Annotated in this window: 84 protein-coding genes, 1 rRNA gene, 3 pseudogenes and 2 riboswitches; of the genes and pseudogenes, 52 read left to right on the top strand and 36 right to left on the bottom strand. The window is 70.3% G+C overall.

Translation table 11 applies throughout. The features are described 5' to 3' along the window. The 11 genes from rrf (at position 1) to P2L57_RS32025 (ending at position 10,851) form a co-directional block, all read left to right on the top strand. Positions 1-117 (top strand): 5S ribosomal RNA (rrf, locus tag P2L57_RS32075). Between the two features lie 231 nt (positions 118-348). Then, the gene (gene clsA / locus P2L57_RS32070) at positions 349-957 is read left to right on the top strand and encodes a cardiolipin synthase ClsA (RefSeq protein ID WP_275820543.1); all 609 of its coding nucleotides are present in this window, start codon (positions 349-351) and stop codon (positions 955-957) included. A gap of 137 nt (positions 958-1,094) precedes the next feature. Continuing rightward, complete coding sequence (locus P2L57_RS32065; protein WP_275820541.1) at positions 1,095-3,590, top strand: mannose-1-phosphate guanyltransferase; 2,496 nt, start codon at positions 1,095-1,097, stop codon at positions 3,588-3,590. A gap of 174 nt (positions 3,591-3,764) precedes the next feature. Beyond that, positions 3,765-4,688, top strand: a complete 924-nt coding sequence (locus P2L57_RS32060; protein ID WP_275820539.1) for a DUF881 domain-containing protein — start codon at positions 3,765-3,767, stop codon at positions 4,686-4,688. Further along, positions 4,685-5,017 (top strand): small basic family protein, encoded by a 333-nt coding sequence (locus tag P2L57_RS32055; protein ID WP_275820537.1) that lies wholly within the window; start codon positions 4,685-4,687, stop codon positions 5,015-5,017. The genes P2L57_RS32060 and P2L57_RS32055 overlap by 4 nt, the downstream gene beginning before the upstream one ends. Positions 5,018-5,024: 7 nt before the next feature. Then, positions 5,025-6,107: a DUF881 domain-containing protein gene (locus P2L57_RS32050; RefSeq protein ID WP_275820535.1), complete on the top strand. Its 1,083-nt coding sequence runs from the start codon at positions 5,025-5,027 to the stop codon at positions 6,105-6,107. A gap of 92 nt (positions 6,108-6,199) precedes the next feature. Next, the gene (locus tag P2L57_RS32045) at positions 6,200-7,144 is read left to right on the top strand and encodes an FHA domain-containing protein (protein ID WP_275820555.1); all 945 of its coding nucleotides are present in this window, start codon (positions 6,200-6,202) and stop codon (positions 7,142-7,144) included. Positions 7,145-7,169: 25 nt separating this feature from the next. Further along, positions 7,170-7,907 carry a transcriptional regulator FtsR gene (gene ftsR / locus P2L57_RS32040; RefSeq protein ID WP_275820533.1) on the top strand — a complete coding sequence of 246 codons (738 nt, stop codon included), beginning with the start codon at positions 7,170-7,172 and terminating at the stop codon, positions 7,905-7,907. Between the two features lie 148 nt (positions 7,908-8,055). After that, entirely contained in the window at positions 8,056-8,529 is a 474-nt protein-coding gene (locus tag P2L57_RS32035; RefSeq protein WP_255924243.1) for a bifunctional nuclease family protein, read from the top strand. A 296-nt stretch (positions 8,530-8,825) separates the two neighbouring features. Continuing rightward, complete coding sequence (locus P2L57_RS32030; protein WP_372516014.1) at positions 8,826-9,377, top strand: MerR family transcriptional regulator; 552 nt, start codon at positions 8,826-8,828, stop codon at positions 9,375-9,377. 94 nt (positions 9,378-9,471) lie between these two features. After that, a complete protein-coding gene (locus tag P2L57_RS32025; protein ID WP_275820526.1) occupies positions 9,472-10,851 on the top strand; it encodes a DNA polymerase IV in 1,380 nt (459 codons plus the stop codon). A gap of 20 nt (positions 10,852-10,871) precedes the next feature. Here the strand turns inward: P2L57_RS32025 and P2L57_RS32020 are convergent, their stop codons facing one another. After that, complete coding sequence (locus P2L57_RS32020) at positions 10,872-11,261, bottom strand: PRC-barrel domain-containing protein (protein WP_275820524.1); 390 nt, start codon at positions 11,259-11,261, stop codon at positions 10,872-10,874. Between the two features lie 186 nt (positions 11,262-11,447). Beyond that, a riboswitch (glycine riboswitch) is annotated at positions 11,448-11,549 on the top strand. Beyond that, a riboswitch (glycine riboswitch) is annotated at positions 11,550-11,682 on the top strand. Positions 11,683-11,744: 62 nt separating this feature from the next. Here P2L57_RS32020 and gcvP point away from each other — a divergent pair. Further along, positions 11,745-14,633 (top strand): aminomethyl-transferring glycine dehydrogenase, encoded by a 2,889-nt coding sequence (gene gcvP, locus P2L57_RS32015; protein WP_275820522.1) that lies wholly within the window; start codon positions 11,745-11,747, stop codon positions 14,631-14,633. A gap of 61 nt (positions 14,634-14,694) precedes the next feature. On the opposite strand, the gene P2L57_RS32010 is transcribed toward gcvP, so the two are convergent. Continuing rightward, entirely contained in the window at positions 14,695-14,901 is a 207-nt protein-coding gene (locus P2L57_RS32010; protein ID WP_275820520.1) for a DUF5999 family protein, read from the bottom strand. Between the two features lie 358 nt (positions 14,902-15,259). After that, entirely contained in the window at positions 15,260-15,844 is a 585-nt protein-coding gene (locus P2L57_RS32005) for a hypothetical protein (RefSeq protein WP_275820518.1), read from the bottom strand. 562 nt (positions 15,845-16,406) lie between these two features. Here P2L57_RS32005 and P2L57_RS32000 point away from each other — a divergent pair. Next, positions 16,407-17,909 (top strand): glutamate-cysteine ligase family protein, encoded by a 1,503-nt coding sequence (locus P2L57_RS32000; protein WP_275820516.1) that lies wholly within the window; start codon positions 16,407-16,409, stop codon positions 17,907-17,909. Between the two features lie 139 nt (positions 17,910-18,048). Next, a complete protein-coding gene (locus tag P2L57_RS31995; RefSeq protein ID WP_275820514.1) occupies positions 18,049-18,840 on the top strand; it encodes a CPBP family intramembrane glutamic endopeptidase in 792 nt (263 codons plus the stop codon). A 32-nt stretch (positions 18,841-18,872) separates the two neighbouring features. Here the strand turns inward: P2L57_RS31995 and P2L57_RS31990 are convergent, their stop codons facing one another. Beyond that, the gene (locus tag P2L57_RS31990; RefSeq protein WP_275820513.1) at positions 18,873-19,721 is read right to left on the bottom strand and encodes a PhzF family phenazine biosynthesis protein; all 849 of its coding nucleotides are present in this window, start codon (positions 19,719-19,721) and stop codon (positions 18,873-18,875) included. Between the two features lie 189 nt (positions 19,722-19,910). On the opposite strand from P2L57_RS31990, the gene P2L57_RS31985 reads away from it, so the two are divergent. Next, positions 19,911-20,537, top strand: a complete 627-nt coding sequence (locus tag P2L57_RS31985; protein ID WP_275820511.1) for a PadR family transcriptional regulator — start codon at positions 19,911-19,913, stop codon at positions 20,535-20,537. 405 nt (positions 20,538-20,942) lie between these two features. Here the strand turns inward: P2L57_RS31985 and P2L57_RS31980 are convergent, their stop codons facing one another. After that, complete coding sequence (locus tag P2L57_RS31980) at positions 20,943-21,371, bottom strand: type II toxin-antitoxin system Rv0910 family toxin (RefSeq protein ID WP_275820509.1); 429 nt, start codon at positions 21,369-21,371, stop codon at positions 20,943-20,945. A gap of 168 nt (positions 21,372-21,539) precedes the next feature. On the opposite strand from P2L57_RS31980, the gene P2L57_RS31975 reads away from it, so the two are divergent. The 4 genes from P2L57_RS31975 (at position 21,540) to P2L57_RS31960 (ending at position 25,186) form a co-directional block, all read left to right on the top strand. Further along, positions 21,540-22,241 carry a pyridoxine/pyridoxamine 5'-phosphate oxidase gene (locus P2L57_RS31975; protein WP_275820507.1) on the top strand — a complete coding sequence of 234 codons (702 nt, stop codon included), beginning with the start codon at positions 21,540-21,542 and terminating at the stop codon, positions 22,239-22,241. Between the two features lie 165 nt (positions 22,242-22,406). Next, on the top strand, positions 22,407-22,979 hold the full coding sequence (locus P2L57_RS31970) for a Clp protease N-terminal domain-containing protein (RefSeq protein WP_275820505.1): 573 nt from the start codon (positions 22,407-22,409) through the stop codon (positions 22,977-22,979). 12 nt (positions 22,980-22,991) lie between these two features. After that, on the top strand, positions 22,992-24,008 hold the full coding sequence (locus tag P2L57_RS31965; RefSeq protein ID WP_275820503.1) for an EamA family transporter: 1,017 nt from the start codon (positions 22,992-22,994) through the stop codon (positions 24,006-24,008). Between the two features lie 170 nt (positions 24,009-24,178). Further along, entirely contained in the window at positions 24,179-25,186 is a 1,008-nt protein-coding gene (locus P2L57_RS31960; RefSeq protein WP_275820553.1) for a DMT family transporter, read from the top strand. A gap of 17 nt (positions 25,187-25,203) precedes the next feature. On the opposite strand, the gene P2L57_RS31955 is transcribed toward P2L57_RS31960, so the two are convergent. Then, positions 25,204-25,866, bottom strand: coding sequence for an FMN-binding negative transcriptional regulator (locus tag P2L57_RS31955; protein WP_275820501.1), 663 nt, complete (start codon positions 25,864-25,866; stop codon positions 25,204-25,206). A gap of 8 nt (positions 25,867-25,874) precedes the next feature. Continuing rightward, positions 25,875-26,540 carry a pyridoxamine 5'-phosphate oxidase family protein gene (locus P2L57_RS31950; RefSeq protein WP_275820499.1) on the bottom strand — a complete coding sequence of 222 codons (666 nt, stop codon included), beginning with the start codon at positions 26,538-26,540 and terminating at the stop codon, positions 25,875-25,877. Between the two features lie 29 nt (positions 26,541-26,569). On the opposite strand from P2L57_RS31950, the gene P2L57_RS31945 reads away from it, so the two are divergent. After that, positions 26,570-27,901, top strand: a complete 1,332-nt coding sequence (locus tag P2L57_RS31945) for an aminotransferase class I/II-fold pyridoxal phosphate-dependent enzyme (protein ID WP_275820497.1) — start codon at positions 26,570-26,572, stop codon at positions 27,899-27,901. A 36-nt stretch (positions 27,902-27,937) separates the two neighbouring features. Here the strand turns inward: P2L57_RS31945 and P2L57_RS31940 are convergent, their stop codons facing one another. After that, positions 27,938-28,900, bottom strand: coding sequence for a DMT family transporter (locus P2L57_RS31940; RefSeq protein WP_275820495.1), 963 nt, complete (start codon positions 28,898-28,900; stop codon positions 27,938-27,940). 74 nt (positions 28,901-28,974) lie between these two features. On the opposite strand from P2L57_RS31940, the gene P2L57_RS31935 reads away from it, so the two are divergent. After that, complete coding sequence (locus tag P2L57_RS31935) at positions 28,975-29,883, top strand: LysR family transcriptional regulator (RefSeq protein ID WP_275820493.1); 909 nt, start codon at positions 28,975-28,977, stop codon at positions 29,881-29,883. A 1-nt stretch (position 29,884) separates the two neighbouring features. On the opposite strand, the gene P2L57_RS31930 is transcribed toward P2L57_RS31935, so the two are convergent. Beyond that, positions 29,885-30,343, bottom strand: coding sequence for a pyridoxamine 5'-phosphate oxidase family protein (locus tag P2L57_RS31930; protein WP_275820492.1), 459 nt, complete (start codon positions 30,341-30,343; stop codon positions 29,885-29,887). Positions 30,344-30,413: 70 nt separating this feature from the next. On the opposite strand from P2L57_RS31930, the gene P2L57_RS31925 reads away from it, so the two are divergent. Further along, positions 30,414-31,058 (top strand): isochorismatase family protein, encoded by a 645-nt coding sequence (locus tag P2L57_RS31925; RefSeq protein WP_275820490.1) that lies wholly within the window; start codon positions 30,414-30,416, stop codon positions 31,056-31,058. Here the strand turns inward: P2L57_RS31925 and P2L57_RS31920 are convergent. Further along, entirely contained in the window at positions 31,041-31,553 is a 513-nt protein-coding gene (locus P2L57_RS31920) for a Rieske (2Fe-2S) protein (protein WP_275820488.1), read from the bottom strand. The two genes, P2L57_RS31925 and P2L57_RS31920, sit on opposite strands and share 18 nt — an antisense overlap. Positions 31,554-31,847: 294 nt before the next feature. Between P2L57_RS31920 and P2L57_RS31915 the strand changes: the two genes are divergently transcribed. From P2L57_RS31915 to P2L57_RS31895, 5 genes are all read left to right on the top strand, one after another. Further along, positions 31,848-32,696 carry a HipA family kinase gene (locus P2L57_RS31915; RefSeq protein ID WP_275820486.1) on the top strand — a complete coding sequence of 283 codons (849 nt, stop codon included), beginning with the start codon at positions 31,848-31,850 and terminating at the stop codon, positions 32,694-32,696. Beyond that, the gene (locus tag P2L57_RS31910; protein WP_275820483.1) at positions 32,693-33,076 is read left to right on the top strand and encodes a DUF3037 domain-containing protein; all 384 of its coding nucleotides are present in this window, start codon (positions 32,693-32,695) and stop codon (positions 33,074-33,076) included. The genes P2L57_RS31915 and P2L57_RS31910 overlap by 4 nt, the downstream gene beginning before the upstream one ends. Before the next feature lie 277 nt (positions 33,077-33,353). Then, a complete protein-coding gene (gene fabG / locus P2L57_RS31905; RefSeq protein WP_275820481.1) occupies positions 33,354-34,133 on the top strand; it encodes a 3-oxoacyl-ACP reductase FabG in 780 nt (259 codons plus the stop codon). A 56-nt stretch (positions 34,134-34,189) separates the two neighbouring features. Next, positions 34,190-34,948, top strand: a complete 759-nt coding sequence (locus P2L57_RS31900) for an SDR family oxidoreductase (RefSeq protein WP_275820479.1) — start codon at positions 34,190-34,192, stop codon at positions 34,946-34,948. Positions 34,949-35,113: 165 nt separating this feature from the next. Then, entirely contained in the window at positions 35,114-35,794 is a 681-nt protein-coding gene (locus P2L57_RS31895; protein WP_275820551.1) for a uracil-DNA glycosylase, read from the top strand. A 28-nt stretch (positions 35,795-35,822) separates the two neighbouring features. Here P2L57_RS31895 and P2L57_RS31890 read toward each other — a convergent pair whose 3' ends face one another. Continuing rightward, positions 35,823-36,224, bottom strand: a complete 402-nt coding sequence (locus P2L57_RS31890) for a DUF3224 domain-containing protein (RefSeq protein WP_275820477.1) — start codon at positions 36,222-36,224, stop codon at positions 35,823-35,825. A gap of 318 nt (positions 36,225-36,542) precedes the next feature. On the opposite strand from P2L57_RS31890, the gene P2L57_RS31885 reads away from it, so the two are divergent. Continuing rightward, entirely contained in the window at positions 36,543-37,004 is a 462-nt protein-coding gene (locus P2L57_RS31885; protein WP_275820475.1) for a hypothetical protein, read from the top strand. Between the two features lie 661 nt (positions 37,005-37,665). On the opposite strand, the gene P2L57_RS31880 is transcribed toward P2L57_RS31885, so the two are convergent. After that, entirely contained in the window at positions 37,666-38,169 is a 504-nt protein-coding gene (locus P2L57_RS31880) for a DinB family protein (protein ID WP_275820473.1), read from the bottom strand. Between the two features lie 148 nt (positions 38,170-38,317). On the opposite strand from P2L57_RS31880, the gene P2L57_RS31875 reads away from it, so the two are divergent. Further along, positions 38,318-39,244 (top strand): Gfo/Idh/MocA family protein, encoded by a 927-nt coding sequence (locus P2L57_RS31875; RefSeq protein ID WP_275820471.1) that lies wholly within the window; start codon positions 38,318-38,320, stop codon positions 39,242-39,244. Here P2L57_RS31875 and lnt read toward each other — a convergent pair. Next, the gene (lnt, locus tag P2L57_RS31870) at positions 39,216-40,736 is read right to left on the bottom strand and encodes an apolipoprotein N-acyltransferase (RefSeq protein ID WP_275820549.1); all 1,521 of its coding nucleotides are present in this window, start codon (positions 40,734-40,736) and stop codon (positions 39,216-39,218) included. The genes P2L57_RS31875 and lnt overlap by 29 nt on opposite strands. 160 nt (positions 40,737-40,896) lie before the next feature. Beyond that, positions 40,897-42,459 (bottom strand): Na+/H+ antiporter, encoded by a 1,563-nt coding sequence (locus P2L57_RS31865; RefSeq protein ID WP_275820469.1) that lies wholly within the window; start codon positions 42,457-42,459, stop codon positions 40,897-40,899. Positions 42,460-42,794: 335 nt separating this feature from the next. Between P2L57_RS31865 and P2L57_RS31860 the strand changes: the two genes are divergently transcribed. The 3 genes from P2L57_RS31860 to P2L57_RS31850 are packed head-to-tail and all read left to right on the top strand — an operon-like array spanning position 42,795 to position 46,440. Next, positions 42,795-45,323 (top strand): sensor histidine kinase, encoded by a 2,529-nt coding sequence (locus P2L57_RS31860; RefSeq protein WP_275820467.1) that lies wholly within the window; start codon positions 42,795-42,797, stop codon positions 45,321-45,323. After that, complete coding sequence (locus P2L57_RS31855; RefSeq protein ID WP_275820466.1) at positions 45,320-46,006, top strand: response regulator; 687 nt, start codon at positions 45,320-45,322, stop codon at positions 46,004-46,006. Before P2L57_RS31860 ends, P2L57_RS31855 begins: the two co-directional genes overlap by 4 nt. 11 nt (positions 46,007-46,017) lie before the next feature. After that, positions 46,018-46,440, top strand: coding sequence for a DUF3592 domain-containing protein (locus P2L57_RS31850; protein ID WP_275820464.1), 423 nt, complete (start codon positions 46,018-46,020; stop codon positions 46,438-46,440). Between the two features lie 109 nt (positions 46,441-46,549). Here P2L57_RS31850 and P2L57_RS31845 read toward each other — a convergent pair whose 3' ends face one another. From P2L57_RS31845 to P2L57_RS31825, 5 genes are read right to left on the bottom strand one after another with little or no spacing between them, the layout of a single operon-like run. Further along, complete coding sequence (locus P2L57_RS31845; RefSeq protein ID WP_275820462.1) at positions 46,550-47,206, bottom strand: HAD family hydrolase; 657 nt, start codon at positions 47,204-47,206, stop codon at positions 46,550-46,552. After that, positions 47,203-48,240: an ABC transporter ATP-binding protein gene (locus tag P2L57_RS31840; protein ID WP_275820460.1), complete on the bottom strand. Its 1,038-nt coding sequence runs from the start codon at positions 48,238-48,240 to the stop codon at positions 47,203-47,205. The genes P2L57_RS31845 and P2L57_RS31840 overlap by 4 nt, the downstream gene beginning before the upstream one ends. Next, entirely contained in the window at positions 48,237-49,112 is an 876-nt protein-coding gene (locus P2L57_RS31835; RefSeq protein ID WP_275820458.1) for an ABC transporter permease, read from the bottom strand. The genes P2L57_RS31840 and P2L57_RS31835 overlap by 4 nt, the downstream gene beginning before the upstream one ends. After that, positions 49,100-50,020: an ABC transporter permease gene (locus tag P2L57_RS31830; protein WP_372516010.1), complete on the bottom strand. Its 921-nt coding sequence runs from the start codon at positions 50,018-50,020 to the stop codon at positions 49,100-49,102. Before P2L57_RS31830 ends, P2L57_RS31835 begins: the two co-directional genes overlap by 13 nt. Beyond that, positions 50,017-51,159 carry an ABC transporter substrate-binding protein gene (locus P2L57_RS31825; protein WP_372516013.1) on the bottom strand — a complete coding sequence of 381 codons (1,143 nt, stop codon included), beginning with the start codon at positions 51,157-51,159 and terminating at the stop codon, positions 50,017-50,019. The genes P2L57_RS31830 and P2L57_RS31825 overlap by 4 nt, the downstream gene beginning before the upstream one ends. Before the next feature lie 219 nt (positions 51,160-51,378). On the opposite strand from P2L57_RS31825, the gene P2L57_RS31820 reads away from it, so the two are divergent. From P2L57_RS31820 to P2L57_RS31795, 6 genes are all read left to right on the top strand, one after another. Further along, positions 51,379-52,134 carry a GntR family transcriptional regulator gene (locus P2L57_RS31820; protein WP_275820454.1) on the top strand — a complete coding sequence of 252 codons (756 nt, stop codon included), beginning with the start codon at positions 51,379-51,381 and terminating at the stop codon, positions 52,132-52,134. Between the two features lie 115 nt (positions 52,135-52,249). Continuing rightward, a complete protein-coding gene (locus P2L57_RS31815) occupies positions 52,250-52,393 on the top strand; it encodes a hypothetical protein (protein ID WP_275820452.1) in 144 nt (47 codons plus the stop codon). Positions 52,394-52,855: 462 nt separating this feature from the next. Then, on the top strand, positions 52,856-54,052 hold the full coding sequence (locus P2L57_RS31810; protein ID WP_275820450.1) for a thiolase family protein: 1,197 nt from the start codon (positions 52,856-52,858) through the stop codon (positions 54,050-54,052). Positions 54,053-54,257: 205 nt separating this feature from the next. Then, positions 54,258-54,935, top strand: a complete 678-nt coding sequence (gene pcaH, locus P2L57_RS31805) for a protocatechuate 3,4-dioxygenase subunit beta (RefSeq protein ID WP_275820448.1) — start codon at positions 54,258-54,260, stop codon at positions 54,933-54,935. Continuing rightward, on the top strand, positions 54,932-55,492 hold the full coding sequence (gene pcaG, locus P2L57_RS31800; RefSeq protein ID WP_275820446.1) for a protocatechuate 3,4-dioxygenase subunit alpha: 561 nt from the start codon (positions 54,932-54,934) through the stop codon (positions 55,490-55,492). The genes pcaH and pcaG overlap by 4 nt, the downstream gene beginning before the upstream one ends. A 263-nt stretch (positions 55,493-55,755) precedes the next feature. Then, entirely contained in the window at positions 55,756-56,814 is a 1,059-nt protein-coding gene (locus P2L57_RS31795) for a chitinase (RefSeq protein WP_275820445.1), read from the top strand. Positions 56,815-56,881: 67 nt separating this feature from the next. Here the strand turns inward: P2L57_RS31795 and P2L57_RS31790 are convergent, their stop codons facing one another. The 5 genes from P2L57_RS31790 to P2L57_RS31770 form a co-directional block, all read right to left on the bottom strand. Then, positions 56,882-57,667, bottom strand: coding sequence for a VOC family protein (locus P2L57_RS31790; protein ID WP_275820443.1), 786 nt, complete (start codon positions 57,665-57,667; stop codon positions 56,882-56,884). Positions 57,668-57,843: 176 nt separating this feature from the next. After that, a complete protein-coding gene (locus P2L57_RS31785; RefSeq protein WP_275820441.1) occupies positions 57,844-58,149 on the bottom strand; it encodes a DUF1330 domain-containing protein in 306 nt (101 codons plus the stop codon). Between the two features lie 106 nt (positions 58,150-58,255). Further along, on the bottom strand, positions 58,256-58,786 hold the full coding sequence (locus P2L57_RS31780; RefSeq protein WP_275820439.1) for a universal stress protein: 531 nt from the start codon (positions 58,784-58,786) through the stop codon (positions 58,256-58,258). 261 nt (positions 58,787-59,047) lie between these two features. Beyond that, a complete protein-coding gene (locus P2L57_RS31775) occupies positions 59,048-60,469 on the bottom strand; it encodes a M1 family metallopeptidase (protein WP_275820437.1) in 1,422 nt (473 codons plus the stop codon). A 92-nt stretch (positions 60,470-60,561) separates the two neighbouring features. Beyond that, positions 60,562-64,431, bottom strand: coding sequence for a Pls/PosA family non-ribosomal peptide synthetase (locus P2L57_RS31770; protein ID WP_372516012.1), 3,870 nt, complete (start codon positions 64,429-64,431; stop codon positions 60,562-60,564). Between the two features lie 879 nt (positions 64,432-65,310). On the opposite strand from P2L57_RS31770, the gene P2L57_RS31765 reads away from it, so the two are divergent. Further along, on the top strand, positions 65,311-66,144 hold the full coding sequence (locus P2L57_RS31765) for an isocitrate lyase/phosphoenolpyruvate mutase family protein (protein WP_275820435.1): 834 nt from the start codon (positions 65,311-65,313) through the stop codon (positions 66,142-66,144). Here P2L57_RS31765 and P2L57_RS31760 read toward each other — a convergent pair. The 6 genes from P2L57_RS31760 to P2L57_RS31735 form a co-directional block, all read right to left on the bottom strand. Continuing rightward, positions 66,141-66,968 carry a class I SAM-dependent methyltransferase gene (locus P2L57_RS31760; protein ID WP_275820433.1) on the bottom strand — a complete coding sequence of 276 codons (828 nt, stop codon included), beginning with the start codon at positions 66,966-66,968 and terminating at the stop codon, positions 66,141-66,143. The two genes, P2L57_RS31765 and P2L57_RS31760, sit on opposite strands and share 4 nt — an antisense overlap. Continuing rightward, positions 66,965-68,227, bottom strand: coding sequence for an MAB_1171c family putative transporter (locus tag P2L57_RS31755; protein WP_275820431.1), 1,263 nt, complete (start codon positions 68,225-68,227; stop codon positions 66,965-66,967). The genes P2L57_RS31760 and P2L57_RS31755 overlap by 4 nt, the downstream gene beginning before the upstream one ends. Before the next feature lie 5 nt (positions 68,228-68,232). Continuing rightward, the gene (locus P2L57_RS31750; RefSeq protein ID WP_275820429.1) at positions 68,233-68,733 is read right to left on the bottom strand and encodes an ImmA/IrrE family metallo-endopeptidase; all 501 of its coding nucleotides are present in this window, start codon (positions 68,731-68,733) and stop codon (positions 68,233-68,235) included. A gap of 65 nt (positions 68,734-68,798) precedes the next feature. Continuing rightward, positions 68,799-69,227 (bottom strand): methyltransferase domain-containing protein, encoded by a 429-nt coding sequence (locus P2L57_RS31745; protein WP_275820427.1) that lies wholly within the window; start codon positions 69,225-69,227, stop codon positions 68,799-68,801. Between the two features lie 245 nt (positions 69,228-69,472). After that, complete coding sequence (locus P2L57_RS31740) at positions 69,473-71,281, bottom strand: pectate lyase-like domain-containing protein (RefSeq protein WP_275820425.1); 1,809 nt, start codon at positions 71,279-71,281, stop codon at positions 69,473-69,475. Positions 71,282-71,949: 668 nt separating this feature from the next. Next, positions 71,950-72,699 (bottom strand): TioE family transcriptional regulator, encoded by a 750-nt coding sequence (locus tag P2L57_RS31735; protein ID WP_275820423.1) that lies wholly within the window; start codon positions 72,697-72,699, stop codon positions 71,950-71,952. Between the two features lie 58 nt (positions 72,700-72,757). On the opposite strand from P2L57_RS31735, the gene P2L57_RS31730 reads away from it, so the two are divergent. Then, positions 72,758-73,960: an erythromycin esterase family protein gene (locus P2L57_RS31730; RefSeq protein WP_275820421.1), complete on the top strand. Its 1,203-nt coding sequence runs from the start codon at positions 72,758-72,760 to the stop codon at positions 73,958-73,960. Between the two features lie 264 nt (positions 73,961-74,224). Here P2L57_RS31730 and P2L57_RS31725 read toward each other — a convergent pair. Next, positions 74,225-74,500: pseudogene (locus tag P2L57_RS31725) on the bottom strand (RICIN domain-containing protein); the annotation flags it as partial. A gap of 136 nt (positions 74,501-74,636) precedes the next feature. Here P2L57_RS31725 and P2L57_RS31720 point away from each other — a divergent pair. The 3 genes from P2L57_RS31720 (at position 74,637) to P2L57_RS31710 (ending at position 76,806) form a co-directional block, all read left to right on the top strand. Next, positions 74,637-75,284, top strand: coding sequence for a LysE family translocator (locus P2L57_RS31720; protein WP_275820419.1), 648 nt, complete (start codon positions 74,637-74,639; stop codon positions 75,282-75,284). 116 nt (positions 75,285-75,400) lie between these two features. Then, the gene (locus tag P2L57_RS31715; protein ID WP_275820417.1) at positions 75,401-75,928 is read left to right on the top strand and encodes a TIGR00725 family protein; all 528 of its coding nucleotides are present in this window, start codon (positions 75,401-75,403) and stop codon (positions 75,926-75,928) included. Between the two features lie 86 nt (positions 75,929-76,014). Next, the gene (locus P2L57_RS31710) at positions 76,015-76,806 is read left to right on the top strand and encodes an SDR family NAD(P)-dependent oxidoreductase (protein WP_275820415.1); all 792 of its coding nucleotides are present in this window, start codon (positions 76,015-76,017) and stop codon (positions 76,804-76,806) included. Between the two features lie 475 nt (positions 76,807-77,281). Here the strand turns inward: P2L57_RS31710 and P2L57_RS31705 are convergent, their stop codons facing one another. Then, the gene (locus P2L57_RS31705; RefSeq protein ID WP_275820413.1) at positions 77,282-78,199 is read right to left on the bottom strand and encodes an NAD(+)/NADH kinase; all 918 of its coding nucleotides are present in this window, start codon (positions 78,197-78,199) and stop codon (positions 77,282-77,284) included. A gap of 85 nt (positions 78,200-78,284) precedes the next feature. On the opposite strand from P2L57_RS31705, the gene P2L57_RS31700 reads away from it, so the two are divergent. Next, positions 78,285-79,184 (top strand): LysR family transcriptional regulator, encoded by a 900-nt coding sequence (locus tag P2L57_RS31700; protein WP_275820411.1) that lies wholly within the window; start codon positions 78,285-78,287, stop codon positions 79,182-79,184. 57 nt (positions 79,185-79,241) lie between these two features. On the opposite strand, the gene P2L57_RS31695 is transcribed toward P2L57_RS31700, so the two are convergent. Continuing rightward, positions 79,242-80,045, bottom strand: coding sequence for a DUF427 domain-containing protein (locus P2L57_RS31695; protein ID WP_275820409.1), 804 nt, complete (start codon positions 80,043-80,045; stop codon positions 79,242-79,244). A gap of 368 nt (positions 80,046-80,413) precedes the next feature. On the opposite strand from P2L57_RS31695, the gene P2L57_RS31690 reads away from it, so the two are divergent. Continuing rightward, on the top strand, positions 80,414-81,166 hold the full coding sequence (locus P2L57_RS31690) for an SDR family NAD(P)-dependent oxidoreductase (protein ID WP_275820407.1): 753 nt from the start codon (positions 80,414-80,416) through the stop codon (positions 81,164-81,166). Between the two features lie 102 nt (positions 81,167-81,268). Here P2L57_RS31690 and P2L57_RS31685 read toward each other — a convergent pair whose 3' ends face one another. Next, complete coding sequence (locus tag P2L57_RS31685) at positions 81,269-81,472, bottom strand: hypothetical protein (protein WP_275820405.1); 204 nt, start codon at positions 81,470-81,472, stop codon at positions 81,269-81,271. A gap of 5 nt (positions 81,473-81,477) precedes the next feature. Here P2L57_RS31685 and P2L57_RS31680 point away from each other — a divergent pair, with 5 nt between their 5' ends. After that, on the top strand, positions 81,478-81,624 hold the full coding sequence (locus P2L57_RS31680) for a hypothetical protein (RefSeq protein WP_275820403.1): 147 nt from the start codon (positions 81,478-81,480) through the stop codon (positions 81,622-81,624). Between the two features lie 282 nt (positions 81,625-81,906). Further along, the gene (locus tag P2L57_RS31675) at positions 81,907-82,143 is read left to right on the top strand and encodes a chaplin (RefSeq protein WP_275820401.1); all 237 of its coding nucleotides are present in this window, start codon (positions 81,907-81,909) and stop codon (positions 82,141-82,143) included. Between the two features lie 170 nt (positions 82,144-82,313). On the opposite strand, the gene P2L57_RS31670 is transcribed toward P2L57_RS31675, so the two are convergent. Then, complete coding sequence (locus P2L57_RS31670) at positions 82,314-82,775, bottom strand: MarR family winged helix-turn-helix transcriptional regulator (RefSeq protein WP_275820399.1); 462 nt, start codon at positions 82,773-82,775, stop codon at positions 82,314-82,316. A gap of 80 nt (positions 82,776-82,855) precedes the next feature. Here P2L57_RS31670 and P2L57_RS31665 point away from each other — a divergent pair. From P2L57_RS31665 to P2L57_RS31645, 5 genes and pseudogenes are all read left to right on the top strand, one after another. Beyond that, positions 82,856-83,158 (top strand): annotated as a pseudogene (locus tag P2L57_RS31665) (VOC family protein); the annotation flags it as partial. A 1-nt stretch (position 83,159) separates the two neighbouring features. Then, positions 83,160-83,825: pseudogene (locus P2L57_RS31660) on the top strand (DNA-3-methyladenine glycosylase family protein); the annotation flags it as partial. 197 nt (positions 83,826-84,022) lie between these two features. After that, a complete protein-coding gene (locus P2L57_RS31655; RefSeq protein ID WP_275820397.1) occupies positions 84,023-85,528 on the top strand; it encodes a multicopper oxidase family protein in 1,506 nt (501 codons plus the stop codon). A gap of 21 nt (positions 85,529-85,549) precedes the next feature. Continuing rightward, entirely contained in the window at positions 85,550-85,837 is a 288-nt protein-coding gene (locus tag P2L57_RS31650) for a hypothetical protein (protein WP_275820395.1), read from the top strand. A gap of 462 nt (positions 85,838-86,299) precedes the next feature. Then, entirely contained in the window at positions 86,300-86,527 is a 228-nt protein-coding gene (locus tag P2L57_RS31645; protein ID WP_275820393.1) for a hypothetical protein, read from the top strand. Between the two features lie 3 nt (positions 86,528-86,530). Here P2L57_RS31645 and P2L57_RS31640 read toward each other — a convergent pair whose 3' ends face one another. Next, positions 86,531-86,884, bottom strand: coding sequence for a VOC family protein (locus P2L57_RS31640; RefSeq protein ID WP_275820391.1), 354 nt, complete (start codon positions 86,882-86,884; stop codon positions 86,531-86,533). Positions 86,885-87,109: the final 225 nt, after the last annotated feature.

The following is an 87,109-nucleotide window of genomic DNA, read 5'->3' as shown; positions in this document are numbered from 1 at the left end:
TTCGGTGGTCATAGCGTTAGGGAAACGCCCGGTTACATTCCGAACCCGGAAGCTAAGCCTTTCAGCGCCGATGGTACTGCAGGGGGGACCCTGTGGGAGAGTAGGACACCGCCGAACAAATTGTGAAAAGGGGCCTCTTCCCGGACCAACGGTCCGGGAAGAGGCCCCTTTGTCGTTCCCGGTGATCCCGAGGTGCTGCCGACCGCGCCCCCTATGTGCTCGACCCGCCCGCACCCCGGTAAGGTCAAGGCACATCGTCGTTACGTTCGTTCCGCACGGCCTGCGTACCCGTATGGCCTACCCGACGAGCGCTAGTTACCGGTACCGGACTTACAGGAGGCACTGCGGGTGGAGGTCCAGGAGACACGGGTGCAGACTGACCGGGTCCTCACCATCCCGAACATCCTCAGCATGGCGCGTCTTGTCGGTGTGCCGGTGTTCCTGTGGCTGATTCTCTGGCCGAAGTTCGGCGGACCGAACTGCGATGGCTGGGCGCTGCTGGTGCTAGCGCTGAGCGGAGTCAGCGACTACCTGGACGGCAAACTCGCCCGCCGGTGGAACCAAATCAGCAGCCTCGGCCGGATCCTCGACCCAGCGGCCGACCGGCTCTACGTGCTGTCCACTCTTGTCGGTCTCACCTGGCGTGAGATCCTCCCCTGGTGGTTGACCGGGGCCTTGGTCGCCCGCGAGTTGATGTTGGGCGTGGCGGTTCTGATCCTCCGCAAGCACGGCTACGGGCCTCCGCAGGTGAACTTTCTGGGGAAAGCGGCAACTTTCAACCTGATGTACGCCTTCCCCTTGCTGCTGCTGAGCGAGGGCCACGGGTGGTTGCACACGCTCGCTGCTATTTTCGGATGGGCGTTCGCCGGATGGGGTACAACGCTGTACTGGTGGGCAGGAATCCTCTACGTGGTTCAGGTCCGCCGACTTGTCAGGGCGGACGCCACGGCCGACTGAGCCCGCGTACCTGGCAGGCGCACACGAGGCCGGGTGCCCAAGAGCGGGATCGACGACGGATCTGCGCTGGATCCACGGGCCATCTGGACGGGTGAAGTCGGTGAGAACGCCGTCTCTTCGAGGAGGACGCTTCCGACATGAAGGCCGTCGTGATGGCCGGTGGTGAAGGCACGCGCCTTCGCCCGATGACCTCAAGCATGCCCAAGCCGCTCCTGCCGGTGGTCAACCGGCCGATCATGGAGCATGTGCTGCGGCTGCTCAAGCGGCACGGTTTGAACGAGACCGTGGTGACCGTGCAGTTCCTTGCTTCGCTGGTCAAGAACTACTTCGGCGACGGCGAGGAACTCGGCATGGACCTCACCTATGCCCACGAGGAGAAGCCACTCGGCACCGCGGGGAGTGTCAAGAACGCAGAGGAAGCGCTGAAGGACGATGCGTTCCTCGTCATCTCCGGAGATGCCCTGACCGATTTCGACCTCACCGAACTCATCAACTTTCACCGGGAAAAGGGTGCGCTGGTCACGGTGTGCCTCACCCGGGTGCCGAATCCGCTGGAATTCGGCATCACGATTGTTGACGAGGAAGGCAAGGTCGAGCGCTTCCTGGAGAAGCCGACCTGGGGGCAGGTCTTCTCGGACACCGTCAACACCGGCATCTACGTCATGGAACCGGAGGTGTTCGACTACGTCGAGCCGGACGTTTCGGTCGATTGGTCTGGGGATGTGTTCCCGCAGCTGATGAAGGAAGGCAAGCCGATTTACGGCTTCATCGCCGAGGGCTATTGGGAGGACGTCGGCACCCACGAGAGCTACATCAAGGCCCAGGCCGACGTACTGGAAGGCCGGGTCGACGTCGAGATCGAAGGGTTCGAGATCTCTCCCGGAGTGTGGGCCGCGGAAGGCGCCGAGGTGCACCCCGACGCGGTACTGCGCGGTCCGCTTTACATCGGCGACTACGCGAAGGTGGAGGCGGGCGCTGAGATTCGCGAGCACACGGTCATCGGCTCGAATGTCGTGGTCAAGACCGGCGCCTTCCTGCACAAAGCGGTTGTGCACGACAACGTGTACATCGGCCCGCAGACCAATTTGCGCGGCTGTGTCATCGGCAAGAACACCGATGTGATGCGCGCGGCGCGCATCGATGACGGAGCGGTGATCGGTGACGAATGCCTGATCGGCGAGGAGTCGATCATCGCGGGCAATGTGCGGGTGTACCCGTTCAAGACCATCGAGGCGGGCGCGTTCGTCAACACGTCCGTCATCTGGGAGTCCCGCGGGCAGGCGCACCTGTTCGGCGCCCGCGGTGTCTCCGGGATCCTGAACGTGGAAATCACCCCGGAGCTCGCGGTGCGGCTGGCGGGTGCCTACGCGACGACCCTGAAGAAGGGCTCCACGGTCACCACCGCGCGTGACCACTCCCGTGGTGCACGCGCGCTGAAACGTGCCGTCATCTCCGCGTTGCAGGCCAGCGCCATCGACGTACGCGACCTGGAGAACGTGCCGATGCCGGTGGCCCGCCAGCAGACCGCGCGAGGCAGCGCCGGCGGGGTGATGATCCGCACCACGCCCGGCGTGCCGGACTCGGTGGACATCATGTTCTTCGACGAGCGCGGTGCGGACCTGTCACAGGCCGGGCAGCGCAAGCTGGACCGGGTGTTCGCCCGCCAGGAGTACCGTCGGGCGTTCCCGGGTGAGATCGGCGACCTGACGTTCCCGTCCAGCGTCTTCGACTCGTACACCGGCGCGCTGCTCAGGGCGGTGGACACCACCGCGGTCCGGGAGTCGGGCCTGAAGGTCGTGGTGGACGCCGCGCACGGCAGTGCCGGAATCGTGCTGCCCAACCTGCTCGGCCGTCTCGGCGTGGACGCCCTGACCATCAATCCCGGACTGGACGAGGCCCGGCCGACCGAGACCGCGGACGAACGCCGCTCGGGACTGGTCCGGCTCGGCGAGATCGTGGCATCGGCCCGAGCTGCCTTCGGTGTGCGCTTCGACCCGGTAGGAGAGCGGATTTCGCTGGTCGATGAGCGGGGCCGGATCGTTGAGGACGACCGCGCGCTGCTGGTCATGCTGGACCTCGTCGCGGCGGAGCGCCGCAGTGGTCGGGTGGCGCTGCCCGTGACCACCACCCGGATCGCCGAGCAGGTCGCCGCGTACCACGGCACTCAGGTGGAGTGGACCACCACCTCGCCTGACGATCTGACCCGGGTCTGCCGGATGGAGTCGACGATCTTCGGCGGTGACGGACGCGGGGGTCTGATCATCCCGGAGTTCAGCAGCGTCTTCGACGGCGCGGCCGCCTTCGTACGGCTGGTCGGCCTGGTCGCCCGTACCCAGCTCACCCTCAGCCAGATCGACGCGCGCATTCCGCGCGCGCATGTGCTCAAGCGGGATCTGGCCACTCCGTGGGCGGTCAAGGGCATGGTGATGCGGCGCGTGGTGGAGGAGGCGGGGGACCGCTTTGTCGACACCACCGACGGTGTGCGGGTGGTCGAGCCGGACGGACGCTGGGTGCTGGTGCTGCCCGACCCCGCGGAGGCCGTGACCAGGCTGTGGGCGGAAGGACCGGATGACGCCTCCGCCCAGGCGCTGCTCGACGAATGGTCCGCCGTCGTGGAGAGCGCGGGGCACTGACCTCAGCCGTATCACGCGGCGCCGCCCCACGGAGAGCCGATGGGGCGGCACCGCGTGCTGTACGTGTGCGGTCCGTCGCCGCACGTGTGTACTCCCCGGTTGACGTGGCGTCGAACGGCGCGTCCTACGGGGGCCGTTCGAGAACTGTCCGGCCAACGTGCGACGATGTGCGGCATGCCGCAGCAGCCCCCCGTTCGGAGCACGTCGACGCCGCCACCGCGCCGCGATGCTTCCATGTCGCTGCTGACCAACATCATGGAGCACAGCCTGGACGACGGGTACGCGGAGGCGACGGCGCGCCGGGGAGAGACCGGGCGTTCCCGGCTGCCGCGTACGACGCGGGCCAGGGCGGTGTTCGCGGTCGGCCTGGTGGTCGCCGCCGTGGTACTGACGCTCGGCGCCGCGCAGACGCAGTACTCCGCGCCCACCCTGGCCAAGGAGCGCCAGGAGCTGATCAACCGCATCGGCACCGAAACCCGAGGCACCGACCAGCTGCAGAAGAACGTGGACTCGCTGCGCGGTCAGGTCGAGGCACAGCAGCGTGACGCACTGCCGCGGCACGGCGAGGACGACGCCGATCTCATGGGTCTGCTCGCCGGGGCGACGGCGGTTACCGGACCGGGTGTGCAACTGGTCGTGGATGACGCCAAGGAGGCCTCGACCGGCAGCGGTTCCGCTCCCCGGGAGAGCAGTGGTTTCTCGGACACCGGCCGGGTCCGTGACCGTGATCTGCAACGGGTGGTCAACGGCCTGTGGCAGTCCGGTGCCGAGGCGGTCTCGATCAACGGGCAGCGGCTGACGGCGCTGTCGGCGATCCGTGCCGCGGGCGCGGCGATACTGGTCGACAACAAGCCGTTGGTGCCCCCGTACACCGTGCTCGCGATCGGGGACGGACAGCGGCTGAGCACGTCCTTCCAGGACAGTCCCGACGGCCAGTATCTGCATGTGTTGCAGCAGAACTACGGCATCCGTTCAAGCATTTCGGTCCAGCGCGAGGTGCGGTTGCCCGCTGCTCCGAGCGTGGCGGTACGTATCGCCATGCCGGTTCCGGGCGGTGGCCCGTCGGGCGCCGCAGACACAGGGAAGGGCAATAAGTGATCGCCGTATTGGGGCTCGTCGTCGGAGTCGTGGTCGGGCTGGTGCTACGGCCCGTTGTGCCGGCGGCGGTGGAGCCCTACTTGCCGATTGCCGTCGTCGCGGCGCTGGACGCGGTGTTCGGCGGGGTGCGCGCGATGCTCGACGGGATCTTCGACGACAAGGTCTTCGTGGTGTCGTTCCTCTCGAACGTCGTGGTCGCCGCGTTGATCGTGTTCCTCGGCGACAAACTTGGCGTTGGCGCCCAGTTGTCCACGGGTGTCGTCGTTGTGCTGGGCATCCGTATCTTCTCCAACGCGGCGGCCATCCGCCGCCATGTCTTCCGGGCGTGAGGCGGCGATGAGCACCAACGAGCCCTCGCAGCCGGAGGAACGCCCGGAGCGCCAGCCGCTTCCTCCCGAGGCCGCGTCCGACGGCACGCCGAAGCCGCAGGCCCACCCGGAACCAGAACCGGAAGCGGAACCCAAGGCGGAACCCAAGCCGGAGCCGAAGCCGGAGCCGGAGCCCAAGCCGGAGCCGAAGCCCGAAGCGGAGACAGAAACGGAGACAGAAACGGAACCCGAGTCCGAGCCTCCACTGCAGGATGCCAGGTCTCCGCAGCAGGATGCGGCTCGGCAGGAGGACGAGAACGCGGGAGAGGCGCGGCCCGCACCCCGGGCCCCCGCACCCCAGGCCCCCGCACCGCGGACTCCCACGGCGCAACTGACCGGCCCGCAACGGCTGGTGAAGGGTCTGTGGCCGCCGCGCTTCACCCGGGCACAACTGATCTTCGCCCTGCTGCTGTTCGCGCTGGGCCTCGGCCTGGCCATCCAGGTCCGTACCGCAAGCGACAGCGGTGTGCTGCGCGGCGCCCGCCAGGAGGACCTGGTACGGATCCTGTCCGAACTCGACGCCAGGACCCAGCGGCTGGAAGACGAGAAGCGCGGCCTCGACAACCAGCGCACCGAGTTGCAGAACAGCTCGAACCAGGCCGTCGAGGCTCAGAAGCAGACCCAGCAGAAGGCGCAGCAACTCGGCGTGCTCGCGGGCACGGTGGCGGCCCAGGGGCCGGGGATCACGCTGACGATCCGCCCTTCGGGCGGTGCCGTCTCGGCGGACGAGCTCCTGGACACGCTGCAGGAGCTGCGGGCCGCGGGTGCGGAGGCCATCCAGGTCAACGATGTACGCGCCGTGGCGGGTACATACTTCACGGAGGCCGGGGGCGGGGTGTCGGTCGACGGACACCAGCTCTCGCCACCGTATGTGTTCAAGGTCGTCGGCAATCCGCCTGACCTGCAACCGGCGTTGAACATCCCCGGCGGCGTGGTCCAGACCTTGCAGAAGGAGCAGGCTACGGTGTCCGTTGTAGCGTCACAGAAGATCGTTGTGGACGCCTTGCGATCGGCGAAACAGCCTGACTACGCTCGGTCGTCAGGCCAGTGAGGCGGGGGCATGGAGCGCATCCGGGGAGGGATTGACGGCGGGATGGGACAACGCACCGAAGGGGCGGTGCGTGGTGGAAACTGTGGAGTGACCTGGTTCGTTGTCTGGATGACCGGAACGGCCGGTCGGTGTTGCGAGGGTTCGTCCTGCCCCACGGGCGGGTCTGTTTCTTTCAAGGGGAATCGCCCGTGAAGTTGTTTGAGAAGTTGTTCGGCAGGCGCGCACGGCAGGCGGGTGACCCGGCTACGGCGCGTCACCGGGCGCCCCGCCAGGCGCAGGGTGAAGGAGCGGGCCAGGAACGTCCGCTCTTCAGGGACGAGTCGGTTGCTCCGGGTGGCGACATTTCGGGCGGCCATGGCCCGGTATCTGTTGACCCTGCCGCGTCGGGCCGCATAGGTTTCCAGGAACCATCGACCTCAGGTATGGGTGGAGGGTTTTCCTCCGACCCGTATGCGTCGAACGTTCCCGCGGGCCAGCCGCGGCAGGAGGCTCAGCCCATGGCGTCCTTGCCGGTGTGTACGAGGTGTGGACACCAGAATGCGGAGGCGAGCCGCTTCTGCTCCAACTGCGGCGCGCCGCTGCGCGGTGGTGTGTCCGCGGAGCGCTCCTCGGAGACGACCTCCACCATCTCCATCTCGGGCCTGGAGGCCTACGAGGCCGAGGTGACCGGTCAGACGGCGTTGCCGTGGCTGACTCCCGAGGCGCAGGCCGCGGTGGAAGCCCTGCCTCCGGGGTCGGCTCTCCTGGTGGTGAAGCGCGGCCCGAACTCGGGTAGTCGGTTCCTGCTGGACAGCGAGATCACCACGGCGGGGCGGCATCCGCAGAGCGACATCTTCCTGGACGACGTGACCGTCTCCCGGCGGCATGTCGAGTTCCGCAGGTCGCCCGACGGCGGGTTCAGCGTGGCCGATGTGGGCAGCCTCAACGGCACGTACGTGAACCGTGAGCCCATCGAATCCGTTGGGCTGAACAACGGAGACGAAGTGCAGATCGGCAAGTACCGGCTGGTCTTCTACACGAGCCAGCGGAGCTACTGACCCGCACACCCGCAGGGGAAGGTTCATGCTTCGTACACCGGCGGGCGGTGCCGGAGGCGGCACCGCCACCACGGACGGGCGGCTGATGAGCATCGGTGCGGTGCTCGCGCTGCTGCGTGATGAGTTTCCCGAGGTCACCATCTCCAAGATCCGCTTCCTGGAAGCGGAGGGCTTGGTGGAGCCGCAGCGGACTCCATCCGGGTACCGGAAGTTCGGGCTGCGCGATGTGGAGCGGTTGAGCCAGGTACTGCGGCTGCAGCGTGATCACTACCTGCCGCTGAAGGTGATCAGGGAGTACCTCGACGCGCTGGACGCGGGGGAGCAGGTCACCCTGCCTGGCCCGGCCGAGCCGGTCGATCTGCTGGACGCCGGTATGGAGCAGCAGCCTGGTCCAGGGCTGCGGATCGGCCGGGAGGAGCTGCTGGCCGCTTCTGGCGTCGGCGAGGAGGCGCTCGGCGGGTGGGAGTCCTACGGCCTGATCGAGCCGGACGCCGACGGAGGGTACGACGCCGAAGCCGTCACCATCGCCAAGCTCATCCGCGACCTGGGCAACTATGGTCTCGAACCGCGTCATCTGCGCGCCGTGAAGGCCGCCGCCGAGCGGGATGTGGGCCTGGTGGAGCAGGTCGTCGCACCTTTGCGCCGGCACAGGAACCCGCAGACCAGGGCACATGCCGAGGCGACGGCGCGGGAGCTGGCCGCGCTGTCGGTGCGGTTGCACGCCGCGCTCGTCCAGTCGGCGCTGCGGGTCCGGCAGATCTGACCGAAATGTCAGGCGGTTAGCTGACTCGTCGGTAACCGTGAATGCCCTGGTGACCGCCGAAATGTCTCGGCCAGCGGGTTCGCACCACGTATCGAGGGGTGGAATGCCCGACTACCCAAAGTCTTCGGTAACGGCCTAGGGTTGCTGTGTGAATGAGCTCGACGTCGTGGGTGTCCGGGTGGAAATGCCCTCCAACCAACCGATCGTGCTGCTGCGCGAAGTGGGCGGCGATCGGTACCTCCCCATCTGGATCGGACCGGGGGAGGCGACCGCGATCGCCTTCGCCCAGCAGGGCATGACGCCCGCGCGCCCGCTGACCCACGACCTGTTCAAAGACGTCCTCGACGCGGTCGGCCAGCAGCTGACCGAGGTGCGGATCACGGATCTGCGGGAGGGCGTGTTCTATGCGGAGCTGGTGTTCGCCAGCGGTGTCGAGGTGAGTGCGCGACCGTCCGACGCCATAGCGCTGGCGCTGCGCACCGGAACGCCGATCTTCGGCAGCGACGGTGTCCTGGATGACGCGGGGATCGCCATCCCCGACGAGCAGGAGGACGAGGTCGAGAAGTTCCGCGAGTTCCTCGATCAGATCTCGCCCGAGGACTTCGGTACCAGCAACCAGTGACCAGCCCGGGCCCTCCAGGGCATTCGGCTAGCCTTTCCCGTGGAGAGGGCACGCGAAACCACTCTTGGGGTGGAAATCACTCGGCGTGCCGAGTGTGGCGATCGTTGACGCACTCCAGGTGACTCCCTACCGTCGAGTGGGAAAGTCCTGGAAGGTGCTGTGCCGTGTCCCCCGCACATCCGGTGGCGGGCAGGGCCGCTTGCCTGTGTGCTCCAGGATGTGAAGGGACGGAGGTCGGCGTGAGAAGCACCGGCGACGGGGCGGCCGCAGGCGGTGCGTTTCCGGTCCGCGGGACCGTGTCCCGCACCTCACACCGCGCGGTGGACGAGGGTGGTACGGGGGCGGAGCGCGAGACCGAGACTGTCGGCTATCGGGGTCCGACGGCCTGCGCGGCGGCGGGGATCACCTATCGGCAGTTGGACTACTGGGCCCGCACCGGCCTGGTCGAGCCGAGCATCCGGCCCGCGTACGGGTCCGGAACCCAGCGACTTTACAGCTTCCGTGACGTCGTTGTCCTCAAAATCGTCAAGCGGTTGTTGGACACCGGCGTCGCGCTGCAGAACATCCGCACCGCGGTGCGGTATCTGAGCACCTGGGCCGAGGCCGATGCGGTCCGTACGACCCTGATGTGCGACGGGGCGACGGTCTACGAGTGCACCTCGCCCGACGAGGTGGTGAGCCTGCTGCAGGGCGGCCAGGGGGTCTTCGGCATCGCGGTGGGCGTGGTCTGGCGGGACGTGGAGGAAAGCCTCGCCCAGCTGCACGGGGAGCGGGTGGACACCGGCGAGACCCTGATCGGCCGTAACCCCGCGGACGAACTGGCCAGGCGCCGCCACCGCGCGGGCTGACCGCCGCCCGCACCCCAGCCGCGGCGCGACGCGCGCACCGTCTGCCGTACACCTGTACGGAAGTTGTCGGTGCCATACGGCAGCATCAGTGGCTGTGAGGAACACACCGACGATCCTGCATCTCGACATGGATGCCTTCTTCGCCGCGGTGGAGCAGGCAGCCAAGCCGAGCCTGCGCGGAAAGCCGGTGGTGGTCGGCGGTCTCGGGCCGCGCGGAGTGGTCTCCACGGCCTCGTACGAAGCACGGGTGTACGGGGTGCATTCCGCGATGGCGATGGCGCAGGCGAGACGGCTGTGTCCCAACGCCGCCTATCTGACACCCAGATTCGGGCTGTACCGCCAAGTGAGTGACACCGTCATGGCCCTGCTGCACGAGTTGTCGCCGCTGGTGGAGCCGCTCAGCCTGGACGAGGCCTTCGTCGACCTGAACGCGGGCGAGTGCGGGGAGCGGCTGCGCGCCCTGCCGGAGCCCGAGTTGCTGGCGGGTGTACGGGAGGTGGGCGAGCGGCTGCGGGCGGACATAGCGGCGGCCACCGGGCTGACGGCCTCGGTCGGGCTGGCGGGCTCCAAACTGCTGGCAAAGATCGGATCGGATGCGGCCAAGCCCAACGGCCTGGTGGTGATCGAGCCGGGTACGGAAGCGGACTTCCTCGGACCGAAGACCGTGCGGACGCTGTGGGGCGTCGGTCCGGCGACCGCCGAGCACCTGCGGCGCGCCGGGATCACCACGGTCGCCGAGGTGGCCGAGGCGGGCGAGGCCGAGCTGATACGGCTGCTCGGCAAGGCGCACGGCGCGTCGCTGTTCGCCATGGCCACCGGTCGGGACGACCGGCCGGTGGTGGCCGACCGCGATGTGAAGTCGATTTCCGTGGAGGACACCTTCGATGTCGACCTCACCGACCGGGCTCGGGTACGGGCCGAGGTGGGGCGGTTGGCGGACCGCTGCGTGCAGCGGCTGCGCTCGGCGGGGCGCTCCGGCCGTACGGTCGTGCTCAAGGTGCGCCGCTATGACTTCACCACGCTCACGCGCTCGGAGACGCTGCGCGCGCCCACCGACGACCCGGTGGTGGTCAGGGAGACCGCCGGGCGGTTGATCGAGGCGGTGGACACCACCGGAGGGGTGCGACTGTTGGGCGTCGGGGTGGCCGGTCTCGCGGACTTCACCCAGGAGGATCTCTTCGCGCAGGTCCAGGAGGAGGGCCGCGGTGAGCTCGACTCCGGTGACAACGCCCCCGTCCGCCAGGAACCCGCTCCTGAGCCCGTCTCGCAACGCTGGAGACCCGGCCAGGACGTCACGCACGCCGAGTACGGCCCTGGATGGGTGCAGGGCAGCGGGGTCGGTCGGGTCACCGTGCGCTTCGAGGTGCCGGGCGGGGAGCCGGGCCGGGTACGCACCTTCGCCGTCGACGACCCGCTGCTGGAGCCTGCCGAGCCGCTGCCGCTGGTGCCGGAAGAACCGGCGGGTCCAGCCTGACCCCCGGATGGCCCAGTGCGTCAGTCCTCGGCGCCCCCGTTGCCCGCGAGGCGGCCGAAGTCCGTATCGCCGGGAGGCGCCGCCTCGGGGCCCGGTGGTGGCACCTCAAGGCCGTAGTGGTGGTAGAGCTGAAGTTCCTGCTCGGGGGAGAGGTGCCGACCGACGCCGAAGTCCGGGGCGTCCTTGACCAGGGCCTTGTCGAACGGCACCAGTAGCGCGTCGCCTTCCAGTTCGCTCGGCTCCAGCGGGACGAACGCGTCGCGGCCGAACAGCCCGGTGCGCACCGCGGCCCACTCGGGTTCGCCCGTCGCGTCGTCGAGATACACCTCGTCCACAGTGCCGATCTTCACGCCGTTGCGGTCGAATGCCTTGCGGCCGATCAGACTCCGCGGATCGATATCGGTCTGCACGATCCCTCCATGTGGTCGAGGGGGGTACCTCCCATGCCCTCAAGGCCATGAGGGCGGGGCCAACACCTTCACGAAAAGCCACATTCCGGAGCATGTCGAATCGAGGCGGTGGCGACACGGCGTCGAATGACCTTTCGAGGACCGTCGGCCTGCGGCGACTGCGCTGGTAGGGTTGCAAGTGGCCGCTGACCCTGTGCGGGAGAGTCCTGACGACATCACATCGTCGCCAGGCGCCGAAGGAGCAAACCCTCCCCGGAATCTCTCAGGCATCCGTACCGCGCGGACGAGGTCACTCTGGAAAGCAGGGCGGGCTGAATCGGCGCGTGACAGGGCCGGGGCAGTATCCCTCCTCACCGACGGTGAAAGCCGCTCCGCCTCGGCGGCGCGGTGAAACTCTCAGGTTGATGACAGAGGGGGAGGCCGACCGGGCACCCGCGCCGAGGTGCCCCTCGTAGGTCGCACACCGACCAGGAGGCCTCCCAGATGACCGCCCATCGCATCCCCCTCTCCGAGCTGGAGCGCGGTACCCCGTTCGAGCAGCGCCATGTCGGCCCCGACGCGGCCGCGCAGGCCAAGATGCTCGCGCAGGTCGGCTACGGCTCGCTGGACGAGCTCACGGCGGCGGCCGTGCCCGACACCATCAAGAGCCTTGAGGCACTTCGGCTGCCCGAGGCGCGTACCGAGGCCGAGGTACTGGCCGAGCTGCGCTCTCTCGCCGACCGCAACCAGGTCCTCGGATCCATGATCGGGCTGGGCTACTACGGCACCTTCACCCCGCCGGTGATCCTGCGCAACGTGCTGGAGAACCCGGCCTGGTACACCGCGTACACCCCGTACCAGCCGGAGATCTCGCAGGGCCGGCTGGAGGCGCTGCTCAACTTCCAGACCGTCGTCGCCGACCTGACCGGGCTGCCCACCTCCGGCGCCTCGCTGCTCGACGAGGGCACCGCCGCCGCCGAGGCGATGGCGCTGGCCCGCCGCGTCGGCAAGGTGAAGGACGGCGTCTTCCTGGTCGACGCCGACTGCTTCCCGCAGACCGTCGCGGTGATCGAGACCCGTGCCGAGCCGACCGGTGTCGAGGTGGTCGTCGCCGATCTGTCGGCCGGTATCCCCGAGGAGCTCGCCGAGCGCGGGGTGTTCGGTGTGCTGCTGCAGTACCCGGGCGCCTCCGGTGCGGTACGCGATCTGCGTCCGGTCATCGAGCACGCGCATGAGCTCGGCGCCATCGTCACCGTCGCCGCCGATCTGCTGGCGCTGACCCTGCTCACCCCGCCCGGCGAGCTCGGCGCCGACATCGCGGTCGGCACCAGCCAGCGGTTCGGCGTGCCCATGGGCTTCGGCGGGCCGCACGCCGGATACATGGCGGTCCGCGAGCAGTACGCCCGCAGCCTGCCCGGCCGCCTGGTCGGCGTCTCCGTCGACGCGGACGGCAACAAGGCCTACCGGCTGGCGCTGCAGACCCGTGAGCAGCACATCCGCCGGGAGAAGGCGACCAGCAACATCTGCACCGCGCAGGTACTGCTCGCCGTGATGGCCGGGATGTACGCGGTCTACCACGGCCCGGAGGGCCTGGCGGCGATCGCCCGCCGGGTGCACCGCTACGCCGCGGTACTCGCCGAGGGGCTGCGCGCGGGCGGCGTCGAGGTGTTGCACGGCCGTTTCTTCGACACCATCACCGTCCGGGTCCCCGGCCGCGCCGCCGATGTGGTGGCCGCCGCCCGCCAGGCGGGGGTCAACCTGCGGCAGGTGGACGCCGACCTGGTCGGCATCGCCTGCGATGAGACCACCAGCCGGGACCAACTGGCCGCCGTCTGGGGCGTGTTCGGCGTGACCGGGACCGTCGTCGACACGCTCGACGAGACCACCCCGGACGCCCTGCCGACCGGCCTGTCGCGCGAGGTCGACTACCTGACCCACCCGGTCTTCCACCAGCACCGCTCCGAGACCGCGATGCTGCGCTACCTGCGCCGCCTCGCCGACCGCGACTACGCGCTGGACCGCGGCATGATCCCGCTGGGCTCCTGCACCATGAAGCTCAACGCGACCACCGAGATGGAGCCGGTCACCTGGCCGGAGTTCGGCGCGCTGCACCCGTTCGCCCCGATCGAGCAGGCGGAAGGTTACGCCACGCTCATCCGCGAGTTGGAGGAGCGACTGGCCGAGGTCACCGGCTACGACAAGGTGAGCATCCAGCCCAACGCCGGTTCGCAGGGCGAGCTTGCCGGTCTGCTCGCGGTGCGCGCGTACCACCGCGCCAACGGCGACCCCCAGCGCACGGTCTGCCTGATCCCGTCCTCCGCCCACGGCACCAACGCGGCCAGCGCCGTGATGGCCGGGATGAAGGTCGTCGTGGTCAAGACCAGCGACGACGGCGACGTGGACGTGGCCGATCTGCATGCCAAGATCGAGCAGTACCGTTCGGAACTGGCCGTTCTGATGGTCACCTACCCCTCCACGCACGGGGTGTTCGAGGACAACATCACCGACATCTGCGCCACCGTCCACGAGGCGGGCGGTCAGGTCTACGTCGACGGCGCCAACCTCAACGCGCTCGTCGGACTCGCTCAGCCCGGGAGGTTCGGCGCCGATGTCTCGCACCTGAACCTGCACAAGACCTTCTGCATCCCGCACGGCGGCGGCGGTCCCGGCGTCGGTCCGGTGGCGGTCCGGGCGCACCTCGCCCCGTACCTGCCGAACCACCCGCTCCAGCCGACTGCCGGTCCAGCCACCGGAGTTGGCCCGGTGTCGGCGGCGCCGTGGGGCTCCGCGGGCATCCTGCCGATCTCCTGGGCCTATGTGCGGCTGATGGGCGGTGCGGGGCTGCGCCGCGCCACCCAGGTCGCGGTGCTGAGCGCCAACTACGTGGCCAAGCGCCTGGCTCCGTACTTCCCGGTGCTCTACACCGGCCCCGGCGGGCTGGTCGCCCATGAGTGCATCATCGATCTGCGGCCGATCACCAAGGCCACCGGGGTGACCGTGGACGACATCGCCAAGCGGCTGATCGACTACGGGTTCCACGCGCCGACCATGTCGTTCCCGGTCGCGGGCACGCTGATGATCGAGCCGACGGAGAGCGAGGACCTCACGGAACTCGACCGCTTCTGCGCGGCGATGATCGCAATCCGCGGAGAAATCGACCGAGTTGCGGCCGGGCAGTGGCCTGCGGACGACAATCCGCTGCGCAACGCCCCCCACACGGCGGCGGCGCTCAGCCGGACCTGGAACCGCCCCTACACCCGTGAGGAGGCCGTCTTCCCGGCCGGGGTGTCAGCGGCCGACAAGTACTGGCCGCCGGTACGGCGGATCGACGGCGCGTACGGCGACCGCAACCTGGTGTGCTCGTGCCCGCCGCTGGACGAGTACGAGGCCTGATCCCGGGGCTCTGGGACCGGAGCGGCGGCGACCCGCCGCTCCGGCTGCCGGTCTGTGGGAGTCAGGCCGCGGTCGCGATGTTCTCGGTGCCCAGCGGACGGTGCGGTGCGATGATCCGTCCGTCCGGCAGCAGCTCACCAGTGTCCTCGAACAACAGGACGCCGTTGCACAGCAGGCTCCAGCCCTGTTCCGGGTGGTAGGCCACCGGGTGGGCGGCTTCCCGGTCGGCGGAGTCTGCGGACGGGCACTGAGGCTGGTGCTGGCACATGGACGTGGTCTTTCGCTGCGGTTGGTTTGCCGTGCGGCTTGATCGGTTGTCTACCGTGCTCATGGCCGCCCCCCGTTTCGGTCGGTCGGGTCCAGTCTTGCCCCACGGACCTGATTCCGCAGGGATTTCGGCTCAGCTCTCCTCAACAGTTGAGGACGCATCACCCGGGCGGGCGGTTGCCGCCGGATGCGTCATCCATGGGGATGGTCCGCATTGGTGGATACGGAACGGCGCGTGTTGTGGTTCGGCATACCACCGGAACGCACATCCTCTTGCGCCGCCCGCAAGTCATTGCCTCAACCGACAGCACGCCCCCGGCACCTGGCCGGGGGCGCGCTGCCATGCGCCGCGTGCTGCGCTACACACCGCTGCCGAGCAGCGGCACCGGACTGAGGCGGTGAGTGAGCACCGGAACCAGATCTGCCACCCGGTGCGGCCGATGCGCCGCGATGCCCGGCGGCGCAGGAGCCAGCGGTATCAGCACGTCGGCCGGGGCGGGCTGGGCTTCATCGCCGTCCGTGATGTCGCCGTGCAGCCACAGGCAGAGCATGTACAGCCCTGGAATGGACAGCAGCCGCGGCTGGTACGCGGACGGCAGCGGCTCGGCCTGCCGTAGCGCGTGCTCCGTGGAAGCGAGGTACGGACCCTCGCAGAAGTGCGAGAACGCCCAGCCGTCCGGGGTGTTCATGGTCTCGGCCGCCGCCACCACCCGGTCACCGCCGCGGATCAGGAACCGCCACCCGGTCAGTCGGGCCCGCGGCATCCCGTCGCTCGCCGCTACCGGGTTCAGCAGATGGACCGCGAGGGGGTGCTCGGGCACCAGCGGGCCGGTGGCGGTGCGCAGGGCGGGCGTCGGGGCGGCGCGGACCGCCGTCGGGGAACCAAGGGCCGCGAGGACGCTGCGCAGAGCGGGCGCGGGGGCCGGGGGGACATGCAGCGGCATGGTGGGTCGCCTCTCGCTGGAGACAGGGGTGGTGCAGGACGCGGTGCGGAGGACGCTGGGGCGGTGCTGGTGTACTGCGCGGTGTTACGGGACACTGTCGACCGGACATCCCGCGCCCGTGCGGGGCGGGATGTCCGGATCCGACGGTGGCATGCAGAGCCCTTCCCTGGGCCTGGGCGTGCGCTGGGGCGCAACCGGCGGGTTGCGGAGTCTCTGCCTGTGCGCGAAGTTTATACGAAACGTGTTCGCCCGGCGATTCGGCTACCGGGTTGCGGTAGTAGGGACAAGGCTGTATTAAGCCGTTCCTTCGCGCTATTCAGGGCCATTCTTCAGCAGCATAGCGGCGATACGCTGGCACAACAACGGCTGTGCGGATGGCCGGTTCCCGCACATGATTTCTCACGCCGGTTGTGCCTGATGGGTTGGACGGCTTCGTATGCCATTGGAATGTGCCGGAACGGCTGAACCGTGCGCCCGGCGCCCACCGGGCGCACGCTGGGCGTTATGGATCCGCTGTGCTGGGCATCATCGGTGCACGGCCCATACGAGGAGGGACCCTGCGATGGGAGAAAAGGTCGTGGCCAGCGGGTTCGACCTGTCCGATCGGCAGCGGTACCGGCGGAAGCTGCGGCAGTGCCTGGTGGGTCTGGAGCGGCTGCTGGAAGAGAGGCGATTCGATCGCCCGCGCAACCTGATGGGGTTGGAGATCGAATTGAATCTCGCGGATTCCGATGGACTACCCCGCATGATGAACGAAGAGGTGCTGGAACGCATCGCCAGCCGGGATTTCCAGACGGAACTCGCCCAGTTCAACATCGAGGTGAACATCGCCCCGCACCGGCTGTCCGGACGTGTTCTCGATCAACTTGCGGAAGAACTGCGCATAGGCCTTGGATATGCCGATCGCAAAGCCGCTGAAGTCGGCGCCAGTATCGTCATGATCGGAATTCTGCCGACGCTCGGCGCCCAGGACCTCGTACAGGCGAACCTCTCCCGGGTCGACCGCTACCGGCTCCTCAACGACCGCATTCTCGCTGCTCGCGGCGAGGATCTCCGCCTGGACATAGAAGGCGTCGAACACCTCTCCTGCACCTCCGGCTCCATCGCGCCGGAGGCGGCGGCCACCTCGATGCAGATGCATCTGCAGGTGACACCCGGTCGCTTCGCCGCCGTGTGGAACGCGGCGCAGGCGGCGGTCGGTCCACAGGTGGCCCTGGGCGCCAACTCGCCCTTCCTGTTCGGCCGTGAGCTGTGGCGGGAGACCCGGCCCGTACTGTTCGAGCAGGCCACCGACACCAGGCCGGAGGAACTGGCGGCGCAGGGCGTGCGCCCGCTGACCTGGTTCGGCGAGCGGTGGATAACGAGCGCCTACGACCTGTTCGCGGAGAACGTGCGCTACTTCCCGCCCCTGTTGCCCATCTGCGATGACGAGGACCCGCTGCGCGTGCTCGACGAGGGCGGCGTACCGCGGCTGAAGGAGCTCCAGCTGCACAACGGCACCATCTACCGGTGGAACCGGCCGGTGTACGCCGTGGTCGACGGTGTCCCGCACCTTCGGGTGGAGAACCGGGTCATGCCCGCCGGGCCGACGGTGACCGATGTGGTGGCCAACGCGGCCTTCTACTACGGACTGATCCGCGCTCTCGCGGAATCTTCGCGTCCGGTCTGGACGAAGCTGCCGTTCTCCGCCGCCGCCGAGAACTTCGACACCGCCTGCCGCCACGGCATTGACGCGGAGCTGACCTGGCCGCGCCCCGGCCGCGGCGGCCTGTCCCGCGTCCCGGTCGTACGGCTGGTGCAGGACGAACTGCTGCCGCTCGCCTCGGCCGGTCTGGACGCATGGGGCGTGGCGCCCGCTGACCGGGACCGCTATCTCGGGGTGATCGAGGAGCGCTGCCGATGCCGGGTCAACGGGGCCTCATGGCAGGCCGCCGCCTTCCACCGGGCCCTGGAGCGCGGACTCGACCGGCACAAGGCGCTGGCCGCGATGACCCGCCGCTACTCCGAGCTGATGCGCTCGGGTGAGCCGGTGCACAGCTGGCCCGCGGGACTGCCGGTGAGCTGACGGTGCCGTCTGCGCCTATCGTGTGCGATCTGCGGAGAACGCCAGCGGGTGGATCGCACAGACGGAGGCATGCGTGCACGGAGAGTATTCCGAGGCGAGCGGCGGCACCTCGGCGGGGGCTGCCCGCGTTGGGAGTGCTGTGACACCCTCCACGCCGCACGGAACCAACGGATCCGCTCTCACCCGGCGCACGCTGCGCAGCGAGACCCTGCTGGTGCTCGCCCTCTCGCTGGGCGCCAGCGCCGTCAGCGCCCTGATCAGCTTCATCGGCTCGATCACCAAGCCCGGGGCGTTGAAGAACCAGGCGGCCACCCTGGTCGGTACCCAGGCACCCGGGCGGCCCTGGCTCGACCTCGCATGGCAGCTGTTCTCCGTGGGGACCGCGCTGGTCCCGGTCGCGCTGGTGGCGCATCTGCTGGCCAGGGAGGGCGTCGGCATGCGGTCGATCGGCTTCGACCTGCGGCGGCCGCGGTTCGACCTGGCGTGGGGCACGCTCATCGCGGCGGGCATCGGTGGCACCGGGCTCGCGCTCTACCTGGGCGCGCGGGCGGCCGGGTTCAATCTCACGGTCGTGCCGGAGTCGCTGCCCGATGTGTGGTGGCGGATTCCGGTACTGATCGCGGCCGCGGTGCAGAACGCGGTGGTCGAGGAGGTCATCGTCGTCGGCTACCTGCTGCGCAGACTGGACCAGTTGGGGTGGTCGACGGGCGCGGCGCTGGCCGTGAGCGCGGTGCTGCGCGGTTCGTACCACCTCTACCAGGGCATCGGTGGGTTCGTCGGCAACATGGTGATGGGCGTCATCTTCGTGCTGCTGTACCGGCGTTGGGGCCGGGTCGGCCCGCTGGTGGCGGCGCACGCGCTGATCGACACCGTGGCGTTCGTCGGATACGTGCTGCTGGCGGGCAAGGTGGGCTGGCTGCCGACGAAGTGACGGGCCGGGGGCCGAGGCCCCCGGTGGATCGGTCATGCCAGGGCGGCCAGCAGTTCGCCCTCGATGACGGTGACGGCGTGGCCGGTGAGCAGGGTGCGGTCGCCGTGCAGTGTGGTGCGGACCAGGCCGGTACGGGCGGAGACCTGCAGACCGGTCAGCTGGTGGCGGCCGAGCCGCGCGGACCAGAACGGGGCGAGCGCGGTGTGGGCGCTGCCGGTGACCGGGTCCTCGGAGATGCCGACGGCCGGGCCGAAGAAGCGTGAGACGAAGTCATAGCCGTCCGCCGGGCCGCGCCCGGCGCCGTCCTCCGCGCTCCCGGCGCCGGCGGTGACGATCAGGCCGCGGTGCGGGAGCCGGCCGATGGCCGCCAGATCGGGGGAGAGGGCACGCACCGTCTTCTCGTCCGGCAGCTCGACCAGCAGGTCACCGACCTGTCGCCCGGTGTCGTACGCGGACAGCACCGGGGCGCCGAGTGCCTCCGCCAGGGCGGTGGGTGCCTCGACCGCGGTGAGCGGGGCGGTGGGGAAGTCCAGTGTGATCGTGCCGTCGTCGGCGGGCGCCGAGCGGAGCACCCCGCTGCGGGTGGCGAACCGGATGCCGCCCGTGGCGGTGCCGGTGCTCAGCAGAACGTGCGCGGTCGCGAGGGTGGCATGACCGCACATGTCGACCTCGGTCACCGGGGTGAACCAGCGCAGCGCCCAGTCCGCCTGCTCGCCGGGCGGCAGCGGATGGGCGAAGGCGGTCTCGGAGAGGTTGACCTCGGCGGCCAGCTGCTGCATGCGGTCGTCGTCCGGGAATCCGTCGGTGCCGAGCAGGACGACACCGGCCGGGTTGCCCGCGAAGGGGCGCGCGGTGAAGGCGTCAACGATGCGGATCTTCATGATCCGGACGGTATCCGTCCGGAAAGCCGCGGCACATGGCCAATTCTCGAAAGCTGGCACGAAGGCCTTGCCGGACGACTGTCACCGATATATCGTTGACGCATCGCGACAGATCAACGAAAGATCTTGCGAACCCCGTGCGCGATCCGCGCACGGCGGCACACACATCACAGGGAAAGGAGCGCGATCATGCGTTCCCACGGATACGGATACGGACGTGAGCACTTCGGACCGGGCGGGCAGGGCCGTCCCCAGGGCTCGGAGGGCTTCGGCTTCGAGCAGCGGCGCGCGGCCTTCGGGCCCTTCGGCCCGCCTTTCGGCGGCGGCCCATGGGGGCATGGCCGGGGGCGCGGTGGGCCGCGCGGTCGGGCACGGCGCGGTGATGTCCGAGCGTCGATCCTGGCGCTGCTCAGGGACCGGCCGATGCACGGCTACGAGATGATCCAGGAGATCGGCGAGCGCAGCGGCGGTGCGTGGAAGCCGAGCCCCGGCTCGGTCTACCCGACACTGCAACTCCTGGAGGACGAGGGCCTGATCGAGAGCGCGAGCGAGGGCGGCAAGAAGCTGTTCACGCTCACCGAAGCGGGGCGTACGGAGGCCGAGGGCGGCCCGGACGCGCCCTGGGAGGAGGCCGGACGGGGCATCGACTGGGAGGCGATGCACGAGATCAGGCAGGCCGGGTTCGGCCTGGTCGAGGCGTTCCGCCAGGTCTGGGCGACCGGCACCCCGGCCCAGCGCGAGAAGGCGATGGCGGTCGTCAACGACGCCCGCAAGAAGCTGTACTTGATCCTCGCGGACGAAAGCACCGAACAGTAGGCCCCTCCGGGGTCCGCTGTCGCCCGGGGGCCGGACCTCCCAGCCGGAACTGGATCGCGTTGCGGGGCGTCGGATCCCGGCAGGGTTGCCGCGGGTCCGGAACCAGATCGGGTTGCGGTGGTAGGGGCCCACATCGGGTTGCGGTGGGTACGGCACCACCGGTCCGCGCCGTAGGTTCTCTCGCCGTTGCGGCGGCAACAGATGTCCGCCGCAACGGCGATCAACCACGATGGCGCACCCCGGCGGTCAGGCGCCTACCGCAGCCCACGGGCGACCGACTGCCCGGCCCCAGCCAGATGACGCCCAACCCCCTGGGCTGCCCCCAGCCGGGCGCGAGGCCAGGTGGCCGGAAGGGCCCAGTGGCGGGGCCCGGGGGCACCCCCGGAAGAGCGCGGGCTTGGTGGGCTACTCCACCAAGCCCGCCAGCTTGCGCAGGCTCTCGTTCAGTGCCCCCGTCGCCGAGTCCTTGAGCTTGCCCGCCATCAGCGTCACAGCGGCGCCGGTGAAGCTGCCCTCGATCCGGACCGTCGTCTCGTCCCCGTCAGGAGTGAGCGCGTACCGCATGGCGAGGTTGACGCCCATCGGGCCGGTGCCGGTGGTGGCCAGCAGCCGCTCGGTCTCCAACCCGGCGACGGTCCAGGTGACTTCGGCCGGGAACCCCATCAGCTTCATGTTCTCCAGGTACACCGCGTCGACGGCCAGCGGATCCGGGCCGCCCTTGGGAAAGCTGGTGTGCGTGGCGTTCCACTGCCCGTACGAGGCGAAGTCGATCAGCTGCTGCCATACCCGTGCTGCCGGAGCCGCGATGCGCGCCTCCGCGGTGACCTCGGCCATATGACCACCCTGAGTCCCTTGGGCGCCGCGCGGGATCGCGGCAGCGGTGTCGCGGAACGTAGCCGCTCGGGTGCGAATACTCAATACTGATGGTCCGTCAGGGAGGCGCCGCCCGCCGCGGTCGTATGTCAGGATCGTGGCGTCGTACAGGCATCTGGAGGGTCGAGGGTGGACACCGAAGCGCTGCGGGAACGGTTGCGCGGCACACCGGCGTTGGCCGGGCCGCTAGCCGCGTTCGACCCCCGGGAGGCGGCGCCGGAGCCCGGACCGCTGTTCGCCGACTGGCTCACCGCCGCCCTCGACGACGGCGTACCGGAACCGCATGTGATGACGCTCAGTACGGCCGACGCGGCGGGGCGGCCCTCGTCACGGGTACTGATGCTGCGCGGTTTCGAACTCGACGCGGGCGCCTTCGACTTCGTCTTCGCCAGCGACGCCGCCAGCCGGAAGGGACATGAGCTGACCGCCAACCCGTACGCGGCGCTGAACTGGTACTGGCCGCAGCACGGCCGCCAGATCCGGGTCGGCGGCACGGTTGTGGCGCTGGACCGGGCAGCGGCGCGCCGGGACTTCCTCGGCCGTAGCGAACCGGCCCGGATCGCCGGATTCACCGGCCTGATGAGCGCCGAACTCCCCAGCGCCGAAGGCAGCGTGAGCGACGCGTACACGGCGTACGAACAGGGGCGCGCACGGGCTCGCGAGATCGTCGCCGCGGATCCGCGGGCCGTGCCGGAGGGACATACGGTCTATGTGCTGCGCGCCGACGAGGCCGAGTTCTTCCAGGGCGATGCGACGGCCGACCGCTTCCACCGCAGGCTGCGCTACGTGCGCGAGGGTGACCGCTGGATCCGGCGGATGCTGTGGCCGTGACCGCTGCCGGAACCCGGCCCGCGGTGCCCGCTCCCGGGCGGACGGTTCGCGCGGCCCCGGCGCGCCTCCTCCCTGAGGATGAGGCGGCGGCCATTCGTACCCTTCTTCGGGTGGATGGGGAAATGCCTCCCCGCGTGGATGCTTCGGGCGCTATGTCCTGATGGGGTGGGAGTCGTGCAAAGCGACACCTGTCCCGGGGACCCCACCAGCGCGAACGGCGAACCGCAGTTGAGCACGGAACTGCTGTCCGTGGTCTCCAGCGCGCGCCGGCGTGCGTCGCGGGACGGTGACCGCCAGATCGACACCGCCCATCTGCTGCACTCGCTGCTGGAGTCCGACCCGCGGGCCCGGGAGGCGCTCGCCGCAGGCAGCTCGGACGGCGGCGGGCGGGTCGCCCGGGTACTGGCGTATCTGGTGCAGCGCACCATCGGCTACGGCATGCAGTGGCGCAGTACCGTAGAGGACTCCGGTGCCCTGCCGGTCGTGGCCAAGGACGCCGCCCCGGGCTGGAGCCCTTCCGCCGCCGCCGTGTTGGACGACGCGGCGCGCCGCGCCACCGCACGGGGCAGGGGCGCCGCCGACGGTGTGGACCTGCTGGCCGCCCTCGCCGCCGACCCCGAGTGCCGGGCCGTGGAGGTGCTGCGGGCCGCCGGGTTCGATCCCGGGCGGCTGGCCGCCACGCTGCCGGGCCGCGGCACCGCGAGGGGGCACCTGGGTGAAGGACCCGTTGCGAGCTGACATGATGACCCGATGGAAGGGATATCGGGGACCGCCGGGGCGACGGCGCGAAGAGCCGGTCTGCTGCCCGCGCTGGCGTCGGCCGTCGCGTTCGGCGGATCAGGGGTCGCGGCCAAGCCGCTGATCGAGGCCGGGTTGGCCCCGCTGCACGTCGTTTGGCTTCGGGTCGCGGGTGCCGCGCTCGTCATGCTTCCGGTGGCGCTGCGGCACCGGGACGCGCTGCGCCGCCGTCCCGGAGTGCTGATCGGTTTCGGGTTGCTGGCCGTCGCGGGTGTACAGGCCTGCTACTTCGCGGCGCTCTCCCGTATCCCGGTCGGTGTCGCGCTGCTGGTGGAGTACCTGGCACCCGCGCTGGTCCTCGGATGGGTCCGGTTCGTCCAGCGGCGGTCGGTGAGCAGGTCGGCGGCTGTCGGCGTGGTGCTCGCCGTCGCGGGCCTCGGCGCGGTCGTCGAGGTGTGGCACGGAGTGAGCTTCGACCCGGTCGGACTGCTGCTGGCGCTCGGCGCCGCGTGCTGCCAGGTCGGCTACTTCATCCTCTCCGACCACGGCAGCGACGGCGACAACCCCGTCGATCCGCTGGCGGTCATCGCCCACGGGCTGTTGATCGGAGCCGCGATCCTCACCGTCGTGGCCCGGCCCTGGAACATGAACTGGCAGGTCCTGTCCCACCAGGCCGCGCTCGGCGACAAGTCGGTGCCCGCGATCCTGCTGGTGGCGTGGATCGTGCTGGTGGCCACCGTGGTCGCCTATCTGACCGGCGTGCTGTCGATCCGCCGGCTGTCCCCGCAGGTGGCGGGAGTGGTGGCCTGTCTGGAGGCGGTGATCGCGACCGTACTGGCATGGTTCCTGCTCGGCGAGAAGCTGGGCACCTGGCAACTGGTGGGCGGCGCCGCGGTGTTGGTCGGCGCGTTCATCGCGCAGACCGCCACGCCGAAGGCCGCGACCGATCCCGTCGCCGGATCCCTGGCGAACGCGGAGTCCGCACAGGACCAGGACCAGGGGTTGTCCGGCACCACCAGGCACGCCTAGGGTGACGATCATGCATCAGACAGTTCTCCCGCCTCCCGCCGCCTAGCGCGGGCGGCGAGGCCACGGAAGGCCGGCTCGGGGTCAAGGACCTGACGAGCAGGTTGTCGCTGCCCGCATCCGGGATCAAGCGACCACCTGACTTCCTCCGTTGGAGAACACTCGTGTCACGCATGTCCGGCCGGGCTCTCGGCCGTTCCCGTTCCCTGCCCGTCGGGCGGGGTCTGCTCTACGTGGCCTTCGCCGCGATCGCCTGGGGTACCGCGGGGGCGGCGGCCGCCCTGCTCTACCGAGCCGGTGACTTCGGCCCGATCACCCTGTCCTTCTGGCGGTACGTGGGCGGCTTCGCGCTGCTGCTGCCGGTGTGGGCACTGGGGCGCCGAGCCCGTCCGTCGGGTCTCGGCAGCATCCGACCCCGCCGCCGCGCGGTGCTGCGCGTCCTGGTCTCCGGTGTCGGGCTGACCGTCTTCCAGAGCGCGTACTTCGCCTCCGTCCAGGCGACCGGGCTCGCGGTCGGCACCGTGGTCACGCTTGGCGCGAGCCCGGTGCTGATCGCGCTCGGCGCCCGGATCATCATGGGCGAACGACTCGGCAGGGCCGGGACGGTGGCGGTGCTCGGCGCCTTCGCCGGGCTGGCCGTCCTGCTCCACGGCGGCGCGGACGGCGGAGCCGGATCGGTGCGCCCGGCAGGCGTCGGATGGGCGCTGCTGTCGGCCGCGGGTTACGCCTGCATCACGCTGCACACCCGCTGGTTCGGCAGGAACGGCGGCGGCGCCGATCCGCTGGAGACCACGCTGTGGTCGTTCGCCGTCGGCGCCGTCTGCCTGCTGCCGCTCGCGGCCGCGCAGGGGCTGTGGCCGCATGTCCAGGACATGGGCCGGGCACTGTGGCTGCTCGGCTATCTGGCATCGGTGCCCACAGCGCTCGCCTATGCGCTGTACTTCGCGGGCGTGGCGGTCGTCCGGGCGGCCACCGCCTCGGTCGTCACCCTCATCGAGCCGGTGGCCGCCGGAGTGATCGCCGTCGTGCTGCTCGGTGAACGCCTCACCGTCTCGACGGTGTTGGGCACCGTCGTCCTGATCGGCGCGGTGACCGCCCTGGCGATCGCCGAAACCCGTGGGGCCCGGACGGATCGGGTGGTCCACCGGGTCACGTCCCGGGAGGAGACGGTCAAGTCCTGAGGCCTTGCGGCGGGCCTTCAGGGGCGGCTGTCCCGCTCGGTGTCCCGGGTCGCGGCCAGGCGGCGCAACTGGTGGTCACGGGCCGCGGCGTCGTGGCCGGTGGACCGGTCCGCCAGCAGGCCGGTGACCCGCTCCTGCATGGCCCGCGGCTTGTTGCCGCCGTACTTGAACTTGGCCCGGACCTCGGTGACTTCGAGGCGCAGTGCGCGGATGCCGGGAAGCATCCGGCCGAACGGGGCCTGGCCGGGTGCCACCTCGGCGTAGTCGCCGCGGGGCTGGAAGTGCGCCAGCTGCCGGTGGAGCAGGTCCGCCTTCTCCTGCCCGTCGTCCACGATGTGGGCGACGCAGTGCAGTTGTACGGCCGCGTAGTAGCTGGTCGGGGTGCCGTGCTCCGGCGGAGCCCCGTCCGGCGCGTGCCAGGGGCCGGGGATGAAGACGTAGTCGCCGACCACGCTGAGCGTGACCCGCTCGTTGGCCTCCAGAGCCGCCCAGATCGGATTCGGCCGGGCCAGATGCGTCACGGCCTCGGCGCGTTCGGGGTCGTAGGCGAAGTGCAGCGGTTGGACGAACGGTGGTTCGCCGCCGAGGCCGTTGGCGGCGAGCTGGCCGAAGTCATGGGTGCTGAGCCAGCGCTGCCACTCGGTGCCGTCGATGGCGGCGTCCCACGGGTGGATGAGCATCGACGCTCCTAGCGGGTGCCGAGGTAGGCGGGAACGGCGATCGACGGGTTGAGGTCGTCGGCCGGAATGGGCGCGCCGTATCCATGGATGACCGGCAGTACCCCGCTCCAGTAGGGGAGTTCGAGGTCTTCCGGGTCGTCGCTGGGGCCCCCGGTGCGGATCTTGGCCGATGCCTCGGCCAGGTCGAGGCGGATGACCGCGGTGGCCGCCAGCTCCTTCGCGTTGGCGCGACGCGAGTCGTCGGCGCGGCCGGGCACGATGTGCTCGACCAGGGCGTCCAGTGCCTCGGAGCGCTCGGCCGGGTCCGTGACCTGGTAGGCCGTGCCGTGCACCACCACCGAGCGGTAGTTGATCGAGTGGTGGAACGCGGAGCGCGCCAGGACGAGACCGTCGACATGGGTGACCGTGAGGCAGACCGGCAGGCCGCTGTCCTGCCGGGCGCCGCGCAGCGCCGGAGAGCCGGTGGAGCCGTGCGCGTAGACGCGATCGCCGACCCGCGCGTAGAGGGTGGGCAGTACCACGGGCGCGCCGTCACGCACGAAGCCGAGGTGGCAGACGTAGCCCTCGTCGAGTATCGAGTGCACCGTTTCCCGGTCCCAGGAACCGCGGTTCGGGATGCGGGTGGGCACCGTGCGCTCGGTCTGCGGATAGGGGGTGGCGGCGGCCATGGTCATCTCCTTTGCACTAGTGCATAATGTTGTTTGTGCTAGGAGAGTATCGGATCACTGGTCGGCGCGCCACGGAGATCGCCGCCGATGTGGAACGCGCCGTCGGCGATGGTGCGCTGGCGCCCGGCCGTCCACTGCCGCCGTTGCGCGAACTCGCCGCGGAACTCGGGGTGAACCCGAACACGGTCGCCGCCGCGTACCGCCTGCTGCGCGACCGGGGGGTCATCGAGACCGCGGGCCGCCGCGGCAGCCGGGTCCGGGCCCGCCCGGCCAGCACACCGCGCGAGGAACTCGGTGTGGTGGTGCCTCCCGATGCCCGCGATCTGTCCAGCGGCAATCCCGACCCGGCGCTGCTGCCCCCGCTCGGCGAGGCGCTCGCCGCTGCGGCGGCGGTCAACGCCGAGCGCCCCATGCTGTACGGGATGCCGGGTGTCAACGCCGAGTTGGCGGCGCTTGCCCGTGCCGGGTTCGACGTCGACGGTGTTCCGGACGGTCCGGTCACCGTCACCTCCGGCTCCCTCGACGCCATCGAGCGGGTGCTCGGCGCGCATCTGCGGCCCGGTGACGCGGTGGCGATCGAGGACCCGGGCTGGGGCAGCCTGCTCGACCTGGTCCCCGCGCTGGGACTGCGGACGGTGCCGGTCGCGGTGGACGACGAAGGACCGCTGCCGGACAGCGTGCAGCGGGCGCTGCGCTCGGGCGCGCGGGCCCTGATCGTCACCGACCGGGCGCAGAACCCGACGGGCGCGGCCGTCACCGAGACCCGGGCCCACGCCCTGCGGACCGTCCTCGCCGACCATCCCGACGTGCTGCTCATCGAGGACGACCACGGCCATGCCATCGTCGATCTGCCGCTGCACCCGCTGGGCGGCGTCACCCGTCACTGGGTCGTCATCCGCTCCGCGGCCAAGGCCTACGGCCCCGATCTGCGGATCGCGGTGCTCACCGGCGACCCGCTCACTGTCGACCGGGTCCAGGGCAGATACCGGCTGGCGGCGGGATGGGTCAGTCAGCTGCTGCAGAGCGCCCTGCTGCACCTCTGGCGGACCGGTGCGGTCGACGCGGCGCGGGTCGCGGCGTCGTACGGGCAGCGCCGCGACGCGCTGGTCGCCGCGCTGAGCGAGCGTGGGGTGGCCGGCCATGGCCGCAGCGGAATGAACGTGTGGATCCCGGTGCCGGATGAGACCGGGGTGATGATGCGGCTGCTGCAGAGCGGGTGGGTGGCGGCTCCGGGAGCCCGGTACCGGCTGGCTTCCGGGCCGGGGGTTCGGGTGACGGTGTCGCCGTTGGCGCCGGAGGACGTCGAGTCGCTGGCCGACGCGGTCGCCGCCGCGGTGCGGCCCGGGCGGCCGGGGCACTACGGGTGAGCCGCGATGCGCCCACCCGTTACCGCGACCGAGGGGTCAGCGTGAGCGGGTCTGGGTCAGTGCCGCGCCCAGGATGATGATGACCGCGCCGACCGGCTCGTTCCAGCTCAGGTGTTCGCCCAGCAGGAAGACCCCGGCCGTGGTGGCGACGACCGGGACCAGGTAGGTGACCATGGTCGCGATGGTCGGCCCGGCCTCCTTCACCAGCCCGTACTGCACGAGGAACGCCAGACCGGTGCCCAGCGCGCCGAGCGCCACCACCGACAGTACGGAGGCGATCGGGAACGCCGCGGGCAGCGAGGTGAACAGCGGGGTCACCACGGCCAGTTGGAGCGTGCCGAGGGCCAACTGTCCGGCGGACAGCGAGAGGCTGGACTCACCGGTGTTGCTGAGGGTGCGCCGCACGTAGATCCAGCCGACCGCGTAGCTGATCGAGGCGACCAGTGCGAGCGCGGTGCCCAGCGGGTCCTGCCCGGAGAAGCCCTGCCATGCGCCGAGCACCGTCAGCACACCCAGGAAGCCCAGTCCCACCCCGGCGAAGCGGCGCCGCGTCGGCCGGTCCTCGGAGAGCGCGACCACCGAGAGCAGCATGCTGAACAGCGGAGTCGTGGCATTGCAGATCCCCGCCAGCGTGGACGGAATGGTCAGCTCCGCATACGCGAACAGAGAGAACGGCAGAGCGTTGAGCAGGAAGGCGGCCACCACCAGGTGCCCCCACACCCGCCTGGCGCGTGGCAACCGCTCACGCTTCACGGCCAGCACCGCGACCAGCACCGCCGTGCCGAAGACCATACGGCCCAGGGTGACCTGAAGCGGAGCAAAGGCCTCCGTCCCCACCTTGATGAAAAGGAAGCTGAAACCCCAGATGAGCGCCAGCGCCAGGAAGCGCACTCGCCAGTCAAGGGCCCGTCGGCGCGGCGCGGCCCCGACGGCGCTCGTCCCGGAGGGGGCGGCGGAAGAGGGGATGGGGGTGGCAGCGGAACCTGCGGGGGCGCTCATGGTGAGCAGCATGCCGGGAGCTATCTCTTAGGACAAGTGAGTTTTTGTGAGCTGCACAGCGTAGTGTTGCTTACATGTTGAGTCTGGAGCGCCTTCGCATCCTGCACGCCATCGACGCCTATGGCTCGGTCAGCGCCGCCGCGGACGTTCTGCGTGTCACGACGTCCGCCATCTCCCAGCAGATGGGCAAGCTGGAGCGGGAGACCGGACAGCAACTGCTCGCCAAGAACGGCCGCGGTGTGCGGCTGACCGACGCCGGGCGGCTGCTGTCCGGCCATGCGGACCGCATCCTGGCCATGGTCGAGCTCGCCCACTCCGACCTTGAGGCGCATCGCGGGTCGCCGGTCGGCGCGCTGGCCGTCGGTGCCTTCCCCACCGCGGCCCGCGGACTGTTTCCGCAGGTCCTGGCCGCGCTGCGGCATGAGCATCCGCAACTGCGGCCCTATCTGGAGGAGATGGAGCCCGACGAGTCGGTGCCCCGGCTGATGCGCGGCGACATCGACCTCGCCGTGGTCCTCGACTGGTACAACAAGCCGCTTCCGCTGCCCGACGGGCTGGCCAAGGCCGCGCTGCTGGACGATGTCGCCGATGTCGCGGTGCCCAGTGATCACCCGCTGGCCGGGCGGGAGTGGTGCGATCTGGAGGAATTCGCGGGCGACGACTGGATCGGCTGGCCACCCGGCGAGTTCTGCCATGAATGGCTGGTGTTCACGCTCCGCGGGAAGGGGCTGGAGCCGCACGTCGCGCACGCGGCGGAGGAGCACCACACCCAACTGGCCCTGGTGGCCGCCGGTCTGGGCGTGGCGATCACCCCGCGCCTCGGTCGCGGCGCGGTCCCGGAAGGCGTCAGCGTCGTGCCCGTACGACACACCATGCGCCGCCACATCTACGCGGCGTGGCGCGCCGACGCGGATCGTCGGCCGTCCATCAGGGCGGCGGTCGAAGCGCTGCGCCAGGCCGGGGAGCGACTGGCGCGCCAGTGACTCACAGCTTGCGGAAGTCCCAGGAGACGACGCGCTCGGGGGTCAGCCGCAGCCACGCGTGACGGCCGTCGTGCGGCATGCGGTCATGGCCGAAGTACTTCGCCGTGAACAGCCTCTCGGGCGTGTCGAGTTCCGGGCGCGGCTCGCCGGTGCGCGGTGCCTCGCCGACGAACTCGACGGCGCCGGACAACTCGACGCCGCGCAGCTCCCCGTACTCCTCGCCGTCGTCCACCACCACCGCGGCCCGCGGATCGGCGGCCAGTTGGGCCCAACGGCGGCTGCGCACCAGCGAGTACAGCCACAGGGAGCTGCCGTCCCAGGCGAACCACAGCGCGCTCACATGCGGCGCGCCGTCCGCCGAGATCGTTGCCACCCGGCAGGTGCGGCGCTCGCCGAGGTATCCGTCCAACTCCTGCGGCGACATCATGATCCTGCGGCCGTGCCGCTGTGCGGTGGTCATCGGTCTTCCCCTCACCCCGGCGTCTGACGTAGCGTCAGGCTAACGGGTGCCCCGGGGCGAGAGGAACGCCATGGCGGAGCGGGAATGCCTTGCCGGACTGCTGGAACCCGCTCATACCGCGCTGCTCACCGTGGAGTGCCAACGCGGTGTCGTCGGGCCCGGCAGCGCGCTGCCGCATCTCGCCGTGGCGGTGCGCGCCGACGGGACGCTCTCCCGCATCGCCGCCCTGGTGGCGGCGGCCCGGTCGGCCGGAGCGACCGTCGTCCACGCGATCGCCGAACGGCGCCCGGACGGCCGCGGTGCGAGCCGCAACGCCCGGCTGTTCCGGACCGCCGAACGGCTTCCGGTGCAGCAGCTCACCGGTACGCCCGCCGCCGAGGTCACCGATGAGATCGCCGTCGGCGCCTCGGACCTCGTCGTCCGCCGACTGCACGGCCTGTCGCCGCTGGCCGGGACCGGCCTCGACGCGCTGCTGCGCAACCTCGGCGTCCGTACGGTCGTCGTCACCGGCGTGTCGCTGAACATCGCCGTGCCGAACGCCGTGTTCGACGCCGTCAACCTCGGATACACGGCCGTGGTGCCCGCCGACGCCGTGGCCGGGGTGCCTGCCGACTACGCGGCCGCCGTGCTCCGGCACACCCTGGACCTGGTCGCGACGGTCACCACGGCCGAAGCCGTACTGGCCAGCTGGCAGGGGTCAGACCAGCTTCACTGAACCGCCCTCGACCGAGATCTTGGCGGGCGCCAGCGGCTGGGTGGCCGGACCGTTCGCCACACTGCCGTCCGCGATGTGGAACTTGCTGCCGTGGCACGGGCAGTTGATGGTGCCGTTCTGCACCTGGTTGACCGGGCAGCCCTGGTGGGTGCAGATCGTGCTGAACGCCTTGAACGTACCGGCCGTCGGCTGTGTCACCACCACCTGCTTGTCCGGGAACACCTTGCCGCCGCCCTGCGGGATGTCGGAGGTCTTCGCCAGCACGGCGCCACCGCCACCGCCGCTGCCGCCGTTGCCCGCCGGTGCTGACGAGGAGCTCTCGGGCGACGAACCGGACGCCTGGCTGCTGCTGTCCTGGGACGGCGCGGAGGCCGCCGAGTTGCTGTTGGACCCACTGCACGCCGCCAGCGCGGCGGCGAGGCCGACGGCTCCCGCTGCCGCGACCACGGTGCGGCGGGAGGTGGATACCGGGGAGCCGGAAGTCAGGTCGTCCATGGGTCACGTCCTTCGGTGAGGTTGTCGTCAAGCGTGCCGGCGAGTCCCGCGCGATCTGTGGTCGAGTCTCGCGCCGTCGCGCCGCCCCTTCCCATACGGCTCGCGAGCCACTCGCGTTCAAACGCCCGGACGGTCCCGCCAGGCGGACGCACCACCGCCGCGTCCGTGGCCTGGCCGACGATGCCCTCGGCACGCCCGCGCCCGCTCCCTGTGCGCCAGTTGGACAAGGTGGGCGTCGCCGAGCGCCCCGTATATCCGCGAGCCCCGCGCCCACCTGCCCAGTAACCTGGGCGGATGCTCCCTGAAGTGACCGCGATCCGCTACGTCACGCCATTGCGTGAGGGCGGATCGGTGCCCGGGATCGTCGAGGCGGACGATCTGGGTACATACGTAGCGAAGTTCATCGGTGCGGCGCAGGGCCGTAAGGCGCTGGTCGCCGAGGTCGTCTGCGGCGAACTCGCCCGACGGTTGGAGCTGCGGGTGCCCGAGCTGGTACGGCTCGACTTCGACCCGGTCATCGCGCTGGGTGAACCCGACACCGAGGTCCAGGACCTGCTCAAGGCCAGCGGTGGGCTGAACCTCGGCATGGACTTCCTGCCCGGATCCGTCGGCTTCGACCCGCTCGCCTTCGAGGTGGCCGCGGACGAGGCCGGGCGCATCATCTGGTTCGACGCGCTGGTCAACAACGTCGACCGCTCCTGGCGCAATCCCAACATGCTGATCTGGCACCGCAAGCTGTGGCTGATCGACCACGGCGCCGCGCTGATCTGGCACCACAACTGGAACGGCGCGCAGAGTTCGGCCGCCAGGCCGTACGACGCCACGGACCACGCGCTCGCCCGTTTCGTGTCCGCCGCCGAGGTGGCCGAGGCCGCCGCCGAGCTCGCGCCGCGGGTCACCGACGCGCTGCTGCGCGAGGTCACCGCGTTGATCCCGGACGAGTGGCTGCTGGACGAGCCCGGCTTCGACACGCCCGACGCGGTGCGCCGCGCCTACACCGAGGTACTGAGCGGGCGGGCCGCCACGATCCAGGACCGGATCCTGCTGTCGGCACCGCCGAAGAAGGCCGACGCGCCGCCGGAGTGGCTGCGCACCTGGGTCGAGGGGAAGGCCGCCGGTTCTCAGCAGGAGGGCCCCCGATGACCGCCCGCGATGTGTTCGAGTACGCGGTGGTCCGCGTCGTCCCGCGGGTCGAGCGCGGTGAGCAGATCAACGCCGGTGTCCTCCTCTACTGCCGGGCGCGTTCCTTCATCGCCGCCCGGATCCACCTGGACGAGGAGCGGCTGCGCTGTCTGGACCCGAACGCCGACGTGGTCGCGGTACGGGCCGCGCTGCGTGCCGTCGAGTGCGTCTGCGAGGGCGGGGAGCGGGCCGGTCAGGCGGCGGGCGACGACCCGGGCCGCCGGTTCCGCTGGCTGACGGCGCCCCGCAGCACGGTCGTCCAGCCGGGACCCATCCACACCGGCCTGACCTCCGACCCGGCCGCCGACGCCGACCGGCTGCTGGACCTGCTGGTCCGCTGAGCCGTCCGCACCGGCCCGGCCGGGCCTCCGGGCTCGTCCGGGCCGGTGACGGCGTGGCGTCCGGAAACGCCTGGCCCGAGGTCGTGGACCGGTGCCGGCCGTCGGGCCGTCACCGCGCTCAGCCGTCCGCCTCCGCGCGCCGCAGGCGATCCGTGCCATGAGCCACATCTGGCGTCGCGCCGTTGACACTGGGTCACTGCACTCCTACGGTTTCGTGCACCGGACGTACTAAGCGGTCGCTCATATGTGGCACCGCACCTTAGGGCGAGGAGAGCAGATGTCCACCACCGAGCAGCCCCTGTCCGCCGGGCAACGCTGTGCGATCGTCACCGGGGCCGCTCGCGGCATCGGTGCGGCCACCGCGGTCCGGCTGGCCGCCGAGGGCCGTACGGTCGCCGTGCTCGACCTCGACGAGGCGGCCTGCAAGGGCACCGTCGAGATGATCACCGCGGCGGGTGGCAAGGCGATCGCCGTCGGCGCGGACGTCTCGGACGAGGCGCAGGTGGAGGCGGCCGTCGCCCGGGTCGCCGAAGAACTCGGCGCGCCCACGATCCTGGTCAACAACGCCGGTGTGCTCCGCGACAACCTGCTGTTCAAGATGAGCGCCACGGACTGGGACACCGTGATGAACGTGCATCTGCGCGGCGCGTTCCTGATGACCCGCGCCGTGCAGAAGCACATGGTGGACGCCAAGTTCGGGCGGGTCGTCAACCTCTCCTCCAGCTCGGCGCTGGGCAACCGCGGTCAGGCCAACTACTCGACGGCCAAGGCGGGTCTGCAGGGCTTCACCAAGACCCTGGCGATCGAGCTCGGCAAGTTCGGGGTGACCGCCAACGCCGTCGCGCCCGGCTTCATCGTCACCGACATGACGGCCGCCACCGCCGCCCGCGTGGGCATGGACTTCGAGGACTTCCAGAAGGCCGCCGCGAGCCAGATCCCCGTCCAGCGGGTCGGCCACCCCGACGACATCGCCAACGCCGTCGCGTTCTTCACCAGCGACCAGGCCGGATTCGTCTCCGGCCAGGTGCTGTACGTCGCCGGCGGTCCGCTCGACTGACGTCAGCGGAAACGGCGTAGCGCAGACAGACCAGGCGAAGGAAAGGCACGCAGCACATGACCACTCAGCCAGACAGCGGCCGCGTCGCGATCGTCACCGGTGCCAGCCGCGGCATCGGCTACGGCATCGCGGAGGCGTTGGTCGCCCGCGGCGACCGGGTGTGCGTCACCGGACGCAACGAGGACGCGCTCAAGGAGGCCGTCGAGCGGCTCGGCGCCGACCGGGCGATCGGCGTCGCGGGCAAGGCCCATGACGAGGCCCACCAGGCGGAAGCCGTGGCGCGCACCATGGAGGCCTTCGGCCGGGTCGACTTCCTCGCCAACAACGCTGGTACGAACCCGGTGTTCGGGCCGATCGCCGAGCTCGACCTGGCCGTGGCGCGCAAGGTCTACGAGACCAACGTCATCTCCGCGCTCGGCTTCGCCCAGCAGACCTGGAAGGCCTGGCAGAAGGAGAACGGCGGCGCGATCGTCAACGTCGCCTCGGTCGCCGGGCTCGCCCCGTCGCCGTTCATCGGGGCGTACGGCATGAGCAAGGCGGCGCTCATCAACCTCACGCTGCAACTCGCCTCCGAACTGGCGCCGGGCGTAAGGGTGAACGCCATCGCCCCGGCCGTCGTCAAGACGAAGTTCGCCGCCACCCTCTACGAGGGACGTGAGGAGGAGGCGGCCGCCGGATATCCGCTGAAGCGGCTCGGTGTGCCGGAGGACGTCGCGGGCGCCGCCGCGTTCCTGCTGTCCGACCAGGCGAGCTGGATCACCGGCCAGACCCTGGTGGTCGACGGTGGTCTGTTCCTGCAGGCCGGGGTGGCCTGAGCGGCCACCACACGGGCGGGTGAGGGGGCGGTGCGCCGGGCACCGCCCCCTCACCGTGCGCCGGGCAGGCCCGGATGCTACCCGGCACGGCCGATTGTCAGTGGGGGCCGGTACGTTCTGTGGTCAGTAACGGATCACGTACCGGAGGTTCTTGACGTGCCCAGCATGCTGCCCGAGTCCTGGCAGGCCGTCCTCGGCGAGGAGTTGGACAAGCCCTACTTCCAGGAGCTCACCGAGTACGTCGAGAAGGAGCGCGCCCAGCACCATGTGTTCCCGCCCCGCGACGAGGTCTTCGCGGCTCTGGACGCGACCCCGTACGACCGGGTGAAGGTGCTGATCCTGGGGCAGGACCCGTACCACGGCGTGGGCCAGGCGCACGGCATGTGCTTCTCGGTGCGGCCCGGGGTGAAGACCCCGCCGTCGCTGCGGAACATCTTCAAGGAGATGCACGAGGAGCTCGGCCATCCGGTGCCGGACAACGGGTACTTGATGCCCTGGGCGCGGCAGGGCGTGCTGCTGCTCAACGCGGTGCTGACGGTCCGCGAGGGGGAGGCCAACGCGCACAAGGGCAAGGGCTGGGAGAAGTTCACCGACGCCGTGATCAGGGCCGTCGCCGAGCGGCCCGACCCCGCGGTGTTCGTCCTGTGGGGCAACTACGCGAAGAAGAAGCTGCCGCTGATCGACACCGAGCGGCACATGGTGGTGCAGGGGGCGCATCCGTCACCGCTGTCGGCCAAGAAGTTCTTCGGCAGCCGCCCGTTCACCCAGATCAACGAGGCGGTAGCGGCTCAGAGCCACCCGCCGGTCGACTGGCGGATCCCCGACCTCGGCACGCCCGCCCAATAGCGGCGTCGTCGGCGGCGAGCGCCCGGCGTCAGCCCAGGTGGTAGTCGAGGGCGTAGGTGGTGGTGGGTTCGCCCTGCCGGGCGATGAAGCTGCCGCCGCCGGTGATTCCGGCCAGCTCGCCGCTACCGGAACCGGGGACCACCGTCAGGGCGCAGTGCACGGTGTCTCCCGAGAACCGTCCCCGGTGCTCGATCACGAAGGCACCCGCCCGGCCCTCCACCGAGCCGGTCAGATGCTCGTAGCCGCAGAACACCCCCTCGGTCGGGCTGGTGTAGACCAGTGCGTACTCAACGGCTCCGGCGGCTTCGACGGCGCCGGTGAAGGTGTTGGCCACCGAGGCGCGGCCGAGCTTCGCACCGCCTTCGGCCTCGGCCGAGGTGTTCTCCTCCCAGCTGGCGAAGGTGAAGGTGCCGGTGACATGGCGGTTCATGGTTGTGCTCCTCGTTGTCGGCACTCGGTGGCGGCGCTACGACATCGGCGCTCCGGGCGGGCCGGGTGATTCCACGATGCCCTGGATACCTTCCATCTTCTGCCAGGTATCCAGGTCGGGGTCGGTGCGGCGGAGTACGGTTCAGCCTCCTGGTCCCGTCCCCGCGGCTGCTTCACAGTGATTGTCAGACCCTGCCGCTAGCGTCGTCACGAGATCGAGATCGAGATCGAGAACGCGGACGAGAACGCGGACGAGAACGCGGACGAGAACGCGGACGACGACGCGGCGCGGGCACGGGAGGCGACAGTGGCGGACGAGATGACCATGCGTATCGGCCAGGTGATCATGCTGCTGCACGGGGGCGATCGTGAGGAGGCACGCAGCCGCTTCGCCACCCTGTGGAAGGAGATCGGGGAGGACGGATCACCGGTGCACCGCTGCACCCTCGCGCACTACATGGCGGACACCCAGGATGATCCGGAGGACGAACTCGCCTGGGATCTCAAGGCGTTGCGGGCCGCTGACGCCGTTGACCAGAACGAGGTCGCCTGGGGTGACCATGTGCTCTCGGTGCGCGGCTTCTATCCCTCGCTGTATCTGAACCTGGCAGCGGACTACCACAAGTTGGGCGAGCACGGCATAGCGCGCGGCTACCTCGGCAGAGCACGTGAGTCGTCCGACGCCCTGGCCGACGACGCGTACGGGGACGGTATCCGTGCCGCGCTGGACCGGTTGGAACTGCGGCTGGCCACGGCCGCGGACCCCGACCAACTGCCGTAGCGCCGGTCATCTGCCGTAGGTCTGGTGGCAGATCCGGGCGGCGGGACTGTCCGGTGCCCAGCGGCCGTATGTCTCACCGAGCCCGCAGACATCGCCGTGCCCGGCCGGTTGCCCGGCGGGCGGCGGCGCTGGTCGCTCGGGCTGGTGCGCCGGCGGCGGAGGCGGGGCCGGGTGTGGGTCCGGCCGCGAGACGGACGGCGGGGGCACCGGCCGCGGCGCCGGGCGGGGCAGGACCGGGGGAGACGGCGGTGCGGGACGCTGCCCCAGGTCCGGTGCGGGCAGCGCCGGTTGCGTCACGGACCCGGACCCGGACGTGGACCTGGACCCGGACGTGGACCCGGGGTCTGGCGCGGTCGTCGGTGTCCCGGGCGCGGGGGGCGCGGCCGCGGAAGGGGTGGATGACGACGCGCCCGCATACGGTTCGGTGGTGGTCAGCTCCTCGCGGGCGGGCCGCGGTTCCATCCGTGACAGGGCCGGTTGACGTGGCGGCGGCGAGGGCGCCGTACCGCTCGGCATGCCGGGCTGCTCGGAGACGTTGACGCATCCGGTGAGGAGCGCGGCCGCCGCCAGGACGACCACTGCGGGGAATCGGCGCACCCGGTCAACTCTGGCCTGTGGAGCGGCGGTTGGATATTCCCCGCACGGGTGATCGCCGGCCGTCTCACTCCCCGGTGGCGCCGTCTAGGCGCTCGCGGATCAGATCGGCATGCCCGTTGTGCCTGGCGTACTCCTCGATCATGTGCACATAGATCCAGCGCAGCGAGTAAGCCTCGCCCCGGCGCGTGCCGGTGTCGTCCAGCGAGCGCGTCGCCGCCAGCTCCTTCGCGCGGTCGATCTGGGCCCGCCAGGTGGCGAAGGCCTCCGCCGTATCCGCCGTCGCGAGGTCGTGGAACTCGCCGTCCATGTCCTCGTCGGAGTAGTAGAGCGGCTTGACGTCCTCCGCCCCCAGGACGTTGCGGAACCAGCCGCACTCCACCTCGGACAGATGCCGTACCAGGCCCAGCAGTGTCAACTCCGACGGCGGCACGGTGGCGGTGCGCAGCTGTTCGTCGGAGAGCCCCTCGCACTTCATCGCAAGCGTCGCCCGGTGGTAGTCCAGCATCGCCTCCAGGGTGGTGCGTTCGTCGGCGGCCGTGGGCGTCTCGGTTCGCGTGGTCTGCGTCATGGCAGCCATGATGGCGCGGACCACCGGCAAGCCGCGCTGCATTTTTCCGGGCCGCCCAGCCGCCGTCCGCCCGGGCCCGCACCGCCCCATCGGCACACGTATGCTGCGGAGCAGGGACCTCCGTACCACCGGACACGGGAGATCGGCAGTGGCATCCGCTGGCAGGCCGCTCAAAGTAGGCGTCATCGGCCTCGGTGACATGGCGCAGAAGGCCTACCTGCCGGTGCTCACCGCACTGCCCGGTATCGAGCTGCATCTGCAGACCCGCACCCGGGCCACGCTGGACCGGATCGGTGACAGCCACCGCATCCCGGCGGCCAGCCGCCACACCGACCTGCGCGCGCTCATCGACCAGGAACTCGATGCCGCCTTCGTACACGCCCCCACCACGGTGCACGCCGAGATCACCGAGGCACTCATCGACGCCGGGGTCCCGACCTATGTCGACAAGCCGCTGGCCTACGACCTCGCGGGCGCCGAAGCCCTGGTCCGCCGTGCCGAACAGCGCGGTGTGACCCTGATGACCGGCTTCAACCGCCGTTACGCGCCCGGTTACCTGCAGTGTCTCGACCACCCGCGTGATCTGGTCGTCCTGCAGAAGAACCGGGTCGGTCTCGCCGCCGAACCACGGGAGTTCGTCTTCGACGACTTCATCCACGTCGTCGACACGCTGCGTTTCCTGGTCCCCGGCACCGTCGAGCACATCGACATCCGGACCAAGTCGGACGGCGGTCTGCTGCACCACGTGGTGCTGCAACTGTCCGGCGACGGGTTCACCGCGCTCGGCATCATGAACCGCATGAGCGGCTCCACCGAGGAGATCCTGGAGGTGATGGGCCAGGACACCAAGCGCCAGGTGCTCAACCTCGCGGAGATCGTGGATCACAAGGGCCAGCCGAGCCTGCGCAGACGCGGTGACTGGGTGCCGGTGGCCCGTCAGCGCGGTATTGAGCAGATCACCCTTGCCTTCCTGGACGCCGTACGCGCCGGAAGGGTGCTGAGCGCCCAGGACGACCTGCTCACCCATGAGTTGTGCGAGCGGATCGTCAACGCCGCACTGCAGCAGGCCTCCTGACGGCCCGACGCCCTTCGTGGACCGCGCTCAGCAGCAGTAGGCCGACCGACATCTTGATCACCCAGTCACCGAACCGGTCGTACGGGCTGCGACCGCCGGACAGCGGAACCGTGTAGAGCCGGGCGGTGCTGCTCGATGTGCCGAGCCGCGGGCCCAGCCGGGTGCCGCGCGCGTCGTAGACCGCGCTGATACCGGTCAGGGTCGAGTGGACCACCGGCCGCCAGGTCTCCGCCGCGCGCAGCGCGGCCAGAGAGGCGTGCTGGGCCGGTGCCCAACTGTCCTGGAAGGTCGAGGTGGAGGACTGCGCCACCAGTATCTGGGCGCCCATGTCGGCCAGGTGGCGGCTCATGTCAGGGAAGGCCGTCTCGAAGCAGATCAGCGGGCCGATGCGGAGAGTGCCGACGTTCATCACCACCTGATGGGTGCCGCGGTGCCGGTTGACGCTCGCCGCCTTGCCGACCTTCGTCGCCCAGCCGAGCACCGAACGCAACGGGATGTATTCACCGAACGGCACCAGCCGCATCTTGTCGTAGCTGTCCCCGGTCGGGCCCTGCGGGCCCACCAGCACGGACGTCTTGTAGATGCCGCGCCCGTCGGCGCGCTGCGCGTCCACGTTGACCAGCAGGTCCGAGCCGACCTGCCGGGACAGGTCGGCCAGCCGTCTGCTCAGCGGCGGGTGGGCCGACAGGTCGAAGCCGACACTGCTCTCCCCCCACACCACCAGATCCGGATGCAGCCCGGCCAGTTGAGTGGTGAGCTGGGCACTTCGGTCGAACCGGGCCAGCCCGTTCTCGATGTCCCCTGGCTGCACCACCGCGATCCGTACGCTCCCGGTGCGCGGCGCCACCGGCGCCCAGAACCACACCGCCGTGACCCCGAGCGCGATCGCGACCAGCGCCGCCACCGCCGTATGACGCACCGCGGGCGCCGCGATCAGCGCCGCGATCGCGGTGTTCACCGCCACCAGCAGGAAGCTCAGCAGCCATACCCCGCCGATGGACGCCAGCCGCAGCGCAGGTTGCACCTGCCACTGGCTGGCGCCGAGCAGCCCCCACGGACCGCCGAGGTACTGCCACGAGCGGACCATCTCGACCAGCAGCCACGCCGATGGCAGCAACACCAGTGCCGCCAGCACACTGCCGACCCCCGGCGACCCGCCGAGCAGCCGCTGCGCCAGCCAGCCCCAGGGCAGCCAGACCAGGCCGAGCAGCGCGGCGATCACCACGATGAAGGCACTCAGGCTCGGCAGCAGCCAGTGATGCACGGCGATCATGAACCCGGTCCCGCCGAGCCAGCCGTCCAGCGCCCCCCGGCCGCTGGTGGGGGCCGAGCGCGCCAGCAGGATCAGCGGTACCAGGGCGACGTAGGCCAACCACCACAGCGCCGGCGCCGGGAAGGCGAGGGCGGGCAGCGCGCCGGCCACGACGGCCGCGGCCCCGCGCCACCAGGGAGAAGTGAGCGATGGGCGGCGGGCGGAGTCCCGGGGCGGCATGTCCTGGCGCCTCGTCGCGCCAGGGCTGCGGCGGCGGGGGGTGGTCGGCTTCGGGACGGTGGTCACCTTCGTAGACTCCCCAGGTCATCACAGCGGCAACCAGGTGGCGGTGGTGCGGGTCGGCGAGCCCCGGGCCGGGCCGACGGCGACCTGGCGAGGGTCAGCCCTCTCCCAGGCGGGCTTCCTCCAGGTCGAGACGGCGTTGGATGCGACGCCGGGTGGTGTCGCTGATCCGGTTGATGTCGTACAGCCGCCGCAGCTCGGCGGTCTCGACCGCTATCACGTCGATACGCAACTGACGATACGCGTCCGCCGTCGCGTGGTCCTGTTCCTCTTCGCCGAGCCGCTCGCGGGCGTGCTCCACCTGGCTGCGCAGGGTCCGGCGGAGCCGCTCCACCACCACCTCTGGGGCCGCCTCCAACTCGGCTATCTGCTCCAGATGGCGCAGCCCGGCGCTGACCACCAGGTGCTGGGCCTGCGCCTCCTCGCGCCGGGTGTGCGCGGGTTCCATGGCGATCCCCGAGCGACGTACCAGCGGTGCGAGGGTGAAGCCCTGCGTGATCAGCGTGACCACGACGACCGAGGTGGCCAGCACCAGGACCAGCGCGCGGTGCGGGAGCGCGGCTCCGTGCGCCGTGGTCAGCGGAATCGACAAGGAGGCGGCCAGCGGCACCACTCCACGGGTGCCCGCCCAGGAGGCGACCGCCGCGACCCGCGACGATCCGTTGGCCGCGCCGTCCTTGCGGTGCAGTAGGGCCGACAGCGGGAACACCCACAGCATCCGTACCGTCATCAAGGTGACCGCCACCGCCAGCGCCTGCACCGGCCACCCGTGGTCGGCGCCGCTCAAGTCGCGTATCAGGCTGGGCAGTTCCAGTCCTATCAGGCTGAAGACCACGCTCTCCAGCAGGAAGACCACCGTGCCGTAGACCGCGTGCAACTGCAGCCGTATCGGCGCCGTCGTCAGCCGGTGCCCGCCGCTGCCCAGCAGCACCCCGCACACCACCACCGCCGTCACGCCCGAGGTGTGTGCCGCCTCGGCGAGGACGTACGCGGAGTACGGGGTCACCAGCGCTATCACGGTCTCCAGCACCGGTTCCTCGGTACGCCGCCGGATCAGCGCCACCGCGCCGGCCACCGCCGCCCCCAGCACCGCCCCGCCCCCGGCGAGCAGCGCGAACTGCCCGCCCGCCGCCTGCCATGACACCGTGCTCGACGCCACCGCCACGGAGACCGCGACCCGGAACAGCACCAGCGACGTCGCGTCGTTGAACAGGCTCTCCGCCTGCACCAGCACCTGGACACGCGGCGGCAGCGCCAGCCGCCGTCCCAACGCGGTCACCGCCACCGGGTCGGTACTGGCCAGCACCGCGCCCAGCACGAACGCCATCGACAGCGGGAGCGGAGTGAACGCCGCCGCGACCGCACCCACCGCGGCCGCGGAGAACAGCACCAGGCCCACCGCGAGCACCGTCACCGGCCGCCAGACCGCCCGCAGCTCACGCCATGAGATCTCCTCGGCCGAGGCGTACAGCAGTGGCGGCAACACCACCAGGCCGATGAGGTCGGGCGTCACCCTGATCTGCGGAATGCCCGGCAGGAGCGCCACTCCGAGTCCGGCAACCACCAGGAGTGAGGGCGCGGGGATGCTCCAACGCCTGGCGCCGGTCGCCACCACGGTGGCTAGGACCACCAGGAACAGGACCGTTCCAACACTGTGCACGCCGTCGCTCCCTGACCGAGTTTTCGGGACTTCCGTCCCGGCCGACCAGACTTCCCGGCGCTCCGTGCCTCACCCTATCGGCCCAACCGCGTCAAGGCACCGTCAAGGAGCACCGTGATCGTGTAAGGACCCCGCTAACAACGGCCGCAACGGCTGGTCAGCGAAGCAGGCTACTGAAGCCGGTGCCAGCCGATGCCGCTCGCCGCTCCCGGGCCTGGCTCCGGTGCCGCGCAGCCCACCGGGCCGCGGTGGAGTCCCCGTGGTCGCGGCCACCGCCAGCGGATCGGGCCTCCGGCGCGGCATCACGCCTGACGACACAAGGAGGGGCCCCGGTGGTGCACAGCGCCATCCCGCCCGGCACGCAGGGCCCACGGCCCGGCAAGCTCAAGGTCTTCCTCGGGGCGGCGCCCGGAGTCGGCAAGACCTACCGGATGCTGGACGAAGGCAGGCGCCGCGCCGCACGCGGCAAGGACGTCGTGGTGGCGCTCGCCGAGTGTCACCACCGGCCGCACACCGAGGAGATGCTCGCCGGGCTGGAGGTCGTCCCCAGAGTCCGGCGAAGCTACCGGGGCGTCGACTTCACCGAGCTGGACCTGGCCGCCGTGCTCGACCGGCACCCCGAAGTCGCGTTGGTCGACGAGATCGCCCACACCAACGTCCCCGGCGGGCGCAACGCCAAACGCTGGCAGGACATCGAGGAACTGCTGGCCGCCGGGATCGATGTGGTCACCACCCTCAACATCCAGCATCTGGAGTCCCTCAACGACGTCGTCCAGAACATCACCGGTGTACCGCAGCGGGAGACCGTGCCCGACGAGATCGCCCGCCGCGCCGAGCAGGTAGAGCTGGTCGACATGCCCGCCGAGGCGCTGCGCCGCCGGATGGCACACGGCAACATCTATCCGCCGGAGAAGATCGACGCCGCGCTCTCGCACTACTTCCGGGTCGGCAATCTGACCGCGCTGAGGGAGCTGGCGCTGCTGTGGGTGGCCGGACAGGTCGACGAGGCACTGCAGAAGTACCGCTACGAGCACCGCATCGGCAAGGTGTGGGAGACCCGGGAGCGGGTGGTGGTCGCGCTGACCGGCGGCTCCGAAGGGGAAACGCTCATTCGCCGGGCTGCCCGGATCGCCGCCCGGTCGTCCGGCGGCGACCTGCTCGCCGTCCATGTGGTGCGCAGCGACGGCCTCACCGACTTCTCCCCGGCCGCTCTCGCCCGGCAGCGCCAGTTGGTGGAGAGTCTCGGCGGTAGCTTCCACTCGGTCGTCGGCGATCATGTGCCCTCCGCGCTGCTGGACTTCGCCCGTGCGGAGAACGCCACCCAGCTCGTCGTCGGCACCAGCCGCCGCAGTCGGCTCAGGCGGTTCCTGGCCGAACGCGGCGTGGGCGAGACCACCGTCGAGCTGTCCGGGGACATCGATGTCCATATGGTCACCCATGAACGTGCGGGCGGCGGCAGGGTGTTGCCGGTCCGCGGGCAGTCGCTGCCGGTCGTCCGGCGGGTGGCGGGCCCGGTCGCCGGGCTGGTGCTGCCCGGGCTGCTGACCCTGCTGCTGCGTGCCGTCTCCCACGCACTGCACCTCAACCTCACCAGTGAGACGCTGCTCTTCCTGATCACCGTGGTCGCGGTGGCGTGCATCGGCGGTGTGGTCTCCGCGGTGCTCGCCTCGATCAGCGCGTCGCTGCTGTTGAACTACTACTTCATACCGCCCGTCGGCGAGTTCACCATCGCCGAGCCCAACAACATCCTGGCGCTGGCCGCCTTCACCATGGTGGCGGTGATAGTCGCCGCCATCGTCGACCGCTCGCTGCGGCTGTCCCGGCGGGCCGCCAACGCCACCGCCGAGGCCGAAACGCTCTCCGCGCTGGCCGGGAACATCCTCCGCGGCGACCAGGCCGTCTCCGCGCTGCTGAACCTGACCCGGGAGACCTTCGGCATGGAGTCAGCGGTGCTGGCGTGGCGCACCGCCGGCGACGAGCCGTGCCCGAGCGACGACGCCGACCTCACCATCCCGATCGGGCCGGACAGCCTGCTGCTGCTGAAGGGGCGCGACCTGGCAGCTTCCGAGCACCGGGTGTTGACCGCCTTCGCCGCGCACCTGGCGGCCGCGCTGGAACGGGCCCGGCTCGCCGAGGCCGCCGCCGAGGTCGAGCCGGTCAAGGCGGCCGACCGGATGCGCACCGCACTGCTGGCCGCCGTCAGCCACGACCTGCGGACCCCGCTGGCCAGTGGCTGGGCAGCGGTCAGCAGTCTGCGCAGCCGCGATGTGGACTTCAGCGAGGAGGACCGCGAGGAACTGCTCGCCACCGCCGAGGAGTCGCTGGTCAAGCTCAACCGGCTGGTCGACAACCTCCTCGACATGAGCAGGCTGCAGGCCGGAGCCCTCACTCTGCGCCTGCGGCCGACCGCGCCCGCCGAGGTGCTGCCGCTGGCCCTGGACACCCTGCCGGACACCTTCGTACCGGTGCTGACCCCGGGGCTTGAGGAGGTGGCGGATGTGCTCGCCGATCCACCACTGCTGGAACGGGTGCTGGCCAATCTGGTGGCCAACGCGGTACGCCACTCGCCGTCGGGCCAGCCGGTGTCGGTCAGCGCCAGCGTGCTCGGCTCCTGGGTGGAGATACGCGTCGTGGACCGCGGGCCGGGAATCCAACCGGCCGACTGGGAGCGGGCGTTCGAGCCGTTCCAGCGCATGGGCGACACCGACAACAGCACCGGTCTGGGTCTGGGCCTCGCGCTGTCCCGCGGGCTGACCGAGGCGATGGGCGGCTCGCTCACCCCGGAGGAGACGCCCGGCGGCGGGCTGACGATGGTGGTGTCGCTGCCCGTCGCACCCGCCGTGCGGGACGAGGTGGTGACATGAGGCGGGTCTTGGTCGTCGACGACGAACCGCAGATGCTGCGCGCCCTCGGCATCAACCTCAGGGCGCGGCACTACGCGGTGGCCACCGCGCCGGACGGCGCCACCGCGCTGCGCCTCGCCGGACACTGCCCGCCGGACGCGATCGTTCTCGACCTCGGCCTGCCGGATCTGGACGGTGTCGAGGTGATCGCGGGGCTACGCGTCTGGTGTTCGGCGCCGATCATCGTGCTGTCCGGGCGTACCGGACCGGCGGTCACCGTCGAGGCGCTGGACGCGGGGGCGGACGACTACCTGACGAAACCGTTCTCCATGGATGAACTGCTGGCCAGGCTGCGGGCCGTGCTGCGCCGCCCGGTCCCCGCGGCGCAGCCGCGGGAGACCGTGGAGGTGGCGGCGTTCACCGTCGATCTCGGTTCGTACACCGCTGTGCCCACGTCGGGTGAAGGCGAGCCGCTGCACTTCACGCCGACCGAGTGGCGGCTGCTGGCTCCGCTGCTGCGCAACCCGGGCAGACTGGTCACCGGTGCTCAACTGCTGCGCGACGTATGGGGGCCGGGGCGCGAGAACCGCACCAACTACCTGCGTATCTACATGTCCGCGTTACGCCGGAAACTGGAGCCCGATCCGTCCCGTCCCCGGCATCTGATCACCGAGCCGGGGATGGGCTACCGCTTCGACCCCTGAGGCGGCGAACCATGGAGGCAGGCGTGGTGGTGGCGGTGTTCGCCGGGCTCGCGGGTGTGTGCGGGGCGTTCGCGGCGCTGGTCGGGATCCTCGGGCTGCGCGAGATCCGGCGGGTCCGGCGGTTCGGCGTGGTGGCCGGCGCGCTGGTCAAACGCCCTCCCGGGGATGCCTCCGGCGAACCCTGGCCGCCGCGCCCGCTGTTGCAGTTCGCGACGGAGGACGACCGGGTGATGGAGATCGTCAGCCCGGTACCGTCCACCCGGCGCCGCCCCTTGCGGGACGGCGACACCGTGCTGGTGTCCTACGACCCGGCCGATCCGCGCACCGTGGTCGTGCACCGCAGGGAGCGGGTGGGCCTGGAGTACGGATTCATCGTGGTGGGCAGCGCCCTGCTGCTGGCGTGCCTGGCGCTGCTCGCCGTGGCGATCAGCTGACGTAGCGTCAACTACTTTTTCCCGCCCACCCACCCGTTACCGTCTCTCCGGCCCACCGCCGATACCGTCTCTCCGACCCACCCCCGTCACCGGCTCTCCCGCGCAGCCACTATCGCGGGCTGGGCACGAGGGACCGCAGTAGCGCGGGACCGGCCTGCTCCAGGGAAGGCAGTACGGTGCGGCCGGGCGCCGCCTCGATCGGCACGGCCGACGGCACGGCCAGTACCTGGCAGCCCGCCGCCTCCGCGGATGCCACGCCCGTCGGCGTGTCCTCCACGGCCACGCAGTGCGCGGGGTCCACACCGAGCAGCCGTGCCGCGGCCAGATACGGGTCGGGCGCGGGCTTGGTCCGGGGCGTGTCGTCCGCCGAGACCGTCACCGTGAACCGCTCCCGGCCCAGTACCCGCAGCACCATGTCGACCACCCGGCGCGGCGAGGCCGACACCAGGGCGGTGGTGAGCCGCTGCGCCCGCAGGGCGTCCAGCAGCTCCAGCGCGCCAGGGCGCGGCCGGATCTCATGGGCGACCAGCTCCGCGAAGCGGTTGTCCAGCTCCGCCGTCAGCTCGGCGCGGTCGCGGTCGGTGCGGGTGACCCGCAGCAGGTGCTGCGCGGTGTGCTCCACCGGGCGGCCCAGCACATCGGGCAGGTCCTGGTCGGAGAGCTGGTAGCCGAGGCCGGTCGCGGTGTCGGCGACCGCCTGCCACCACACCTCCTCGGTGTCCACCAGCGTGCCGTCCATGTCGAACAGAACTGCGGCCAGGGTCATGCGGCATGCGCCTCGATCAGCACCGGCCGCTCCGGGAGGGTCACGGTCGCCGCGGCGCCCGCCGCCAGGTCGCTGGCGCGGTGGCTGGGGATGTCGGCCTTGACCGTGGTGCCGTCGGCGAGCGTGACCGTCAGCCGGGTGACCGCGCCATGGAAGGCGGTGGCGGTGACCCGTGCGGATCCGTCCTCGTCGGCGGTGGCGTCGACCGCCTCCGGACGCACCAGTACATCGACCGCGCCCGACGTGTCCGCGGCGCCGCGGACCGGCAGTCGCTGCCCGAGGACCTCCACGGTGCCGTCGCCCGTCGCCCGACCCGGCAGCCGGTTCATGGTGCCGACGAACTCCGCGACGAACGCGGTCGAGGGCGTGTCGTACAACTCGGCGGGGCTGGCGCACTGCTCCAGACGGCCGTCCCGCATCACCGCGACGCGGTCGGCGGTGGACAGCGCCTCCTCCTGGTCATGGGTGACGAACACCGTGGTGATCGCCAACTCCTGCTGCAGCCGCCGGATCTCCTCCCGCAGCTGCACCCGGACCTTGGCATCCAGGGCGGACAACGGCTCGTCCAGCAGCAGCACCTTCGGGCGCAGCGCGAGCGCCCGGGCCAGCGCCACCCGCTGCTGCTGACCGCCGGACATCTGGTGCGGATAGCGGTCGGCGTGCTGCGGCAGGCCGACGAGCTCCAGCAACTCCGCCGCCCTGGCACGCCGTTCCGCGGCGCCGACCTTGCGCATCCGCAATCCGAACGCCACGTTGTCGGCGGCGGTCAGATGCGGGAAGAGGCTGTACGACTGGAAGACCATCCCGGCGTCCCGGCGGTGCGCCGGTACCTCGCTGATGTCCTCACCGTCCACCAGCACCTGCCCGGAGTCCGGATGTTCGAAGCCCGCCAGCATCCGCAGCGCCGTGGTCTTGCCGCAGCCGGACGGGCCGAGCAGCGCCAGCAGTTCGCCTTGGTGAGCGGTCAGGTCGAGCCCATCGAGGGCCTTGGTGGCGCCGAACGACTTGTGCAGCGACCGGAATTCGACGGTCATGATGCCGACTCCTGCGGAACGAGCGCCGGGGCGGCCTTGGCACGGGCCCGGCGGGGGATACGGGTACGGGAGCGGCCCGCGGCCGCGAACACCAGCAGTAGTGCCCAGGTCAGCAGCAGGCTCAACACCGAGACGGCGACCGACAGTTGGGCCTGGCTGCCGCCGATGCCGACGATCCACACCGCGAACGGCCTGAATCCCAGCAGCGCGCCGACGGTGTACTCGCCGAGCACCAGCGCCAGCGTGAGGAAGCTCGCGTTCATCAGCGCACCGCGCAGATTCGGCAGCACCGCCTGGAACACCGCCCGCACCGGGCTGGCGCCGCAGCTGCGCGCCGCCTCCATCAGCGTACGGACGTCCACCGCACGCAGTCCGGCGTCCAGCGCCCGGTAGGCGAGCGGCAGCGACATCACCGTGTAGGCGAGCACCAGCACCACGGGGAAGCTGGCGTTCTGCACGGCCACGAAGGTCTGGAACAACGGTGTGCGGGACAGGTACTGCGGACCCCAGCGCAGCACACCGCTGTATCCGGCGACCAGTGCGACCGAGGGCACCACGAGCGGTAGCGAGCAGACGACTTCCAGCAGCGGACGCAGCCGGGGCGCGCCGAGCCGCGCCGCGAGCAGGGCCGGGACCAGCAGTCCCAGCACCAGCACGATGGTCGCGGCGGCCAGCTCCAGGGTGAGCAGCAGGCTGCTGGTGAAGCCGCTCGCGCTCAGGATCCCGGTGTACGAGCTCAGGGTGAAGCCCTGCCCGGGCACATCCACGGTGAAGAGCACCGAGCAGGCGAGCGGCACCAGGAAGTACAGCCCGGCGATGAGCCCGACCGCACCGCGCCACCAGCGGATCCGGCGGTTCGTCAGGCGAGCCATCGGGCGCTCCTTCGCTGCAGGGGTACGTAGACCGCCATGACCGCGCCCGCGACGACGACCATGTCGATGCTGAGGGCGAGGGCCACATTGCCCTGGCCCACCAGGACGTTGCCGGACAGGGCGTCGGCGATCTGCGAGGTCAGCAGCGGCACCGAGCTGCCGACCATCGCGGCGGCGGTGGCGTAGGCGGCGAAGGCACTGCCGAACAGCAGCACATAGCCGCCGAGCAGCGAGGGCGCGAGCACCGGGAGCGCGACATGCAGCCAGTACTGCCACGTGGTGGCCCCGTTGTTGCGTGCCGCCTCCCGCCATCCTGCGCGCAGCCCCTCCAGTGCGGGGGCGATGGTCAGCACCATCAGCGGCAGCAGGAAGTACAGGTACACCACGACCAGGCCCCAGAAGCTGTACAGGCTCCAGCCCTTGGCGGCCAGCCCGAGGTGCGCGGTGAGCACACCCGCGTTGCCCAAGGTGGCCACGAACGCGAACGCCAGGGGAACGCCACCGAAGTTGGCGAGCACGCCCGAGGCGGACATGACGGCGTCCCGCAGCGCCCGGCTGTTCGAGGTCACCACCGCCTGCGCGAGCGGCAGTCCGAGCACCGTCGCCAGCAGCGCGGACAGCGCCGAGAGCTTGACGCTGCCCCACAGCGCGGTCAGATACGCGCCGTGTACCGAGGTGGTCATGTTGGACAGCGTCCAGTGCACCCCGCCGGGTGCGTCGGCACTGGTGGTGAAGGCACCGGTGCCGATGGCGATGGCCGGCAGACCGAAGGCCATCGCCATGAAGAGCAGCAGCGGGGCGACGGCAAGTCCGCCGCCCAGCCGCGATCTGATGGCTCTACCGCGTGGGAGTTCGGGGGCTTGCCCCCGCAACACACCGGTATCAGCCGAAGTGGCAACGTTCGTCACGAGACAGCCTGAGCCCACTTCTCGGTGACGACCTGCTTCGCCTTGTCGGTCTGGTCGGGGGTGGGGAAGGAGGGCACACCGCTGACCGCGGCGAGCTTGCCCGCCGCGGCGGAGTCCAGCGTTCCGGCCTGCTTCATGGCGGCCATCAGGGCCGGGCGGGCGTAGCCCTTGAGGAAGAGGTTCTGGCCCTCGGGGCTGTACAGGTACTCCTGCCACAGCCGGGCGGCCGCCGGGTGCGGTGCGGAGGCGTTGATCGCCTGCGAGTAGTACTGCGAGTACTGGCCGTCGGACGGCACCGTGACCTGCCAGTCGACGCCCTTGTCGCGGAACTCGTCCGCGTAACCGGAGTTGAGGTAGTCCCAGTCGACGGTGATCGGGGTCTCGCCCTTCTGGATCGTCGCCGGAGTGGCCTGCACCGGGTCGAAGTTGCCAGCCTTCTTCAGCTTGCCGAAGAAGTCGATACCGGGCTGGATGTTGTCGAAGGAGCCGCCGTTGGCCAGCGCCGCCGCGTACACCGCGCCGAAGGCCGCACCGGCCTTGGTCGGGTTGCCGTTGAGCGCCACCTGGCCCTTGTAGTCGGGCTTGAGGAGATCGGCGAAGGTCTTCGGGCAGTTCTTGACCCGCTTGGCGTCGCAGCCGATCGAGATGTAGCCGCCGTAGTCGTTGTACCAGCGCGCCTGGCTGTCCTTCTGGACGCCGGGGATCTGGTCGAATCCGGCCACCTTGTAGGAGGCGAACAGGCCCTGCTGGGCGCCGCTGAGCGCGAAGGACGAGCCCAGGTCGACCACGTCGGGGGCACGGTCCTGGCCCTTGCGGGAGGTGATCGCGTTCAGCTCGTCCTGGCTGGCGCCGCCCGGGTTCTCGTCCTGGACCTTGATGCCGTACTTCTTGGTGAACCCGTCGATGACCGCGCCGTAGTTCGCCCAGTCCCGGGGGAGGGCGATGGCGTTCAGCGTGCCCTCCTTCTTCGCGGCGGCGACCAGGCCGTTCATCCCGCCGAAGTCGGCTGCCGAGGTGGCGGTCGCGGCGCTCTTGCCGTTCGCCGTGGTGCTCGTGGCGGGCGCGGCGCCGCACGCGCTGAGGGTGAGTGCCGCGGCGGCCAGGACGCCTGCTGCGCCGATGGCCCGGGTTCTGGGCACGTTCACTTCGGTCTCCTTGCGAGGTTCTGGGAGGTGGCCAGGTTGGCTGTACAACTCGACGCGCCAAGTACGTACGAGCCGGGTGTCCGGAAAGTGAACGAGTGGCCGAGATTCGACGACGGTCCCAGGAACGACGCGGATTGGGTCATCGGTGCCGGTTAGGCTCCCGATCGAAGTACGTGGCACGCGCATGGATACCTGCAGGGACGGTGGACGGGGATGATCGTGGCGGACGGGCGCCAGGCGATGTACCGGAAGGTGGCCGCCGAGCTCCGGCAGGGCATAGCTGACGGCGCGTACGGCTCGGGTGGCCGGCTGCCCGCCGAGGCCGCGCTGGCGCAGACCTACGGCGTCTCCCGCGGCACCATCCGCCAGGCTCTCGCCCTGCTGCGCGCTGATGGCCTGGTGACCTCCCGCCGTGGCACCCGCCGGGTCGTCCTGGGCACCGCCCGGGTGCAGACGTTCAGCGAGACCGTCAGCTTCACCCGCTGGGCGCGCTCCCTCGGCGAGGAACCCGGCGGCCGGGTGGTGGACGTCGTACGACGACCCGCCGACGAGGTCGAACGCGAGAAGCTGCGGCTGGCCGAGGGCGAGGAGGTGTGCATGGTGCTGAGGGTTCGTACCCTCTCCGGGGCGCCGGTCATGGTCGAACGCTCGGTGTACCCACGGCACATCGGGGAGATCGTCGCCCAACTCGATCCGGCCGCCGTCTCGCACACCGTGCCGCTGGAGGAACAGGGCGTGCAGTTCACCGATGTACACCACACCATCGACGTAACCTTCGCCGACGCGGACGACGCCGATCTGCTCGGCTGCGGGATCGGTGACGCGCTGTTGCGCGAGCGGCGGCACAGCACCGATCCCGCCGGAACGCCCGTGGAGTGGTCCGAGGACCGCTATCTGCCGGGCACCGTGGCCTTCACCGTGCACAACTCCTCTGCGACCACCGGGCTTTCCCGCCGGACCACGATCTGACGCCGCGTCGGGCGACTCGCGGCGGCAATCAAGTCCGGTCAGCGGCCCCGTGGTTGGAGCCTCACCGCCAGCCATGCGCCACCTCCCGGAACCTCGCAAGGAGACCGAAGCGAACGTGCCCAGAACCCGGGCCATCGGCGCAGCAGGCATCCTGGCCGCCGCGGCACTCACCCTCAGCGCGTGCGGCGCCGCGCCCGCCACGAGCACCACGGCGAACGGCAAGAGCGCCGCGATCGCCGCCCGCTCCGGCACCTGGTAGCCCCCCGCCACCGGAAATCCCGAGATGAAGGCCCCGATGTGCTGCGCCAGGTCGACCGGCTGGGGCGGCACGGGCTTCCCCTCCTTGCTGCTCCGCGACTACCGGATGATCAACGTGGCGGCCACCGGCGCGGTTACGGCGAATGCCGCAGGCACCCGGCGATCTCCGCTGCGGGCGCGGCGAGTTGGGGCCGCTCCGGAGGGCCCCGGCCATGTCGCGTCGCCCCCGGACGCAGGCCGCCGCTGGATGCCGCGGCGCCGCCGGACCGGCCCCACGCGGCGATCCGTGCCCGCGCCCACTTCGGCCCCCGCACGTCCCGGACCGGAATCGGGGCCCCCACCAGCCCGGCTTCGGCGGGATGGTCCGTTGACAGCGCCGACGGCCGGGAACAGACTCGGGCGCGAGCCGCCGTGAACTTCAGTTCGCCAGGCGAACAGGGGCAATGCGCAGGGAAGGAAACCGATGAGTACTGGCGGGGCAGCCCGTGACGTGTACATCGCCGACGCGGTGCGTACGCCCATCGGCAAGTACGGCGGCGCGCTGGCGGGCGTGCGCCCGGACGATCTCGCCGCGCATGTGGTCCGGGCGCTGGTCGACCGTTCGCCGGAGCTCGACCCGGCTCGTATCGACGATGTCGTCCTCGGCAACGCCAACGGTGCGGGCGAGGAGAACCGCGATGTGGCCCGGATGGCCGTGCTGCTCGCCGGGCTGCCGGTCACCGTGCCCGGCTCGACCGTCAACCGGTTGTGCGGATCCGGTCTTGAGGCGGTCATCCAGGCCTACCGCGCGGTCGCGCTCGGCGACGCGTCGATCGCGATCGCGGGCGGTGTCGAGTCGATGAGCCGAGCGCCCTGGGTGGTGCCCAAGCCCGAGCGGGCCTTCCCCACCGGACACCAGGAGATGTACTCCACCACGCTCGGCTGGCGGATGACCAACGCCCTCATGCCCAAGGAGTGGACGGTCTCCCTCGGCGAGGGCGCCGAACTCGTCGCGGACCGGCACCGCATCACCCGCGAGGCACAGGACGCCTTCGCGCTCGCCAGCCATGAGAAGGCCGGCCGCGCGTGGAAGGACGGACTCTACGCACCGGAGGCCGTGCCGGTCGCCGGTACCGATCTGGTGCGGGACGAGACCATCCGCGACGCCACCTCGCTTGAGGCGCTGGCCAGGCTCAAGCCGGTCTTCCGCGCGGACGGCACGGTCACCGCGGGCAACGCCTCACCGCTCAACGACGGCGCCGCCGCGCTGCTGATCGTCGACGAGGAGGGGTTGCGAGCCTGCGGACGGGAACCGCTCGCCCGTATCTCGGCATCCGCGGTGACCGGCATCGAGCCGCAGTACTTCGGGCTGGGGCCGGTCGAGGCCGTGAACCGCGCCCTGGCCAGAGCCGGTCGCCGCTTCGCGGACCTGCTGACCTTCGAACTGAACGAGGCCTTCGCCGCCCAGGCGCTCGGCTGCCTCGCCGAGTGGCCTGAGCTGGACCCGGCCACCGTCAATCCGCGGGGCGGCGCCATCGCCATCGGCCATCCGCTCGGCGCCTCGGGCGCACGGCTGGCCGGAGCCGTCGCCCACCAGCTGGCCGCCGCGGGCTCCGGCACCGGACTGGCCGCGCTGTGCATCGGCGTCGGCCAGGGCCTCGCCCTGGTCCTCGAACGCTAGGGCCGACCCGGCGGGCCATCGGCACCGGCCGTGGGCGCCTGACCTCCGCTCCAGATCCATCGTGCTCGCCCACCCCGGCGGCCGGGAACTCGGCCGCCGGGGCGCCGAACGGCCCTACGGCGCAGACCGGCGGCGCCGAGCAGGCGGCAACCCGACGAAGATCCGCCGGACCGGACCCAGGAGACCGTGCATGAGTGTTTCGGGCATGAGTGTTTCGGAGGGCCCCGAGCCCTACCGCGGCGCCTTATGGCGGCAACCGGTGAACCCGCTGGTCGTGGTGGACGACCCGGAGGCGGTGGAACTGACCGGACCGGTGTTCGGCAGCGCCGATGTCACCGACCTGGACGGCGACCTCACCCGGCAGCGCCCCGGGGCGCCGCTGGGGGAGCGCATCACCCTCACCGGCCGGGTGCTCGACCGGGCGGGGTGTCCGGTACGCGGCCAACTCATCGAGATCTGGCAGGCCAACGCCGCCGGACGCTACGCGCACCGGCGCGACCAGCACCACGCCCCGCTGGACCCGCACTTCACCGGCGCCGGCCGCTGCCTGACCGATGACCAGGGCCGGTACCGGTTCACCACGATCAGACCCGGCGCCTATCCCTGGGGCGACCACTCCAACGCCTGGCGGCCCGCGCATATCCACTTCTCCCTGTTCGGCGCCGCCTTCACCCAGCGGCTCGTCACCCAGATGTACTTCCCCGGCGATCCGCTGCTCCCGCTGGACCCCATCCTGCAGTCCGTGGGCGATGACGCGGCCCGGCAACGGCTGGTCGCCGCGTACGACCCCGAACTGTCCACGCCGGACTGGGCGTTGGGCTACCGCTGGGACATCGTCCTCGGCGGACCGTCGGCCACCCGTACCGAGGGGGGCCGCCGATGACACCGCTGCCCACACCGTCCCAGACCATCGGCCCCTACTTCGGGTACGCGCTGCCGCATCCGGGAGGCGGCCAGATCGCGCCCACCGGGCACCCGGACACCATCACCGTGCGGGGTCGTGTCCTGGACGGTCACGGCGAGCCGGTCGACGACGCCCTGCTGGAGTTCTGGCAGCCCGCACCGGACGGCTCGCGCGCCGGAGCGCCCGGCTCGCTGCGCCGCGATCCGGTGGGTGGCGCGGCCATCGGCCGGGACGGCGTGGCCTTCACCGGGTTCGGAAGGGTCGCCACCGGCGCCGACGGGAGCTACGTACTGCGCACCCTGCCGCCCGGCGGTGCGCCGTATCTGTCGGTATGCGTCATGGCCCGGGGGCTGCTCCAACACCTGTTCACCCGCGTGTACTTGGGCGAGGCCGACGATCCGCTGCTGTCCTCGCTGGACGCCCGGCGCCGCGCCACGCTGGTCGCGGAGCGGGAACGCGCCGGGGTCCACCGCTTCGATGTGCGGCTCCAGGGCGACGGTGCGCACGAGGAGACGGTCTTCCTCGCCTTTGGGTGAACTCGGCCCGATGCACGGGTGGTCGGCGCCAGCCGGCCGCGCAACTTTTCGCCGACCACGTCTTGACGCGGGTCATTGGTCCAGGCCAATTTATTGGGCATGCGGTGACCGCGGTGTCCAGCGGGACGCCCGCGCCGAATGCGACCCCGCACGCCCGGACGACGTCGCCCCCACGACCGCGGCGCCCTCATCTCCCGTGCCGGGACGGTGTGCCCGACCACCCGTCCCGGCACGGGCCCCATCCCCCACACCAGGAGTCCGCCATGCCGCAACGCTCCGCCCTGCCCGAAACGCCCGCGAGGGGCACGGTCAAGCGCCGTACCACGGCGATGGCCGCGGCCGCCGCGCTCCTCGCGGGCGCCGCGGCGCTCACCACCGGCACGGACACCGCCGCGGCGGCCACCGCGCACCCGGCAGCCAGCGGCTTCGGGACCGTGTCCCCGTACGTGGACCTGTCGCTCTGGCCGCAGTACAACCTCGCAACGGGCGCCTCGACCGAGGGCACCCACTACTTCAACCTCGCCTTCGTCACGGACGGCGGAAGCTGCGATCCCAAGTGGGGCGGCGTCACCGATCTGTCGGACGCCGCCACCGCCTCCAACATCGCGGGACTGCGGTCGGCCGGCGGAGACGTCCGGGTGTCGTTCGGCGGTGCGAACGGCACGGAGCTGGCCACCAGCTGCTCCTCGGCCTCCGATCTGGCCGCCGCGTACCAGAAGGTCATCGACCAGTACTCGCTGACCTCCCTCGACTTCGACGTCGAGGGCGCTTCCGTGGCAGACACCGCGTCAGTCGACCGCCGCAACCAGGCGATCGCCGTCCTGGAGCAGAACAACCCGTCGCTACAGGTCTCGTACACCCTGCCGGTGCTGCCCAGCGGACTGACCTCCGACGGCGTCAACATCCTGACCAGCGCGAAGAACAACGGAGCGGCGATCGCCGCGGTGAACGTGATGGCCATGGACTACGGCTCGTCGTTCCCGTCGGACATGGGGCAGAACGCCATCGACGCGGCCACCGCGACGCAGGGCCAGATCAAGTCCGTATGGCCGGACCTCAGCGATGACCAGGCATGGAACAAGGTGGCGGTCACCCCGATGATCGGGCTCAACGACCTCACCAGTGAGACGTTCACCCTCGACAACGCCGCCGGTCTCACCTCGTTCGCCCAGAGCAGGCACCTGGCCTGGCTGTCGTTCTGGTCCGCGACCCGCGACCAGGCATGCCCGGGCGGCTCGACCGGCTACGCCCAGCCGACCTGCTCCTCCATCGACCAGAGCCCCGGCGCGTTCGGCCAGGCCATGAGCGGCTACACCGGCTGACGACCGGGCCGACGGCGAAGGGCCGCGGGCCGCGGCGGCGGCTCACGGCCCTTCGCCTCGCCCACCGTCAGGCCGTCGGCGGCATGGCGATCACGCCGAACACCCCGCCCTGCGAGTCACGCACCACGGCCATCCGGCCCGCGGGGATCTCGAAGGGCTTCTGCAGCACCGCTCCGCCTCGCTTGGTCACCTGGTCGACCGTCGCGTCGGTGTCGTTCACCGAGAAGTACGCCAGCCAGTGCGAGGGCGTGCCCTCGGGGAACTGGTCAAGGCCCTGCAGCCCGCCCACCGTTCGACCGCCCGCGTGCATCGTGTAGTAGCCGGGCATCACCTTGTACGGGGTGAAGCTGACGCCGAGCACCCGCGAGTAGAACGCGGCGGCGGCCTGCGGATCCTGGGAGTTGAGCTCGTTCCAGCACAAGGTGCCCGGCTCGTTGACGAGTTGGGCACCGACGAAGTCCAACGGCTGCCACAGACCGAAGGCGCCGCCCGTCGGATCGGCGCCGACCGCCATCCGGCCGACGTTGTCCGGGATGTCATGCGGCCCGGTGTAGACCTGGCCGCCGTTGTCGGCGACCGCTCGCAGTGCCTCGTCGAGGTCGTCCACCGACAGGTACGTGGTCCAGGCGGTCGGCGGCGCGGCCTGGCCGTCCATGGCCATCGCCTTGCCGATCCCGGCGACGGCTTTGCCGTGCAACGTACAGACCGTGTAGCCGCCCATCTCCTCCGGACCGATCTCACCGGACCAGCCGAACAGTTCGTGGTAGGAGTCCAGGGCGGCCTGCTGATCGCCCACCATCAGATCCACCCAGCACGGAGTCCCCACCGGGTACGCGGCTGTGACCTCGGACATGCCCTTCGCCTCCACATGTCGACGGTCCGCCGAAGGCCGCGGAGCACCACCGGCGGACGGTGTCCACTCCCTTTCTTTCCACACTTGCCGACCGGCGGAGCTCCCGCCACTCGGGGCTCGGCGGGCGGCCTCGGCGCGGCCGTTCCCAAGCGGCGCGATGGCGTCCGTCGTAGCGATCAGCCCGCCAGGACGTCGGTCGCGTGGTGCTCGGGGGAGACGCCCTGGACCATCACCACATCGCCGACCGAGTTCTCGGTGCGCAGCGGAAGGATCGTGTACCAGGCGCGGGCCCGCCCCAGGTCGGGGAAGGCGATGACGATCAACGAACCCGGCCAGCTGCCCTCGCGTAGCTCCACGTCGTCGCCGTGCACCAGGAACTGGCCGCCGAACGGCTTCAGCGTGTCGTCGATCCGCTCCAGGTACTCCACGATCGCCGGGCCCATGGTGACCTCGTGCAGGTGGGCTACGGCATATGCGGTCATCGGATTCCTCCGCGGGCGTCGGTCCTGCCCGGGCCGGACGGCCGCGGGTGGGACCGACGCTACGGAGCCCCGGGCGGCGCGGAATCCGTCATGCATAGGTACCCGGTCAGCGTGCGCCGGAGGTCTGGGTCGTCCGGGCCAGCAGCGTCATCGGATCGGCGCCGCGCATCATGCGCTCCAGGGTGTCGAGCAGTTCCGACGGCGGAACGGCGAGCACGCTGCACGTGGCGCGGGCCAGACAGTAGCGGCTCACCGAGCCGTGGAACAGGCGGCGCAGCCGACCACGCCGTCCGGTACCCACCACCAGCAGGTCATCCGGCCGGTCAGCGGTCTGGACCAGTGCCTCGCCGACGTCGCCGCGCACCACCTTGGCGTGGATCCGCAGCCCCTCCGGGTAGCCGCCGAAGGCCTGCTCGAAGGCGGTGTCGAGCCGCTTGCCGGCGGCGTTCTCCCACTCCTTGAGCAGCGGCGGGCACGGGCTGCGGCGGTACACGGCCTCGCCGCCCACCGGTGCCCAGGCGTGTACCGGTACCAGGAGGGCGTCCCTGCGGCGTGCCTCGCCCACCGCGCGGTGCAGCGCCGCGAGGCTGCTCAGCGTTCCGCCGACCCCGACGATGACTCGCGTGCCCTCGGTCATGATCGTTCGCTTCCCTTGTTCCGCTGTGCCCCTGGGCTCCCTGCTGATCCCAGGTGTTCCGCACATCCAGTGGACGTCCGGCGGGAGCGGGAAGATGACCGCCTTTACGGGCTCTCTACGGCCGCCGCTCGGTCCTTGACACCCCTTTGATGTCGATCCCGTGGGACGTGGCACGGCATGCGTATCCGGCCGCAGCCAAGGCCCCTGCCAGCCAGCCCGCAGCCAAGGCCCTACCAGCCAGAACGCAGCCGCGGCAGCTGGTCAGGCGCGCTGTGGCAGCCGCGGCAGCCGCTTCTCGTACAGCCATGAGCGGAAGAGCGAGTCCAGTTTCCGGTTGCCGTGCTGCTCGGCGAGGGCGATGAACTCCTCCGTCCCGGCGTTGCGGTGGCGGTACTGGTCCGCCCACGCCCTGAGCGTCGCGTAGAAGGCGTCGTCGCCGATCGTGGTGCGCAGCGCGTGCAGGGTGCAGGCGCCGCGTGAGTAGACCCGGTCGTCGAAGAGCCGGTCGGGGCCGGGATCGCCGATCCGCAGCCGCTGGCCCGCCTGGGCCAGGTCCGCCCAGTTGTCCGCCGCCAGCTGGTCGGCGCTGGAGCCGCCGGAATGCTCGGACCACAACCACTCGCAGTAGGTGGCGAACCCCTCGTTGAGCCAGATGTGCCGCCATTGCGCGAGAGTGACGCTGTTGCCGAACCAGTGGTGGGCGAGTTCATGCGCGACCAGGCGCTCACTGCCGCGTTTGCCGTCCACATGGTTGCTGCCGAACAGGGAGAACGTCTGGTTCTCCACCGGCTCGTCGAGTTCGGCCTCGACGACCACCGATCCGTACACCTCGAACGGGTACCGCCCGAACAGTTCCTGGAACAGCCGCATCATCTGCGGCTGCCGTCCGAAGTCATGGTCGAAGGCGGTGGCCAGCCGCATGGGGTACGCGTTGCGGATCGGTACCGGGCCGCCGTGCTGCGTGGTGAAGACGAAGCGGCCCACGTTGAGCGTGGCCAGATAACTGGCCATCGGCCCGGCGTGCTCATACGTCCAGGTCGTTCCGGAACCCGGTGCCGTCGAACGGTCGGTGAGCACTCCGTTGGCGACCACCTGGTACCCCTCGGGTACGGTCACCGCCACCCGGTACGCGGCCTTGTCGGCGGGATGGTCGTTGCACGGGAACCAGGAGGGCGCGCCCAGCGGCTGGCTGGCCACCAGCACACCGGGGGGCGAGTCCGTGGTGTAGTCCCAGCCGATGTCGCCGAAGGGGGTGCGCAGCGGTTTGGGCCTGCCCGAGTAGCGCACCTCGCAACTGAACGGCTGCCCGGGCGCCAGCGCGGTGGCCGCCGTGACCCGCAACTTGCCCCGTCGATGCCGGAATTGGGCGGCGACCCCGTCCACGCTCACCGCGGAGACGGTGAGCGCGGACGACAGGTCAAGACCGAATCCGGCCCCCGCGGCGTCGGCGGTCGCGGCCACTCGCGCGAGGCCGTCCAGCGCGCGGGTCGGCGGATGGTACGTCAGCCGCAGGTCGTACTCGGCGACATGGAATCCCGGGTCGCCATGGTTGGGGAAGTAGCGTTCCGAGGTCAGCGGCCGCGCCCTTCGGCCACCAGGCTCCCCGTGGGAGTCCGCCGCGGCGCACGACACCGGAAGCGAGAGCGCACCGGCCACGAACGCCCGGCGAGTCCACGGACACACGGTTCGATCTCCTTGGGGTTCCGGGGGGTTCCGGGGGGTTCCGGGGTCCGCGACGCCCGTCGTCGACGTCGCGGGCCCCGGAGGGACGCAGCTCACGCCGAGGCGACCGGCTCGGCGTCCGGCGTCCACGATGACACCGGGTTGCCCAGCCAGCGGGTGCCGGACGGCACCTGCTCACCGCGCATCACCAGGGACGACGGGCCGATCACGGTACCGTCGCCGACCGCGGAACCGGGCAGCACGATGGAGTGCGGACCCAGTGTCGCGCCTCGCCCCAACCGGACGCCGTCGACACGCATCAGACGGTCGTGGAACAGATGCGTCTGCAGCACACAGCCGCGGTTCACGCTCGCCCCGTCCTCCACCCGCACCAGATCCGTCTCCGGCAGCCAGTGGCTCTCGCACCACACCCCGCGCCCGATCCGCGCGCCCAGCGTGCGCAGCCACACGTTCAGCAGCGGCGTGCCGACCAGGGAACCGCCCAGCCAGGGCATCGCCAACTCCTCGACGAACACGTCGTACAGCTCGTTGCGCCACACGAACGAGCTCCACAGCGGATGCTCACCCTGCCGGAACCGCCCCACCAGCAGCCACTTGGCCGCCGTCGTGGTCACACACGCGACCGCGCCCGCCGCCAACACCAGCACACCGGCCAGCACCGTGGCCGCCGCCCAACCGTTGAGGTCGACCACCTCCTGCAGCGCCACGAAGGACACATCAGCCAGCACCGCGGTGCACAACAGCGGGATGAACCGGCACAGTTCCACCGAGGCCCGGGCCAGCACCAGACGGGCGGGCGGCTCGAAGGTACGGCTGGGATCAGCGCCGTCGGCGTTGCGGGCGACGGTGAAACCGGGCCTGCCGAGCCACGACGAGCCGGGCTCGGCCTGCGCGGGCGCGTCGGAGAGCACGCCGACCAGCGCCTCGTCGGGCAGCGACCGACCCGGCCCGACGATGCCCGAGTTGCCGACGAACGCCCGTCGTCCCACGCTGGACGTCCCCAACCGCAGCCAGCCGCCGCGCATTTCGTACGGCGCCACCAACGTGTCGTCCGCCAGGAACGCCCCGTCCTCGACCGACATCAGCCCCGGCAGCGCCAGTACCGTGGACAGCTCGGCCCGGCGCCCCACCCGCGCGCCCAGCAACCGCATCCACACCGGCGTGAACAGGCTGGCGTACAACGGGAAGAGGGAACCGCGGGCCTGGTCCATCAACCCCGAGGTGACCCAGGCACACCAGGCCGCCCGGCCGTGCGCCGGATGGAAGCCGGGCTTCAGCGCCCGTCCGGCCAGCCGGACCATGACCACCGTCAACGCCGCGTAGCAGGACATCGTCAGCACGGTCAGCAGGGGAGCGGTCCACAGCAGATCGCCCAGCAGGGTGCCCAGCGAGGCATCGCGCCCGGCGATCCAGTAGAGCAGCCCGAGCGCGGGCAGCCCGGACACCAGCGGCAGCAGGTTGAAGCCCAACAGCCCGGCCGCGTACGCCGGGTACCACCGCCGGGAGTGCGCATACCGCGGAGCGGGCCACTCGGCGCCCACCCGGCCCGCGCCCTTAACGGGCCTGGCCGGGCTGCCGGTCCAGCGCTGGTTCGCGGGTACCACCCCGCTCACACAGGAACCGGGCGCGATCTCCGCGCCGTCACCCACCGACGCACCGGGCAGCAGCATCGACCGCGTCGCCACCCGGGCGCCCGCACCGACACGCAGCGCCCCGAGGTGCAGTACGTCGCCGTCCAGCCACCAACCGGCCAGATCGACCTCCGGCTCCACGCTGCAGCCGTCGCCGAGTTCGGCCAGTCCGGTCACCGGCGGCATGGAGTGCAACTGGACGCCACGGCCGACCGTGCAGCCCAACGCGCGGGCGTACCGCGATGCCCATGGCGTACCGATCAGCTGCGGTACGCCGAACGTCGCCACCACCCGCTCGGCCGCCCACAGCCGCAGATGCACCGAGCCGCCCCGCGGATGCGCGCCCGGCCGCAGGCCCCGGGTGAGCAGCCGGGCCAGCCCGGCGCCGATGGCCAGCCGGGCGGGCGCGCTGTACAGCGCCACCCAGCCGCCCAGCACCACCCACCACGAGGTGTGCGGCGCCCAGGGCAGCGGACCCGACAGATTGTCGAGCGCGGCCAGCGCGAGCAGCCAGCGCAGCCCGGTGACGGTGAACAGGACGGCCAGCACCAGGCACTGCACGACCCCGGCGCGCCGCGGCGTCGGCCGGACCACCCGCTGCGCCCCGGACGACTCGCCGAACGAGTCCAGCCGCTCGGCCAGCGCCAGCAGCCCGGAGCAGTGGTAGACATCCGCGACGGACACATCCGGGTACCGCTCGCGCAAGGTGGAGACCAGCTTCGCGGCGGCCAGACTGGTGCCGCCGAGCGCGAAGAAGTCCGACTCGGCGGTGATCGGAAGGCCCAGCAGATCCTGCCAGCGCGCCGCGAGCCAGGCCGCGGTGCCCTCCAGCGCCTCGTCCGGCCGCGGCTCGGCATGCGGCAGCGGCCAGGGCAGGGCGTTGCGGTCGACCTTGCCCGAGGTGCGGGTCGGTAGTCCGTCGACCACGGCGAGTACCGGGACGAGTGACTGCGGCAGATGGTCGAGGAGTTGACGGCGGGCGGCCGCGACATCCAGCGGCGGCCCCGCCGGTACCAGGTAGCCGACCAGCACCTGGCCGCCGCCCGCCGTGCCGCGTACCGCGGCGGCGGCCGCCCGTACCCCGGGCAGCGCCTGCAACGCGGCGTCGATCTCACCGAGTTCAACCCGCCGCCCGGCCAGCTTGACCTGTTCGTCGGCGCGGCCGACGAACACCAGCCCTTGCCGCTCCGCGCGCACCAGGTCACCGCTGCGGTACGCGCGGCGGCCCGGCAGGGCGGGGTGCGCGCGGAACTTCTCGGCGTCCTTGGCCTCGTCGAGGTAGCGCGCGGTGCCGACACCCGCGATCACCAGTTCACCGGTCTCACCCCAGGGGACGGGACGGCCCTCGGTGTCCACGACGGCGAGTTCCCAGCCGTCCAGTGGAGTGCCGATGCGCACCGGCTCGCCCGGCACGAGCCGGGTGGCGCAGGCGACCACCGTGGTCTCCGTCGGACCGTAGGTGTTCCACATCTCACGTTCGCCGCCGAGGCGGTCCACCAGCTCGGCCGGGCATGCCTCGCCGCCGACGATCAACAGCCTCACCAGGTCGAGGGATTCCACCGGCCACAGGGCGACCAGGGTCGGAACCGTCGACACCACCGTGATCCCGCGCTCCACCAACCACGGCCCCAGGTCGGTGCCCGCGCGGACCAGCGAGCGGGGAGCCGGTACCAGACAGGCGCCGTGCCGCCAGGCCAGCCACATCTCCTCGCAGGAGGCGTCGAACGCGACCGAAAGACCGGCCAGCACACGGTCGCCGGGTCCCAGCGGAGCCCGCTGGAGGAACAGCCGGGCCTCGGCGTCGACGAAGGCGGCGGCGGAGCGGTGGGTGACCGCGACGCCCTTGGGCCGTCCGGTCGTTCCGGAGGTGAAGATGATCCACGCGTCGTCCTCGGGGGACGGTCTGCGGTGCCTGCCCTGCGGGGCGGCCTCGGGGCGGGCGAGCACCGAAAGACCGGACCCGATGACGGCGGACACCGCGGCCTCGGACCAGATCATCTCGGCCCGCTCATCGGGATCGTCGGCGTCGACCGGTACGTAGGCCGCACCGGCGTACAGCACGGCGAGAACGGCCACATACAGATCGGCGGTGCCGGAGGGCACACGTATACCCACCCGGTCACCGGCTCCGATGCCCTGTGCGCCCAACTTGTCGGCGAGCACGGTGACTTCGGCGAGCAGAGTGCGGTAGTCGAGGACAGCTTCCCCGGCGTCCAGGGCTGGAGCCGTGGGATGCGTCTGCGCGACCGTCTCCAGGATGTCGATGAGTGTACGGGCCGGGGCGGGAGGTACCGCCGGCCAGAGCGCTCCGGAGACGGGGGAAGTGGTCAGTAAGTCCTGCTGGGACGGAATTCGGCGCGCCGGGGCGGCGTACTGCGGTTGCAGTGTCAAGGAGAGTCCTTCTGGATTACGCCCTGTGCGGGCGGGCGTGTGTCACGGCTGCCGCCGCCCCGTACAGCGGCATTGTGTGACCGGGACGGCGGCCCGCCGGTCCGCGTGCGGAGCGGGAGCGGCGGGCTTGTCTGCACGTATAGAGACGCACGACGAGTTGGCGCAGTTGGTGGCAATGGCGCAAACAGTGGGCCAAGAGTGCGTAGGTCCTCCACAAAATCTGTTCGAAAAAATGTCAAGCGTCACCAGGAGACAGGGATAAGGCGTTGGTAAGCCAAGCATGAGAAGAACGTAAGAGGAAAATGAGAGAACGCCCGAGTCGCGCAACGGTGCGGATCTCGAACGGCTTTACCAGCCGGTTCTGGGGACTTAACGGCGATTTCAAAACCGTGTCGAAGGCCGCTTCGCCGAGCCGCGGCGGTCGCGGCCGGGTCAAGGGCAATCCGCAGGCGTGCTAAAATGCTCCGCCGCATGGCGGCAGCAGGGATTTGCCGCCGTCGGGGTGCCAACCACCACGTGGGGAAAGGGCGTTCAGACGACCGCCGTACTCGCCGTGGCAGCGGTATGGGGATTCCACCGCGACGGCGAACGATCACGATGCCGCGGACCCGCGGTCTCGCGGCCCGCGTACACCGCCACCACCAGCGCACCGGACGCCGTTCAGCGGGTAACGGCGCGTTGCGGGACGGGAATTGGGCCAGGATCCCCGCACGGAATTGGACCTGTATCTCACGCCGACTCAGGCGTACCGTCGCAGGGCGGAGCCAGCGGCCCGCTGATCCCGACTCCGCGTGTTCACACGCATTCACAAGGAGAGACATGGCGATTGATGCCCGCACCAAGGAAAAGGCCCTACGTTTCCGCGAGTTGAGCGCGGAAGGCGCCCTCCTGCTACCCAACGCCTGGGATGCCGCGAGTGCCGCGGTGATCGCTGCCGCCGGGGCCCGGGCGATCGCCACGACCAGTGCCGGGGTCGCCTGGTCGCTGGGGCGCGGGGACGGCCAGAAGATGAGCCGCGAGCAGATGGCCGAGGCCGCCGCCCGGGTCGCGGCGGCCGTTGACCTGCCGGTGACCGTGGACGCGGAAGGAGGCTACGGTTCCACCGAGGAGGACGTGGCGGCCACCGCCAGGGCGGTGGTCGCGGCCGGTGCCATCGGCCTCAACCTGGAGGACTCCAAAGCGGTCCGCGGGCCGCTGTTCACCGAGGAGGAGCAGGCCGCCCGCATCCGCGCGGCCCGGGAGGCGGCGGCCGAGGCCGGACTGCCGGAACTGGTGATCAACGCCCGTACAGATGTGTACCTGTTCCAGATCGGCGCGACCGAGGACCGTCTCGACGATGTGCTGGAGCGCGCCGCGGCCTACGCCGAGGCGGGCGCTGACGGCATCTTCGTCCCGGGCCTGCTTGATCTGGACACGCTGCGCAAGCTCGCCGACGGCTGCCCGCTACCGCTGAACGTGCTGGCCACGCCGGGCGGCCCGAGCGTCGCCGAGTTGACCCGGGCCGGGGTGCGCAGGATCAGCCTTGGCGCCGGTGTGGCCCGGGCCGCGTACACGGCGGCCCGGCGGGCCACGCTGGAACTGCTGACCGAGGGCACCTACACGGCGCTGGACGGTTCGCTGGACTCCGCTGGTCTGAACAGCCTGTTCGGCTAGCCGATCGACGCGCCGTCGTCCGCTGACAGCGCAGGACGGCGCCCCCACACCGAAATCGTGACCTGTGGGATGTCGACAAAGGCCGGGTCCTTCAGCAGATCGAAGAACTGCTGAAGGTCCGTCTCCGTGATGAGGCCGTCGGCGACCAGAGACGGACCCGCCTGGTTGATGAGCGGAAACCAGCGGTCCTTGTCGAGGCACCCCATACAGCCCAGGTTCCCGGCGAACCCCACGTCGCCCAGTCCGCTCCGGGCGAGGACCGCGGGAACGCCCCGTGCCCAGGTCAGATCGGCGCCATGCTCGTTGTACTTGCGCTCGTAGGCCGCCATGAGCCGCTGGACCACCGGAAACGGGGAGGTGTCCGCGGGGAGTTGGTAAGGGTCCTCGATGACCAGCCAGCCGCCGGGAGCCAGCCATCCGGCAGCCCGTTCGATGATCTCGTCGCGCTCCGGTAGATGGCAGAGCAGATAGCGGGCGTGAATGAGGTCGAAGCTCGCTGGTGGGTAGTCCTCGTGGATGATGTCGGCCTTCTGTACCACGAGGTTGGCGGCCCGGTCGGCGTCGAGGTGCTGGGTGTCGATGTCGACGGCCACCACTTCTCCGTCCGGGCAGCGCCCGGCCAGCCAGTAGGCGATGGATCCGGCACCCGCACCCAGTTCCAGGCAGCGCCAGGACGGTGTGATGGAGAGGTCCTGGATGATCGCGATCGTCCGCGAGTCCACGCTCTGCTGGATGGACTCCAGCCGGGTGCGTTCCTGCGGAGCGTTCTTGCCCAACATGCCGGTGCGGTAACGGTTGGTGGATGCGGGACGGTCGGAGTTCATAGTTCTCGCTGGATTCCTGGTTGCGGCTGGTACTGGAGCGTGTCCGTGATCTTCTCGCCGTATCCGTCCGGAACGGCGGTGGAGTACGTGGGCGTGGAGTACGTCGGCTGCGACGGGGCGGAAAGGAACGACTGGGAGAGTCGGCGCGCGCGGCGGACCTCAAGCAGAAACCCGATCTCGTCCTGGAGGTCGCGCCCCTGGAAGCTCGTGGGGTCCAGCGGATTCGGCTGCGGTGCGGCACCCGCCGCCTTGGCCCGGCGGGCCTCCTCCAGCCAGCACGCGACCACGGCGGGCTCGATCCGATGCTCGGGCAGACCGAGCAGGCCGACGTGCTCGCGGGCGCGTGCCACGGTCCCGGGCGTCACATAGTCACGCAGGATCAGTATGGCGTCCCGGATCTCGATGACTTCCCGGTACAGACGCAGATAGACGGAACGAGGTCCACCGAGGGTCTCGCGGAACCGGCCGCGCGGACGGTCCAGGGCGACGTGCGGAACAGCCCCGACGAGATCCCGCCACAGTGGTGACAGCCGCCACAGGGCCGTCGCGTGCCGGATGAGCCGGGACGCCATCAAGAGGAGCGGCAGCGAGGTTCCCGCGGTCATCAGCCAGGCGGTGATGCCGATGTTGAGCGGGAACAGCGCCCTCAGCCAGGCGGGGCGAGCGAGCAGGAACGCCAGCACCACGGACCAGAACACGGTGGACGACAGGAAACCGCCGGCGAGCAGCACCAGGCCGACGCGCAGTGGGCGATCCCGCTGCGCCTGACGGCTGTAGCGCACGCACATCACGAGACACGGAATGGTTCCGGTCAGATGCGCGGCGACCAGGATCCACCAGAACAGGCTGTACCACGGCACGGACTCCGAGGTGACGCAGCCTGAGTGCGGCGCGATGGTGGAGTTGAGGGTGATCAACGCGACGGTCGTGACGGCCATCGAACCGTAGATCAGCCACGGGCGCCGCCGGGAGACGGCGGCCAGCACGAAGTCCAGGATGAGGGCCGAGCTGAAGACACCCCATACGTTCATGAAGAGGCCGCAGCTCTGGGCGAAGACGAAGGTCCGGTTGATCGCCGCGGTAACGGGGTCCAGATAGACGGTGATCGACCCGGCGAGACCGGCCACGGCGAGCAGGAGCATGCGCTGCTGGTGTGAGCGCCGGGCTGTCGGCAGTCGCAGGAACACCGCCAGCCAGAGCGCCAGCGCGCCGGAAAGTTCGACGGTGGAGCCTAAGTGGTAGACCGAAGCGTTGTCCATGACTCCTACTCGCGTATTCCGAGGGACACTTCGAGTTTGCCGCGCACTCCGGTCGACGGCAGCGGGGCGAGCGTTCCGGCGGTTGCCCGAATCAGGCTCGCGACGAGTTCGGCCTCCTGTTCCTGCTCGGTGGTGTAGCTGGTGCGAGCAAGGACTCGGCTGATCGCTTCGGGACTGAGGTTCGGCAGCAACGCGGCCAGCGCGCCATGGCTTTCCCGGCTGCCGTTGTCGTGATGCATCAGGATATGGCCGATTTCATGGAGGGCGATGTGCTCTCGATGGAACTGGGTGGTCTGCTCCTCGACGTAGATTTCATCGGCCGTGTCGGTGGAGATGACCAGTCCGCACGCATGAGCCGCGAAGCCGCTGGGCAGGCTGCGGAGCCGGATGGCGCGGCCGCGCTGTAAGGAGAGATCGTGGATCAGGCCTTCCACGGAGAACGGCCGGGGCAGATCGAGCGTACTGACCAACGCCTGGCACTTCTTCCGGATGCGCCGTGTGGTCATGGTCTAGCCGCACCCCCGCAATCGGCCGTCGCCGCGGTCAGTCCAGGGCCTTGGGGCCGCTTACTCTAGCCAATCAACGCGGTGTGCGAGTCGTCAATATCCGCTGTAGTTGACATATGGTCAGTCGGTGACGGCGATTGCCTCGACCGCATTGAACAGTTTGAGTGGACAGTTCCGGGCTGACCGTCCCACAGGCCGGGGCGGGCTGGGGCCGGGTCGTATTCGGCGGCGTCGGCCAGCAGGTGGTCGGCGCTGGGTTCGCCGGTGGCGTGGGCGGTTCGCAGCGTCTCGGCGGAGTCGTCGACGCCGGTGATGGCGGCCTCGGGCCAGCGCTCGCGGATCACGGTGGTGGAGTTGCCGGGCCCGCAGCCGAGGTCGAGAGCGGCAGGTGCGGCGGGAAGCGCGGGTACGCGGGCCGGCAGTTCGCGTAGCGGCCTGATCCGCTCGTCGGTGAAGCGCGGGTACTGCTCAGGATCCCATCGGGGGGTCGTCACGGTGGCACCTCTCCCGTGTGTCTCGACGTCAAGGTATCTGGAATCCAGCCTCCACGAGATATCTCTCGACGCCAGGATAGTTTGTGATCGGCGAGTCCTCGACGCCGTTGGGAGGGCGGCGGGTTCAGCGAGGCCTCGGGCGGGGTGTCGGCCGCGCCGACTGCCGTTTCACCGGGCCCGGCGAGCGGGGGCATCGGCAGGTGAACCGGCCGCTGATGCCCCCGCTCGCCCAAGTGGTCAGGAGATCAGGGGTAGTTGGCCAGATAGACGTTGTTGGTGGTGGAGTTGGCGGCGCCACCGCTTGCGTTGATCACGTGGTTGATGGTGCCCACGCCGCCGAGCGACACCGTGAGCAGGTCGTGGAAGACCACGCCGGAGGTGTTGGGCGCCTGGAAGGCATGGTCGTTGACGATGGCCCGGTTGACGTTGAAGTAGCAGTAGCTGCCCACGCCCCAGGCCTGGTGACTGGTGACGTTGTTCGCGACCTCGTAGGCGGGGTAGCCGTTGGTGCCGCCGTTCATCCAGGAACTCTGGTCCGGCGGGTCGTAGGGGTTCTCGTTCTGGAAGAAGTACGTGCGTCCGCCGTTGCCGTTCCAGAGGACCTCGGTCTTCTGGTAGTGCTCGACCGCCAGGCCGTACATGGTGACGTTGTCCCCGTTGACGATCAGTCCGGTGTCGGCGGTGTTGGACGTCCAGCCGACGCCGCTGCCGTGGTCGGCCCGCCACAGCCACAGGTTGTCGCCGATGGTGTCATGGCTGTTGATGACCAGGCTGTCGGTCGCCTTGCCCACGCCGTCGCCGCCGATGCGGAAGTACACGTCCTCGATGGACTGCGGGTCGGCGGAGTGGTCGGCACTGGAACCGCTCTGGCCCATCTGGACCAGGCTGGCGGAGTTGGTGGACCCGGCGTCGATGAGCAGCCCGTCGATCTGCGCGCCGTTGACGTCGGCGGTGGAGACGGCGGTGACGCCGTTGTCCGGTACCAGGGTGGCCAGACCCATGCCCAGCACGAGCTGGTCGGGGTGGGTGATCTGGAGCGTCTGGTCGAGGTGGTAGACGCCGGGGGTGATCAGCAGGTCGTCACCCGCGGCGAGCGCCGCGTTCATCGTCTCCGCCGAGTCGTTCGGCTGGGTGACGTAGAAGTCGTGCATCGGCAGCGAGGTGCCGGGGGTGCTGCCGTTGATCCAGGTGGCACCCGCGGTGTTGGTGCGCAGCGAGGGCACGTAGACGTGGTAGTTCCCCGACGCGTCGATGTACGGGAAGGGCTTCTCGCGGGAGACCGGTGTCTGGGCGACGGTGGTGTACGTGGGATTGGGGAAGCTCTGCGCGGGCGCGTTGGGGTCGCCGACGAAGACCTGGTTCCAGACGCCGTTGCTCCAACTGCCGAAGTCGGTGTTGCGGGTCATCCACTGCTGCTGCGAGCCGGAGAAGACCTGACCGCTGACGCGGGAGTCGGACAGGAAGCCGCCGCTGGACCAGCCGTCGCCGCTCGGGTCCAACTTCAACTCGCCGTGCACGTCCATCCGGCGCAGTGACGCGCCCTGGGAGACCGCCCAGGTGTCGGTGCCGCTGGGCGGGGTGACCGAGAGGTTCTCCGCCTCGCGCCAGAAGTTCTGTGTCGCGTTGCCGTTGTTCCAGCCCGCGTCGGAGGTGACATAGCCGTTGATCTGGACGTCGTCGGGTGACAGGCCGAGACCGGCGATCTGGGTGTTGAAGCCGATGCTGGCCTGGACGTTGTACGTGCCGGGCTTGAACAGCAGGGCGTCGCGCTGCGTGCCGAACTGGTTTGACTGCTGCTGGTTGAAGACCGAGTCCAGGGTGGACTGGATGCTGGAGCTGGACATCGACGGGTCGAAGATCTTCACGTTGGGACCGAAGTCCGGGGTGTCGGAGGTCGCGGGCCTGGCGTGCGGCAGCGAAGTCCCCGACGCCTGTGCGGTCATCGTCGGCGCGACCAGGGCGGCGGCGACGACCGGCAGGACGGCCCAGAGCGCGAGTGGACCGCCGCGCCCCCAGGGAAGTCGATGACGTGTACGGACGCGGGCGGGTCTCATGGACATGCATCTCCTGCGGAAGTGGGGGGAGTGACGCCCGGACAGCGGTCGGGCACAGGAGAGCGCTCTGCCAGGGAGTGTTACGACGGTGCTTTCGATGTGTCAAGACATTGCACACAGTTCCGCTATCCACTGGCCGGACTGCCGGGATGTATGCGGTCAATCAGCGCGATTAACCACTGACGTGTCATCAACTGCCGTCAATTAGTGAATGGTTGAAGAGGATCAGCGTTTAAGTTCTTGACGTGCCAGAAACAACACCGTAAACATCACCCCACCGGGAGAGCGCTCTCTCACCCGCCATCCCCACCCATGGACCTCGCCGTGCGCGGCATGTCGATGCTCCTCGGACTCTTGTTGATCGCCACCTTGGCCCTGGTCGGCGCGCCCCGACCGGGTGCTCACCCAGAAGTTCGCCTTCGGGGGGCGAATCGGCCAACCCTGCACAACCTGCGCCTGGCCGACGAGCCCGGCCACCGGCGACAGATCAGGACGCAGGCCAACCGCCGGGAGGGCCGCCACGCGCTCGCGGCCTGCGGCCCCTGCGTGATCCGGTTGCGGTCGATGAGGAGTAAGGCTCAGCCCAGGACCAGGCCGACATCGGCGGACGGGTCAGCCGAGACGGAACCGCCTGTGACCCCTGTTCTCTTCGGCTGGCGACCGAAGTCTCATCCGCGCTCGCGGAGGTACGCCTCCAGCTCGGCGGCCCCGGTCAGCATCGCCTGCCCGCGGGCGGACAGCCGGCCGCGCCAGTCGCACAGTGCGGCATCCAGCGGCTCCAGCCCGCCGGCCGCCCGCACCTGGGCGATCAGCGGGGCGATCTGCTCCAGCAGGTAGCCGCCCCGCCTGAGCTGGTGGGCCAGCCGGGCGTCCCGTACGTCGGCCTCGTCGTAGACGCGGTACCCGGTCAGCGGGTCGCGGCGCGGGCGCACCAGCCCGGCGCGCTCCCATTTGCGCAGCGTCGCGGGCCGGATTCCGAGCTTCCCCGCCAGCGGCCCGATGAACGTGCCGCCGGGCCCGGGCACCACGGCTGGATCCAACCCCACACCGGGCTCGGACGCCGTGGTGGGCTCCAGGTCGCGGAGGGCGTTCTCCACGGCCTGGAGGGTCCGGCGGTCCTGGAGGAGCTGGGCATGGCTCTCGTCGATGAGGCGGAACGCCTCCTCGGCCGCGCCCTCGTTCACCGCCCGCATGATCGACGTCGCCGTCTGGTGGCCGTGGCCGGGCAGCAGGGCGAGGAACGCGCGCAGCGCCCCCGCGTGCAACGAGGTGTAGGTGCGGTAGCCGTGGGGTGTGCGACCGGCGGCCGGAAGGATGCCGGCCTCCTCGTAGTTCCTGATCGCCTGCGTGGACAGACCGTGCCCGCGTGCCAGGTCAACCGGCCTGAGCCGCTTGCCGTTTTGAGGGTTTCGCTCCATGGTCCTGCCGATATCGCGAGAAAGTCTCAACCGAAAGTTCAACGATACCGTTGAAGGTATGGCTACTGACATCAAGGACACCGCCCATGCCGTCGAGGCCGCCGCCGTCATGCGGCTGCTACCGGCCCGGCCGCGGCTGCTCGCTCTGGGCGAGCCCACCCATGGCGAGGACACGCTGCTCGACCTGCGCAACGAGCTCTTCCGGCAACTCGTCGAGCAGGAGGGCTACCGGACGATCGCGATCGAGAGCGACTGCATGATGGGCCTGCTCGTGGACGACTACGTCACCTCGGGCACGGGCACCCTCGACGAAGTCATGGAGCAAGGATTCAGCCACGGGTTCGGCACCTCCGCGGCCAACCGCGAGCTCGTGCGCTGGATGCGCGCCTACAACGACGGCCGGCCCGCGTCCGAGTGGCTCCGCTTCGCCGGGTTCGACGGCCCGCTGGAGATCACCGGCGCCGCGAGCCCCCGGCAGGCCCTCACCGCACTCCACGGCTACCTCTCGGGCCGGGTGGACGCGGACCTGCTTCCCTGCACCGCGGAAACGCTCGACCGCCTGCTCGGCGCCGACGACCGGTGGACCAGCCCCGCCGTCATGATGGACCCGGCCCAGTCCGTGGGGCAGTCGCCCGCGGCCAGTCAGCTGCGGCTCCTCGCCGACGATCTGGTGGCGCTGCTCGACGTACAGACGCCGCACCTGATCACGACGACCTCGCGGGACGACTGGGACCGGGCACGCCTGTACGGGCGCACCGCCACCGGCCTGCTGCGCTACCACTTCTGGATGGCCGACACCTCACCGAGCCGTATGACGCGGCTGGTGGGCCTGCGGGGCCAGATGATGGCCGACAACCTGTTCGCCGTCGCCGAACGGGGCCCGGGACTGGTCCATGCCCACAACGGCCATCTCCAGCGGGACAAGAGCACGATGCGGATGGGCGGCCTGCCGTTGGAGTGGTGGAGCGCCGGCGCGATCGTGAACTCCCGCCTGGGCGAGGGGTATGCCTTCCTGGCCACGGCCCTCGGCACGATCCGGCACCGGGGAGTGGACACCCCGCCACCGGACACCGTCGAAGGACTCCTGTACGCGCTCCCGGCGGACCGCTACGTCATCGACGCCCCGCGGCTGGCCACCGGCCTCGGCGACACGCGGCCCGCGCCCCGCGTATCCCCCTGGTTCGGCTACTCCCCGCTTGACCCGGCCCACCTGGCGGACAGCGACGGCATCGTGTTCGTCAAGGACGTCCCGCAGAGCTAGGGCCACCATCAGCGGTCCGGCCTGTCGGGGCGCCTCGGACGCGCGGGAGGCCGTCCCGGCCGTCAACGGCGAATACGACCGCTCAGCGCCGGCCGCCCCGGGCGCATAGATGAACGAGTGTTGGGGACGTGAACGGCTTCGATCGCTGAAGAAGTTGGGCACCGCGCATGGGCACGTCAAGGTCTGTACCTTCACGAAAAGACATCGGGTGCCACGGGAGGCCTTTGCCTCCACTGGCACCCGGCGTCGCTTCACCGCCTCACGTCATGCCCTGCGGGAGGTGCGTCGACTGGGCAGTGCCCACTGCTGGTTGGCGGCGCCGGTGCAGTCCCAGGTCTGCGGCCGGGTGCCGTTTGCGGAGCTGGGGCCGGTGGCGTCGAGGCAGCGCCCGGACTGCGGGTTGACCAGGCTGCCGTTCGAGCCCCTCTGCCAGACCTGTGAACCGGTGCCGTTGCAGTCGTGGAGCTGGACCCGGGTGCCGTTGGCGGTCCCGGCGGAGGTGACGTCCATGCACATGCCGAGGGCCTGTAGCGACCCGTTCGGTCCGCGGTGCGGCCCTGGTGTTCCCGGCCGACGTCGGCACGGTCGCGTCAGGCGCTGCCTGAAGTGACGCTTAATCGACGAGTCGAGAAACTGTCGCTGGTGGTGGAGGGCCGGCCCGGGTGAGGCTTGACCCATGATCACAACAGGCGCGGTCCTCGGCGTCGCGGCGGTGGCTCTAGGCATGGTGCTGACGCCGGGACCCAACATGATGTACCTGGTCTCGCGGAGCATCACCCAGGGCCGCAAGGCCGGGCTGGTCTCCCTCACCGGCGTCGCGGTCGGCTTCCTCGGCTACCTCAGCGCCGCGAACCTCGGCCTCTCGGTGGTGTTCCGCACCGTTCCGGCGCTGTACGCGACCGTAAAGCTCGCGGGCGCCGGGTATCTGGGGTGGCTGGCATGGAAGGCGCTCAAGCCCGGTGGTGTGTCGGTGTTCACGCCGAAGGAACTGCCGCCGGACTCCCATCGTCGGCTGTTCGCCATGGGGTTGATGACCAATCTCCTCAACCCCAAGATCGCCGTGATGTACCTGTCGTTGATTCCGCAGTTCGTCGACCCCCGCGCTGGCCATGTGCTGGTTCAGGGGTTCGTCCTGGGCGGGATCCAGATCGCCGTGAGTCTGCTGGTGAACCTCCTCCTCGTCGTCGCGGCGGGCACCATCGCGGTGTTCCTCGCCCGACGCCCGGCCTGGCTGCGGGCCCAGCGGTATGTGATGGGGACGGTGCTCGGTGCCCTCGCGGTAAAACTCGCCGCAGACCACTCGTTGCCGGCGCCAGCCTCGTAAGAGGGCCGACGGTCGTGTCGGCCGGTCGGGTGCGACCTGCGCGGCAGTGCCGTGATGACGTGCCACACTCGCCCCTGGCAGGGCGGCAGATCCGGCAGTGCACACGTGGAGCAACGATGGCCCAGGACCCCGCGGCGAAGCGAGAGATCACCTACGTGGCCGTGATCGGCGCGGGGGACGCGTCGGCCGCGGAGAAGGAGGCGGCCGAGCATGTCGGCGCTCTACTGGCCGAGCGCGGAGTGGTGGTGGTCTGCGGCGGTCTCGGCGGGGTCATGGAGGCCGCGTGCCGGGGCGTGCGGAGCCGCGGCGGGACCGCGGTCGGGTTGCTGCCGGGCCGGGATCGGGCCGTCGGCAACCCCTGTCTGTCCGTCGCGCTGCCGACCGGACTCGGCGAACTGCGCAACGGCCTGGTGGTGGCGGCGGGCGATGCCGTCATCGCGGTGGGCGGGGGCTGGGGGACGCTCAGCGAGATCGCGTTGGCGATGAGGACGGGGAAACCGACCGTGGTGGTCGACAGTTGGGACGTCAAGCCGGCACGGCCCCACGCAGTCAGTATGCCGACGGCGGTCGGCTCGGCCGAGGAGGCCGTGGAGTTGGCCCTTCGGCTGGCCGATGGCGGTTCCGGGCGCGGCGACGAAGGGTGAAGCCGCGGCGCGGGCTGTGACGGCCAACTGTGGACACGGCCGCCCCTCATCCATATCGTTCGAGCGAGTGACTGGAGGCTTTCCGGATGCGCATCAGCGGATCAACCGTGCTCCTGACCGGGGCCACCGGCGGCCTGGGCGAGGAGATCGCCGATGAACTCGCCCGCAGGGGAGCCACTTTGGTGGTCTCCGGCCGCCGGGCCGACGCCCTGGAATCAGTCGCGGCGAAACTGGGCGCCCGAGCCGTCACCGCCGACCTCGCCGACCCAGCGGACGTCGAGCGCCTCGCGGAGACGTGCGGAGACGTCGACATCCTCATCGCCAACGCGGCCCTGCCCGCCAGCGGCGAACTCCTCGACTACACCCCCGAACAGGCCGACCGGGCCCTCGACGTCAACCTGCGGGCCCCGGTCATGCTGGCCCGGCTCCTCGCACCCCGTATGGTCCGGGCGGGCCGGGGCCACATCGCCTTCGTCGGCTCGATCTCAGGCAAGGCCGCCACCAGGTCCTCCTCCCTGTACAACGCCACCAAGTTCGGACTGCGCGGTTTCGCGCACGGCTTCCGGCAGGACCTGCACGGCACGGGAGTCGGCGTCTCCCTCATCCAGCCCGGATTCGTCCGCGACGCCGGTATGTTCGCCGCCACCGGTGCCACACCGCCGGGCGGCGTACGCACCGTCACCCCGCGCCGGGTGGCCACCGGCGTCACCCGGGCCATCGAACGCAACCTGTGCGAAGTCAACGTCGCCCCCTTGGAGCTGAGGATCCTCAGCTCCATAGCCGGGCAGTTCCCCGGCTTCGCGGAGCGGGTCCAACGACGGGCCGCCGCCGACCGGACCATCACCCAGATCGTGGAGGCCCAGCGGCCGCACCGCTGACGGGGACGCCGACGGTCTTGCGGAAGTGCTGCCGCATCGGTGTTCCCGTGTTGAAGCCGCGGCTGCGGGTGATGTGCGTCCACGGGCAGATCGGTGGTTTCCCAGCAGGGTTCTGGCGTGGTCGATGCGCTGCTGGGCCAGCCAGCGCCTGGGCTGACGCGCACTTCGTCGCGGAACCGGCGGGCGAAGGTGCGCATGCTGAGCGCCGCGTGCGCTGCGAGGTCGGCGAGGGACCGCTGTCGATCGAGATGAGTGAGCGCCCAGGCCCTGGTGGGCTCGGCCGTGGCGATGGACGGCAGCGGAACGTGACGTTCGATGTACCGCGCCTGGCCCCGTCACGCCATGGTGGTCCCGGTGTTGGCCCGCACCGGAAGGCCGGTCGATCGTGCGGGCCAGGACTTCGTGGGCCGGGCCTACGGCCGCGTTGCGGGCCATGGGCAAGACCCGCGACGGCACTCCTGCCGAACGCATCGCGTCAGACGGGTTCCGCCGAGCCGGTGATCCGTAGCTTGCGCTGGGCGCGCTGGTAGAAGGTGGTGAGGCCGAGGCGGACGACCCGCGCCGCGGCGGGCAGTAGCGTCACGTCGATGACGTCTCCGGGGCAGACGTGACCGACCAGGCGGCCGTCGGCCTCCACCGCGAGCTCACCGCTGCTGGGCAGGACCTCCAGTGCCAGCTTCTCTCCGCCGGAGAGGAAAACGGACCGGTTGAACGCGGAGTGCGGAGCAACCGGCGTGACCAGCAGTCCCTCGGCGTTGGGGGAGACGATGGGGCCGCCGGCGGAGAAGCTGTAGGCGGTGGAGCCGGTGGGAGTGGCGACGATGACCGCGTCGGCGGTGTACTTCACGAAAGGGTGGCCCTGCACCCGTACGCCGACCGCCGCGGACCGCTTCCCGGGGCTGCGCAGGAGGACGACGTCGTTGAGTGCTGTCTCCTGATCGGAACCCGACCGGACCTGGACGGCGGAGCGGGCCTCCGCGGTGAAACGGCGCTCGTCGATGGCGTCGAGCGCGGCGGGCAGCTCGGGTGTGTCGATTTCGGCGAGGAACCCCAGGCGTCCGACGTTGACCCCCAGGACGGGCGCGTGGCCGCCGACCGCGAGGCGCATCGTGCGCAGCATGGTGCCGTCCCCACCGAGGCTGATCAGCAGGTCGGCGGCCGCGGTCAGCTCCGTTGCCGCCACCGGTACCGCCTCGCAGTCGATCCGTGCCACCTCCTCCGCCAGCCCCAGGACCTTTCCACCCCGGGCCCGGCTCCAGCGGGTGATGGTCTCCACGGTGGGCGCGCAGTGCCGCTCGGGGTGGAGCACCAGTCCTACGGCGTTGATGAGTCCCATGAGCATTGCCTCGATGTCCGTCGGGTCGCCGACGCCCCGTCCCTCCCAGTCACGCACACCGGACTACCGCCGACAAGTCCTGCCCGATCAGGTCGCTGGGGAGGCCCTGGCGTGCACCCCGCCCACGTGGTGCGATGAGTGCATGGAGTTGCGCGAGATGCGGGCGTTCATCGCCGTCGTCGAAGAGGGCGGCCTGTCCGCGGCAGCGCGTCGACTGCACCTGAGCCAGCCCGCCTTGTCGCAGACCGTCAGCGCTCTGGAGCGGCAACTCGGCGTACAACTGCTGGTGCGCACCAGTTCCGGGGTGAAGGCAACCGACGCGGGCATGACGCTGCTCAGCGAGGCCCGTGCCGTGCTGGCGCGTCATGATCAGGCCGTGGCGGCGGTGGCTCGGCACACCGCGGTCGGCGGGAGCGTGCTGCGACTCGGAATTCCGCTTGAGTTGCCCTCTGAGCTGCTCTCCCGGCCGCTGGCGGAGCTGTCCGCCGCCTACCCGGCCACCCGGGTCCAAGCCCGTCACCTGTCCACGTCCGCCCAGATCGCGGCCCTGCACGCCGGTGAGCTGGACGTCGGCCTGCTGCGCGAGCACCCGGTGGGCCAGGAGCTGGACGCCGTACTCGTCGCCGAGGAACGGCTGGGCGTGCTGATTGCCGCCGGGCAGGCCAAGCAGACCGAGTGTGCAGACGGGATCCGCCTGGAAGCCCTTGCCGGGCTGGAATGGGTGGGTTTCCCGCGCTCCGGCAGTCCGGCCTGGTACGACGAACTCACCGCCGTGCTGCGCAGCCACGGCCTGGAGCTGGGCCCTGCCGTGCCCGAGGGGCAGTCGCTGATCGCCGATGTCAAACTCGCCGCCGTCGCCGCGGGCGGGGCCTTCGCCCTGGCGCCGCCCAACTGGTCGCAGCCCATCCCCGACACGGTCACCTGGTGCCCGCTGGTCGGCCACCCCCTCGTCCGGCGCACCTGGGCGGCCTGGCCGGCCACCTCGCACCGCCGCGACCTGGGCCGCCTCATCGCCGCCTTCGACAGCCCCGCGGTCATGTGACGGGCAGCGCACCGAAGCATTGCCGTCGCGTGCCGTGCCCGCAGGCGTTCACGCGGTTCAGGCGTGGTGTTCCCGCTCCCAGACGGCTCTGGTGACGGGGGCGGGGCGGGGGAGTAGCTGCCCGTCCAGGTAGAGGTCGACCTTCTCGTTGTAGAAGGCGACCAGTCCGGCGATGGGCGTCAGCTGCCGGGTGGGGAAGTCGTAGGCCCAGGCGAGGTCGGGGTAGGTGGCGGTGTCCGTCGTGACGGACCAGTAGCCACTGGTTCTCCCCTTGTACGGGCAGTCGGTGACGGTGTCGGTGGGCTGCATCCGAGCCCAGTCGAGATACCCGCGGTCCAGGTAGTAGCGCGTCGGCAGGCCCGTCTCCAGCACCATCACCGAGCACGGCGCGTCGGCGAGCACGGCTCCGTCGAGCATGACGCGGACGCCGCGGCCAGACCGGAGCGCGTCGACACGGGTGTAGGGACTCCTGGGGTGGACGAACACCTGCTCGTCTTCCTCGAACCACGCGTCGATGGCCTCCCAACGGAAGCTGACACAGCCCGCGATGCCGGAAGGCGCGTCGTCGCCCCACTCCCAGGCCGCGCCCGGGCGGGTGAGCGAGTCCAACTCGAGGGTCTGGCGGCGCACCTTGCCGACCCTCAGTACGAGGGTCCGGTCCTCGTCGACGAGAACGCCGTCAAGGATGTCCTTGCGGGGAATGCAGTACTGCGGGTAGCCCGGCCACAACCACACGTATCGTGCCCGCACGGTGTCGAAGACCAGACGGTTGGCCGCGTAGCCGCGGATGCGGCGCGGTACCGGCTCGACGTGTCCTACCGGGACGATCATTCCCGGGTAGTCCGGTGTGTAGTGCTCCATGGCTTCTTGCCCTTCGCGGCGATTCCTGCCTCGGGCGGGCCAGGACAGGCCCGCTTCCTCGCCTCCAGGCAATCACCAAGGCGGTTGTCCGGCATCTATACGGCGTCCGGCCGACGTGCGATCCCCAATCCACTCGACGTATTTCGGCAAGGCCATCGCATCTGGTTATGCCCGCCATCGAGACCGGCAATGGCCTGGGTGGAATCCCGCGGAAACGAAGAGTGCTCTTCGCATTGGTCACCTCGTGAAGTGGTGCACGGCGAGCGCTCAACTCGAATCTGCTTTCGGGGGGCTCGGCACCGTGCATGAAGTGATCGCTGGAAAAAGGCGCTCTACGCGGCGCGTTCGAAGAGAAAAGGATCTGGCTGATGTCTTCTGCACACCTGACGGGAAGTGTCGCGCTGGTGACCGGAGCGACCAGCGGTATCGGTGCCGCTGCCGCGGCGGCGCTCGCCGAGCGGGGCGCACATGTGCTGGTCGCCGGCCGCGACCGGGCCCGCGGCGAGGCCGTGGTCGGCGGCATCCGGGGGAGGAGTGGAAAGGCGGACTTCGTCGCCGCTGATCTGAGCGATGCCCAGTCCGTTCGACGGCTGGCCCATGAGGCCCTTGAACTGGGCGGCGGCCGGGTGGACATCCTGGTCAACAACGCGGGCGTCTTCCCGTTCGGACCGACGGCGCAGGCGCAGGACAGCGATGTCGACGCCGTCTACGCGGTCAATGTGAAGGCTCCGTTCCATCTGGTGGCCGAGCTCGCCCCGGCGATGGCCGAGCGGGGCAGCGGAGCCATCGTCAATGTGAGCACGATGGTGAGCGAGTTCGGCGTCGCGGGGATGGCGCTCTACGGGTCGAGCAAGGCGGCACTGAACCTGCTGACCAAGGCGTGGGCCGCGGAGTACGGTCCGCGCGGTGTCCGGGTCAACGCTGTCGCGCCCGGTCCGACCCGGACGGAGGGCACTGCGGACATGGGCGAGGACCTCGACGCTCTGGCCGCCCAGGCGCCCGCTGGACGGCCGGCCTCCCCGGCGGAGATCGCGGAGGCGATCGCCTACCTGGCAACTGACGCGGCGAGCTTCGTGCACGGCGTGGTACTGCCCGTCGACGGCGGCCGCACGGCGGTCTGACGCGGATTCCGCTGGCCCGGCATCCGCCCGGTGCTGTACGGCAACGGGCACGGTCGTCCCATCGCGGGACAACCGTGCCCGTCAACCAGGCTGTGCGCCAGGTCAGTTGGCGACGTCGGCGTAGCTGGTGCCGGTCTTCTGGACGGTGACGTGGTTCGTGACCGCATCGGTCTGAGCCCCGTAGCCACCCCACTTGGGGTCGTCGCCGACGTCCCAGGTGCGGCAGGCATACCGTGTCGAGCCGTTGCCGAAGGTCTGCCGCCTGCCGATGTACCAGATCGAGGAGCGAGTTGGACCGAAGGCCACTTCTGGTGTTCCTTGCGCTGGTGACCGTGCTGTCCCTGCCGTTCTGGTCAGTGGGAGCGTTGCTCAGCAGCCCCAAGGGCACGCCGATCGGGCTGCCGGTCGGCGCGCTCATGGTGGTCTGCCCCGTCATCGCCGCATCTTCGCCGCCCTGACACCGCAGTACGCACTCGAACGCACCCCGTGGATCACGGGTGGGTTGACCGCTCTGGTGGCCGTCGGCCTTGCCGCGTTCGCCTGGCGGGACGGTGGCGCCTCATCCGCGATCCCGTGACGGCGTGATCGGTCAGGCGGCCTCGGCGGTCAGCCGGTCCTCTCCGGTGGCATCCGCGCATAGGGGTACCGACACGCTCTCGATCGGGCGAATGCGAAGGAACGCACTGCCGCACCCGGTGTGATTGCCGCCTTGGTATTTCGTCGATTCCTCGGGAGAGGCCATGCGTTTTCGAAGTGCTGTCATCGCCGCCGCTTTGGCTCTGACTGGCGCCCTGGCCGGGGCCGGCACCGCCTCCGCTGACTCGGGGGCCAAGGGTGTGGCCGCAGGTTCCCCCGGAATCCTCTCCGGCAACGTGATCCAGGTCCCGATCAATGTGCCGATCAACCTGTGTGGGAACAGCATCGACATCATCGGGCTACTCAACCCGGCGGCAGGCAACAGATGCGTCAACGGTTGATCCCGGGCTGAACCATCACGCTCCCAAGTCCTCAGCGATCCTCATTCACCGACACGGACGGCACAGCATCAACTGCCGTCCGTGTCGTGTTGCTCGGCGCCGACCGCGATGCGGGTGGAGTCGCCTCCTGCGGTCCACCGAAACGCGGCCGGGCGCGGCGGGGCAGCGGGTCAGCCGCCAAGGGCTGCCGCCATGCGGTCGAGGTCGGAGAGCAGGGCGGCCAGGCGCCGCTGCGGGACCGCTTCGACCATCTGCCGTTCGATGTCATAGACGGTGGACCGGGCCGCGTCGAGACGGCCGCGGCCCTCCGCGGTGAGGTGGGCGGGTAGGGCGCGGCCGTGGTCGGTGGTGGCGGGCCGGGAGATCAGGCCTGCGTCCTGGAGGCCGCGGAGGACGACGTTCATGGATTGCCGTGTGACGAACGTGCCGCGGGCCAACTCGGCGTTGGACAGGCCGGGCTGCTGGTCGAGGAGTTCGAGGCATGCGTACTGCGGCACCGTCAGACCGTGCTCGCGCAGTGCTTTGTCCATGGCGCCGCGCAGCGCCGCGGCGGCGCGTTTGAGGCGGTATCCCACGTGCTCGGTGACGTCCTGAGCGGGGTGCGGCGGTTCCACGGACTTCCGGTCATCCATGTCAGCATTTTGACATAGGGGGTCGCCGTGAGTACAGTCCTGCATGTCAAAGTCCTGACATTAGCAATCGGGGAGGACCCATGACTGTCACCGTCGACGGCCCTGACTTCATCGCGCTGCAGGTACGCGATGTCGAGGCGGCGGCCGCCTTCTGCGAAAAGCACCTCGGACTGCGGCGGGCACCGGCCTCGCCTCCCGGTGCGGTGGTGTTCACCACCGAGCCGATCCCGTTCGCCGTCCGCGAGCCGCTGCCGGGCGTCGATCTCGACGGCGTCGCGCGGCCCGGCCTCGGGGTGGCCCTGTGGTTCCGCACCGCGGACGCCCAGCAGCTGCACGACCAGCTCACCGCCGCCGGGGTGCCCATCATCAGCCCGCCCATGGACCGACGGAAGCGGCTTCCCCGAACTGGCCGCCGACGATCCGGTGGTGGCCGGGCTCATGGCGGACTATCCGGGGCTTCGGCCAGTGTGCTTCCACTCGCCCTACGAAGCCGCCGTGTGGGCGGTCATCGGCCACCGCATCCGTATGACCCAGGCCGCCACCATCAAGGCCCGCCTCGCCGAGCAGCACGGACAGCGCGTCCAGGTCGCGGGCCGGACCCTGCGCGCCTTCCCCACCCCGCTGGCCCCGCGCGCGATCACCCGCGTCCTGGCCTGACCGACGTGCGGGTCGACCGGCTGCATGCGCTGGCCGAAGCAGCCGCCGCTGGCGAACTGGACGCCGCGCGACTGCGCGCGATGCCCAGCGAACGACGCCCTCGAGGCGCTGCGCACCCTTCCCGGCATCGGCCCCTTCTCCGCCGAACTCATCCTCATCCGCGGCGCCGGACATCCCGACGTATTCCCTCGCCACGAACGGCGACTGCGCGCATCCATCGCCGACGAATACGACCTCGGGGAGACCGGCTCCCACGACGTGCGCCGGCTGGCCGAGATCGCCGACCGCTGGAAGCCCTACCGAAGTTGGATCGCACTCCTGCTACGCGCTCGCGCCGAGCACAAGACCCAGGCAGGCCCGGCTGCCGCGGGGCGGCGGACGGGTCGGCGCTGACGCCGGTCACGTCCACCGGAGCCGACACCCCTGTGCCATGACTCGAATGGGCCCTCGTCGGGTGCGCGGCCGGCGGGCGCGCGGTGTGATGTCAGCGTCGCCAAGTATCGGCTGGGCTGCCCATGGCGGGCTGCGGCGCGGGCCGACGTCCAGTGCCATCCATCCCCTGGCGGCACCGAAGACCCGAAGGAGGCGGCTTGATACGCCACCGATCGATCCTCCGCTGGCTGGCCGTAGTGCTCCCGCTGCCTGTCTTCGCCTTGACTTTCGGCCACTTCGGGGAGGTCTCGGCCACGGGCCCCTCCCTGCCGACGATGGCGCGTACGGCAGTGATGCCCTCCGCTGCACACACGGGACCGCCGTTGCAGGATCCGCCGGAGCTGGTCAGCCGGAACGGGGTTCTCCGGGCACGGATCGTCGTGGAGCGGCGAAAGGTCCTGGTCGGTGACCGCATCCTGTTCGCCGACACCTACAACGGCCGCTACATGCCCCCCACGCTCCGCCTGCGCCCTGGCGACCAGCTGGACCTGACGATGGCCAACCGGACGAGCGAGGGCACCAACGTGCACGTCCACGGACTCCACGTGTCCCCGCGCAGCCCCGGCGACAACATCTTCATCACCATCAAGCCCGGGCAGACCTACCACTACGCGTACCGGCTCCCGCGCAACATCACGCCGGGAACGTACTGGTACCACTCCCACGAGAACATGCGTTCCGCCCCACAGGTGGCCGGAGGCGAGTCGGGCATCATCATCGTAGACGGGCTGCGCGATTACCTGCGCCCGTCACTGCGGCACATCACCGAGCACGTCATCGCGCTCAAGGACGACCAAGTCCAAGGGAACGCGATCAAAACCGAGGGCCTGACCGTCGGAGCGAGCACCAACCGGACGGTCAACGGCCAGCAGGATCCCGTGATCCGCATCCGGCCGGGAGAAACCCAGTTGTGGCGCCTGGCCAACATCGGCGCGAACATCTACTACAACCTCCACCTACCTGGATCGAAGTTCTACGTGATCGCGCAGGACGGCTATCCCGTGAAGCGGGTCTACGCAGCGGACTCACTCGTCATTCCGGCTGCCTCCCGCTTCGACGTACTGGTGCAGGGCGGCCCGGCGGGGCAGGCCCCGCTGCAGACCCTCGCCTACAACACCGGTCCGGCCGGCAACCAGTTCCCCCAGGTGAACCTGGCCACCGTCGTCTCCCAAGGCGCGCCGACGCCCGCCGCCAGCATCCCCGTCGGCTTCGCGCCCAACGAGGACCTCAGCCACGCCACGATCACCACTCGGCAGTCCATGACGTACACCGAGAACGCCGCTGGCACCGAGTTCTACATCAACGGCAGGCAGTTCGCCCCGAACCGGGTGGACTTCACGTCCACCCTCAACACGGTCGAGGAGTGGACCGTCTTCAACAAGACCAACGAGCAGCACTCCTTCCACCTGCACACCGACCACTTCCAGGTGATGAGCGTCAACGGCCGACCCGTGCCGAGAGGCCACGCCTGGTACGAGACGTTCAACGTCCCCGTCCAGGGCAACATCGTCATCCGCGTCCACTTCACCGAGTACGTCGGCAGGACAGTCCTGCACTGCCACCTCCTCAACCACGAGGACAAGGGCATGATGGCTGTCCTCGACATCGTCCCCGCCCAGCCGGGTTCCCCACGCCAAGCCGTCGGGAAGCACAGGGTTCCGTAGCGCCCCAGCGCCAACCGGCGAGTGGGCGCCGGGCTTGACGACCCCCTGGGGCGGACACTGGCCGTCGCGGCGGGAGTCGTCGTCCCGGCCGGCTTCGGGTTATCGACGCGGCTGGACAAGGTCAACCTGGGCGCGTTCTTGAAGAAGACCGGCATCTGGGCCGCTCTCGTCACCGTCGTCCTCGTCGTGGACGTCCGACACCGGGCAGACAGGCTCAAGGCGCGCATGCGGTGGCCAGAAACCCACGCCGTGGAACGGGGACGGGTATCGGCACCCTTTGGCGATCAGGACTCTTACCTGGTCGGATGATTTATCCGTGCTTCCGGCAGGCAATGGCCTCTGGAGAGGTGGTGCACGGTATCACCACCGCCGCGGCGATCTTCGCTGCCGCGGCTATCGGCGCCACGGCAGGCCAGGGAAGGGAAATCCTGGCCACATTCGGCGCGTTGGTGTCCCTCTCGGCCCTGGAGATCAGACACATCCCGGGGCTGCGTCTTCTCGATGGCCGACGATGGTCGGGTCGGTTGCCGGCGGACGAGGTGGCTCAGACACGGTCCATCGACCCCGAAGTGTGATGCAACCCGACCTGCGCCTTGGCATCCGCGATGCCGATCGACAGGACAGCTGCGGATCCGCGGACCGAATCGGCTCGACCACGAAGTCTGGCTGGACGAGTTCGCCCTGCAACTGGTCAAGGACCGGCTGGTCGAGTGTCATCACCGCTGGCCGCTGAGCGCCAATCCCTATCTGATCGTCAGCCCCATCACCGCCATGCACGTCGACCAGCCCGCCGTCGGCATCTCCAACTTCCCAGCGCTCGGCGACCGGATCGGAATCAACTTCACACGGCTTCGACAGGACCGATTCCTCGACAAGGCACGAGAGACCGCGGACCCGGTCCGACTGATGCGCTTGTTCGGCATCACCTCGCACACCGCGATCCACTACGTCCTCGCCGCCCACCCCGAATGCTTCACCATCGACCCCACCCAGGCGTGAGCCTTACTGACGCCGCCGGCCAAGGACACAGAACTCGTTACCTTCGGGGTCTGCCAATACAACCCACGATTGATCACCCTGGCCAATATCAACACGCTGTGCGCCGTGAGCCACCAGACGAGCCACCTCGGCGTCCTGGTCATCAGGCCTGAAGTCGAGATGCAGTCGGCTCTTAGCCTTCTTGCTCTCATCAAGCCGGACGAAGTCCAACCCCGGCAGGCGATCCGGCTCCGGGCGGATCTCGAACTCCTCATCAGAGGAGTGGACCACAACCCAGCCAAGAGCCTCGGCCCACCACTGCCCCAAGGCCACCGGATCTACCGAGTGAACAATCACCTGTTCCCATTCCAAGGTCATCCGCCGAGTTTAGACCTGCCAGGGCTTCGTAAAACAGGCACTCAGGTCTCCCTCATCGGGCTGAACCCGGCTCCCAGCCGACCAGGCGTGGCCTTGAACGGGTCTGACACGAAAATAGAGCTGTTCCCGCGCTCAGGTAGCTGCGATCGGTTCGAAGCGGACGGTCAGCCCGAGGCTGTTGGCTTCCCTCATTATGCGGCGCATGGCGCGCTCGGGGTCACGCTT

Source organism: Streptantibioticus ferralitis (genome assembly GCF_029223525.1).
GTDB classification, from domain to species: Bacteria; Actinomycetota; Actinomycetes; order Streptomycetales; family Streptomycetaceae; genus Streptantibioticus_A; species Streptantibioticus_A ferralitis.
This window is presented reverse-complemented; position numbering and strand designations above follow the sequence as displayed.

What these genes read in the sequence shown, in the direction of transcription:
- P2L57_RS31965 (WP_275820503.1), top strand. Translation starts at nt 22,992, where the DNA reads ATGGAAGGGATATCGGGGACCGCCGGGGCGACGGCGCGAAGAGCCGGT.
- P2L57_RS31790 (WP_275820443.1), bottom strand. Translation starts at nt 57,667, where the DNA reads ATGTCCGAGGTCACAGCCGCGTACCCGGTGGGGACTCCGTGCTGGGTG.
- P2L57_RS31715 (WP_275820417.1), top strand. Translation starts at nt 75,401, where the DNA reads ATGGCCCAGGACCCCGCGGCGAAGCGAGAGATCACCTACGTGGCCGTG.
- P2L57_RS31925 (WP_275820490.1), top strand. Translation starts at nt 30,414, where the DNA reads ATGGCGGAGCGGGAATGCCTTGCCGGACTGCTGGAACCCGCTCATACC.
- P2L57_RS32060 (WP_275820539.1), top strand. Translation starts at nt 3,765, where the DNA reads ATGCCGCAGCAGCCCCCCGTTCGGAGCACGTCGACGCCGCCACCGCGC.
- P2L57_RS31735 (WP_275820423.1), bottom strand. Translation starts at nt 72,699, where the DNA reads ATGGAGCGAAACCCTCAAAACGGCAAGCGGCTCAGGCCGGTTGACCTG.
- P2L57_RS31670 (WP_275820399.1), bottom strand. Translation starts at nt 82,775, where the DNA reads ATGGATGACCGGAAGTCCGTGGAACCGCCGCACCCCGCTCAGGACGTC.
- P2L57_RS31955 (WP_275820501.1), bottom strand. Translation starts at nt 25,866, where the DNA reads ATGCTCATCCACCCGTGGGACGCCGCCATCGACGGCACCGAGTGGCAG.
- lnt (WP_275820549.1), bottom strand. Translation starts at nt 40,736, where the DNA reads ATGCCGCCCCGGGACTCCGCCCGCCGCCCATCGCTCACTTCTCCCTGG.
- gcvP (WP_275820522.1), top strand. Translation starts at nt 11,745, where the DNA reads ATGACCGCCCATCGCATCCCCCTCTCCGAGCTGGAGCGCGGTACCCCG.
- P2L57_RS31980 (WP_275820509.1), bottom strand. Translation starts at nt 21,371, where the DNA reads ATGGCCGAGGTCACCGCGGAGGCGCGCATCGCGGCTCCGGCAGCACGG.
- P2L57_RS31795 (WP_275820445.1), top strand. Translation starts at nt 55,756, where the DNA reads ATGCCGCAACGCTCCGCCCTGCCCGAAACGCCCGCGAGGGGCACGGTC.
- P2L57_RS31760 (WP_275820433.1), bottom strand. Translation starts at nt 66,968, where the DNA reads ATGAACTCCGACCGTCCCGCATCCACCAACCGTTACCGCACCGGCATG.
- P2L57_RS32010 (WP_275820520.1), bottom strand. Translation starts at nt 14,901, where the DNA reads ATGTGCCAGCACCAGCCTCAGTGCCCGTCCGCAGACTCCGCCGACCGG.
- P2L57_RS31695 (WP_275820409.1), bottom strand. Translation starts at nt 80,045, where the DNA reads ATGGAGCACTACACACCGGACTACCCGGGAATGATCGTCCCGGTAGGA.
- P2L57_RS31730 (WP_275820421.1), top strand. Translation starts at nt 72,758, where the DNA reads ATGGCTACTGACATCAAGGACACCGCCCATGCCGTCGAGGCCGCCGCC.
- P2L57_RS31890 (WP_275820477.1), bottom strand. Translation starts at nt 36,224, where the DNA reads ATGAACCGCCATGTCACCGGCACCTTCACCTTCGCCAGCTGGGAGGAG.
- P2L57_RS32050 (WP_275820535.1), top strand. Translation starts at nt 5,025, where the DNA reads ATGAGCACCAACGAGCCCTCGCAGCCGGAGGAACGCCCGGAGCGCCAG.
- P2L57_RS31910 (WP_275820483.1), top strand. Translation starts at nt 32,693, where the DNA reads ATGACCGCCCGCGATGTGTTCGAGTACGCGGTGGTCCGCGTCGTCCCG.
- P2L57_RS31740 (WP_275820425.1), bottom strand. Translation starts at nt 71,281, where the DNA reads ATGAGACCCGCCCGCGTCCGTACACGTCATCGACTTCCCTGGGGGCGC.
- P2L57_RS31750 (WP_275820429.1), bottom strand. Translation starts at nt 68,733, where the DNA reads ATGACCACACGGCGCATCCGGAAGAAGTGCCAGGCGTTGGTCAGTACG.
- P2L57_RS31810 (WP_275820450.1), top strand. Translation starts at nt 52,856, where the DNA reads ATGAGTACTGGCGGGGCAGCCCGTGACGTGTACATCGCCGACGCGGTG.
- pcaH (WP_275820448.1), top strand. Translation starts at nt 54,258, where the DNA reads ATGAGTGTTTCGGAGGGCCCCGAGCCCTACCGCGGCGCCTTATGGCGG.
- P2L57_RS31765 (WP_275820435.1), top strand. Translation starts at nt 65,311, where the DNA reads ATGGCGATTGATGCCCGCACCAAGGAAAAGGCCCTACGTTTCCGCGAG.
- P2L57_RS31920 (WP_275820488.1), bottom strand. Translation starts at nt 31,553, where the DNA reads ATGGACGACCTGACTTCCGGCTCCCCGGTATCCACCTCCCGCCGCACC.
- P2L57_RS31785 (WP_275820441.1), bottom strand. Translation starts at nt 58,149, where the DNA reads ATGACCGCATATGCCGTAGCCCACCTGCACGAGGTCACCATGGGCCCG.
- P2L57_RS31900 (WP_275820479.1), top strand. Translation starts at nt 34,190, where the DNA reads ATGACCACTCAGCCAGACAGCGGCCGCGTCGCGATCGTCACCGGTGCC.
- P2L57_RS31885 (WP_275820475.1), top strand. Translation starts at nt 36,543, where the DNA reads ATGACCATGCGTATCGGCCAGGTGATCATGCTGCTGCACGGGGGCGAT.
- P2L57_RS31840 (WP_275820460.1), bottom strand. Translation starts at nt 48,240, where the DNA reads ATGACCGTCGAATTCCGGTCGCTGCACAAGTCGTTCGGCGCCACCAAG.
- P2L57_RS31915 (WP_275820486.1), top strand. Translation starts at nt 31,848, where the DNA reads ATGCTCCCTGAAGTGACCGCGATCCGCTACGTCACGCCATTGCGTGAG.
- P2L57_RS31855 (WP_275820466.1), top strand. Translation starts at nt 45,320, where the DNA reads ATGAGGCGGGTCTTGGTCGTCGACGACGAACCGCAGATGCTGCGCGCC.
- P2L57_RS31835 (WP_275820458.1), bottom strand. Translation starts at nt 49,112, where the DNA reads ATGGCTCGCCTGACGAACCGCCGGATCCGCTGGTGGCGCGGTGCGGTC.
- pcaG (WP_275820446.1), top strand. Translation starts at nt 54,932, where the DNA reads ATGACACCGCTGCCCACACCGTCCCAGACCATCGGCCCCTACTTCGGG.
- P2L57_RS31850 (WP_275820464.1), top strand. Translation starts at nt 46,018, where the DNA reads ATGGAGGCAGGCGTGGTGGTGGCGGTGTTCGCCGGGCTCGCGGGTGTG.
- P2L57_RS32000 (WP_275820516.1), top strand. Translation starts at nt 16,407, where the DNA reads ATGGGAGAAAAGGTCGTGGCCAGCGGGTTCGACCTGTCCGATCGGCAG.
- P2L57_RS31950 (WP_275820499.1), bottom strand. Translation starts at nt 26,540, where the DNA reads ATGACCATGGCCGCCGCCACCCCCTATCCGCAGACCGAGCGCACGGTG.
- P2L57_RS31690 (WP_275820407.1), top strand. Translation starts at nt 80,414, where the DNA reads ATGTCTTCTGCACACCTGACGGGAAGTGTCGCGCTGGTGACCGGAGCG.
- P2L57_RS31720 (WP_275820419.1), top strand. Translation starts at nt 74,637, where the DNA reads ATGATCACAACAGGCGCGGTCCTCGGCGTCGCGGCGGTGGCTCTAGGC.
- P2L57_RS31675 (WP_275820401.1), top strand. Translation starts at nt 81,907, where the DNA reads ATGCGTTTTCGAAGTGCTGTCATCGCCGCCGCTTTGGCTCTGACTGGC.
- P2L57_RS31985 (WP_275820511.1), top strand. Translation starts at nt 19,911, where the DNA reads ATGCGTTCCCACGGATACGGATACGGACGTGAGCACTTCGGACCGGGC.
- P2L57_RS32065 (WP_275820541.1), top strand. Translation starts at nt 1,095, where the DNA reads ATGAAGGCCGTCGTGATGGCCGGTGGTGAAGGCACGCGCCTTCGCCCG.
- P2L57_RS31755 (WP_275820431.1), bottom strand. Translation starts at nt 68,227, where the DNA reads ATGGACAACGCTTCGGTCTACCACTTAGGCTCCACCGTCGAACTTTCC.
- P2L57_RS31645 (WP_275820393.1), top strand. Translation starts at nt 86,300, where the DNA reads ATGCACGTCGACCAGCCCGCCGTCGGCATCTCCAACTTCCCAGCGCTC.
- P2L57_RS31930 (WP_275820492.1), bottom strand. Translation starts at nt 30,343, where the DNA reads ATGACCACCGCACAGCGGCACGGCCGCAGGATCATGATGTCGCCGCAG.
- P2L57_RS32005 (WP_275820518.1), bottom strand. Translation starts at nt 15,844, where the DNA reads ATGCCGCTGCATGTCCCCCCGGCCCCCGCGCCCGCTCTGCGCAGCGTC.
- P2L57_RS31940 (WP_275820495.1), bottom strand. Translation starts at nt 28,900, where the DNA reads ATGAGCGCCCCCGCAGGTTCCGCTGCCACCCCCATCCCCTCTTCCGCC.
- fabG (WP_275820481.1), top strand. Translation starts at nt 33,354, where the DNA reads ATGTCCACCACCGAGCAGCCCCTGTCCGCCGGGCAACGCTGTGCGATC.
- ftsR (WP_275820533.1), top strand. Translation starts at nt 7,170, where the DNA reads ATGCTTCGTACACCGGCGGGCGGTGCCGGAGGCGGCACCGCCACCACG.
- P2L57_RS31845 (WP_275820462.1), bottom strand. Translation starts at nt 47,206, where the DNA reads ATGACCCTGGCCGCAGTTCTGTTCGACATGGACGGCACGCTGGTGGAC.
- P2L57_RS31710 (WP_275820415.1), top strand. Translation starts at nt 76,015, where the DNA reads ATGCGCATCAGCGGATCAACCGTGCTCCTGACCGGGGCCACCGGCGGC.
- P2L57_RS31960 (WP_275820553.1), top strand. Translation starts at nt 24,179, where the DNA reads ATGTCCGGCCGGGCTCTCGGCCGTTCCCGTTCCCTGCCCGTCGGGCGG.
- P2L57_RS31935 (WP_275820493.1), top strand. Translation starts at nt 28,975, where the DNA reads ATGTTGAGTCTGGAGCGCCTTCGCATCCTGCACGCCATCGACGCCTAT.
- P2L57_RS31780 (WP_275820439.1), bottom strand. Translation starts at nt 58,786, where the DNA reads ATGACCGAGGGCACGCGAGTCATCGTCGGGGTCGGCGGAACGCTGAGC.
- P2L57_RS31990 (WP_275820513.1), bottom strand. Translation starts at nt 19,721, where the DNA reads ATGAAGATCCGCATCGTTGACGCCTTCACCGCGCGCCCCTTCGCGGGC.
- P2L57_RS31640 (WP_275820391.1), bottom strand. Translation starts at nt 86,884, where the DNA reads ATGACCTTGGAATGGGAACAGGTGATTGTTCACTCGGTAGATCCGGTG.
- P2L57_RS31895 (WP_275820551.1), top strand. Translation starts at nt 35,114, where the DNA reads ATGCTGCCCGAGTCCTGGCAGGCCGTCCTCGGCGAGGAGTTGGACAAG.
- P2L57_RS31700 (WP_275820411.1), top strand. Translation starts at nt 78,285, where the DNA reads ATGGAGTTGCGCGAGATGCGGGCGTTCATCGCCGTCGTCGAAGAGGGC.
- P2L57_RS31880 (WP_275820473.1), bottom strand. Translation starts at nt 38,169, where the DNA reads ATGACGCAGACCACGCGAACCGAGACGCCCACGGCCGCCGACGAACGC.
- P2L57_RS31820 (WP_275820454.1), top strand. Translation starts at nt 51,379, where the DNA reads ATGATCGTGGCGGACGGGCGCCAGGCGATGTACCGGAAGGTGGCCGCC.